This is a genomic window from Corallibacter vietnamensis (genome assembly GCF_039537875.1).
In the GTDB taxonomy this organism is placed as follows: domain Bacteria; phylum Bacteroidota; class Bacteroidia; order Flavobacteriales; family Flavobacteriaceae; genus Corallibacter; species Corallibacter vietnamensis.
On the sequence record NZ_BAABBI010000004.1, the window covers coordinates 1 to 113,890 of the forward strand.

Genomic DNA, 113,890 nt, shown 5'->3' on the forward strand with positions numbered 1-113,890 from the left:
GCATTGGGCTTTCTTCTACATAATTATGCGATTCTCTTGACAGGAAAACCGAAAGCTTTAGAGAGTAATTACCTGTGTTTTCAAAACAGTAAAAATAGTCTGCTGTTACTAAATGGGTTTTACTCCATTTTATAAGCTCGTGATAACCGCTTTCATCATTAGAGAACACTGCATGTTGCTTACTGTGATAGATAGTTGCATCTAGGGTGTTTTTTGATACATCAATACCTATTACTTCTTTTACTTTTTTCATATATTTAAAAAATTAATGTTTATTGATGGTTTGCAACTATATCCTTTAATGAGCCTTATGGGCTAGGTATTCCAAGTAGTTCAACAAAGCATCGTACAAGAGACAGAGAGGACTAACACGTGTAAGAGGTAATCCCTAGAGACCGTTATAGTTCTCCTCTCTTCTCTTGATAAATTTAATAACATCAAAGTAAAGGAGACCGTTGTGGTTAATTTTGACCATACCAACAAACATTTTTTTTAACTTTAAGCAACGGTAAACCATGAAACAAAAACGACTGACAAACTATCTAAAACTAGGAATTCTGCTCTTTGGTTTTTCCTTATTATCTAACAGTTGTCAAAAAGACGACGGCCAATTCCAAACAACAAAAGAAATACAAACTGACTCTAATATTAAGATTTCTACTTTAAGAACAACTGAAATTGAACAAAATAAACGTTTAATTAATAAAATTAGCAAACTTAAAACAGACATTAAAGCCAAAAGCAGTAATTCATCAAACAATCGTGATGTATATAATTCAGAATATGACTTTACCATAAATACAGATTATGCTAAACATATTGATAATGGTATAAACCACACATATACATTTCCTATTTACAGAGCACAAGATAATGGCTTACTAGAAAATTTACTTTTGGTAGAACAAAATGATGATACGTTTAAAGCATACATTGTTCAATACGAATTTACAGAAGCAGAAATAACTGCTATAAATTTTAAAGAAAAAATTAATCTTGAAAACAAAGTAACTTTTATTGAAATTGATGATAATGGATTATCTGATGATATTTTTGGAAAGTACTATTACAACGGAAACTGCTACGAGGACAACTATGTTTATCAACAAGCAAGCAATTGCACCGCTGGAGGAAATCACTCTTTTTCAGATGGTGCGTATAGCGAAGATAATCCTAGTGGTTGTAAAGCTTGGGGAACCATAAATATGGCAACAACAGGTGGCTATGTAAACATACCAACATTGGTACCCTGTGATGGAGGTGGTGGAAGCCCTAGTAATGGAGGAAACCCACCAGATTACAATCCTACAAACCCTAACAATAACCCTCACGGTGGCGGAGGCTCTGGAAACCCAACTACTCCTATTACTTGTAAAAGATGTCCAGAATTGGATACAGATCCTGTTGGTACAACTCAAGATGAGTGTGATAAAATAACACAGCTTTTTCAAGATTATCCTACTTTAGTTGCTGCACTTCAAACAAATAAAGGACAGACGGACCTATTACAAGAACGTGGTGTTTATGTAGTAAACACAGCTACTATTCCACAAAACCCTCCAATTGGTCAGAATGGACAAGTAGAATTGGATGCTCCAAATGGACAATATATTTGTTTTTCACATACCCATAATAGTCCCGCCAACACAACTTACTCTGTCCCATCTTGGGGTGATTTTGTTGATGCCATAGTACCTTTGGTCAAATCTAATAAGTTAGACGAGACTAGATTTGTAGGTTTTCTTTTTACAGCAGATGGAACAAGCTATGCCTATACAATTAATAACATTACTGCATTTAATCAATTTTGGTCTCTTCCTGGAGAACCTGAATTTAGTATGGAACAATTAAACAAAAGGATAAAGCTAATGAAAGATTATTATGCGCCAAATGATCCAAGTGCGCAACCTTTAATACAAGAAAATAGTAACGATAATATAACAGACCTAAAACATTTTTTAGATTTTATTAATGATAATAATATGGGAGTTACTTTTTTTGAGGAAAGCAATAACTTCACAACATTTGAACAACTAACACATAATAAAACAACTAATATGGTAGATAATACGCCATGTAACTAAATATGAAAATTATGAAAACATTTATAATAACAATGCTGATAGCACTATCTTTTTTTAATTGTAAGGCACAAACTGTAAATTTAAGTACATATAACCCAAGCGCAAATGATAAGTCTGGAAAATATTATAAAGATATTGATGGAAATTTTGACCCATTTTTAGGTGTTTGGAAAAATACAACAGGCTCAACAACTTTTAAAGTTGAATTATTTAAAGAAGTTATACCTCAAGGTGACTCTCCATTTGATTATTCTTACGATACTATCCAAGGAAAATATTATTTAATAGAAAATGAAGGTTTAATAGATGAAAATATTATCTGTATTGGAGAAAATATGGTTAAAGTAGGATATGTTATCATAGCAAAAAGTAATGATGGAGTATCAATGAATGGAGTAATATACGACACTTGTATTCCAGATGATCTAAATTCAACATTTGGGGAACTAAAAATGGATATTACAGCTACAAATACAGCACATTGGACTATTACAAGAAAAGGCATGAAATTGGTAGGAATGAATTATGTTATACCAACAAATATTATTTTAACTAAACAATAAAAAAACTAACCACAACAAAGTACTGTGGTAAAAAACAGCGGTTAAGGGCTAAACAAAAAGTTTGGTTCTTTTCTGCTATCTTTGTATTCTAAACCGAAAGTTAACACATATAAATCTACTACTTTTCATATACAAGACCGTTACCACACATTTGAGAAATGACGCAAAAACAACGAAAAATCTTCTATCCAACAATATTCTTTCTTGGTGCGATTTTAATGATTTTCCAAATAAAAATATATCGGAATACAATAATTGATTTGATAATTCCAATTGGGATTATAATGGTAATCGGAATTATAGCCTTCATTCTTGATTTTAAAAACTATAAAAAAACTTATGCCTATAGTGGAATTGGACTTTATCTATATTCGATTATGCATTATATAATCGGATTTGGATTTATTGTTTGTTCAATCTTTATGCTAACTAATTATTACTTTGCTGACCAAAATGTAAAAACAGAATCTTATAAAATTATTGACAGAACTTGGCTTCCTGAAAGAGTTGGAAAAACAGGTTCTGAAAAACAACCAGTTTTCACAATAAAATATAAAGGAAAAAGAAAAGAATTAGTTTTCTATTCTCAATTCTATGAGAAAATGAATTCATATAACACTGTTGAATTTGAAACACGTAAAGGTTTTTTCGGATTTGACATTTTAGAAAATAAAAAACTGAATTAAAAACAACAACGTAATAAAAACGTGTGGTAACAAAGTACTGTGGTAAAAAACAAGTAAAAATCTATTAATTTTTCGCTAAAGTACTTTTATAAGCATCATCATATATCAATCCTGATTTTGCTAATGAGAGCCTACTTACAAAAATTTACTAACGTACAGTTCGCACTTCGTGCTTGTGTCTCGCGGAATATTCTATTGGGTTTTTATTTGCTAATTTAGTTGCTGAAACACGCAACGAAATCATACACAAACACCTTGTAAACAATTAAACGGAACAGTTCTTGAAAACAAGATATTGATTATAAATTAAGATATTATGAAAAACTTCCTATTTATTTTAACTACTCTAATTTTATTAAGTTGTGGTAACAAAACGAATAAAGAAAATCATTCCATTATCGGAATGAAATTTCAAAAGTTCAATGAAATAGAAAGAATTTCAGATTATACAAAAATAAGTGATACTACCATTTACGGAAATAACTCGGAACCAAAACACGGAATTCTTCATTTAAGAGACAAAAAAAACAACCTGATTATTTTAAAAGCATAACTCTTGACTCTAAAAAAGAAAATAGATTATTTAAAATATTGGATACTTTAATAATACCAAATTTGAATAAACCTGAATTAATCACAATTGGATATTGTCAAATAAATCAAAATAATGACGAAAATCTTATCGCAATTGTTGACAAAACCGATAGCTTAAAAATTCAAAATATTAGAAAAGTCTGGACTGCAAATACAATAACTAATAAAATAGAAGCTGTAAATAACCTAAACGGAATTAATTGTTTCAATGAATGGTTTTCGGAATAATAACTGTTTACAACACCGGCTATAGTTCATTGCTTCTGACTTTCCTCTCGGAAAGTCCTCGCAAATTTGCTATCATCGGTTTACGGCGGAAAATTTACTAACGTACAGTTCGCACTTCGTGCTCGTGTCTCGCGGAATATTCTATTCGGTTTTTATTTACTAAATTACGTGCTTAAACCACGCAACGAAATCATACACAAACACGTTGTAAAACATTTACGGAAAAGAGTAAATTACGGAAAACCTTAATATAATTAATTATTAAAACTCGAACTTCGTAAATTAAAAATGTAAAATCGTTCAAATGAAAAAATCAATATTACTTTTAATTGGAATAATTACTTTTTCCTGTTCATCTGATGATGATGAAGGATGTAAGTGCGAAGGTAAATTCACGAGAGCTAATAATAATGGAACATATTTTTATGTTAATGGTGTTGATTGTGATACTGGACAACCTGCTTTAGACCAACAAAACTCTGGAGAAATCGGACAAACAAACCCAGCTTTTTATGTTGGTTGTAATGATTAAACATTATGTGGGTAAACGGATTTATTAAATGGAAAACTAATGACTTAATTCCTCATAAGTTTCTTTTCAAATATGGAAAAATTCAAGAAGTGGAAAATGAAAATTTTAAAGGAATCCAAGCTTTTACAAATAATTCAAAATTAGCTGATGATATTAAGATATTTAAAACCTATAAAAGAGACATTACAAATAATCATTCAAAATACTTTATTAAAAAATCAATAGACAAAGAAGTATTTTTAATATTTTTAAAACTAAACACTGTTCAATATTGGCGCTTAAAATGGCAAATGAAAGAATGGTTAATTCAGTCTAAAGATTTTAAATTGGAAATTCTAAAATATTTAACAACTGCATTAATTGCTTATCTAATAGGTAAGTTTTTATAAAAGATAAAAAATGAGACACATAAAAAAACTAACTATACTGTTAATATTAATACTTAATTCTTGCTCTAACAATGATGATTCTGAATCTGAATTAACCGGTCCAATAAGACTTAAAAGTGTTGTGATAACCTCAACTGATATGAACAATTCTGTAAATGTAAGAACAAGAAACTTCTTTTATAATACAGATGGAAAATTAGACAAAATTGAAACAATTGATAACTCTCAAAACATATCATATATTAATTACAATTACAGCAACGGAAAGTTAACTTCTTTGACTCGTACAGACGGCTCATTTATTGAAACTTACTCATATACTAATGAGTTAATCACTTCAAGTGACACATACAATTCAAGTGGAAATATTGCATTTACTAAAGTATATGAATATGATTCAAATGGTCGTGTTACTCAAAGTGACACAGGTGTTGGTAGTCCGATACTTTTCACATACTCTGGAAACAATGTAATTACAATTGGCTCTGAATTTGGAACTACTTTTTATTATGAATATGACACAAAAGAAAATCCAGATAAGACTGTCTATCCAATAGAATTACAAAAAATAGATTTAATTGGTAGTAATAATGTAATTACTATAAGTAATTCAAGTAGCAGTAGTACATCAAATACAACATATAATTATAATTCTCTTAACTATCCGACAACATCAAATACCAATAATGGAAGTGTCGTCGTTGATTATGAATATGAGGAATATTAATTAAACCCTTAAATTAAGAGAAATGAATAAATAAAAAACGTTTTACAACAATAGCTATAAGTAATTGCTTGTTCTCGCCTACTTCTGACACGAGCACAAAGTGCGAACTGGCGAAGCAAAATTTACTAACGTACAGTTCGCACTTCGTACTCGTGTCTCGCGGATTTTCAGTTTGGTATGTACTTGCAAAAGTAACCGCTAAACCACGCAACTACTCATAGCCGGAGACGTGAGGCACAAACTAATGAACAACCGAATATCAATTGAAAATACGCCAGAATTTATACTTCCGAAAAAAAATGAGGTATTAAGGATTAATGAAAATATAATTTCACAAATCGACTTATTGGAAGAATTAATTGATAGAAATGGAGATGTTAAAGTTCTAACAAAAGAGGATAGTGAAATCGACGGACAAGATTTTTATCACGATTTTGTTTATTTCGTGCTAACAAAAACTAGTAAAACTTTAAGAGCTTCTATTTTATTAGCTGAAAATATCTTCCCTGAAGATTCTCAAATTTTATTACGTTCGGTGTATGAAAACTATTTGACATTAAGCCATCTTTCAAAAAATATGGGAGATTTAGATTTTTTTATGGGAAAAACTGTTGGACTTGCTGCTGGATTGCTTACTCATCCACTATCAAAGAACAATAAAATCCAAAGAAACAAAATTCTGAATCCTGAAACAGGAGAAATTAGTGAGTTTGGAATTTCTATAAGCAAAATGGCTGGAAATTTAAGTTCGCAAGAAGAAAAAGAAATTCATAAAGAACTTTATCCATATTTGTGTGAACTAACCCACTTAAATATGATTTCATCAGGCAACTATCGAAACAAAGATTGCACTGAATACACTTATGACTCTTACGATTCATATCACAATCCATATATATTTTTGCCATATGTATTGATAATATTTTGTGATTTTTTGACTTGCGAAATTGGAATGAATGATGAAAAAATGTCTAAAAAAATCTATAAGCAAAACAAGGTTACCAAATTAGAATATATAAAGTTTGTTTCAGATTTTGACTTTTACAAAGCAGAAACCAAACTGACTGAATTAATAGTTAATAGGCTTAAGGAAAAGAAAATCAGAAAAAAAGTCAGTGCCTAACAAAGTACTGTGGTAAAAAACAAGTAAAAATCTATTAATTTTTCGCTAAAGTACTTTTATAAGCATCATCATATATCAATCCTGATTTTGCTAATGAGAGCCTACTTACAAAAATTTACTAACGTATAGTTCGCACTTCGTGCTCGTGTCTATTCGGTTTTTATTTACTAAATTACGTGCTTAAACCACGCAACGAAACCATAGCCAAGACCGTTGTAAAACATTTAACCCAAACCGATAATGGGATTAGATTCAGTAGAATTAGTGATGTCAATTGAGGACAAATTTGGAATACGAATTGAGAATTCTGAAGCGGAAAACATTTATACGGTTCAGGATTTCGCGGATATTGTTTTCAGCAGAATTTTAAAAAACCCGACGGATAAATGTTTGAGTCAAATAGTATTTTATAAAATCAGAAAAGCGTTAAGGAGTTTGACTTCAGCCGAAAAGGAAATAAGACCTAATATGATGATATCGGAATTGTTTTCACAATCGGAATTGAAAGAAAAGTGGAGTCAATTAAGAACGGAAGTTGGACTTGAATTACCTGATTTAGTAGGGTTGGATTTTAATCCAGAATTAGGTACTCACGTCAAAATTTTCGGAATAAAAACTATCAAACGGACAACACCTGTTTCAAAAGGAACATTAAGACAATTGGTTGATTGGACAATATCTTTAAACAGAGACAAACTAATTGACATTGAAAAAATATCAAGCAAATATGAAGTTGAGCGAATTATAATCGGGATTATAAACAAAAATATGGGAATACCGATTAGCGAAATAAAAATGGAACACTCAATAACAAATGATTTAGGAATTGACTAAAAAACGTTTACAACAATGGCTATAAGTAATGGCGCTGTTCTCTCCTATTTCTGATACGAGCAAAGCGAACTGGCGAAGCAATCCACTCGGAATTGCTAAGGCTAGTGCTTAACCAAAAATTATTAACTTGAAGACCGTTATAGTTCTCCTCTCTTCTCTTGATAAATTTAATAACATCAAAGTAAAGGAGACCATTGTGCTCAAATTGAGAAAATGAGATACGTATTAATAATTTTGACTCTGATTTTGACTTTTTCTTGTAAAGTCAAAGCTCAAGAAACGGACTTAAAAATAGTCTGTAACAAATCGACTAAAAAAGACCCTGAACATCAAGATGACATCATTCTGAAAACTTGTGAATTTAAAAATCACTTATTCAAATCAACTGGAATTGCTGATTATAAAGGAAGATATTCATACAACTATGAGCTGTTTCTGATTGACAAAAAGGATACTTTAAAAGTAAAAAACTCTGACTTTTTTAATCAAAAGGCAATCGAATTGGAAAAATTAATAAATGAAAAACTCAAAACTGAATACGAATCAAATTCCAAAATTCCTGAAATCAGCGACTGTATGAAATGGATTGACTTTAGACATTATAAATTAAACGAATTTGGAATTTCATTTACGAACAAAAACCAAATGGAATTTAACATTGATTACGGAATTGGAAGTGCGTGTTTTAATGTAAGTTCGAGTTCAGTAGTTATGGAATTGACAGAAATAGAACAATATTTAAAATAAAACCAGCGCACAACACCGGCTATAGATCATTGCTTCTGACTTTCCTAATCGGAAAGTCCTCGCAAATTTGCTATCATCGGTTTACGGCGGAAAATTTACTAACGTACAGTTCGCACTTCATGCTCGTGTCAGCTTTGTGTGTACTTGTAAAGTTAAGTGCAAAACCACGCCACAAACCTTATATAAAACCGTTGTCAACAAGCTGAAAAACAGAATGAACAAACTAAAAACAGGCGAATTTTACGGAAAGCATTATCAAAGGGCAGCTTTTGACAACCTAATAATTACTGACACAGAATATACTCACAGTAAAGTTGATTGGCATTATCACGAAAATCCGTATTTCACGTATTTACTTCAAGGTAAATTATTTGAATCTAATAAAATAGAATCCTACTATTTAGAACCAGGAGATCTATTATTTCATAATTGGCAAGACGCGCATTACAATATTAAACCACCTGAATTTACAAGAGGCTTTCATATTGAACTGAATCAAGAATGGTTTTTAAATTTTGATATTCAAATAACAGATTTTGAAGGAAGTATCAATTTAAAGAATCCAATAATAAAGAACTTAATGAATCATATATTTGTTGAGACCAAAATTAACGACCAGTATTCAAGTTTAAGCATTGAGAGTAATTTGATTGATATATTTAATACAATAAAAGAGGCAAAAAAAGAAAAATCAAAAAAGCCAATTTGGGTAAACAAGTTAAAAGCGTTATTGATTGAGGAAAAAATGGATTACTCTTTAAAAAGTTTAAGTTCAAAATTAGGAGTTCATCCAGTTCATTTGTCAAGAGAGTTTAACCGATATTTTGGAACAAGTCTTGGCAATTACATTCGATTGATAAAATTAAACAAAGCGCTTTGCTTACTTACTTCGAATAAATATTCAATGACGGAAATTTGTTATCAATGTGGTTTTTATGACCAAAGTCATTTCATTACAAACTTTAAGCGAATCTACAAGACGACACCTTCAAAATTATTGAAGAACATTTTGCAATGTTAATTCTATACAATTATGAGCAGTTTTTTAATCTCATCTTTGCAATTCATAACAAATCAATCTAAAAATGAGAATTAAAAACATAATCGTATTACTTATTGTTCTTTTTTCATTTTCAACCTATGCTCAAGATATGGCAGAATATACAAGTGGTTGGGAAAGTAAAATTGAAAATTCAAAAGTATTCAATCTAAAAGTTGAAATAGAAAATTTAGGACTTGAAAAAGCTAGATTCAAAATCTCGAATAACAAAAATATAATTGACTTTCACTTTAATTCTAAAAGCACTTTAATACTAGAAATACCTTTTGCTGAAAATTATTCTTTTAAAGGTCACTTATCTAAAAACGGTAATGAAATTAATGGTTTTATCAAGTCAGGTATGCTTCTGTATCACTTAAAACTCAAAAGATCAACAAATAACATCTATACAGGAATTTGGAATCTACTCATGATAGATGAGATGAAATCACGTGATTTTTATTTAAGTGTTGAAAATGGAAAGGGAAACGACTATCAAGCTTACCCAATATTTGGTGATAATCGATTTACAGGAACTTGGTGCGACAATTTTCTAAAAGAAAATGATTTGATTTCGTTTACTGATTTTAAAACTGGATTGCAGTTTAAAGGAAAATTAATGACGGATAAAATTCAATTAGGCATCTATTTGGGCAAATATAAAATTACACAAGTAACACTAAAAAAGTCAACAAACGATTGGCAAATTGGTGGATTAAAAAGTGATAATAATACATCTATCATTGAACTTTCCGAAATGGAAAGACTTATTTTAAAAGATTCATTACCTAGCACACATGCTGTTTTAATTTCTAAAAAAGGAAAAGTAGTTTATGAAAACTATTTTGATGGCTATAATCCCAACATTCCACACGATATGAAATCAGCATCAAAAAGTATTTCATCTGCAATAGTTGGTATTGCAAGGGATAAATCTTTATTTAATAGTGTTGAGCAATCCATTTTTGATTTTTTACCTAAAAAATACCAAACACATAAAGACAGTTTAAAATCAAAAATTGATATTCAGAGTCTTTTAACAATGAGTTCAGGATTAGATGCAGACGATTATACAAGAGAAAGAAACTCATCTGCATCAGAGAACAATTACCAACCCACCAGAGATTGGACAGAAACGGTTTTAAAAGCGGAAATGATTAACCAACCCAATACAGAGGCTAATTATGGGTCTGCTAATTCATATTTGCTAGGTATTGCCATGGATTCTGTTGTTTCAGAACCTTTGGAATTGTTTATGGATAAATACCTTTTTCAAGAACTTGAAATATCAAATTATATCATTCAAACAGATTTAAAAGGCATTCCATATTTTGGTGGGGGAATGTACCTCACGCCAAGAGATATGCTAAAATTTGGTGAACTATATCTTAATAAAGGAAAATGGAAAGAGAAACGGATTCTATCAAAAAAATGGGTTAAAGATTCATTTAAAAATTATTATAATTTAGAGAATGTACCTGATAAAAATGGATATGGTTATTTATGGTGGCGCAATACATATAAAGTTAACGGAAAAGATATTGAAACTGTTGAAGCTAGAGGCGCTGGCGGACAATATATTTTTGTAATTCCTTGTTTAAAAACAGTTGTTGTAATTACATCTGGAAATTATAGAAACAGAAAAACACAACAGCCCGAATTGATTTTTGAAAAATACATTTTGCCTTACCTTAAAAAATGAAAAAAGCCTGTAGCCAAAAACGTATATAATTCATTGCAAGTATAAATCTACTTCTGACACGAGCAAAGCGAACTGGCGAAGCAAAATTTACTAACGTACAGTTCGCACTTCGTACTCGTGTCAGCTTTGTGTGTACTTGCAAAGTTAAGTGCAAAACCACGCTACTACTCATAGTCGAGACCGTATGAAAAACACACCCGATTAACAAAATTGGAGAAAATTTAAATTTTAGTTAATGCTATTTTTATTCCCATAACTATAAAAACCAAACCACTCAATTTATTTAACCAACGTCCTGATTTAGGATTACTTTTTAACTTTTGACTGAAAACACTTGCGAATAATGTCAAAATCAAAAACCATACAATACCGATTAAGGCATAAATTGTTCCTAATAATAGAAACGGAATAGGATTATTCATTTGATTTACATTAATAAATTGAGGAAAAAAAGCTAAAAAGAATAATGCAACTTTCGGATTTGAAGCATTAGTTAAAAATCCAGTCCAAAAATCATTTTTTGAATTGTTGTTTAACTGTTTATTATCAGCAGAAAAAAACTCTTCTCTATTCTTTACTTTTAAAAAACCTAAATAAATCAGATATCCTGCGCCAAGAAATTTGATTAAAGTAAATGCAAAAGTAGATTTTACAATAAGAACAGAAAAACCTAATGCTGCAAAAAATGCATGCACCAAAACACCTGTATTTATACCTAATGTAGCGTAAACACCTGACTTTCTTCCTTGACCTATTGACTTATTTAAAACAAAAACTGTGTCAATTCCTGGAGTCATAATAAAAAACAAAGCCGTTACTATAAATGTCATTAAATTTTCAATTCCCATTGTGTTTAATTTTTTAGTTTCAATAAAATATTTTCAGCTAAGAAACGGTTTTGATATACTCTAAAAAATACATATTTTTGATTAATTAATGCAAAAACAGCATTATTTATGACTGTTCAACAAATAAAATATTTTTTAGTACTTGCCAAAGAACTTCATTTCTGGAATACGGCAGAGAAAGTTTTTATATCGCAATCTTCATTGAGCAGACAAATCCAAGCTTTGGAAGATGAACTACAAATTCAACTTTTTGAACGGGACAAAAGAAATGTTAAGCTTACAAATGCGGGTAAATTTCTTCAAGAACATTGGACAAAGAAAATTAACGAGTTTGATCAAATAATAAGACAGGCAAAAAAAATTGATGAAGGAAAAGCAGGAACTATTTCAATAACGTATCCGGGTTCTATCGCTTATGAGTTTTTACCAAAATTGCTGGAGGCTTTAAACAACAATCTACCCGAGTTAAAAATAGAATTAACGGAACCAACAGACGAAAACCACGAAAAGCTTTTATTAAACTTTAAAACCGACATAGCATTTAGTAGAGATAAAATCAAAAATATAAATATTGACTCTCAAAAACTTTATTCTGAACCAATTTGCTTGGTTGTCCCTAAAAACCATAGGCTAAACAAAGGTAATATGACTAGATTGGATAACGAAAAGTTTATTATTTCGGGTTTACACCAAACGACTTTTTTTGCTTCATTATTAAGGTCGTGGTTTTCAAAAAATAAAATTGAACCCAAAACCATAATTGAATCGGATTTTGGAGGAATGATAATAAACCTCGTTTCTAAAGGACTTGGGATTTCAATTTTACCATTGTCATTTAAATCGGCACAGGTAGAAAATGTTGAGTTTATAGAATTAGAGGAAACAATAGACTTATACATAAACTGGCGAAAAAAGGAACTGAACAATACGATAAAAAAAGTAATTGAACTTGCTAAAAATGTTGTAAAAAAATGACAATAGAGAGAGCTACACGAACAGATTCGAAGACGTTAACGGAATTGACAATGCGTTCAAAATCTCATTGGGATTATAGTATGCAACAAATCGAAAAATGGAGAGATGATTTAACGATATCTAAAGATTATATTACTGAAAAAGAAGTGTATAAATTAATTGATTCTGAAAATAAAATAATTGGATATTATTCATATTTCTTAATCAATGAAGTAAAAGTAAAATTGGAGAACCTATTTGTTGAGCCGAAGTTTATTGGATGTGGATATGGCAAAATGCTAATGAATGATTTTATTGAACGGATTAGAAAAACAAGAACCGAAAAAATCATATTAGATTCTGACCCAAATGCAGAAAATTTCTATAAAAAAATAGGGTTTAAAGTAATTGGAAAGCTAGAAACATCAATTAAGAATAGATTTTTACCGATTATGGAACTAAAAATAAAGCCAGTAGCCAGCAAAGACTATAAGTAGTCGCTTCTTCTCGCCTACTTTTTAAAAATTGGCAATGCTGAAGAAGCTACAATTTTTTTTGTGCTTAAAGTAAAATGATTTTATTTGCTTAACGCAATTTAATGCCTAAATTACGTAACAAATGGTATATGCCTTGACTGGAATTTAACAAAACCAAAACATATGAAACTAATACTGTCTTTTTTTTGCTTAATGCTATTTCATATTGGGTTTTCTCAACAAAAGAAAATCAAGTATCTGAATGAAGTTTATGAAGAAATAAACCCTAAAGAGTTTATAAAGGCAAAAAAAACAGGAAAATACCTTGATTTATATTTTGAGAATGACACATTAATTCAATGTTTATTGGTTAGAAGAAGACCAATTGGAAAATTAAATAAAAATCAGTTTGAGAAACTAAAAGAAAACTTACAAATTAAAAACACCATTGAAGATGATTTAGTTGTGATAATATACTATCCTGGAAAAGACAGTTGTAATGAGGCAGAAAAATATTCTACATGGAATGTTTTTGACAGTGATTATTTGAAAAAACTAAAAAAAATTAGTGGTATAAATCATCATTGGATTTATAAAGATGATGAAAACCTAAAATATTATTACAAAAGAAAGATAGGTTGGAAAAAGGATAAAAATCAATTTATTGAAAAATTATTCTTCAAGTATCACTACCCTTGCTTTAGTTTTGTAGTTATAGATTCAAAAGGAAACTATATGGCTTATTATGGAGAATTTGGTAAGCAAACTGTTTGGGAGCTTGCAAAAACACTAAAAAAAGCGTATTGACAAATTCTTATATCCTAGTATATCATCACAATAAACAGTAATTTTTTTTAGTTTTAATTTTCTATGAGAAACTATTTAGTTCAGTTACTAAAGTTTACTATAATTCCAATACTTTTTTGTGTGTTAGTTTTTGTGCTATTTATAACAAAAAAAGAAAAACGAAAAGATATATGGCATGACATATCTATTTCAAACAAAATAATTTTAATGGGTGATTCTGAAATAAAACGAATACCACCAAGCGCAATAAGCGATTCTACATATAATTATGCAACAATTGCAGAACACCATTATTTCACCTATTTAAAGCTAAAAAACTTATTATCATATCCTGACAGTAATATAAATACCGTAGTGTTGGGTTTATCGGTTCATAATTTTGCTCCAATATTTGAAAAATATTTTAGTAGTAAAACAGCGCGAGGCAACTCTAGCTTTGAGCGTTATTTATATGACTTACCTTATAAAAATAATGATTTTATCGATTTCTTTTCTTTTCAAAAAAAGTTAGTAAGCTACTTTCCAGACTTATTAAAAGATGATACTGATTGGGGATATGTTGAAAGCTTGAGTGAAAACCCGTCTGACAAAATTGTTGGAGATGCTATTGATCTTCATTATAACCACCCTAATACAACTATGTGTTTATCACAACTAGAGTACCTTGAAAAAATTGTAAATTTATGTACTACAAACAACATAAGGCTGGTTGTTGTTTCTATGCCTGTACATTTTAAGTATAAAATTAATGTTGAAGAAAAATATTATACAATACTTGCTGATTTTATAAAACAAAATCCTGATATAGAGTATCAAAACTATTTACATCTAGATATTGATAGCAAGTATATGGCTGATGGCAATCATTTAAATACAAATGGAGGAATACTAATAGGTAATTATATTAAAGAGCGTTTAAAAGTAAAAACGCGCAATAGTGTATATACAAAATAAACATTAGCACAAGTATAAACGACAAACAAGATTAGAAACACATGCTTTTTAACTCAATAGATTTTGCATTTTTTTTACCAATAGTTTTTATACTCTATTGGTTTGTAGCAAAAAAGAATTTAAGTTTTCAAAACCTACTTATAGTTGTTGCTAGTTATATTTTTTATGGTTGGTGGGATTGGAAGTTTTTATCTCTAATTTTTTTTAGCACCGTTGTTGATTATAGTGTCGGACTAAAGCTTAAAGATGAAGAAAACCCAACCAAAAGAAAAATACTCTTGTGGGTAAGTATTCTGGTTAACCTTGGGTTTCTTGTTTTTTTTAAATATTACAACTTCTTTCTTGACAATTTTGTATCTGCCTTTTCACTATTTGGCACCGAGATAAAAGCTAATTCTTTAAATATTATTTTACCAGTAGGCATCAGCTTTTATACATTTCAAACATTAAGTTATACCATTGATATTTACAGGAGAAAGCTTGAACCCACAAAAGATTTTATAGCCTTTACAGCATTTGTAAGCTTTTTTCCTCAATTAGTTGCAGGACCTATTGAAAGAGCTACAAACTTATTGCCGCAATTTTATAAAAAAAGAACATTTGATTACTCAAAAGCTGTTGATGGCATGCGCCAAATACTTTGGGGACTATTTAAAAAGACCGTTATTGCAGATAATTGTGCTGAATTTGCAAATCAAATTTTTGATAACGCTTCAGATATGAACGGAAGCACGCTTGCATTAGGAGCTTTGTTTTTTTCTTTTCAGATATATGGCGATTTTTCAGGATATTCTGATATTGCTATAGGAACTTCTAGACTCTTTGGGTTTAACTTAAAACAGAATTTTAATTTCCCTTACTTTTCAAGAGATATAGCAGAGTTTTGGAGACGTTGGCATATATCTCTGTCTACATGGTTTAGAGATTATCTTTATATTCCGCTAGGTGGTAGTCGTGGTAGCACCTGGATAAAAATTAGAAATACATTTATAATATTTATTGTAAGTGGTTTTTGGCATGGCGCCAACTGGACTTTTATAGTATGGGGCGCACTTAATGCTATTTACTTTTTACCGCTTTTGCTAACCAATAAAAACAGAAAAAATTTAGACACCGTAGCTAAAGGAAGATTACTGCCTAGTATCAAGGAAGTATTTTTTATGTTACTAACTTTTTTGCTAACCGTTTTTGCTTGGATATTTTTTAGGGCAGAAAATATTGATCATGCTTTAAGGTATATTTCAAAAATGATATCAACATCGCTGTTTGAACTACCCAATTTTATAGGCATGTTTAAAGCTTTAATGCTCATTTTAATAATAGGCGCTTTTGTTATTATTGAATGGTTAGGAAGAGAAAGCAAATATGCCATTGAGCACATTGGCCTAACATGGAAACGCCCTTTTAGGTTTGCTATGTATTATGTAATTATTTATTTAATAGTCACATTCAGTGGCAACCAGCAAACCTTTATTTATTTTCAGTTTTAGAATGTACTTTATATAATATTAAAACTTTCTTTATAGCAATGCGTGAATGCTAATAAAAAACCAACTATCTTAATTTTACAGCCTGCAACAATGGCTATACGTAATGGCTTTGTTCTTGGCTACTTCTGAAAAATTAGCTACGCACAGTTCGTTGCGCTTATGTCTATTCGGTTTTTATTTTCTAAATTACTTATTAAACCGCGCAATAAGTCATACATAAATACCTTGTAGCACAAACGAAATAAATGTTGGGCTTAAATTGAATAATTATGAAAAAAAGATAAAAACGTTAGATAACGTAAAGGCGAAATTGAGTAGTGAACTTCTTTCAATCAAGAACAAGCAGATTTGACTGATGACGAAAAAGTTACCCGAATTTATACAACCAAATAAGATTACACGTATCTTTAGACTATAAAACACTGAATATGGTCTATAAATTAACAGTATATATCATTTTTTAACTTATAGCTATATTTCAGGATGAAATAGTCAAACAAAATTTTAAATATGAAACAAACCTTACTACTGTTATGTATTTTATTCATCAGCTGTAATACAGAAAATAAACAAGATGAGTTAAAACCAGAAAAACCAACAGAACAAAAAAATGATAAAATCAAAGTTTTAAACTTCGGAACATTTCACTTTGGTTATACCCCTGATGCTAACAAAACAGAGTTTGACGAACATAGCGAAAAAGCACAAAAAGAAATTAGAGAAATCTCAAAAATGTTAGCACAGTTTAAGCCTACAATAATATGTATTGAAAACCTACCAAAATTTAATACTGAAATTAATAAAGCCTATCAAGATTTTTTAGACAACCCTTCTACATTAAATACTAATTATGGAGAAAGTAGTATGATTGGTTTTGATGTAGGTAGATTGAGTGGTGTAAAAAAAATATATGGCATAGATAACCATATGGGCTATAATTATAGTGTTGGAGATTTTATAGAAAACAGTCCTGAATATACAAATAGCATCGATTCAAAAACATATTTACAACTAACAAATGAGCCATTTAAAGATTATCCTGAAATGGCTAAACGCGAAAAAAATTATGATAAACTGTCATTACTTGAGAAGTTAAAATTAATTAATGAACCTTTACATCTTGATTATTCAATAAATACCAATGCTGATAAATTACTTTATGTAGGCATAGAAGACGGCTTTGAAGGTGCTGATAATGCAGCTATCTTCTATCATAGAAATATGAAGATATATTCTAACCTAAATAGAATTCCAATGACAAAAAACGACAGGGTATTTATAATTATGGGGACTGCTCATACTGCTTTTTTAAGGGAGTTTATGAGAAGAAGCCCCAAATTTGAAATGGTAAACACATTAGAATATCTAAAATAAAAAACTAGCTACAACACCATATAAAATTAATTGTAAGAGAAAACCATTAATGAAAAAAATAAGCTTTCTTTTTTTAGTTATAATTTCAACTCTAGCATACAGCCAGGAAATAGATACGCTTTCATTCTATTCAAAAGCATTTAAAGAAGAAAGAACTGTTTACATATACAAACCTGAATTTTATAAATACAAATCAGACACTGTTAAGCTTCCTGTAATATATTTGCTTGATGGTCAGAACAAATGGTTTGTTGACCCTGCTATTTCTGATATTCAGTTTCTACGATTTACAAAAGAGATTCCGAGTGCTATTGTCGTTGTCATTCCGTTAAAAAATAGAATAAAAGAATGCGCTCTTGCAGATTTAGAGACCAAACTGCCACTAGACGAATTTATTACCAAAGAGCTAGACGAAGCTTTAAAAAAATATAATCCCAATGACTTTAAAATAAGTATTGGGCACTCTTTTTCAGCGTCATTTTTATTGTATTCATTTTACAAACACCCCGATTATTACACAGCTGTAATTGCAAATTCGCCATTTGATCACATGAAAATGCTTGTTGATGGCTTTGAGCAGGTAAAAACAATCGATAAATCAAAAATTTCAATCGCCATAGGCAGTGTCGAAAAAGATGGTGCGCACAGAAAAAAATATGACCAATTGAAAAATCAATATCCATCATTTTTTAGTTCAATTAATACGTTTGAAGCCAATTATTCTACGCACAATTCAGTACCAATTGCTGCAAACCCAACATTACTGACAAAAGTATTTGCCGATTTTAGAAATCGCTACTCCGAAATTGCAAAAGTAGATATGGCATATAAACTTGTAGCGAATCCCGGTTCAATAGCTGAAGAATTGAATAAAATAGCGCTAGCTTCAAAAGTTGGGAATTATAATTATCCACCTGAAATTTCTGATATAAATGGAATAGCTTCTCGCTATTGGAACAACAAACTTAACGACTATGCTACTAAAGTGTATGAACTTGGGGTTAAATATTATCCCAATTATTATGAGTTTTATGTATCACTCTACGAGTTAACACATGACAAGGACAGCGCTAGTGCAAAAAATCACTTAAATAAAGCACTATTTCTATTAGAAACGGTTGAGGGCAATTGGGCAGGAAAACGTGAGTTAATTGAAGAAATAAAAGTCGAAAAAACAAAAAACGGCTGGTAATAGACCTTTAAAAAAAAATTGATTTAAATACTTAATACAAAAGCAACAGAGATAAATTTATAAGTTAATAACAGTATTTTTCACTCTAAAAATGCTAGACAATAAAGGTTATGCTTTTTCTTTGGGTTTATACATTACAATGATTTGAATAATAATAGCCAGGAAAACAAGCATATAAATTTCTATTTGTGTAAAAAGTTCTACCGTATCAACGGCACGCTTGCTTATAGACATTTGCCTGCTACCTTCGTTGAGTTGAATTTTTGAGAGGTCGTTTAAATTTGCTTTTACACGTTCAAAATGCTTTATTAATTTGGTACTAGAAGCGTTGTTTTCAGAATCAATCAAGCCTTGAATATTGGTTTTATAATCGGTAAAAACTTGCGCTTCTTTTTGTGTTAATTTAGTTTCTTCAAATCTTGATATTAAAGCTTGTAATGACGTATTTACAGCTGCATTTTTCACCTTAAAAAAAGTAGTATCTGCCATAGCTACAGCAAGTTCTTTTTCTTGAACTAGTTTTAGCATGTCAAATATTAAGTCGTTTGCAATGAGTCTGTCTTCGTAAATAGTTACAACCGAATCACGAACACGAACAAAGTTGTTTTTATCAATAAGATTTGTTGTAATGATAAGAACAAAAATCATTAATATACCTAGCACCCACTTTATTTTATTATACAATGTCATACTTACAAGGTTTGAAAAAATTTAATTACGAAGATACAAAAAACCTTGCTTAACAAAATTGATAGTCTTGTAACAGGGATAGTAAAACTTACAAAAAAATCTGTTTGAAAAAGCATACTATGCCGCACTAATTAACAATAGAAAACTGAAGACATTTATGCCATGCTGCTAAATAACGTACCAGAGTGTCATAAAAAAATGGCTTACAGCGCCAGCCAAAACAAATAAATGCCAAATAACATGATTGTAAGGTATGCGTTCTATAGCATAAAACACAATACCTATGGTGTAAAAGAAGCCACCTGCAAACAAATAAAACAATCCGTTTGTACCAAGTATTTGAGCAAGATAAGTATAGTCAAAAACTACTAACCAACCCATTGCTAGATATAATACAACAGAAAATGCTTCGTACTTACCGGTAAAAAATAGTTTTAAAATGAGTCCGAATGCAGCAATAGCCCAAACCGTATAAAACAATACCCAACCGTTGCTTTGCTCTAAAGCTATTAAAGAAACCGGCGTGTAAGTACCAGCTATAAGCAAGTAAATACTTACGTGGTCTAAAATTCTAAAATAATGTTTTTGCTTTTGGTTACTAACGGCGTGATATAATGTAGATGAAAGAAATAAAATGATTATAGTGGCTCCATAAACAGCAACACTAAACACGCTATAAGGTGTTTTGTGTGTGTTATACATAATGAGTAATACCAAAGCTACAACACCAAAAATAGCTCCTATTGCATGAGTTGCTGTGTTAAGCCGTTCTTCAAAAGGTGTTTGAATGCGCATTATTCAGGATTATTACTATTAAGCCACTTATCAGAAAGCTTTAAAAAATCAATATCTAAAGCCGGATCTTGTTTTTCTAATAAGCCGCTTTGAAAATTACGTTGTAAAATATCTTCAATAAGATAGTCTTCTTTATTGTTTTCAGGATCAAAAACCTCTTTTAGCGAAATATCAAACAAGTTTGCTGTGCCATTATACCAAAAAGCACGCCAACCGCTACGCAATTCTTTTATTAAATCGAATGTTGTAATACCTGTTTGTCTATGTACTAATTTTACTAGTATTTGTCCTTCGGTACGTGTTAGTTTTTTAAGTTGTTCAGAGAACTCATCTTCAATATACTCTTGTATAATTTTTGTATATCGCTTTCTGTCGCGTTTACTTGTCATCAAATCCAAACGCTGGTTTAATGATTCTAATCGTTCTGCAGCTAATTTGGCATACGGATATACTTTTATAGTTTTTCGTCTTAAAATAAGATAGCGTTTACGCTCTTCTCTGCTATCAAACTTTAATCTATGTAATACCAAAACCTCATCAAGATCTATAGCTGTATGCGGTATAGAGTCGCCTTCTATGATAATATAAGCGACTTCGGTAGAGTCTTTTATAACAGGTGCCGTTTGGCCAATAGCCAATATGGGTAACAAAAACAATATGTAACGTAATGTATGCATATATAGTAAACGTGCTAAAAACTGTTTTAAATAGACATTTCAAAATTAATAATTTACAAAAGCATTAACCTTAAAATACTATTAATATTATTATTTTAGTGAAAAATTTAAAACATGGCAAAAAAGAGTATACTCAATAAAAAGTCTATGGACTTTTTAGAAACATATTTAAACAATGCAGCTCCAACCGGTTATGAATGGGATGGACAAAAAATATGGATGGATTATTTAAAACCTTATGTAGATGAATTTATTACAGATACATACGGAACCGCTGTTGGTGTAATAAATCCAGAAGCAAAATATAAAGTGGTAATTGAAGGACATGCTGATGAAATTTCGTGGTATGTAAATTATATTACCGATAACGGATTAATTCATGTAATAAGAAATGGTGGTAGTGACCATCAAATAGCACCTAGTAAAATAGTAAATATTCATACTAAAAAAGGGATTGTAAAAGGTGTTTTTGGTTGGCCAGCTATACACACTAGAAACAAAGCTAAAGAGCAAGCTCCTACTCTAGAAAACATTACTATAGATGTTGGTGCGAAAGATAAAGAAGAAGTTGAAAAAATGGGTGTTCATGTTGGTTGCGTGATTACGTATCCTGATGAGTTTCATATTTTAAACGAAGACAAGTTTGTATGTCGTGCATTAGATAACCGTATGGGTGGTTTTATGATTGCTGAAGTAGCGCGTTTGCTTCACGAAAACAAAAAGAAATTGCCTTTTGGACTTTACATAACAAACTCGGTACAAGAGGAAATAGGCTTACGCGGTGCTGAAATGATAACGCAAACCATAAAACCAAATGTAGCCATAGTTACTGATGTAACGCATGACACGACTACGCCTATGATTGATAAAAAGAAAGAAGGTCATTTAGAACTTGGTTTAGGTCCTGTTGTGGCTTATGCACCTGCTGTACAGCAAAAATTACGTGACTTAATTACTGAAACAGCCGAAGAAAAAAATATCCCGTTTCAGCGTTCAGCCTTATCAAGAGCCACAGGAACTGACACAGATGCTTTTGCTTATAGCAATGGTGGTGTTGCCTCTGCATTAATTTCATTACCATTACGATATATGCATACTACGGTAGAAATGGTACATCGTGAAGATGTAGAGAATGTTATAAAATTAATTTACGAATCGTTGCTTAAAATTGAAGATGGCGAGACGTTTTCATATTTTAACTAATAAAAAAGCCTCTTAATAAAAGAGGCTTTTTTTAATTTTTATAATGACTGAAGAACTTATAGATATTGTTAGCGAAAATGGTAAGCCCACAGGAAAAACTGCTTTAAAGTCAGTAATACACCGTGAAGGCCATTATCACAATACAGCGCATATTTGGCTATACACTAATAACCATGAGATTTTATTAGCACAACGCTGTTTTAAAAAAGCTATTTGCCCAGGACTTTGGGATGTTTCAGTTGCTGGACATGTTGATGCTGGAGAAACCATAAAACAAGCTGCCATTCGGGAAATACAAGAAGAAATTAGTCTAAATATTAAACAAGAAGATTTACATCAAATTGGTGTATTTCCGTGTTTTCAAAGCTATGACAATGGTATTATTGATAACGAGTTTCATCATACTTTTATAGCTAAACTTGAAGTTTCTATAGAAGAGTTAAAGCCTCAACCAAATGAGGTTGAAGCCTTAAAACTTGTCCCGATTGATACGTGTTTCTCCCTACTAATTAATAGCTATACTAATAATCATTTTGTTGCATCAAACCGAGCTTATTATGAAATGATTTTTAATTCAATTAAAAAGCACTTAATTTAATAAACATTTACAGCAAAAAACACAATGAACCTTCTCTTATCAGCAATAGCACCTGTTTTTATAATTATCATCTACATTAATGTAAAAGACAAATACGAGAAAGAACCTAAACTTCTACTCTTTTATTGTTTTTTATTCGGTGCTTTTATAAGCATTTTTATTACTACTATTATGTATGTAATATTTGATATGATATTGCCACTAGATAGCGCCAGTGTTTTACAGCAATTTATAAAAGCCTTCTTTGTGGTTGGCTTTACTGAAGAGTTTAGTAAATACATCATTGTCAGGTTTTTTGCCCAACCAAAAAAAGATTTTAACGAACCTTTTGATGGTATTGTTTACGCCGTTATGGTATCCATGGGTTTTGCAGCTACAGAAAATATTATGTATGTATTGCAAGCCGGACAAGGTGGATACCAAGTTGCTTTTTTAAGAGCTTTTACAGCTGTTCCTGCTCATGCTACATTTGCTATTTTAATGGGATATTTCATGGGGAAAGCTAAATTCTCAAATAACAGAATAAAGCTTAATCTAATAGGGCTTTTACTCGCTATATTATTTCATGGTGCTTATGATTTCTTTTTGTTTATAGACTTCATTCCTGGCATTTGGGTTGGCGCATTTGTGTCTCTTGCTATTGGATTAATTTTGGCTAGAAAGGCTATAAAGCGCCATCAAAACAATTCGCATTTTAAATAAACTATATTCACATTTTACGGTATTAAGAAAACGTTTTAGTTTATGTATCTTTACCACTCTAAAACATCATTTCATGAAAACATTTAAAGCATCTGTAAACAATACAGATCATTTTGAAATTTCAAACGAAAACATCCAAAACCTTGATGTCGTTCCTACAAAAGCAAATACATTTCACATTCTAAAAAACAATCAGTCTTTTAATGCTGAAATCATAGAAAAAGATTTCAATAACAAAACCTATGCTGTGAAAGTAAACAACACAGTATATAATGTTGCAATTGCTGATTATTTATATCAACTTATTAAAGACATGGGATTTGAAGTAGGTGCTTCAAAACATGTAAACGATATAAAAGCGCCAATGCCAGGGCTTATCCTAGATATTAGCGTATCACAAGGTCAGGAAGTTAAAGAAAATGACACATTGCTTATCCTTGAAGCTATGAAGATGGAAAACGTATTAACATCTCCACGTGATGGTGTTATAAAAACCATTTCCGTAGCAAAAGGCGATGCTGTTGATAAAAACCAACTATTAATAGAATTTGAATAATATGAAGAAGATTTTAGTAGCAAACCGAGGCGAAATTGCCATTCGTGTGATGCGAACTGCCAAAAAAATGGGTATAAAAACGGTTGCCGTTTATTCCACTATAGATAGACATGCACCACATGTAAAATATGCTGATGAAGCTGTTTTAATTGGTGAAGCACCTTCTAATCAATCGTACTTATTAGGTGATAAAATTATACAAGTTGCTAAAGACCTTAACGTAGATGCCATTCATCCTGGTTATGGTTTTCTTTCTGAAAATGCTGACTTTGCCGAATTATGCGAAGCCAACAACATCATCTTTATAGGTCCAAAAAGCAAAGCCATAAAAATTATGGGAAGCAAGCTAGCAGCCAAAGATGCTGTTAAAGCTTATGATATTCCTATGGTTCCAGGAACTGACGAAGCTATTACAGATATTGCTGAAGCCAAAAATATTGCTACAGGCATTGGGTTTCCTATCTTAATAAAAGCTTCTGCTGGTGGCGGCGGAAAAGGCATGCGTATTGTTGAAAAAGAAGCCGATTTTGAATCACAAATGGATCGTGCCATTAGTGAAGCCGTTAACGCCTTTGGTGATGGTTCGGTATTTATTGAGAAATATGTAGCATCGCCGCGTCATATTGAAATTCAGGTGATGGCAGATACACATGGTAACGTCATTCATTTATTTGAGCGTGAATGTAGTATTCAACGTCGTCATCAAAAAGTGGTTGAAGAAGCGCCTTCGTCTGTATTAACTCCAGAGTTACGTGCTAAAATGGGTGAAGCTGCTGTAAAAGTGGCAAAAGCCTGCGATTATATTGGTGCTGGAACCGTTGAGTTTTTGTTAGATGAAAACCACAACTTTTACTTCTTGGAAATGAATACGCGCTTGCAAGTAGAACATCCTGTTACCGAATTAATCACAAAAACCGATTTGGTTGAACAACAAATTCGTGTGGCCCGTGGAGAAGTTTTAGCCATTAAACAAGCCGATTTAAGCATTCATGGTCATGCTTTGGAGCTACGTGTTTATGCCGAAGATCCGCTAAATGATTTCTTACCTAGTGTTGGTCATTTAGATGTGTATCAATTGCCAATTGGTGAAAACATTCGTGTAGATAACGGTTTTGAGCAAGGTATGGATATTCCTATTTATTATGATCCTATGCTTTCCAAATTAATCACTTACGGAACGACGCGTGATGAGGCTATTCAACTTATGATAAAAGCTATAGAAAACTATCAAATTGAAGGTATTCAAACCACATTACCATTCGGAACGTTTGTTTGTGAACATGATGCTTTCCGTTCAGGTGATTTTGATACTCATTTTGTTAAAAAACATTACTCACCAGAAGCCATTAAAGCCAAACAAGAAACTGAAGCAAACATTGCTGCGCTTATTGCTGTAAAACAGTATCTGGAAGACCAAAACGTATTACGAGCACCAAACTAGACAATTATGCAAGACAAAATAAAAGACTTAAACGAAAAATTAGCCCAAGCCTATTTAGGTGGTGGCGAAAAACGTATAGAAAAACAACATGCCAACAAGAAACTAACGGCTCGCGAACGTGTACAATATGTATTAGATGAAGGCTCGTTTGAAGAAATTGGTGCTTTAGTGACGCATCGTACCAAGGACTTTGGTATGGACAAACAACAGTTTTATGGCGATGGCGTTGTAACTGGTTATGGTACTATTGATGGTCGCTTGGTGTACATCTTTGCACAAGACTTCACCGTATTTGGTGGTTCGCTTTCTGAAACTCACGCCGAAAAGATTTGTAAAATTATGGATCTTGCTGTAAAAGTTGGCGCACCATTAATTGGATTGAATGATTCTGGTGGTGCACGTATTCAAGAAGGTGTGCGCTCGCTTGGTGGTTATGCCGATATTTTTTACAGAAACGTACAAGCATCAGGTGTTATACCGCAGTTATCTGCCATTATGGGACCTTGTGCTGGTGGTGCTGTATATTCTCCTGCCATGACCGATTTCACCCTTATGGTTGAAAACACCAGTTATATGTTTGTAACTGGACCAAATGTGGTTAAAACTGTGACGAATGAAACTGTAACTTCTGAAGAACTTGGTGGTGCATCTACACACGCGTCAAAATCTGGTGTGGCTCATAAAACGTCAACAAATGATGTGGAATGTTTGGAAGACGTCAAGAAACTATTGAGTTACTTACCTCAAAACAACCAAGAAAAGCCAAAAGCCTTACCGTTTGAATTAGGTAATGAATTGAGAGAACAATTATCTGACATTGTTCCTGATAATGCCAACAAGCCTTATGATATGCACGAGGTAATTTCTGGTATTATTGACGAAGATTCATTTTACGAGATTCATAAAGACCATGCCGAAAACATTATTGTTGGTTTTGCGAGGTTAGGAGGAAAATCTATTGGTATTGTTGCCAACCAACCTATGTTTTTAGCAGGTGTATTAGATGTAAACAGTTCTAAAAAGGCAGCGCGATTTGTACGTTTTTGTGACGCTTTCAATATTCCACTGTTAACACTTGAAGATGTTCCTGGATTCTTACCAGGAACTGACCAAGAATGGAATGGTATTATTGTTCATGGTGCTAAATTATTATACGCCTTTAGTGAAGCCACTGTACCAAGGATAACAGTTATCACCCGAAAAGCTTATGGTGGTGCTTATGACGTAATGAACTCTAAACACATTGGTTCTGATATGAACTTTGCATGGCCTAGTGCTGAAATTGCTGTAATGGGTGCCAAAGGTGCTGCGGAAATTATTTTTAGAAAAGAGATAAAAGACGCTGATGACCCTGAAGCAAAATGGAAAGAAAAAGAAGCCGAATATGCTGAAAAATTTGCTAATCCTTACAGTGCTACAGAACGTGGTTTTATTGACGAAGTGATTTTACCAAAAGATACACGACGTAAATTGATAAAAGCCTTTGCAATGCTTGAGGACAAACATGTAGACACGCCAAAACGTAAACATGGTAATATTCCGTTGTAAGATATATTATTATTATTTAAATAAAAAAGCCAAAACATCTTGTTTTGGCTTTTTTAATAGCTCATTAAGAAATTATATAAAACACAACATGAAATTATTGTAATACATCATTGAAAAAAAGCAGTTTAAGATTTCGATAAGTTAATAAGTTATTGTGATAATGATTTCGAATACTTTCATGTTTATTTATGTAGAATAAATCACAAGCTAAATCATTACACTCTTTGTACTTTGGAATTTCATTTTTATAGGCATCTAACTGATTTCTAAATGCGTAATTAACATCTATCATTTCTAAAAAACGATCTCTTAATTCTCTTTTTTTAAAGGAGTTAGATGCTAGCTTTGCAAATTTATCACATTCTTCAATTAAGTAGTTTACTTCTGAAATCCACAGTTCTAATTCTTTAATACTGCGTTTCAAAATTAATTCTTCATCTGTATCATGATCAAATAAAGTATCTTGATTTGTCATTTCTTTAATTAGTTTTTTTGTTTAACACGTTTGATATGTAGTGACTTTTTACCTCCAGGAAACTCCCAATCTATAATATCACTTTCAGCATATCCTATGACAGCTAATCCCATTGGAGTTAATATTGAAATTTTATTAGTTTTTAAATCACTTTCTTCTGGAAGCACTAATTCAAATGAATTTTCCCAACCATCATTTGTAGCTACTGTAACCAAAGAGTTAAACCTTATAACATCTACAGGCACATCTTTATCTTCAGCTATAATAGCTTGATTTAGTTCTTCTTTTAATCTATCTATAGAATATTTCCTTGTGTTTTCTTTATATCCTTCAGATAAATTTAATAGTCGCTTTAAATCAACATAATCTTTTTTTTCTAAAATTATACTTCCATATTTCATATTTCATAAGTTTTAATTATGGAAAAATTCCGCGTTGTATATAAGCTTTTTCAATACGTTCAATCGCTATAACATAAGCCGCTGAACGTAAGTCTAAAACTTTACTTTCTGAAGTTTCTAAAACTTTTCTAAAGACTTCTTTTAATTTTTTATCAAGTTTGATTAAGATTTCATCAAGTTCCCATAATTCGCCATTTCTATTTTGTAGCCATTCAAAATAACTACCAATAACACCGCCAGAGTTGCATAAAATATCTGGTATAATATCAACACCTTTATTAAGTAACATTTCCTCTGCTTCTACAGTCGTTGGTCCATTTGCGCCTTCTGCTATTAAAAAAGCTTTAATATCATTTGCGTTATATTTGGTTATTTGATTTCCTAAAGCTGCTGGAATAAAAATATCGCAATTAATACCAAAAAACGCCTCTTTATCTATAGTTGATGTGTTTGGGAACCCTTCTATACGGCCTTGGTTATTTTTTGTGTGAATGAATAAATTCTCAACACTTATTCCTTCAGCATTTGTTATGCTTCCAAATGCATCTTGAACACCTACCATTTTAGCGCCTTCCTTTTCTAGAAAGTGTGCTGCCCAATATCCTACATTACCAAATCCTTGTACTATAAAAGTTTTGTCTTTTAGGCTCACATTTTTATGTGCTGCCCAATATTTTATTGTTAGAAATACACCAAAGCCTGTAGCTCTGTCTCTTCCTTCTAACCCACCAGATCCAATTGGTTTACCTGTAACAACATGCTGATTTTTAGATCGTTCAGACGGTGCTTTAGTAGACATGTATGTATCGGCTATCCAGGCCATAGTTTGGGCATTAGTATTCACATCTGGCGCTGGAATATCATGCTCTGGACCAATATTTTCACCTAGTGCATAAGCAAATCGTCTTGTAATACGCTCTAATTCTGCATTTGAATATTTACTCGGGTCTAACTGAATGCCGCCTTTGGCACCACCATAAGGTAAACCTGCTAAAGAGGTTTTCCATGTCATCCACATGGCTAATGCTTTTACAGCATCAATATCTATTGTAGGATGATAACGCAAACCACCCTTGTAAGGTCCTAATGCATTATTGTGTTGAACACGATACCCTTTAAAAATTTCAACATCTCCATTGTCCATACGAACTGGGAAATGAATAATTAATTCATTATTTGTAACTGCTAATATCTTCTTTATATTAGGGTTTAAATTTACCAAACTAGCTGCTGCATCAAATTGCTTCATTACATTTTCCAGCATACCTTGTTTTGGTTGTTTTTTATTGTTTACTGTTTCTGCTATTGCCATTTTACTTATAAATTACATATACGTTTCTAAAACACGTTTTTTTTGTGCTGTACTTAATTTAGGTTTATTGTTACTAGTAGTGGTTGTAGCTACTTCGTATTCACTACAAGACCAGATAAGTGTTTTGTCTGACGTTAAGCTACAGTCTATTGTATGCTTACAGTCATAACATAAGCTTTTGGTATGATTCATAAATTAATATTTTTTTGAATCATACTTTTGCAAGGTGTATGCCAGAAATATGAGACTGCTTTAAAAAAACAAAATAAAACACTAACAAACAACGACTTAAATAAATACCTTGTTTTTATGAGAGGGAATAGAACTGGGTAAAAATTACTCAACGGTGTAAAAATTACACATCAATATTAAAAAAATCACTTAATTTTTTGACTTAAAGTTTTTCGATCTATCTCAAGTATTTTTGCTGCTTGAGATTTATTATTATTAGTAGCTTTTAGAACTTTTAAAATATGATTTTTTTCAACAACTTTTAAAGGAAGTAGTGATTCTGTTTCTGAAGAAAAAGTTATATTGTATTTTAAGTGATCAGGTAAATCTTGTATTGAGATTTGTTTATCGCACATGATAACTGCTCTTTGAATAATATTTTCTAATTCTCTAATGTTTCCTGGCCAGTTATATCGCTGTAAAACCTCTAATGCTTCAGGAGTAATGGGTAATACTCTATCTTTGTATTCAATACCATATTTGAATATAAATTTATCTACTAATAGTTTTATATCTTCAGATCTTTGTCTTAAAGGTGGTACAGGTAACTCTACAACAGTTAGCCTATAGTATAAATCTTCTCGAAAGCGTTTTTTAGCTATTAAATCTTTAAGATTTATGTTTGTTGCGGCAATTATACGCACATCTATTGATTCAGCTTTTTGAGAACCTACACGTGTTATTTCTTTTTCTTGTAACACTCTTAAAAGACGTAATTGTGTAGCCATAGAGGCATTTCCTATTTCATCAAGAAATATGGTTCCTTTGTTAGCTGCTTGAAAAAAGCCTGTTCTACTATCATTTGCCCCTGTAAATGCGCCTTTTGTATAACCAAATAATTCTGACTCTAATAAGTTTTCTGGTATTGCTCCACAATTAACAGCAATAAAAGGCGCTGTCTTATACTTGCCCATATAATGTATGGCTCGCGCAACCAGCTCTTTTCCAGTTCCGCTTTCTCCTGAAATAAAAACGGTTGCCTTATTGTTTTTTACACGGTCAATTATTTCTATAACCTTTTTGATTGCTATAGACTTACCAACAATATCACCATAAGAATCTGTTTTATCTGGTAAAGACACTTTTTTCTTTTGAGATAAGGCTTTTAAAACAGCCGATTTTAATGCTTCTTTTGTAAAGGGTTTTGTTAAATAGTCTACAGCTCCTGTTTTCATGACCTCTAAAACACCATCAACAGAAGGGTATCCTGTGACTACAAGTTTAGGGATATTAGGAAAATGCTCTGTTGCATATTTTACAAGCTCATGACCATCTACTCCAGGCATTTTTAAATCTGTAATTAACAAATCTATGGTATTATCTTTTAGAATGATCAATGCCTCTTTTACAGATATGGCTTTATAAACATGATAATTAAGCGCTTGTAAATGGCGTTGCATTAATTCTAAAATATGAATATCATCATCAACTATTAAAATATTTTCGTTGTAAAGGCTCATGGTTTTGGAAAATGGATTGTAAAAATAGTACCTTTTGGAGAATTTGCTTTATGATTTATAGTTCCTTTATGACTTTTTACAATACCGTGTACAACACTTAAACCTAAACCAGAGCCTTCTCCTAATGGTTTTGTTGTATAAAAAGGCGTAAATATAGCATCTGCATCACTTTTTTTAATTCCTGAACCTTGGTCTTTAATTTTAATAACTATTTTATTTTTTTCGTCTTTGACTTGTATCCAAATTTGTCCTTTTTCTGGAGAAAAATAAATAGCATTAATCACTAAATTAAAAATCACTTGAGTGAGTTGTATACTGTCTACTCTTAATAGAATAGATTCTTTAGAAATGCTTAAATGATACTGTATGCTTTTCTTTAAAAAGTTTGGTTTTAGTAAACTAATTGCATTTGATATTATAGGTGTTATATTACTTAATTCCATTTGTTGAGGCATATCACAAGAAAAAAACATTAATTTTTTTACAACCTCACTAGAAAACACAGCACTGTTTATAATTTTATTTAAATCACTTGTTATGTTTGGGTTATCTTTAAATTGTTCTTTAAGTAATTCAGAATACCCTAAAATGTTTGCTAAAGGTGTATTTAATTCGTGAGCAATACCAGCAGTAATCTCTCCTAAAATTGTAAGTCTATCCGCACGCTCTACTTGTCTTTTTGATAATGCTTCATTCTCTAATATTTTTTTTCGCTCAAAAAGACCTCCTATTTCAAGTGCTATCTTACTTAATAACAATTCTTCTTCTTTTAAAAAACTATTGCTTGTATAATCCTTTTTTAAATAACCAACTTTTATACTTCCTATGAGTTCATTAAAACCTTTTATGGCACTAATAATATAAACTGTATTTTCTTGTACATTACCGGCAGTAACCTTCATATTTTCAACACTAATAGATACATAAGCATCATTAGAATATTGGATAGCCTTTTTAAGACTACTTGCTATAGCTAAAAGTGTAGGTTTTAAGTTATTTAAGCTACTATTAGATATATAAGAACTCACTTCATACAAACAAGTCAGCTCTTTTATTCGTTCTTTTAATTTCTTTTCCGTTGAATTTATATTAACCATAGCATGCTTTATTTAAAATTAAAATTACAAACATTTTTTAAGATAGCTTTAATACAATCTTTTATTTACTTTACAAACGAACGCAGTAACTTTGTATAATGCAAAAACCAACAACCTCTCAAAAAGATAAAGTAAACATAGAATTTATAGCATTAATGGCATCTTTAATGGCTATTGTTGCTTTATCTATTGATGCCCTTCTACCTGCCTTACCTGATATAGGAACCGATTTAGGAGTTATTGATGTTTCTAGAAATCAGCTTTTGATAACTATGATTTTTTTAGGCCTTGGTATTGGACAATTAATTTTTGGTCCATTGTCTGATGCTTTTGGAAGAAAACCAATTATTTATACTGGTTTTGTTCTTTTTGTAATTGCAAGTATTATTTGTGTTACAACATCAAGTTTTGAAATGATGATATTAGGTAGAATTTTACAAGGTATTGGGCTTTCTGCTCCTAGAACTATAAGTATAGCTATGGTAAGAGACACTTACAGTGGTGATTATATGGCAAAAGTGATGTCGTTTGTTGTAATGGTTTTTATTCTTGTGCCTGTAATAGCTCCTACGTTAGGACAATTTCTTATTACGTTCTATGATTGGCATTCTATTTTTTATGTAAACCTAATTTTTGGCATTTTTGTCATGCTATGGTTTTGGAAAAAACAACCTGAAACATTACGTCAAGAACACAAAAGAAGTTTATCAATAAATAGGATTGTAAAAGGTACACAGGAATTTTTCAGACATAAAACGGCTGTGGTTTATACATTTGTATCTGGCCTTATAACCGGTTCTTTTATGGTGTATTTAAGCACTTCACAACAAATATTTGAACATCAATATCATTTAGCTGATTTGTTTCCTTACATATTTGCTAGTTTGGCTATAGCTATAGGTTTTTCAACATTTATAAATAGTACTTTGGTGCTTCGTTTTGGTATGAAACGTATTGCTTATACCGCAGCAATAGCTTACAGCGCAGTTTCTATTTTATATGTGATCCTTTTTTCATCAGGAGAAAATCCTGATTTATCTGTACTGGTTATCTTTTTTGGTTTACAGTTTACTTCTATCGGATTTTTATTTGGAAACTTACGATCTCTAGCGATGGAACCAATTGGTCATATTGCTGGAATTGGCGCTGCAATCAATGGTTTTATTTCAACAATAATGGCTGTTCCTATTGCTAACTATATTGGTAGTTTTGTAACCAATAGCGTATTACCTTTGTTTATTGGGTTTTCAGTTTGTGGTTTTATTTCAATTATCTTTTTTGCTTTTTTAAACAGAAAGACTAAAACCCAAGTGATAGAACAATAGCTGTAACTGAAGAAATAATATATTCTACCCCTATTGCAATAACAACAAAACCTATAATACGAGATAAGGCGTTTATACCAGAAGCTCCTAGTATTTTAACAATATAATGCGAGCTTTTTAAAATCACATATATTGCTATTGTTACCAGTAGCATAGCTCCTAAAATTATCATTATTTGGTCTGTTGATTGGTACTCTTGATTATACGCTATTAATAATGAAATAGTTCCTGGTCCTGCTAGCATTGGAATTGCTAATGGTGTTAATGATATTGCGTCTCTATTTTCAATGTCTTGTTGTACACGCTCACGTTTCATCCCTTTGTGCTCCCTAAACTTACCTGTAAGTAAAGCAAATCCTGAAGACGCTATAATCATACCGCCTGCAATTTTAAGCGCATTTAAACTTATTCCAAAAAAGGATAAAATATATTTCCCAGCGAATAATGACAAAAGCAATATAATAAAAACATTTATTGCTGTCCAAAATGCTGTAATAGCACGCTCTTTTTTACTGTTTTCTTGAGTTAAACCAACAAAAACAGGTACTGTTCCTAATGGGTTCATGATAGAGAATAAAGCCCCGAAACTCGTTAAAAATAACTCCATAGTTTTTTTTGCAAATTCACTACATTTTCATGTATTAAGTGTTACGAAATACTTAAGTAATAATTAAAACACTGTGAAGTTTACACTCATAAACTTACTTGCTAAAACATCCTAAAATGTGTATCTTTAAAATATGTACTCAAAATGTAAAACCATTCTTTTTTTAGGGTTTGTTATCCTGTTATTTTCTTGTGCTTCTGTAAGCTATACAGATAAGCATCAACTTGTATCAGAAATACAAGCTCTAGATAAAAAAACATATGTTTCAGAAAAAGACTCACAATTGTTATTAAGACACGACATTTTGCATTTCACAAAAAACGGCCGTGTAAAATCATCTATCAGTCTTGACAATAATAATGATACACTTGTAACAACCGAAAAAAAATTATGGTTTACAAAACAATCTTATCCTGACAAAGACCCTTACTACTGCAAAACTCGCTGGAAACCTAAAAACAGAGAACGTATAAGCTGCTATACACAAAAACAGTATAAAAAAAATGAAGCTATTTATTATTACCACAAAAATGGACGTATTAATAAAATTGAAGATAATTTCACCAACTTTTATACAAAGCATTATACTTACAAAAACAATGATGTATCAAAAATTACTATTGTAAACAAAGCAAATGACACCATTGAAGCAATAAAAATAAATTGTCTTAAAAAAGACACATCTGGAACCTGCCTTGAAGAAGTACAAACTTATACACAAACAGACAGTGTTATTACTATTTACAGATATCCAAAGTATTTTTAGTGATAACAATGTTATTCTACAAGCTTGTAATTTCTAATAATTAGTTCTTAATTTTGAATTCGAAAACAAAAGCCTACAAGTGATTAAAACAAAGAGCATACTAGAAATTAAAGATTTTCTAGACACAAAAGTTATTGAATATAATAACCCCAAATTTATTGAGTCAGATCCTATTCAAATACCTCATCAATTTAGCATAAAAGAAGATATAGAAGTTTCTAGCTTTTTGGTTGCAACTATTGCATGGGGAAATAGAAAAATGATTATAAAAAACGGCCAAAGAATGATGGAATTAATGGGCAATGCGCCATATGATTTTATCATGAATCATCAAGAGAAAGATTTAGACAATCTAACCGGATTTGTTCATAGAACTTTTAATGATATAGATTTTAAATACTTTATAAAATCACTAAAAAACATATATACAAACCATAACGGACTAGAAGCTATTTTTATCACAAAAGATAATACACTACAAAATACAATTTCAGAGTTTAAAGATATCTTTTTCGAATTAGAGCATCCTTTAAGAACTCAAAAACACATTTCAAACCCATTAAAAGGCTCGGCCGCAAAACGCATAAATATGTGGTTAAGATGGTTATGCAGAAAAGATTCTGCTGGCGTAGACTTTGGCATTTGGCAACAAATAAAACCATCACAATTGTCATGTCCGCTAGATGTTCATTCCGGTAATGTTGCAAGAAAACTAGGGTTATTAACAAGAAAACAAAACGATGCAAAAGCTTTGCTTGAGTTAGACACTAACTTACGCATATTAGACCCAAACGATCCTGTAAAATACGATTTTGCTCTTTTTGGATTAGGTGTTTTCGAAAACTTTTAAAAAATATCTTACTAAACAACATGTTTATTTAATAATTTCATAAAAAAATTAGAGTTTTACTATTTTATTTTGAACAGTATCTGTCGTTTATTATATTTGTATAACCTAATTAACCTAACTTATGAAACATTCATTTAAATTAAGAAAAAGCCTACTAAAAAACATATACACCGAAAGACTAGGCTTTAGCAACATTACCGTAGAAAACAAAAAAGACGTAGAAAATACTATTAATACCATACTTAATTTTATTGGTTTAGAAACCTCATTAATTCCTGTAAATTGTTCTTACAACTTTATAAATAGTACAGCTTATTTTCAATTAGAGTTAAGAAATGGTGTTAATAAATTAGAGTTTTTTGAATCTATCAAGAAATTTGAAGAGTACGTAGAAGTTATTGATGCTCAAGCTGTTTAAATAGCTTTTTTTTCGTTTAAAAAAATACTACAATTTATAAACTTTAATTAGATAGATTAGTTACGTATATTTATAAATAAAAATTAAATATAATGAAACAATTTATCTTTAGTATTCTTTTAATATACTCGTTTACTTCATTTTCTCAATCAATTAAAGTTCCTATTGATACTTTAATAACAACAAAAAATCAAGTTGTTATTAAAGGACAAACAATCACTTACGAAGCTCAAACAGGTACACAACCTGTATGGAATGACAATGGTGATGTTATAGCGTCCTTATTTTACACATACTACAAACGTACAAATGCTCAAAATAACGAGAGCAGACCTCTTATTTTTTCTTTCAACGGTGGTCCTGGTTCTGCTTCTGTATGGATGCATATAGCCTATACTGGTCCTAAAATTTTAAATATAGATGAAGAAGGTTATCCTGTACAACCATATGGAATAAAAGATAATCCTCACTCAATATTAGATGTTGCTGATATAGTATTTATTAATCCTGTAAATACTGGCTACTCTAGAATGGTTGCTGACAAAGATGGAAAAATGCCAGATAAAGCCACTTTTTTTGGTATTAATGCAGATATTGCTTACCTCTCAAAATGGATGAATACATTTGTTTCAAGAAACAACCGTTGGAAATCGCCAAAATATATTATAGGAGAAAGCTATGGCGGAACTCGTGTAATGGGATTAGCTCACAGACTACAAAACAGCCAATGGATGTATTTAAATGGTGTTATCATGGTGTCTCCTGCCGATTATAAAGTATTACGTGTTGGTGGTCCTGTAGCAACAGCTTTAAATTTACCATATTACACAGCCACAGCTTGGTATCACAATATGCTACCAGCTGAACTACAACAAAAAGATTTGCTTGAAATACTACCCGAATCTGAAAAATATACTGTAAACACACTTATTCCTGCCTTGACAAAAGGTGGTTTTATTAGTGAGTCTGAACGTAATAACGTTGCAGATAAAATGGCATATTATTCAGGAATAAGTAAAAAAGCTATTCTACAGCATAATTTAAGTGTTCCAACAAACTTTTTCTGGAAAGATTTACTTCGTGAAAAAACAGGGCAAACTATTGGCAGATTAGACTCTAGATATTTAGGTTTTGATAAAATGGAAGCTGGTACTCGCCCAGATTATAATGCCGAACTAACATCATGGTTGCACTCATTTACTCCTGCAATAAACTACTATTTAAGAGAGCATTTAAACTTTAAAACAGATATGCCTTATAATATGTTTGGCCCAGTTCATCCTTGGGATAACGATCATGATAATGTTCGTGAGCAATTACGCGAAGCTATGGCTCAAAATCCATATCTTAAAGTATTGATTCAATCTGGTTATTATGATGGTGCTACAACGTATTTTAATGCTAAATACACCATGTGGCAAATTGATCCTAGTGGAAAAATGAAAGATCGTTTTACATTTAAAGGTTACCGAAGTGGACACATGATGTATCTGCGCAACGAAGACCTTAAAACGGCTAATGAAGACATTAGAGTTTTTATAAATAATTCGCTCTCTAATGGAAAGTCTGCAAAATATTAAACAAAAAAGCCCGCTAAAAAGCGGGCTTTTTTGTTATTAATAAATTAAAAGATTAACCTTTTAACCAAGCTTCTCTTAATGTTTTTTGTGCTTCTGTAGCTTCTGGATTTGCCATTAGTGTTGTTCCTGTTGTATAAGATTGTGTCAACGTTGTTTTAATTTCAACATCTTTCCCATCTCTAGTTAAAACAACATCTATGTCTGTTCCTGGTTGCCACATAAATACTTTTTGGAAAACCGTATTAGCATTAAGTAGATTAACTTCTACTCCATCTACTGATTTGATAATATCATTTGGTTGAACTCCTTGCTCATTCCAAAAACTATTATTCTTTACAGCATTACTAAAATATATGCTTCCATCAGTTTGGTTGGCTCCTACTATAAGTGCTCCTGCATTTTGGATGTAGTTAGTCTTCACTCTACTTTCTCCAAATTGTAAACCAACTTTTTCAAAAAACGTATTATAGTCAATTGGCACATCACCTACAACATGTGTTTGTAAAAACTCACCTATAGAAGGATATGTCATTGCTGTTATTTCTTCAATAATACTGTCATCATCAAAAGGTTTATTTTTACCATATTTTGTTGATAATTCTTTCATTAAAGATAAAATACCACGATTACCATTACTCTCTTCACGCATTAAAATATCAATACACATACCTATTAATGCTCCTTTTTGATACACATTATAGTATTGACTAGCATAAGGCTCTTCCAGAATGTTCTCACTCATTATTGTGAAACTCATAGCATCATTCATTCCTGAAGCTGTTTTTATTTTGTCGTTGATTTTAGCATAAAAATCGTCTTCGCTTACCAATCCTTGATCTACTTGAAACAACGTTGCAAAATACTCGGTTACACCTTCATACATCCATAAATGCTTTGAAAATGTTGGTTGATTATAATCAAAGTAATGCACATCTTCAGAATGAACACTTAACGGTGTTACTATATGAAAAAACTCATGAGAAACTACGTCTACCATACTTTCATCTAAAGCTGAAGCTGGCATAGACTCTGGCATAACTACAACTGTAGATGTGTGGTGTTCTAATGCTCCAAAACCTTTAGGAGCAGTTTCATCTCCTTTTGATAAATACACATATATATCATATCGAGGTGTACTATTTATGTCTCCTAAATATGTTTTTTGTGCTTGCATCATTTTCTCCATAGCAGCACGCATTGTTTTTGCACTATGTATTCCGTTTGGAGAATAAACACTTAATACAATTTTTATATCACCTACTTGAAATTCTTCAACATCAAGTTTTCCGTACATCATTGGGTTATCAGTAATATCAAAATAACGTGGTGCAAAATATGATGTTGTTACTGTTTTACCATCTTCGCTTGTTTTGTCTGACGTATGTTGTAATGCAGATGTACGAACAAAATCCGCTGGTGCTGTAACGTCTAATTTATATTGGCTGTTTTTTAATGAATCAAAATATCCTATAAATCCATGAAGGTTTAACACGTAGTTATCAGCTTCTATATTTGTTCCTGCTGGTGAAAATGGCACATCGCCTCCAATACCTCCTGTAACTTCTTGATCAAAAGTATCATTAACATTATAGGTAATATAATCAAGAGTAGTTGCATTTGCTATTGTCCAAGTATTGGTATCTGCTTTTGTTGCTTTTAGCTCGTTTCCATTATAATCAATGGCTTTAAAATCATCTACATATTTACCAAAATCACTTACAGAATATGTTCCTTGAACAACTCTAGGTAACCTATAAGTAACTGTTTCACTTGTAAAACGTCCTGGATTTATTACCACAGGAGCTTTATCATTAACTACTTTTGTTAAATCTATTGATGTCTCAATAGGATTGCTTACTGCTAAATCATTGCTACCTGTTTTTGAGGACGTACCACAAGCAACTAATAACGTTGAGAAGCCTACAATGGCTAGTGCTTTTTTCATTATTTTTTGTTTAAGTTATTTCTAAATTGACGCTCAAAAGTACAATGTGTTACATTTTAATTCCTTAAGGTTTTGTTAAAAGCGTAATTAGTATATTCGCAATATGTCAGAACCTTTAATAAGTATACTTACACCTTTTAAAAATACGCAAGATTTTCTAGACGATTGCATACAATCTATTATTAACCAAACACATAACCAGTGGGAGCTCATTATTATTGATGACCATTCTACAGACAACAGTTATGAGCTTGTAAAAAAATATGCTGATATTGACTCGAGAATAAAACTTTTTAAAAATTCAGGTAATGGAATAATAGAAGCGTTACGCTATGCCTTTTCTAAAAGTTCTGGAGACTTTATAACCCGAATGGATAGTGATGATATTATGCCGCAAAACAAACTAGATGTTTTACTTAAAAATCTCCTACATCACGGCAAAGGTTATGTAGCAACAGGATTGGTTAAATATTTTAGTAAACACGGAATTAGCGATGGTTATGTACGTTATGAAGCGTGGTTAAACAATTTAACTATTACTGGTAAAAACTATTCTGAAATCTATAAAGAATGTGTGATCGCTTCTCCTTGTTGGATGGTTCATAAAGATGACTTAATTGCCTGCGATGCTTTTACCCCAAACAACTATCCTGAAGATTACGACTTGGTATTTAGGTTTTACAAAAAAGGATTAAAGTGTATTCCTTGTAATGAAATACTGCATTACTGGCGCGATTATAGCTACAGAACTTCTAGAACGCATGAGCATTATGCTCAAAATTATTTTCTAGAAATAAAGCTGCATTACTTTTTAGAGTTAGATTATGATAGCAAACGCCCGCTTACTATTTGGGGTGCTGGATTTAAAGGAAAAACTATAGCAAAGTTTTTGATAGAAAAAAAAGTTCCCTTTTACTGGATATGTAACAATCCTAAAAAAATTGGTAAAGCTATTTATGGGCAAACGCTACTTGCTTTTAATGAATTAGAAAACATATCAAACCCTCAAACCATTGTTACTGTTGCTAACACAAAATCTCAAAAAAGAATAAAAGAATATTTTAGTAACCTAAATATGCATCCGGTTACAGATTATTTTTTCTTTTGTTGATACATTAATTTGTTGTTAAAAGGTTTGCATTTCAACTGTAAACCTTATTTTTGTAAATAAACCCATTTAGGAATGCAGTTTAAACATCCCGAACTTCTCTATGCGCTATTTTTGCTCATCATTCCAATAATTATTCATTTATTTCAACTACGTCGATTCAAAAAAGTAGCCTTTACCAATGTTGCTTTTTTAAAAAATGTAAAACAACAAACCAGAAAAAGCTCTCAAATAAAAAAGTGGCTTACCCTTATTACTCGTTTATTGCTTTTTGCTTGTATCATATTGGCTTTCGCGCAACCTTATACTTCAAATAAAAACAGTTTTAACACAACTAACGAGACTGTTATTTATTTAGACAATTCCTTTAGCATGCAGGCCAAAGGAAAGCAAGGTGAACTTTTAAAACGTGCTGTTCAAGATATTATAGACAATACACCAGATAATGAAAACATTACTCTGATAACAAACAATGAAACGTTTAGAAACACACAAATAAAAACCATTAAAAACGATTTACTTCAGCTTAATTACACACCCAATCAACTAACTTATGAAGCTGCTTTAATAAAGAGTAAAAACGCGTTTAGTAAAAACAGTAATAGTCTAAAACACCTCATATTTATTTCTGATTTTCAAGAAAAAGACAAAACTTTTATCCCTGCAAAAGACTCTTTAATCAATATTCATGCTGTTCAACTAAAACCTGAAACCATTAATAATGTTAGCATAGATAGTTTATACATTTCAAAAACTACAGCTACCAATACCACACTAACAGTTACACTAAAAAACTCTGGTTCAGAAATTGAAAATTTACCAGTATCATTATACAATGATACGATGCTTATCGCCAAAACATCGGTATCCATTAAAAATGAAGCTACTACTACTTTTGAAATCCCTAACAATACAACCATAAAAGGCCATATTACAATAGACGATACAGCGCTTCAATTTGATAACAGTTGCTATTTCAGCATTAATAAACCTTCAAAAATACAAGTGCTAGCTATTAGTGATGTTACAGATAGTTTTTTGAGTCGTATTTACTCTGATGATGAATTTAACTACACGAATACCAGTTTAGGTTCATTAAATTATAGCAACATCACAAAGCAAAATCTTATTATTTTAAACGAATTAAGAACCATACCAGAAGCACTTTCTAGAGCATTAAACGAGTTTCAAAACAATGGTGGGTTTGTGGTTGTTATAAATTCTCAAAATGCTGAAATTCCAAGTTACAACACATTTTTAGCTACCAATAATATTAAACTAAATGCATTAGGAAATTTTGAAAAACGCGTTACTACAATAAATTATGCGCATCCGCTGTTTGGAAATGTATTTGACAATAAAGTTGATAATTTTCAATATCCTAAAGTTTCTAGTTTTTATACTGTAGCTTCTGGTAGCACTACTTCAGCGCTTTCTTTTGAAGATGGACAACCATTTTTAGTACAACAAAACAATCTGTTTTTATTCACTGCGGCTTTAAACACTGAAAACTCTAATTTTTCTAGTTCGCCACTTATAGTGCCTACATTTTACAACATTGGTAAACAAAGCTTAAAAACACCAAACATATATTATACCATAGGAAAAGAAAACACCTACGACGTTGCTGTAAACTTATCTCAAGATGCTGTTTTAAAACTAGAACAAGAGTCTATAAGCATTATTCCGCAGCAACAATATTATAATAACAAAGTAGCTGTTACTACCTTCGAAACCCCTGATATATCTGGAGTTTATAATTTAATGAATAATAAAGAACTAGTTAAATATGTGAGTTATAATTATGATAGAAACGAAAGTAATATGACTTATCAAAACCTATCTGCTTTAGAGCAAATAAATATCTCTCACGATTTAACAAAGGTGTTTAACACGATAAAAAGTAATTCAAAAGTTAACGAGCTATGGAAATGGTTTGTTATTTTTGCGCTAGCTTTTTTAATTTTTGAAATGCTCATCTTAAAATATTTTAAATGAACGTACTCTTAAAATCTGCCACTATAGTTGATTCTAAAAGTGACTATCACAATGAAACTGTTGATATCTTAATTGAAAATGGTACAATTACCAATATTTCAAAAACCATAAAAAATAAGAATAACTACAAAGAAATTTCTTTAGATAATTTACATGTTTCTCAAGGTTGGTTTGACAGCAGTGTTAGTTTTGGTGAGCCAGGCTATGAAGAACGTGAAACTATTGCAAACGGATTAAAAACAGCTGCTCATTCCGGATTTACAAATGTTATTGTAAACACCAATACAAATCCAGTTATAGATAGCTATGCCGATATTTCTTTTTTAAAATCAAAATCTCAAGGGCATGCTGTAAACTTACATCCTCTTGGTGCTTTAACAAAAAATAGTCAAGGTGAAGCATTAGCTGAATTGTATGACATGACAACAGCAGGCGCTATTGGTTTTTATGACTACCAAAAGCCTATTAGTGATCCTAACCTTATGAAAATTGCACTTCAATATGCAAGTAATTTTGGTGGTTTGGTATTTGCTTTTCCTCAAGAATCTAAAATTTCTAGAGATGGTGTTATGAATGAACACATAACAAGTACTACTTTAGGACTCAATGGAAATCCTGCTTTAGCTGAAGAGCTGCAAATAGCTAGAGACTTATTTTTATTAGAATACACAGGTGGTAAATTACATATACCTACTATTTCAACCGCAAAATCTGTAGCTCTTATCAGAGATGCAAAAAAGAAAAAACTTGACGTAAGTTGTAGTGTGGCAATTCATAATATCGTTTTAACAGATAGCGTTTTAGAATCTTTTGATACGCGTTATAAAGTATTACCTCCCTTACGAACAGAAACAGATACTTTAGCGCTTATTGAAGGTTTAAAAGACGGTACCATAGATATGGTGACTAGCGACCACAACCCTATTGACGTAGAACACAAAAAAATTGAGTTTGATTATGCTGCTTATGGAACCATTGGTTTAGAATCTGCTTTTGGTGCGTTACAATCTGTTTTCACAACAAAAAAATCAATCGATTTACTTACAAAAGGCAGTGAACGTTTTGGTATAGAAACAGCTCCTATACAAGTAGGAAACAAAGCTAATATTACACTATTTAATCCAACTACAGTGTATACTTTTAGTAAAGACGATATGTTATCTACATCAAAAAATGCCATTTTTGAAAACTACAAACTCAAAGGAAAAACTTACGGTATAATTTCAAATAATAAACTTGTTTTAAATTAATAATCATGACAGAACAAACTATAAACAATGGTCGCACACTGGCTATTGTTAGCTATTTCACTTTCATTGGTTTGATTATAGCTATAATTATGAATTTAGAAAAACGCAACCCATTTACTTATTTTCATATTAGGCAAATGCTAGGCTTGATTTTAATGCTAATAACATCTAACATCGTTGAGAAATACGTAAATAGTTGGTTAGGCACTACATTTTGGACTATAACCTTTGTTTGTTGGCTATTTGGTATATATTATGCTATAAGTAAACAAGCAAAACCCATTCCTTATATAGGTGACTATTTTCAAGACTGGTTTAAAAACATAAACTAAACTAATACAATGGCAGATTTATCATTATTTCATATCACAAGACCTTCAACTTTAAAAGAAAATGCACCACTACTTATTATGTGTCATGGTTATGGTAGTGACGAAAACGATTTATTTTCGTTCGCATCAGAATTACCTGAAGAGTTGTTTATCATTTCTGTTCGCGCTCCTTATCCTTTAGAGCCTTACGGAAATGCTTGGTATGCCATAAATTTTGATGCTGAACAAGGAAAATGGAGTGATGATGAACAAGCTAAAACTTCGCGAGATGCTATTGCTACTTTTATAGAAGAAGCCTGTAATGTGTATCCTGTAAATAAAAACAATGTATCGCTTTTAGGGTTTAGTCAAGGCACTATTTTAAGTTATGCAGTAGCACTTACCTACCCTGAAAAAATAAAGAATATTGTTGCTTTAAGCGGTTACATAAACCCTAATATAATTCCTGATAACCCACAAGATTACGACTACAGTCAATTAAATTTTTACTGTTCGCATGGTAGTGTAGACCAAGTAATTCCAGTAGATTGGGCTCGTAAAGCACCTAAATTTTTAGATGCTTTATCTATTAAACATACCTACTCTGAATTTCCTGTGGGACATGGTGTTGCCCCTCAAAATTTTTATGAACTTAAAGATTGGTTGGTTTCAAAAATTTAATTAGTTGGATATAAAAATGAATCCAATACATTAAATTTTAATTGCTTATTGTCTGTAAGCTCATATTTTACAAGAAGTTCTCCCCAATATTTTCCATCAGAAAAATTGGCTATAATCCACTCATGATTTAATAGTCTAATATGATCTATTAGCATTCGTCCGCCATTACCAGACATAGCAGCATAAGGTATTAATGGGTGTTCATCACCTTTTACCGTATTCAAATCATACATCTGATCTTTTATAAAAGGCACTAACTCATCTATTCTATACCCTTTGTTTTCATAAAAAGTCATGGCTTGTTCGCTATTTTCAATAGAAAATTCTGAAGCGACTAAAATTTTATCACGCAATTGATTAATGGTATCTGCGTATTTTTCTTCTCGTAATACTTTTCTATCAAGCTTTTTCTCGTAGTCTTCTAAAATATGTTTTGAGTTTACATACTGAAACAATACAAGTAACAGTGAAAAAATAAACAAGTACATAAATATTCTATTCTTCATTATATGGTAATTTGTAAATTATCGTAAGCTAAAAAAACGTTTTCTGGCAACTTTTGTTGTACCTCATCATGGAAACCTAACAAGTGACTTATATGCGTTAAATAAGCACGTTTGGGTTTTACTTTATCTATAAACTCTAAGGCTTCACTTAAACTAAAATGAGATATATGCTCGGTTTCTCTCAATGCATTTATTACTAAAACATCTACGCCTTTTAGTTTTTCAATTTCTACTTCTTCAACAAACTTCATATCTGTTAAATAAGCAAATTTGTCAAACCTAAAACCAAACACTTGTATTTGATAATGTGTTCCCTCAATTGGAATAACATTCATATTTCCTAACTGAAAAGGCTTATTTTCTATAACATGTGGCAACACACTTGGTGCTCCAGGATATCTATTTTCAGTTTCAAATATATAATTAAATCGAGTTTCTAGTGCTTTTAAAACTCGCTCATGAACATAAATTGGCAAATCTCCTTGCTTAAACACAAACGGTCTAATATCATCTAAACCTGCAGTATGGTCTGCATGCTCGTGCGTAAAAATAATTCCATCTATTTTGCTGCAATTAGCGCGTAACATTTGTTGCCTAAAATCTGGACCACAATCTATTACATAAGCAAAGTCTTCCCATTCTATCAATACAGAAACTCGTAAGCGTTTATCTTTTGGATTTTCGCTTAGACATACTGGGTGAGAGCTTCCAATAACTGGAATCCCTTGAGATGTTCCTGTTCCTAAAAAAGTAACTTTCAAACGTGTTAATTTTGTAACAAAAATAAACTATTTATTTTGTTTCACCTGCTATTTTAATACCTTTGTGATAAAGATTTAATCCCGGTTTACATATGGAAATTACCTTAAAAGGAGACAGAGAGTTTGATGAGATTCCTTCGCTTAAAACAAAAGCACTTCGTATTAACCTAAACGAAAACATCTATGGTACCTTTGCCGAAATAGGCGCAGGTCAAGAAACTGTACGTCAGTTTTTTAGAGCTGGTGGTGCATCAGGAACTATCGCAAAAGCAATGTCTGCTTATGATAAAGATTTTAGTGATGCTATTTATGGTATTGAAGATGATAAACGCTATGTAACTGAAGCGCGATTACGAAAAATGTTAACTCATGAAATCAATCTTATAGAACAGCGATTAATTCGTGAAAAGCATCCTAATAAATTATATTTCTCATATGCTAACACGGTAGCAACCATAGACTTTGCTAAAAAATACAAAGGTCATGGTTGGGTTGGAATTCGTTATCAAATTGATCCTAATGAAAAGGAATATAACGAAATCATTCTTCATATTCGTTTTAAAGAAAATGATGCAAGACTACAACAAGAAACGTTAGGTATTTTAGGTACAAACTTAATTTATGGTGCTTTTTATAAGTATAATGAGCCTAAAAAGCTTTTACGATATTTATATGATCACCTTGATAAAGATCAATTAGAAATTGATACAATAAATTTTTCTGGACCTGTTTTTGAAGATGTAGATAACCGTTTAATGAGTTTACAACTTGTTAAAAATGGTATGACAGATGCCGTAATGTTTGCCCCAGATGGTAACAACGTACTTCCTGCTGCTGTACTTTACAAAAGAAACATATTAGCATTAAGAGGAAGTTTTAGACCTGTAACCAAAGTCAATATGGACATGTTTAAGAAATCTTATGACATGTTTATAAAAGAAAATAAAGTAGATGAAGAAAAAACACAAGTTGTGTTTGAAATTACGCTTTCAAACCTTCGTGCTGAAGGAGAGATTGACGAGCAAGACTTTATGGATCGTGCCAAACTACTTTGTTCTTTAGGTCAAACCGTATTAATTTCAAACTTTCAAGAATATTACAAACTGGTTGAGTACTTCTCTCAATACACAAAAAGTCGTATGGGACTTGCTATGGGCGTAAACAATTTAGTTGATATTTTTGATGAAAAATACTACCGTCATTTAAGTGGAGGTATTCTTGAAGCCTTTGGTAAACTCTTCTTTAAAGACTTACGCGTGTACTTATACCCAATGCAAAATGACGATGGTACCATTACAAACAGTGAGAATTTAAAAGTACATCCGCGTATGAAAGAATTATATAAATTCTTTAAATACAATGGAAAAGTCGTAGATATTAGCGATTACAATATGTCAAACCTTTCTGTTTTTTCTAGAACAGTTTTAAAAATGATAAATGAAGGCGAAGACGGATGGGAAGCTATGCTACCAGAAGGTGTTTCTAAATTAATTAAAGAAAAAAGCCTCTTTGGTTGCGAAGTTGAAGAAGTTTTTAGAGATGAATAAAACAATAAAAAAAGCGACCAAAAGGTCGCTTTTTTTATTTTAATATTTGGCTTGTATGCTCTTTGGTTTTTACTTTAGAAATTATATCCTCAATAACACCTTGTTCATCAATAATAAAAGTTGTTCTGTGAATACCATCATATTCACGTCCCATAAACTTTTTAGGCCCCCAAACACCAAAAGCATTAATTACCGTTTTATCTTCATCTGCTAAAAGCGGATAAGGAAAACCATACTTGTTTTTAAAATTAGATTGACGTTTAGCACTATCTGCACTTACGCCTATTATATCATAACCTTGGGCTTTAAAACGGTCGTAGTTATCACTTAAATTACATGCTTCTGCTGTACATCCAGGTGTACTTGCTTTAGGATAAAAGAAAACTACTAATTTTTTTCCTTTGTAATCACTTAAAGAAATTGTATTTCCATCTTGATCTTGTGCTGAAAACTCTGGAGCTTTGTCTCCTATTTTTAAACTTGTCATATTTATGTAACTTTGATTTTTTATTATAAATAGCCTTGAAATACACAAGGCATTGTAAAAATATTATAACTATAGTAATAGCTCTGTAGTTATAAAAGTCTCTATTATTGAGTAAAAATACAACTATGACCAAACAAGAAAAAGTAGATTTTGTTATAAATACGTTAAAGGAATTATATCCTACCATTCCTATTCCTTTAGACCATAAAGATCCTTACACCTTATTAATAGCTGTTTTAATGTCTGCTCAAAGCACAGATGTTCGTGTTAACCAAATAACACCACTACTATTTGAAAAGGCAGATAATCCTTATGACATGATAAAATTAACTGTGGATGAAATAAGAGAGATTATAAAACCCGTAGGATTATCTCCTATGAAAAGTAAAGGCATTCATGGTTTATCACAAATTTTAATTGATAAACATAACGGTGAAGTTCCAAAAACATATGAAGCACTTGAGGCTTTGCCTGCGGTAGGACATAAAACTGCAGCCGTTGTTTTATCTCAAGCTTTTGGTATTCCAGCTTTTCCTGTAGACACTCACATTCATAGGCTTATGTATCGTTGGGGGTTTACCAATGGTAAAAACGTTGTACAAACTGAAAAAGATGCTAAACGCTTATTTCCTGAAGCATTATGGAACGACTTGCACTTACAAATTATTTGGTATGGTCGTGAGTATTCGCCTGCTCGTGGTTGGAATCTTGATAAGGATATTATTACAAAAACGATAGGTCGTAAAACTGTGATAAATGATTATTACAAAAAAAAGTCCTGACGACTAATCAGGACTTTTTCAAAGTTTAGTTGAGAAGTGCTTCAAACTTCATCTTATTACAATTTATAACACTTAAAGCCTTCGAATAATTAAGAAGAAAATTAACCGTTTCTTCTTTTGGATTTAAATCAGTTTGAATTTGAGGAGTTTTTTTTGAGTAAAGTTTTGCCATTTAAATAATTATTGGGTTATACACTTTACTTAACGCCTATAAATTTAGTTTATTGTATTTAAAATTAAAAAATTACTAATTCGTTAATATGATATTGTGCTTATCTATTATTTTTCTCATATTTATTAGTGCATAGCGCATTCTTCCTAGTGCGGTATTAATACTTACACCTGTTTTTTCTGATATTTCTTTAAAGCTCATATCATTATACATACGCATTACCAAAACCTCCTTTTGGTCTTCTGGTAACTCTTCTATAACACGACGCACATGACTTTCTACTTGGTTTTTTATAATACTTTTCTCTGCATCTAATGCACTATCACTTATCACCGAAAAAATATTAAAATCTCCTGTATTGCTAAATTTTGGCATTCTATTATTTTTTCTAAAATAATCTATCACCAAATTGTGAGATATGCGCATTACCCAAGGTAAAAATTTTCCTTCTTCATTATACTTCCCTAACTTTAAAGTTTTTATAACCTTAATAAAGGTATCCTGAAAAATATCTTCAGCAATATCTCTATCATAAACTTTTGAGTAAATAAAGCTATAAATACGTTGCTTGTGTCTAGTTATAAGTGTTTCTAATGCCTTTTCATTACCTTTAAGGTAATTACTAACTAAAGTAGCGTCTGAGATAAGTTCGTTGTGCATAATCATTACTTTTTAACATAGATATACATCTATGGCTTGGGTTAAAAATGTCAAAAAAAGTAATTGTATGCTATAGGCTACTTATATGATTTTTAGATTTATATGATTCAAATATAACAACATTCATTTCTAAAAAGCAAAAATTATTTAAAATTTTCTTAAAAAAAATGCTAATCTATCTATTTTTTAAGCTAATAATCTTGTAGTATCTTTGCGCAATTATCTTCTATAATTACTATGGCTACAAATATTTCTGAAGTAAACCCTAAAACCAATATTATCATTAAAGGTGCTAAACTGCACAACCTTAAAAATATTGATGTTGTTATTCCTAGAAATAAATTAGTGGTTATTACTGGGCTTTCTGGTTCTGGTAAATCTAGTTTAGCTTTTGATACGTTATATGCCGAAGGACAACGCCGGTATGTTGAAAGTTTATCTAGTTATGCGCGTCAGTTTTTAGGACGTCTTAATAAACCAAAAGTTGATTACATAAAAGGAATTGCTCCTGCCATTGCCATAGAACAAAAAGTAAACTCTACAAATCCAAGATCTACAGTAGGTACGACTACAGAAATTTACGATTATTTAAAATTATTATTTGCTAGAATTGGTAAAACATACTCTCCAAAATCTGGTGACGAAGTAAAAAAAGATACGGTTGCAGATGTATTAGCTTTTGTTAAAACATTTACTGAAAGAGAAAAGCTACTACTACTCGCGCCTATTCATCTTGAAGAAGGTCGTACCATGCCTGAAAAATTAAAGGTCTTACAACAACAAGGTTATGCAAGAATACAAGTAAACAATGAGGTTTTTAGAATTGAAGACGCCATAGATAAACCCCTTGAAAATGTGTTTCTTGTAGTTGATAGGATTATTACAAAAAACGAAGAAGATTTTTATAACAGACTAGCTGACGCCATACAAACTGCCTTTTTTGAAGGTAAAGGCGAATGCTATATTGAACAGTTAAGTAACAATAAAAAACGTCATTTCAGTAACAAATTTGAACTAGATGGTATAGATTTTTTAGAACCTAATATTCATCTATTTAGTTTTAACAACCCTTACGGAGCGTGTCCTAAATGCGAGGGTTATGGAGATATTATTGGTATTGATGAAGATTTAGTAATACCTAATACAGCGCTTTCTGTATATGAAAATGCTATTTTTCCTTGGCGCGGAGACAGTATGAGCTGGTACAGAGATATGCTTGTAAACAACTCTCATAAATTTGATTTCCCTATTCATAAACCCTATTTTGAGTTAAGCGAAAATCATAAACAACTTATTTGGGATGGCAATGAGTTTTTTGAAGGTTTAAACAGTTTTTTTGCTGAATTAGAATCTAAAGCATACAAAATTCAAAATCGTGTTATGTTATCACGATACCGTGGTAAAACAAAATGTAAAGCCTGTCAAGGCAAGCGTTTACGCCCTGAAGCAAATTATGTGAAAATTGGTGGTAAAACCATTACCGATTTAGTAGACATGCCTTTAGATAAACTCATTACATTTTTTAAAAACCTGGAGTTAAACTCACACGAATTAAAAATTGCTGAACGCTTACTTAAAGAGATAAACAATCGTTTAAGCTATCTTGAAAATGTAGGTTTAAATTACTTAACACTAAACAGAAAATCAAACACGCTTTCTGGAGGTGAGAGTCAGCGTATTAACCTAGCTACCTCTTTAGGTAGTAGTTTAGTAGGTTCTATGTATATTCTTGACGAGCCTAGTATTGGCTTACACCCAAAAGACACCGAAAAACTTATAGATGTTTTAAAAGCATTACGAGATTTAGGAAACACCGTAATTGTTGTAGAGCATGATGAAGATATTATGCAGCATGCTGATGAAATCATAGATATTGGTCCAGAAGCAGGTACTTTTGGTGGTGAAGTTGTTGCCGCTGGTACATATAGCGATATGTTAGCATCAAACTCACTAACAGCGCAATACCTTAATGGTAATTTACAAATTGATGTTCCTAAAAAACGCCGTGTATCAAAATATCATATAGACATAATAGGCGCAAGAGAAAATAATTTACAAAACATTAATGTTACGCTTCCTCTTAATATGCTTACTGTTGTTACAGGTGTTTCTGGTAGCGGAAAAAGTACACTTATTAAAAAAATCGTGTATCCAGCGTTACAAAAAAAACTTACCGATTTTGGAGATAAACCAGGACAGTTTAGTGAACTAAAAGGCAACTTTAGTAACATAAAGCATATAGAATTTGTAGATCAAAACCCTATTGGGAGATCTTCTCGTTCTAATCCAGTAACATATATTAAAGCTTATGATGATATCCGCTCGTTATTTGCTAGCCAAAAATTGAGTAAAATACGAAACTACCAAGCAAAACATTTCTCTTTTAATGTTGATGGTGGCCGCTGCGAAACTTGTAAAGGTGAAGGCGAAGTAACTATTGAAATGCAGTTTATGGCCGACGTTCACCTTACTTGTGAAACTTGTAATGGTAAAAGGTTTAAAAAGGAGGTTTTAGAAGTTACATTTCATGATAAATCTATTGATGATATTTTAAATATGACAATAGACGACGCCATAACGTTCTTCAACAATCACGATCAAAGTAAAATACATAACAAGCTTAAGCCTTTACAAGATGTTGGTTTAGGCTACGTTACATTGGGGCAAAGTTCATCAACACTTTCTGGTGGTGAAGCGCAACGTATTAAGCTTGCATCATTTTTAGGAAAAGGTAGCAAAAGTGATAATGCGCTGTTTATCTTTGATGAACCTACAACTGGTCTACATTTTCATGACATTCAAAAGTTATTAAAATCGTTTAATGCTTTAATTGAAAAAGGACACTCTATTATTGTTATCGAGCACAACCTAGAACTTATCAAATGTGCCGACTATATTATAGATCTAGGCCCTGAAGGAGGCGAAAACGGTGGTAAACTTATGGCTAGCGGAACTCCTGAAGAAATTGTTGCTAATGCAAATTCTATTACAGGTAGTTACCTTAAAGAAAAGCTCTAATAATATAAAAAAGCAAAAAAGGCTAAAAAGAGTGTTATTGGAATAAGTATTGTAAAAAAACTTAATACAATAACATTACTTTTTACAAAGCTTATAAACCAGCCTTGTTCATAAAAACGTTTTAGGCCTATAAATAAGTATATAAAGGTAGATAACATAGTTAGTACTGTTATCCAAACAGGAAAATTTGACCATATAAAGTTACAGGCTACCAAAATGCTAAATACTGTAAATAGATAAGCAAAAAAGTAAAAGCTAAACACCAAATGATAGGCATAAGCTCCTTTTCTAAAATACATTAGCTTTAGTAACAATGCAAATATTGGTAGTAAAAAAAACATGGCTATCGGGATGGTATCATAAAAACGTTTTAGAATAGAACCGCCACTTTTATATTTATAAAATTTTAAAAACTGTTCATAAAATTTTCTTTTTAAATAACCCGCATCATCATCAAGGCCCATATGCTTATAAATAACTTGATCTGAAGCTCCTACTCGTAATAATGAATCTACCTCTGTTTGATTAAAACCAGCAAAATTATATGACCTTTTAGAACTTGAACTTGTTTTTATGATAGAGTCTAGCGATTTTATTTCTGCATTTGTCAACTCTAAATCTTCATTGTTTTTTATATAAGGTGCCATATATTTCTTAAACTGAACAGAATCTAAAGGCTTTTGATACATAGAGTCCATAACAACTTTAGCTCTTTCAAAATCTTTCTTAATAGAAGCATCAAAAAGAGTTGCTTGCTTATTTGCTATAAATGAAAACAAGAAGAAAAGTACAACCGAAATAAACAAATACATTTGAGCCGGATGCAAATACAGCAAGCGCTTACCTTCTAAAAAACGCTTTGCCAAATACCCTGGTCTTGTCATTAACGGAATAAAGCTTTTAAAAAAACGTGCATCTACAGAAAAGTAGTTACTAATAGTATTACTAAACAGAATTCCCAGTGTTAATTCATCTTTAGATTTTTGTCCGCAATAAGGACAAAACTTATAAGTTACATCAAAAGATTTTTCACAGTTTTTACAAGTGTATTGGTTAGTTGGCATAATCAGCATTGTTGGTACTCATAAAAGTATAAAAAAAAACCGTTCTTACAGACAACACAAATAGCTAACAATCAGCTTATTATTTTTTTGGCACGCAAATTGAAAAGAATAAAACAAATAGCGTAAGCCGAAAAGCTAATGAGTAGGCATCATCTAAAAACCTAAATATTATGAAAAAACTAGGACTTTTATTTACAGCATTACTAATAGGATTGGTAACTGTATCAGCAGCAGAAAAAACGTCTGAAAAATTGGTAAACAATTTAGAGATCAACACGCGCTATAATTATACACAACCAATAAGGTTTGTAGAGCGTGGTGTAGAATTCTTAATCTTTCCTGACGGAAGTTTTGATTTTAACACGCATACCCAATCACCATACTATTCTGGTAATCTTTATTACAGAACATCTACAATTACAAGACGTAGTTCTGTAAACAGAACATTTGGCGCTCCAAGAACTACGGTTATAAATCGTGTGCAATATTCTCAACCTAGAAATACTGGCGTACTTATAGAACATGATACAGATGGTAAAGTAAGACGTATTGGTAATGTATTTATTAATTATGATAGAACAGGAAAAATAAAACGTGCAGGATCTGTTTATATGAGCTATAATCGTATTAATGGCTTATTATCTCAAGTAGGTGGTTTATATATACATTACAATAATTGGGGTCAGGTAATTAATACCAGCGGATTTATAAACCATACAAATAATACAACTTTTGGGTATAACTCACCGCAAAATGGCACAGTTTATGATACTAATAATTGGTATGACAGTGATGAAGATTTCTATTACTACAAACAGAACGGAAAAACACCAAGTAAAAAGTAGGTATTAGATTTAATATATTTTGTTAGTTAATTTGATAAATCCCAGACAATCTTTTGATTAAGACTGTTTGGGATTTTGTTTTGCATAAAGAAACAAACCTGTTTCTAATTATCATTTAGTGACCAAATAAGCGCTTTTTCTTTAGTAGCTCTAAAAATAGTATGGTGTTTCTCTTTTGGTTCATCAGCGTATTTCCATGTAAGTGTTTCTGGCGCATGGCTTATTAAGGCCTTTTCAACACTGCGAGTGTATTGCGAGATATCTTCAACACTAGAACCTGCAAACCAAAGTTTTAACTTTGTGTCAGGCAATTTAGAAAGTAACATTTCTGCATGGCTTGATAAATAATGATTATTCCACCAAAGCGACGGATCCATAGCGATGTAAAAATTAAATGCTGTTGGTTGCACAAAAAACGTTTCCATAACAAATAGTCCAGCAAGCGACTCTCCTATTATACCTTTTACTTTAGTAGTTCGGTAAATTGCGTTTATTTCAGGCATTAACTCTTCTGTAATAAATGCTCTAAAATTTTTAGCGCCATCTGTTATAGGACAATATTGTTTATCGTCTTCTGCTTCTGAAGCTCCTGTTAAATCTCTTCCGCGTTCTGTGTTCTCAATACCAACCAGTATAAACGGTGGTATTTTATTTTCTGATAACAGTTTGCTTAATGTATTAGCAATATGCGGAAAATCTTCTTTTACGCCTCCATCTGGCATATACAACACCGGAAAACTATCTGTTGATGTGTCATATCCTGGTGGTGTCCAAATATTAATAATACGCGTTTCGTTTACATGTTTTGAAACAATTGTTATGGTATCATGATTTGGTACCGGATCACGATACGTAGCTTGCTTACTTTTACAGTTTACGAGCAAAACCAAAATACCAATAAATGCATATATTTTTTTCATAAGTCTATCTTTTAAGCTTACTTATTTATAAGAGAATCTCTTTATAGTTTATCACCCTAAAAACTACAAAATTTTAATTACTTTACAAGGATTTCCATAAGCTAAAACATTGTCAGGCACATCTTTAGTCACTACACTTCCTGCTCCTATGGTTACATTATTACCTATGGTGACTCCAGGAAAAATCACAGAGTTACCTCCTACCCAAACATTGTCTCCTATAGTTACAGGTTTTGTTGATGTCAGGTAGCGTGATGTATTGCCTTCTGTAATGATTCTTTCTGAAGCTTTTAAAGGATGTGTTGCCGTGTAAATTTGTACATATGGTGCTATTAAACCGTTTTTTCCAATGGTTATTTTGTTATTGTCTAAAAACATACAATTGGTATTCACAAAGGTATTTGCGCCTATAGAAATATTCTTGCCATAGTCACAAAAAAAGGGTGTTTCAATCCAAACATCAGGACCCTTATACTCAAAAAGAGCACGTAGTATGTCCTCTCGTGTTTCTGCTAATTCTGAATCTAAATTATTGTATTGTTTTAAAAGTTTTCTGGCATTGTGGTACATAGCAATCAACTCTGGGTCTCTAGAATTGTAATGATCGCCATTTAGCATTTTTTCTTTTTCTGTCACCTTATTATTAAAAATTTATTTATTTCTTATTTTTCTTCTATCACTGCAAGTAACTAGTTCTCTATTCATTAACAAGCAGGTTATTCTTGTTGCTTTGTTAATATCGGTGTATATTTTTTGAATTATTATTATTCAAATCTTAATAATACGTTATTGGCATTATATTTCATAAATCTCAATAGGCAAATTATCAGGATCACTAAAAAACGTAAATCGCTTTCCTGTAAACTCATCAATCCTGACAGGCTCTGAATCAACACCTCTTGATGCCAAAAAATCTCTTGTTCCATCAACATCGTTCACGCCAAATGATATATGGCGCAAGCCTGTTGCTTCAGGTCTTGATACGCGTTGTGGCGGATTTGGAAAAGAAAATAACTCAATCAGGTACACGCCGTTTAGTGATAAATCTAGCTTGTAGGAGTCTCGCTCTGCTCTATAAACTTCATGACTAATTTCAAATCCTAAAACCTCTGTATAAAAACGCTTTGATTTTTCATAATCTGAACAAATAATTGCAATATGATGTAACCGTTCTATCTTCATTTTTTTGTGCCTAGTTTCTTATTCTTAACTATTGTGGTTATTATTTACTACACCCGAAAGATAACGAACGTTTTTATATTGGTTTATATGCTGTGGCCATTTGTTTGTTATTATTAGTAAGGTTGCCTAGATGTTGCATGCATACTGTATGAAATTCAGTACAGGATTGAGCATGACAAGTTTGTGGTGGTTAATCAGAACTTTGTGGTGGTCAATCAGAACTTTGCGGTGGTCAATCAGAACTTTGCGGTGGTCAATCAGAACTTTGTGGTGGTCAATCAGAACTTTGCGGTGGTTAATCAGAACTTTGTGGTGGTCAATCAGAACTTTGCGGTGGTTAATCAGAACTTTGCGGTGGTTAATCAGAACTTTGCGGTGGTCAATCAGAACTTTGTGGTGGTCAATCAGAACTTTGCGGTGGTTAATCAGAACTTTGTGGTGGTCAATCAGAACTTTGCGGTGGTTAATCAGAACTTTGCGGTGGTTAATCAGAACTTTGCGGTGGTTAATCAGAACTTTGCGGTGGTCAATCAGAACTTTGTGGTGAGCAATCAGAACTTTGTACCAATCAATCAGAACTTTGTACCACCTAATCAGAACTTTGTACCACCTAATCAGAACTTTGTACCAATCAATCAGAACTTTGTGGTGGTTAATCAGAACTTTGAGGTGGTCAATCAGAACTTTGTGGTGGTCAATCAGAACTTTGTGGTGGTTAATCAGAACTTTGTGGTGGTCAATCAGAACTTTGTACCAGTCAATCAGAACTTTGTACCACCTAATCAGAACTTTGTACCAATCAATCAGAACTCTGGAACGGTTAATCAGAACTCTGGAACGGTTAATCAGAACTCTGGAATGGCTAATTAGAACTCTGGAATGGTTAATCAGAACTCTGGAACGGTTAATCAGAAGTCTGGAATGGTTAATCAGAACTCTGGAATGGCTAATCAGAACTCTGGAACGGTTAATCAGAACTCTGGAATGGTTAATCAGAACTCTGGAACGGTTAATCAGAACTCTGGAATGGTTAATCAGAACTCTGGAATGGTTAATCAGAACTCTGGAACGACTAATCAGAACTCTGGAATGGCTAATCAGAACTCTGGAACGACTAATCAGAACTCTGGAATGGCTAATCAGAACTCTGGAACGGTTAATCAGAACTCTGGAACGGTTAATCAGAAGTCTGGAACGGTTAATCAGAACTCTGGAATGGTTAATCAGAACTCTGGAATGGTTAATCAAAACTTTGTGGTGGTAACCAAAAGTTTGTAATGGTTGATTAGGAGTAAGCGTGAATTGGCAACGGTTTGGCTATGCGTAGTTCGGGATTAAAATGCACTTCACATTCAGTTTGCCGTTATGTTTTTTAATATTCATTTACTTTAAGTTTAGCACCAAAACCCGCATTACGTATAGCCGTTGTTGTGGTGTCGTATTTTATTTTCATATTGGAAATCCTTCTCTCCTTAATTCACTTTTTTCTTGTTCGTTAAAGTTCTTCCTAATCAATTCCATCCTTGTTCTATTTTCCCTTTTCTGTCTTATCCAATGATATAAATTCCCAATTTTAGATTCGGTTAAAGACCAAATACCTTCTGGATTAATCGACTTGTTATAGCGAAATGATTTCCATTCTTCCGTTCTGTCCTTTTGACGAGTTCTAATTCTCCCTAATGGACGTTCTTCGTCAAATACTAAGTACCAAGCATCAACGATATCTTGTTGAATTTCGTCAGGGAGTTCATCGATTCTATCTCTTAAAGCACTATTAAATCTATTTTGAAAATTAGCTTTATTCGGATTTTCTCTTTCTAAAAGGTCATTGACAAATCTTGTGGCAGTATCTATTGGTGTCCTGCTTTTCGAAGACAAATCGAGTATGTCATTTATTTTTTCCATTATATCCAACTTTTTACCCGATTTGTTGGCTTTTTTTATTCCCTGAATCCAAGTGCCAAGTCGTACGCCTTTATATTCATATCGTTGACTCAAACCAATATTTTCTCCTTCATCAACTGCTTCTTGGAGTAACTTTAATTTAGTGTCCGCTTTCCATTCTTGCCACAACTTGTGGGCATCGCCAAAGTAAAAATGCTCCTGTTTTAGTTGTTTTTCGTGGTCTTCTGGTAGTATTTTATTTTTGTGATAAATCTTTTGTTTCAGATACCAATTATAAAGTGAAGGGTTTTTGTAATCTCTTGGAACTGTAACGCTATATTTTTCTCCTTTATCGCGATTTTCCTTTTTGAACTCTTTGAATAATTCAAAGAAATCAGGCCAAGAGTTCAAGTAGTCTTCAGTTATTGCAGGAATATAATCGGAGTCATTTTTGTATGAAGGTGGTTTTGATTCAATTTTGCCTAAAGTATCCTTGTCGAACTTCAGTTTTTTTCTTTTGTCAAAAGCTTTTTTATTTGACTTTACAAATTCAAATTCCGCATTTGTTTTTGATTCAGGCCAAATGAAACCTGATTGTTCTAAGTCAACAAGAACTTCTGTCGTCAATTTTTGAACGTTTTTATCTGTTCCTTTGAGAATTGGGTCGAAGTATTCTTCAAATTGCCTTACTAATTTTTTCCCTTGCTGATTATTCTTTGAAAACTCAAAAAATGTAGAGGCTTCTATATTATCAAATAGTCCAAAACTTGTCAAGTTTGAAGAACCTGTAATAAAGCGATAATTGTGCTTGCCTTGAAAAAAATAGATTTTTGGGTGAAACATTATTTGGTCACTTGTGCAGAAAATCCAAGTGTCAATGTTGTTGTCGATTAAAAATTGAAGAGCTTCTCTCGAAGTTCCTTTTGGTACAATTCCAAGATAGAACTTTAATGACTTAAATTTTTTAGAAGCTTCAAGTAGTTCTTTCTTAATTCGGTTTATTCCTGACATTTTCGTAAAAGCAGAAAACCCAACAAAAGAGTAGTAGTCATCATTTTTAAACGAATCAATCATATAATGTCCAACCGTATTGGTATGGTCTTTATGAAGTCCGTGTCCTAAAAATTCAACTCTCATTTCGTTTTTTTATATGCACCACAACAATTGTATAAACACACTATTGTGTTTATCTATATTATGTTTATACCTCTAAAATAGTTAAAATTCTTAAAAACTGATCTGGTTTTAAGGTTATTTGTGTGTTAGGCTGGTAGTAAATAAAAACTGAATAGAAAATCCGCGAGGATTTTGCTTCGCCAGTTCGCTTTGCTCGTGTCAGAAGTAGGCTAGAACAAGTAATTACTTATAGCTATTGTTGGCAACAGTTATTTATATTTCCAGTTAGTTAAAATATCAGCTATTTCTTTTCCAACTTCTTTTTCTAATCGAGTTGATAATTCCGAGTCAGTAAGAACTTTTGTTTTACTTAAGTCTGTATTTATTAAAAACTCTCGAAGTTTTATTAAAATATCAGTTTTATTTGAATCTAATATTGATTTTGCGTTTTGATAAAGTTGCATTTGAAACCATTCATAGTTTTGAGGCGTTAGCTTTTGGACATATTTTTCTTCAAAATCATTGAGAGTTTTAAATTCGACCATTCTATCTCCAGATTGTATTACGAATTCAGGATACGTGTTCATCAACGGGTAAGATGAATTCAATTTTTCTTTTATGAAAGAATACATACTCAATGTCGCAAATAATTCTTGTAACCATTTTCTTTGAGGTTTAGTTCCTTCTTTAAAATGATAAAGATGAGCTAATTCGTGAATTGATAAGGTCTCTCGATAAAAGAGGTCTAAATCTATATTCTCTCCGTAAACAGTCTTTAATGAAGTCAAATATTGTTCAGGTAGTTGGGAAATCATTTTTTCCACTTCCATTGAAATTATTGATTTATCCAGTCCAAGTATTATATTTCCTTTTCCAGCTTGAGGTAAACCAGGTGGTGGAAAATAAGCGTATTTACTCCACTCTCTATTTTCAATAAATAAGACAACAAAATTTAAATCAGTCTGAAAAATTTTGTCAAAATATAGTTTAGCCTTGTTAAGGTTGTTAAGAGTCTCTGTTGTGGTTTTAATTGAATCATTTGAAACCAAAATTTTAAAAGTGTAATCAGTTTTCAGTTCAATTAATCCACTATGAATAGAAGTGTCAATCCAAGATTCTTGACCTTTTAATTGAGTTGATAAACAACACATTAAAAGTACAATTAGATTAGTTAATGTTGATTTTTTCATAGTCCTGTTTAATTGTGTACAACGGGTTTGGCTATGGTTTCGTTGCGTGTTTAAACACTAAAGTTAGCAAATAAATCACAGATAGAAAGTCCGAGAGACACGAACACGAAGTGCGAACTGTACGTTGGTGAATTTTTGTAAGTAGGCTAGAACTAGCAAAATCAGGATTGATATATGATGATGCTTATAAAAGTACTTTAGCCAAAAATTAGTTAGTTTTTACTTGTTTTTTACCACAGTACTTTGTTAGCTATCGTTTTTATTTTTCTTTCTATAACTGATTACTTGAATTATAAAGAATATCCCACCTGCTAGAGAAGCAACCAATAGCCCATAATTTGGACTAGAATTACCTTTTGGTTCAATAAAGATAAAGGCAATTACAACGGCTATGATAACTAATCCCATAAAAATTGCTGATATCAGTCCGTAATTGCTTTCGTAAATATTCTTGGCTCGTTTTATTTCTATTGAATCATCGGTTGATTTGGACTTTATCGTTTCTTCCAATTTTTCATAGAAAAAAGGAAAGTCATTATTTTCTCCGATCATTGAGAATTTATATTTCTTTTTGTCTTTTGTACGAATTCTTAAGAGGTCAAAATACTGTTCAGGCTGGAACATATAATCTTTGATATTTTGCCACTTTATTAACTGGTCACTTTTATTATGTAGTAAAAATTGTTTTTGCCAATTAACTTGAATACCGTCTTCTTTCATTTCAAGCTCTACCTGTCCATTGGGTATTTTTTTAGTAAATCGACTAGTTATATACCAAACTCCGCCATAAATGACTATAAATGAAAGCTTATTCAAATCATCAAATAACTTAAATAGAGGAATTGTTGCAATAGCAGCTAGAATGGGCGACCCCAAATAATGGAGTAGATAAAGTCCACGAGAGGCAACATTTAATTCAATTTTATTCATTTATCATTTTTGGTAATGGTAGCTAATGGTTTTGTATATGATACGTTGCGTGTTTAAGCACTAAAGTTAGCAAATAAATCACAGATAGAAAGTCCGAGAGACACGAGCACGAAGTGCGAACTGTACGTTAGTAAATTTTTGTAAGTAGGCTAGAACTAGCAATAAATTATATGCATTATTGGCAGTAGTTTTTATATTTCCATTTCTACCATTTCCGCTCTTGCTCCAAAACGGATTGGTAAAATACTTGTTCCTATTCCTTTTGATATGTACATTTTTGGTTCGGATTCTTTATACCAACCTTTTAAATATTTTCCACTTCCTTGAGGTTTAAAAGGAACAATTCCTAAAAATGTAATTTGTCCTCCGTGAGTATGTCCAGAAAGTACTAAATCAATATTGATATTCCCTTTTTGTTTTATTATTACATCTCTGTGTTCAGGACAATGTGACAAAACAATATTGGTTTCAGTTCCTTTTAGGTTTTTAACTGCTTTTACGAAATCAGCGTTTCCTCCAACAAAATCGTCAATTCCGATTATTGAGATTTCTCGATTTTTAATTGAAATTGTTCTGTTCTCATTTATCAATAATTCACAATTATTTTTAGAATAAATATTTTTAAGTTCTGTCAGATTTACATTTCCCCAATATTCCCAATTTCCAGTTATCGCATATTTTTTAATCGAATTATCAATTAATTCAAGGAATTCGTTCAGAGATTTTATTTTTTCTGTTTTATCAACTGAATCTCCAGTTATAAATATTAAATCAGGTTTTATTGAGTTTATTTTTTTTGCAATAGATTTGTGAAAATATCTTAATTGGTCAAAATGTAAATCCGAAATCTGAATGATTTTTATTTTGTCTTTTTGTGATTTTGAGATATCAAAGTAATTCCAGTCAATTACATATTTTTCAAACCAAAGAGAGTCCAAAAGCACTAATCCAATTGAGGCTAAAATTCCTCTTTTAATAAATTTTCTTCTGGTTAAGTTCTTCATTTTTTCAATTACTGGTAACGGATTAGGCTATGAGTAGTTGCGTGTTTAAGCACTAAAGTTAGCAAATAATCACGGATAGAAAATCCGAGAGACACGAGCACGAAGTGCGAACTGTACGTTAGTAAATTTTTGTAAGTAAGCTAGAACTAGCAAAATCAGGATTGATATATGATGATGCTTATAAAAGTACTTTAGCGAAAAATTAATAGATTTTTACTTGTTTTTTACCATAGTACTTTGTTAGCAGTAGTTATTCTTTCGGATTAATAATTTTCGGCAGAACACGAGTATAACATCTAACATTCACTTTCCGTTTTCGGTAAGTAGATTTTATTATATTTAATTCCGTAACTGCTTTTTTAATATCTTTTTCAAATTCAGGTGCACTTGGATATCCTTTAGTAGCAATATCAGTCACGTTTCCATTTTTATCAACTGTAAACCAAACATACATTTCTCCAGAATACTCATAGTCTTTTTTAATCATAGCCAAAATTTGGTCACGTAAACTTTTTTCCAAGCATTGAGTTCTTTCTTTATCGTCTGAAATTGCATCGCAATCACTTTCGAAAGGTGTTTTGTCAACCATTGTAAAGTGAACTGTTTTTCCGTTTTTCTTTTTTACAAGTTTCAGGTCGGATTGAGAATGGACTATCGAAATGTTTAAAAATCCGATAATAAAAGTCAAATAAATTAATTTCAATTTCATTGTAGCTTCAGGGTTTCTTTAATTACACACAACGTGTTTGGCTATGGTTTCGTTGCGTGAAAATCCGCGAGGATTTTCCGCCGTAAACCGAAGATAGCAAATTTGCGAGGACTTTCCGATAGAAAAGTCAGAAGCAATGAACTATAGCCGGTGTTGTAACACGTTTTTTTTATTTTCTTTTAAGGTGTCAGATTTTCTCTCCATTGAAATTATTCGTCCATTTTTAATTTCGGTTCTAACTCCTATGTTTTTTTTAAAAATTCCGAAATATTTATATTGCTTTTCACAAATTATAACAGTATCAAAGTCTTTATTATAATCTGAAATCTCAACTACACTTAAACTCAATTTTATTACATTAAGTTCATCCGCTTTCTTTTTTTCAGAGTTTGAGTAAGTCGATTTAATGTATTCACTAATTTTAGTCAAATATCCATTCAAGTTTTCAATTAGGTCATTATATATTTTTGTATGATTTTCTGAAATCCCATTTGTTCCAAAAGTTAAATATAAATCAAAAAATCTGCGATTTTCGTCATAAATAATCTCTGAAAAATATGCTGAATTAATCAGCATAAAATTCCGTTTTATTTTTTCGGTTGTAAGGGATTCTAATTTAAATTTTTTGTTCAACAAAGATTGGTTTTAAATGTGTTACAACGTGTTTGTGTATGATTAGTGGCGTGTTTAAGCACTTACGTTAGCAATTCCGAGTGGATTGCTTTGCCAGTTCGCACTTTGTGCTCGTGTCGGACGTAGTCGAATCCGCCGACCAAGCGCAGCGACCGATGAACTCCTTTTTTAATATAGGCATGCGTGAATAAATTGCGGTTATACGTTGTTGGCACCAGTTTTTTAATTTTTATTTGTCATTTCGTTCGGGTCAAAACCGTACATAAATTTATTGAGTTGACCATTCGAACTTTCCAGTCCGACAATATCCATTAATTCCTCAATATACATACAAACTCTTTCTCTGTCTTCGGTATCTAATTCCAGATAAATGTCCGCAAACCTTGAAAGTCCAATTCCTATTTTTTCTTGATACTTTTTATCAGTCGGTTTTTCAGATTCCGCAACAGTTTTAAAGTCAGTCGCAATTTGGTTTATTTTCTCCGTGAAAATTGGTCGCATTTTTTCGTCTGCAATTCCAGGATAGTAATTCGGATATGGTTGTTTAATAAACTTTTTCTTTCCAATGAATTCTACAAACATTTCATTCGCATTTTCAGGTGTTTTCATTTCAGTTGCATTTTGTCCGCAAGCAGATAATGTCAAAAGGATTAATAAAATTTGAATGTATTTCGTCATTTCGCAAATTGTTGCCAACGTACATATAACACTACTAGTCATGTTATATCTATTATAGTTATACCTACAAATCTAACAGATTTTTTATAAAACAAAACCCCTTTTTGTCATATAAACATGAATTTTAAGCAGTTTTAGCCGCTGTACCTCACACAAACAATTAAAAATAACATAGTAATGTAGGAGCGCGCAATCAATGAACTTCTCACTACAAACCAGTAGCCTAATTGCTACAAAACTACATGCCCCAAACAAGAAATAAAAACACATAAAACAGCAACACAAACCCACTTCATATTTACAAGCAAAATAAGTACCTTTGCATCTTTGCCTATACAATTAGCAATAAGCACACCTTATGAGCCATTTTGAAGAACATATACAGGTAAAAGGCGCTCGCGTTCACAACCTAAAAAATATAGATATTACCATACCTAGAGATAAACTTGTAGTTATTACAGGGCTATCAGGCAGTGGTAAATCATCATTAGCCTTTGACACCATTTATGCCGAAGGACAAAGACGCTATATAGAAACCTTCTCTGCCTACGCTCGTCAATTTCTAGGAGGCCTAGAACGCCCTGATGTTGATAAAATAGACGGCCTATCGCCAGTTATTGCCATAGAGCAAAAAACAACAAGCAAGTCTCCACGCTCTACAGTTGGTACCATTACAGAAATTTATGATTTCTTAAGGCTACTATTTGCCAGAGCCAGTGACGCTTATAGCTACAACACAGGCGAAAAAATGGTGAGCTACAGCGATGAGCAAATCAAAAAACTCATTACCAAAAGCTATAACGGAAAACGCATTAACATCCTCGCGCCTATTATCAGATCTCGTAAAGGACACTACCGCGAACTCTTTGAGCAAATTGCAAAACAAGGCTTTGTAAAAGTGCGTACCGATGGCGAAATAAGAGACCTAGTAAAAGGCATGAAACTAGATCGCTATAAAACTCACGATATAGAAATTGTTATAGACCGACTTAAAATTGACACCTCGGTAGATAATGACAAACGCCTTACTGAAACTATAAACACAGCCATGTACCATGGCGACGATGTGCTTATGGTTATAGACCAAGATACACAAGAAGCACGCTATTTTAGTAGAAACCTGATGTGCCCATCATCTGGAATCTCCTACCCTAACCCAGAACCAAACAACTTTTCGTTCAACTCACCAAAAGGTGCCTGCCCTAAATGTAACGGCATTGGGCAACTTTATCAGGTAAACGAAAGCAAAATTATACCTAACCCTAATATATCTATAAATGCAGGCGCTTTAGCACCTCATGGTCCGCAAAAAAACTCTTGGATATTCAAACAATTTGAAACCATTGCTCACCGCTTTGGTTTCTCGCTAAACGACCCTTACAAATCAATCCCTGATGATGCCAAACAAATGATTATGTATGGCGGAAATGATAAATTCTCTGTAGAAAGTAAAACGCTTGGCGTTACTAGAGATTATAAAATAGACTTTGAAGGCGTTGCTAACTTTATAGAAAACCAATACAACACCGCAGAAACCACGTCTCTAAAACGATGGGCAAAAGAATATATGGACAAAGTGGTTTGTGGCACCTGTGGTGGTTCTAGATTAAGAAAAGAGTCGCTTTACTTTAAAGTAAACGGGTTGAATATTTCTGAAATTGCTAACAAAGATATTGTAGAGATAACAAATTGGTTTAGTGATTTACCTAATCACCTATCAAAAAAGCAACTTAAAATATCGCAAGAAATAATAAAAGAAATCTCTGCACGACTACAGTTTTTACTTGATGTTGGGCTAGATTACCTATCTTTAAACCGAAGCTCAAAATCTCTATCTGGTGGCGAAGCCCAACGTATTAGACTCGCAACCCAAATAGGCTCTCAATTAGTAGGCGTTTTATATATTCTAGATGAGCCTAGCATAGGTTTACACCAACGCGATAACGAAAAACTTATCAACTCATTAGTATCACTGCGAGACGTTGGTAACTCGGTTATTGTTGTTGAACACGACAAAGACATGATAGAGCGCGCAGACTATGTTATTGACATAGGCCCTAAAGCAGGTAAATACGGTGGCGAAATCATTAGTACTGGCACCCCAAAAGAGCTTAAAACACACAATACAATTACAGCCGATTACCTAAACGGAAATAAAGAAATAAAAGTACCTGAAAAGCGCCGAAAAGGAAACGGCAAAAGCATTACCCTAAAAGGATGTACTGGTAATAACCTAAAAAATGTAGATGTTACATTTCCTCTAGGTAAAATGATAGGCGTTACAGGTGTTTCTGGTAGCGGAAAGTCTACCTTAATAAACGAAACGCTATACCCTATTATGAACGCCCACTACTTTAATGGCGTTAAAAAACCTATGCCTTATAAAAGCATAAAAGGTTTAGAACACATTGATAAAGTTATTGACATAAACCAATCTCCAATAGGGCGTACACCTCGTAGCAACCCTGCAACATATACAGGTGTATTTAGTGAGATAAGAAGCCTTTTTGCTAAAATACCAGAAGCTATGATACGTGGTTACAAACCTGGTCGTTTTAGTTTTAATGTGAAAGGAGGCCGATGTGAAACATGCCAAGGCGGTGGTTTACGTGTTATAGAAATGAATTTCTTACCAGATGTTTATGTAGAATGTGAAACATGTCAAGGAAAACGTTTCAACAGAGAAACATTAGAAATTCGTTACAAAGGCAAAAGCATAAGCGATGTTCTTGATATGACAATAACCGAAGCTGTAGAATTCTTTGAGCATATTCCTAAAATACATAAAAAGCTTAAAACCATCAAAGACGTAGGTTTAGGCTACATTACTTTAGGGCAACAAAGCACAACGCTTTCTGGTGGTGAAGCACAGCGTATAAAACTTGCTACAGAATTAAGTAAACGCGATACTGGCAACACGTTTTATATACTAGACGAGCCTACAACAGGATTACATTTTGAAGATATAAACGTATTAATGCAAGTGCTTAATAAGCTTGCTGATAAAGGTAATACCGTTTTAATTATAGAACACAACCTGGATGTAATTAAAATGGTAGATCATATTATTGATGTAGGTTATGAAGGCGGAAAAGGCGGCGGACAAATTATAGCTGAAGGCACTCCTGAAGACGTTGCAAATCACAAAAAAAGTCATACAGCACGTTTCTTAAAAAAAGAACTTCAATAAAAATTTAAAAAACTTATATTATTTTTAATCTATATTCATTAAGAATTTCTTAATTTTAAACATCAAGACAAACCAATGCGTTTGTCTTTTTTTGCGTAAAAAAAGGAATGTGCAAGTCATAAATTTAAGTACTACATTTCTTTTAAATTAGTTACTATAAATTAAATAAAAATTAAATAAAATATATAAATGAGAAACGAACAACATCACAAACGTTGGAATGAAATAAAAACGAATGACTCTTGGGCTATCTTCAAGATTATGGGAGAATTTGTTAATGGATATGAAAAATTAAGTAGAATTGGACCTTGTGTATCTATTTTTGGATCTGCAAGAACTAAACCTGATCATAAATACTACAAACTAGCCGAAGAAGTTGCTCAAAAAATAGCAAATCAAGGATATGGTGTTATTACTGGTGGCGGACCTGGAATTATGGAAGCTGGTAACAAAGGTGCTCATATAGCTGGAGGCACATCTGTAGGACTTAACATTGAACTACCTTTTGAACAGCATGACAACCCTTATATAGATTCTGATAAAAGTTTAGATTTTGATTACTTTTTCGTTAGAAAAGTAATGTTTGTAAAATACTCTCAAGGGTTTGTTGTTATGCCTGGAGGTTTTGGTACTTTAGATGAGCTTTTTGAAGCCATTACTTTAATTCAAACTCATAAAATAGAAAAATTCCCTATCATTTTAGTAGGCACAGAGTTTTGGTCTGGTTTACTTGATTGGGTAAAATCTACATTACTAGATAAATTCAGCAACATTAGTCCTAAAGATTTAGATTTAATTCACCTTGTAGACTCTGCTGATGAAGTAATAGATATCCTAGATACCTTCTATAAAGAATATGGGTTTAGTCCTAACTTCTAATCACTTTAACATAGTATTATTTAAAAATTACGAAAATACTTGTTATATTACCTAAAAAAGAAGCTATAACCGAATTCCCCATTTACAGATATTGAGGATATTTAAACTACTATACATTGCCATTGCTGTTGCATGTTTTATGTGCAACAGCTTTAAAGGCTTTAGTCAGAATAATATTGACTTAAAAGCTGTTTTTGATATACCTCAAAAACAAATAAAAATTGAGCAAACTATAGTTTATAAAAACACAACTCAAGATACTTTACACAGTATATACTTAAATGATTGGAGCCATAGTTATGCTACCAAAACCACACCATTAGCCAATAGATTTGCTGAAGAATTTAAAACAGAATTTCACTTTGCTAAAAACGAAGATCGCGGATATTCTGTCATTACTTCAATTCATCAAAACGATCAAGAAATAACTTTTAAAAGATTAAAAAATCATATAGATGTTATAAAAGTAACTCTTGACAAGCCTTTACAAGCCAATGAAGCTTACACCATAAAACTCAATTATGTTGTACAAATACCTAATGATAAATTTACCCGTTACGGTATTTCTCCTGATAACAATGTTAGCTTACGATATTGGTATATTACACCAGCTGTATACAATGGTAAATGGCAACATTTTAGCAACAAAGGTTTAGATGATTTATTTTCACCGCTTTCTAATATTAAACTACAAGTTGAGTACCCAAAAGATTACACATTAACGTCAGAGTTAGATGACACTGATTTCTTTTTAAAAGACAGTACTAAGGTCACTACGCTATCAGGTGAAAACCGCATTAACTCTAAACTCTTTTTGTATAAAAATGCTGATTTCAATAACATAGAAACAGATTATTTTACACTAGTTACTAATATAGGTACTGAAGGCCTCAACCCTATTGATCGTGTAATAATTAGTGATAAAATAGCTGGATTTCTAACCAAAAACCTAGGTGCATATCCTCATAAAAAGCTTCTGCTTTCATATATAGACTATAAAAAGAACCCCATTTATGGTTTAAATCTTCTACCTAATTTTATACGTCCATTTCCAGATAGTTTTCAATTTGAATTAAAAGTTCTAAAAACAGCATTAAACAATTATTTAGAAAACATTCTTATTGTAAATCCAAGACAAGACCAATGGATTATTGATGGCCTACAAACGTATTTTCTTATTAAATACGTAGACGAGAATTATCCTAATATGAAAATTTTCGGGTCGCTTTCTAGAATTTGGGGGCTAAAATCTTTTCATGCTGCAAACCTTAATTTTAATGACCAATATGCGTTTTTATTTATGCATATGGCTCGAGAAGGTATAGATCAGCCTTTGCTTATGCAAAAAGATTCTTTATTAAAATTCAATAAAAACATAGCTAACAAGTATAAAGCCGGAATAGGCTATAAATATTTAGATAACTATCTAGGTGGAAACAAAATTGACAGCATTATTAAAGAGTTTATAAATACGAACTCACTAAAAGAAACGACTACAGAAAACCTAGAAACGTTAGTTCGCAGTAAAACAACCAAAAATTTAGATTGGTTTTTCGATACATATTTACAAACCAATCAAGATATTGATTACACAATTACCGATGCTGAAATTATTGAAGACTCAATACAGGTAACAATAAAAAACAACGCTAATATTACAGTACCAATTACATTAGCATCCATGAAGGATGATACAGTTATTTCTAGGATATGGCTTGATGATATCGCAAACACAAAAACAGTAAAAATTGCTGCAAAAGATGTCACAAAAGTTGTATTAAATGATGATTACAGTATCCCTGAATTCAACTTAAGAAACAACACAAAACGCGTAGACAAACACCTTTTTAATCGTCCTTTACAATTACGCTTGTTTAAAGATATAGAAGATCCAAAATACAATCAAGTCTTCTTTATGCCTATAGTAGAGTTTAACAACATTTATGACGGATTAGTATTAGGAGTAAAAGCTTATAATAAAACCGTATTAAAAAAACCTTTTAATTATAACATTTCACCACAATACGGAACTGGATCAAATTCTCTTACAGGTTCTTTCTCTTTCAATTATACAAACTACAACGAGACTAAACCAAACCTATTTAGCGTTAGGTATGGCATGAGCGCTAGTTATGAAAGCTACGCAGAAAACCTTTTTGTTACCAAGTTTACACCTAGTGTTTCTTTTATTTTTAGAGACAAAACAAATCTTCGTTCTAACAAAAGGCAATACTTAACATTACGCTATTTAGACATAAATAGAGACAAAGACCCAAATAACGAAGACACCTCTGAAGACCCAAATTACAGTGTGTTTAATGCGCGTTACAATCATGTAGATAAAGATTTAAAAAACTTTAATGCTTGGTTTACCGATTTACAAATTGCCAAAAATTTTGGTAAAGTTGCTTTTAACTACGAGTACAGAAAACTCACAGAGAGAAACAGACAATTTAAATTACGATTATATACAGGAATCTTTTTATACAATAACACCTATAGAGACTCCGACTATTTTAGCTTTGCGCTAGATCGCCCTACAGACTACCTCTTTGATTACAATTATTATGGACGTTCTGAAAGCTCTGGACTTTTTAGCCAACAGCTAATAATTGCTGAAGGTGGATTTAAATCTAAATTAAGCACGCCTTTTGCAAACCAATGGATAAGTACTGTAAATGCAGGCACTACCATCTGGAGGTATATTGAAGCTTATGGCGATATTGGTTTAGTAAAAAATCATGGTAGTGATGCCAAATTTGTTTATGATTCAGGAATAAGATTTAGTCTAGTTGACGACTATTTCGAACTATATTTCCCAGTATACTCTAATTTAGGATGGGAAATTGCAGAACCTAACTACGGTCAAAGAATACGCTTTATCATCACTTTAGACCTCAAAACACTTTTCGGTCTATTTACAAGACGTTGGTACTAAATAGTTCATTTTTTAGCAATTACAATTATCATATTGTTAATGAAAAGCTAAATATTTAGAAATATTACAATCATTAACAACAAAAACACATAATATTTACGAAATATGCAATTTTATAACACATTCTAACATTGCAAAACAGATAAATATTCACTAAATTTGCAAAAAATATCTTTTACATTATGCAAACAAACCCTGACGTGAAAAAAGACATCTCTTTTGAAGATTTTAAAACTGAAGTTTTAAACGATTATAAAATCGCTGTTACATCACGTGAATGTAGTTTGCTAGGTCGCCGTGAGGTACTAACAGGAAAAGCCAAATTTGGAATTTTTGGCGACGGAAAAGAAGTGCCACAACTTGCCATGGCAAAAGCCTTTAAAAACGGAGATTTTCGCTCTGGATATTATCGTGATCAAACGTTTATGATGGCGATTGATGAGCTTACAATAGAACAATTTTTTGCTGGGTTATATGCCAACACCAACTTAAAAGAAGAACCAATGTCTGCAGGAAGACAAATGGGTGGTCACTTTACCACACACAGTCTTGACGAAAACGGAAATTGGAATAACCTAACAGCTCAAAAAAACTCTAGTTCAGATATCTCTCCTACAGCAGGACAAATGCCTCGGTTATTAGGGCTTGCACAAGCATCTAAAATATATAGACATGTTGATGGTATAGATACAACAAACTTTTCTGTAAATGGAAATGAAGTTGCTTGGGGAACTATTGGTAACGCAAGTACTAGTGAAGGACTCTTTTTTGAAACCATAAACGCTGCTGGTGTTTTACAAGTTCCTATGGTCATGAGCGTTTGGGATGATGAATATGGAATTTCTGTTCATGCAAAATACCAAACCACTAAAGAAAACATCTCTGAAATTTTAAAAGGATTTCAACGTGATAATGACAATAAAGGTTATGAAATATTACGTGTAAAAGGCTGGGATTATGTATCACTTATAGAAACATATCAAGAAGCTTCAAAAATTGCACGAGAAGAACACGTTCCGGTATTAATTCACGTACAAGAGTTAACACAACCTCAAGGACACTCTACATCAGGTTCTCATGAGCGCTATAAAGATAAAAACAGATTAGACTGGGAAGCAGAATACGACTGTAATACACAAATGCGAAAATGGATGATTGCCACCGGAATCGCAACAGAAGAAGAGTTAACCAATCTTGAAAAAACTATAAAAAAAGCCGTAAGAGATGGTAAAAAAGCGGCTTGGTCTTCTTATACACAACCTATTCAAGAAGAAAAAAACCAATTAATATCCCTTTTAGAAAACGTTGCTAAAGCTAGTTCTAACAGCGCTTTTATAACAAAACTTAAAAACGATTTAGAAAGCATTGATGAGCCACTTCGTAAAGATGTCATGTCTACTGCTAGAAAAGCATTACGTTTAGTAATAAATGACACTTCTAACGAAAAAAATCAGCTTATACAATGGGTTAACAATTATGCTAACACGATTCAACCTAAATACAGCTCACACCTTTATAGTCAATCTGAAAAATCAGCTTTAAACATTAAGGAAGTTAAACCTGTATATAATGAAGATTCAAAACAAGTTGATGCCCGTTTAATAGTTAGAGATAATTTTGATGCTATATTCAAAAAATTCCCTGAAGCTTTAGTTTTTGGAGAAGATGCAGGTCATATTGGTGATGTAAACCAAGGACTAGAAGGTATGCAAGAAAAGTATGGAGAACTTCGAGTTAGTGACACAGGTATTAGAGAAGCTACCATATTAGGACAAGGAATTGGTATGGCAATGCGTGGTTTACGCCCTATTGCTGAAATTCAATATTTAGATTATATCCTTTATGCCTTACAAATAATCAGTGATGATTTAGCCACTTTACATTACCGTACAAAAGGGCGTCAAAAAGCACCGTTGATTATTCGTACTCGCGGTCACAGACTAGAAGGAATTTGGCATTCAGGGTCGCAAATGGGTGGTATTCTTAATTTAGTAAGAGGAATACACGTATTAGTACCAAGAAACATGACAAAAGCTGCTGGATTTTACAACACCCTTTTTGAAAGTGATGAACCAGCACTTATAGTAGAATGCTTAAACGGTTATAGACTAAAAGAAACAATGCCTTCAAATATAGGTTCTTTCAAAACACCTATTGGTGTCGTTGAAACTATAAAAGAAGGAAACGATATTACTCTTGTATCATACGGTTCTACATTACGAATCGTTGAACAAGCTGCAAAAGAATTACAAGAAGTTGGTATTGATGCTGAAATTATAGATGTTCAATCATTATTACCTTTTGATCTAAACCACGATATTGTAAAAAGTGTTGCAAAAACCAACCGATTAATGGTTATTGACGAAGATGTTCCTGGCGGAGCTTCAGCTTATATATTAAATGAAATATTAAACACTCAAAATGCTTATCAACATTTAGATAGCAAACCGCAAACATTAGCAGCTCAACCACACAGACCAGCTTATGGAACTGATGGAGATTACTTCTCTAAACCATCTGTAGAAGATGTATTTGAAACTATTTATAATGTGTTTCATGAAGTAAACCCTAACGATTTTCCGAAGTTACGCTAAAACGTTAAATACATAATAAATACACAAACCTTTTAGGAAATTCCTAAAAGGTTTTTTTATATTTATAAGCAAACACTCCTTGTATGCTTACAAAGCAAGATAAACAACTCTTAAGAGGTACAATATTTAAGCACCTTGATGGTATTGCCACAGCAACCAGTGCTTATACCTTATACAAAAACGGTGTTCTTAACTCGTTATTAGAAAAAGAGCAAGACACTACAAAAAATTTAGCAAACATTCATCATGCAAACGAAGGCTACCTTAATGTTGCATTGAGAGTGTTGAGTTCTCAAGGCTGGCTCACACAACATGTTGATAGTGATAATGACATCGTTACTTACAAAATCAATAACACAAGTAAAAAAGCTTTTGAACTCATTCCTTTATTTGAAGATGCAGTTAAACTATTAGATTACGCCGTAAAATTTCCTGATGAGCGTATTGGTTCCGATGCTTTTATTGCTTTAGACCGTATTTTTAAAGCTTACGAGAATAGCTTTGATTTAAAAAATGTTGACAAATCTCCTGTAAAAAGACAAATATTAGACCACATAGAAGGCTGTATTGTTGCCCCTATTATAGTCCTTTTAGGTGTAAATGGTTTGTTTCATAAATATTTTATGGAAGCTTCTTTTACAGCTGAAGAATACCATAAAGACCCCGAAAGTTTTAAAAAAATTCTAGACTTTTTCTCTTATTTAGGATGGTTTAAAAAAAAGAAAAACACCTATCAATTTACAGACAAAGGGCTCTTTTTTGCTAAACGCGCAAGCGCTTATGGCGTAACTGTTTCTTACCTTCCTACATTTGTAAAATTAGATACTCTTATTTTTGGAGACCCATTAGTTTTAAAAACTGAAAAGCCTTCAGACACTGAAAAGCACGTACACAGAGAAATGAATGTTTGGGGAAGCGGCGGTGCTCATACTACTTATTTTAAAGTTATAGATAAAGTTATTATTGAGTTGTTTAATAAACCTATAGATGAACAACCTAAAGGTATTCTTGATATGGGTTGTGGCAATGGCGCCTTTATACAGCATATTTTTGATGTAATAGAACACCAAACCTCTAGAGGTAAAATGCTTGAAGAACATCCTTTACTATTAGTTGGAGCTGATTTTAATCAAGCAGCATTAAAAGTTACTCGAGCCAATTTAATAAAGGCCGATATTTGGGCAAAAGTAATTTGGGGAGATATAGGAAGACCTGATTTACTCGCAAAAGATTTAAAAGAGGATTACAACATAGACCTAAAAGATTTATTAAACGTAAGAACATTTTTGGACCATAACCGTATTTGGGAAGTCCCTAAAACAACAACCAATCGCACTAGTAAATCAACTGGAGCTTATGCCCATAAAGGAAAACGATTAAATAACAGCCTTGTTGAGGACTCTTTATTAGAACATTTAAAAAAGTGGAAACCTTATATTGAGCGCTTTGGTTTACTCATTATAGAGTTACACACTATAAAACCTGAACTAACAGCTACAAACCTAGGAAAAACAGCTGCAACAGCTTATGATGCTACACACGGTTTTAGCGATCAATATATTTTAGAAATACCTGTTTTTAATAACATTATAGATGAGGCTGGTTTAAAACAAAACAGCGAGTATTATTCTAAATTTCCTAATAGCGATTTAGCAACAGTAAGTATCAATTTATTAACCGGAAAAAACTAACAAAACATGCTAACAAAAAACCATAATCACCTAGCGCTTGCCATATTAAGAATTGGCTTATCTGCGTTAATGCTATCACACGGAATACCCAAACTAGCAATGTTATCTGATCCATCTGCCTTTGCTGATCCTATAGGTATTGGACCTACACTCTCTTTAATTTTAGCACTCATAGGAGAAGTTTTAGCCCCTGTACTTATCATTTTTGGTTTCAAAACAAAACTCGCTACCATTCCTGTTATTATTACAATGTTTGTTGCTGCATTTGTTGTGCATTTACAAGACGATTTAGGAACTAAAGAAAAGGCTTTACTTTACCTTATTGGCTTTATTGTTGTATTTCTTGCTGGGCCAGGAAAATTTTCAATAGACGGTAAAAATTCTTAAAAAATTCAATGAAAACAGCTACAGTAAAACAGCTTAAAGACGAATTAAAGCATTTATCGTCAGAGTCATTAATGCAGCTTTGTTTGCGTTTATCTAGATTTAAAAAAGAAAACAAAGAGCTACTCACCTACCTACTCTTTGAAGCACATGATGAAGAAGCTTATATTCAAAACATAAAAAGCGAGATTGACGAACAGTTTGAACTAATAAACGTTAACAGCTTTTTTTACATCAAAAAGAGTGTTCGTAAAATTCTTCGAATAATAAAAAAATACTCTAGATATTCATTAAAAAAAGAAACCGAAATTGAGCTACTACTCTATTTTTGCTATAAACTAAAAAATTTCAAACCTTCAATAAAGCAAAACACAACACTTTTAAACCTTTACAATAGACAAATAGAAGCTATTATTAAAAAATCAAATACACTTCATGAAGATTTACAACATGATTATATGCAACAAGTAGAAACACTAGTTATGTAAGCAAGTTTTAATTAAAAATTCTAACTAAAAGCTCTTTTAATAAATCAGCTTGTGGTACGGCGTTAGATTTTACACCTTTACTTTTTACATCAAACTCTCTTAAAGAAGCAATAATACCGCTTACTTTTCGCATTGGATAGTTTCTAACAGCAACCAAATACTCATCTACAAAATAAGGGTTAATTCGTAATGCTGATGCCACATTTCTAGGAGATTTATCTTGCAAACCATGTAGATGCAACAATTTTGAAAAATAATTATGCAGCAATGACACCGTTACAATCATAGGGTTATCCTTTGGGTTTTCGCCAAAATATTTAATAATCCTGTGCGCTTTTAAAACATCTCTAGCTCCTATAGCTTTATGAAGCTCAAAATTATTATAGTCTTTACTAATCCCTATATTCTCTTCAATATGTTGTGGCGTTATTTGCGTACCTTGAGGCAAGACAATTTGTAGCTTATTTAATTCATTACTTATTTTACTCAAATCAGTACCCAAAAACTCGGCTAACATTAAAGAAGCTTTGGGTGTTATGCTATAGTTTTTTCCAGCAAGTACGCGCTTTATCCAATCAGGGATTTTATTGTCGTACATTTTTTTACTCTCAAAAACCACAGAAGATTTTTTAAGAGCTTTGTAAAGTGCTTTACGCTTGTCTATGGTTTTGTACTTGTAGTTTACAACTAGTATCGTTGTAGGTTGTGGCTGTTTTGCATAATCAACTAGTTTCTCAATGGTACGAGATAGATCTTGAGCTTCTTTTACAATAACAACCTGATACTCTGCCATCATAGGAAATCGTTTTGCATGACCCACAATATCATCAACAGTAACATCACGACCATAAAGCACCATTTCATTAAATCCTTTTTCTTCTTCAGTAAGAATTGACTCTTGAATAAAATCAGAAATCCTATCAATATAATAAGGTTCTTCCCCCATTAAGAAGTAAATAGGTTTTAGTTTTTTGTTTTTTATATCTGTTACTAATAGTTTGACTTCGTCCATTGAAAAAAAATCACCAAATTTGTGCAGTGCAAAAGTTAAATTTCCCTACATATTCGTTCCGATTCAAAAATAGCGAAAATAAAGTATCTATTTTTGATACCATACGTAAAAAATTTGTGGTTTTACAGCCCGAAGAATGGGTACGTCAACATTGTGTACATTACTTAATTTCTGAAAAGAAATATCCAAAACCACTTATAAACGTTGAAAAAGAACTCTCATTAAATGGCTTAAAAAAACGTTATGACATAGTAGTTTTTAATCCTGACGGAAGTATTCACTTAATTGTAGAATGCAAAGCTTCAAAAATAACTATTAATCAAGACACGTTTGATCAAATTGCGCGTTACAACTTGACTTTAAAAGCAACTTATTTAATGGTTACAAACGGAATAAATCATTATTATTGTCAAATGGATTTTGAAAATGAAAAGTACACGTTTTTAAAAAACATACCTGATTACAACTTATGAATTTAGCTATTGTCATACTTAACTGGAACGGCAAAAAATTGTTACAAGATTTTTTACCATCAGTTGTCACTTGCTCACCTGAAGCCAGTATTTACGTAGCAGACAACGCCTCTACAGATGACTCTATATCGTATTTAAAAACACAATATCCTGATATAAACATCATTAAAAACAAAGAAAATGGCGGCTATGCAAAAGGTTATAACGACGCCTTAAAACACGTTAATGCTGATATTTTTTGCTTACTAAATAATGATGTTGAAGTTACTGAAAACTGGTTACTTCCTATCATTTCAGAATTTAAAAACAACCCAAATACTGCCATAATTCAACCAAAAATAAAAGATTACAAAAATAAAACGCATTTTGAATATGCTGGTGCAGCAGGTGGTTTTATAGACAAATATGGTTACCCTTATTGCCGTGGAAGAATTTTTGATACCATAGAGGAAGACAAAAACCAATACAACGATACTACAACCATTTTTTGGGCAAGTGGCGCATGTTTATTTATAAAACGTGATGTTTTTAATGAATTAGAAGGATTTGATGACATGTTTTTTGCACATATGGAAGAAATTGATTTGTGCTGGCGCGCTTTTAACCTTGGCTACACTACAAAATATGTTGGCAAATCAACAATTTATCATTTAGGAGGCGCTACATTGCAAAATACAAACCCTAAAAAAACTTATCTTAATTTTAGAAACAGCTTATTTATGCTAACTAAAAACATAAAGAAAAGCTTGTTTTTACTGATATTCACAAGACTTGTTTTAGATGGAATAGCTGGTGTGAAGTTTTTATTTTCCTTTAAACCCACTCATACTATCGCTATTATTAAAGCGCACTTTAGCTATTATTATCACTTACCTAAACTTTTAAAACAGCGTAAAAAGTTAGCTAAATCAGATAAATATGCAAACCAAACATCTATTGTGTGGGCATACTACGTAAATAAACAAAAGACTTTTGATTGTTTATAAAAACTGTTAAAATTTTTGTTAACACATACCAAAGCGATAATTCTTTTGTATAATTTTGGTATGTTAAATTTAATATTATTTAATTAAACACTAATTATGAAAAAACTATTGTTATTAAGTGCTTCAGCCATGTTACTTTTAGGATCATGTGTATCTAAAAAAGAATATGCCGCACTTGAAGCTAAACAAAAAGAGACACAAGACCTATTAAATACTGCAACTGTAAAACTAAACAGCTGTTTATCTGACAAGGCATCAGCAACTGCAAAAGCTGAAGCTTTAGAAGACCGTATTGCAGACTTAAAAAAATCAAACGAGAACTTAATTCAAAGTAACAAAGACTTAACAATACTTACCTCTAAAGGTGCTTCTAATGTTGAAAAAACGCTAGAAAGTATGAAAGAGAAAGATTTAAAAATCTCACGTTTACAAGATGCTATTACAAAAAAGGATAGCGTAATGTTAGCATTAGTTACTAGCTTGAAAAAAGAAGTAGGAATTAACGATCCTGATATTGAAGTGAACGTTGAGAAAGGTGTAGTTTTTATTTCTATTGCTGATAAATTATTATTTAGAAGCGGTAGCTATATTGTAAACGACAGAGCAAAAGAAGTATTAGGTAAAGTTGCAAAAGTTGTAAAAAGCAAACCTTCATTTGAATGTATGGTAGAAGCCCATACAGATCCTGTACCTTACAAAAAACCTCCGTTAGAAGACAACTGGGACTTAAGTGTAAAACGTGCTACTTCTGTGGTTCGTGTACTTGAAGATTTAGGTGTTGACTCATCAAAACTTATCGCTGCAGGACGCTCTCAATATGTGCCAATTGCATCAAATGACACGGCTGAAGGAAAAGCAGCAAACAGACGTACTAGAATTGTTATTTTACCAAAAATTGATGAATTCTACGATATGATTGAAAAAGAAATGAAAAACCTAGAAACAAACTCAAACTAATTGTTTCTAATACATACTTAAAAAGCTCAACCCGTGGTTGGGCTTTTTTTTATAACAAAACCACAAAACAGTCAGATATTGAAAATGAAGCCAATAAAGAAGCGAAGAATAAAACCATAACAAAAACACTGTTTTTATAGTCTTTCTTATCAATTTCATAGATCGGTTTTGGTTTTGCTTTAAACAGAAAATAATAAACAATATATAATAGTTTATAGACTATTAAAAAAACAATTGAAAAAAAAGATAAAACCAGGACTTCTCTACTCTCTTCATAAAAAGACAACCTTATAAACACTAGACTTAAAACAGTCAATAAAACACTAATAAAAAAAACTTTAATGTAGATTTTTCTTTCACTATAAAAATCATAAGAATAAAATATAGCAAAACAATAAAACACTAAAAGAAACAAAACAATATTATTAATATAAGTACTGCTATAATAAAGTAAGACAGAAAAGACAAACACAAGAAGGTATACTATCGCTACAATACTAATTTTTCTATAAAAAGAGTTAATTTCTTTATCGGTTGGCATACTTTTAAAAAATCTCCAAGCTTCCTTTACCTTCTCTTACAATAACAGGCTCTCCTTCAGATAAGTCTATAACTGTAGATGCTTCATTATCTCCGTAACCACCATCAATAACTAAATCTACAAGATTATCCCACTTTTCTAAAATTAACTCTGGATCTGTGGTGTATTCTAAAATCTCATCTTCATCTCTTATAGATGTAGAAATAATAGGATTCCCTAATTGCTTTACAATCTCTAACGCTATGGCATTATCAGGCACACGAATTCCAACAGTTTTTTTCTTTTTAAAAGCACTTGGTAATGTTTTAGCTCCTGGTAAAATAAATGTATATGGACCTGGAAGTGCTCGTTTTAAAATCTTAAACGTAGAGGTATCTATCTGTTTTACGTAATCGCTCAAATTACTTAAATCGTGACAAATGAATGAAAAATTTGCTTTTTCTAATTTTACACCCTTAATTCTTGCTATTTTTTCTAGAGCTTTTGTATTTGTTATATCACACCCTAAACCATAAACGGTATCTGTAGGATATATAATTAATCCGCCACTTTTTAAAACACTAACAACCTTGCTAATCGCCCTAGGATTAGGGTTTTTTAAGTATATTTTAACTAACTCTGCCATACCAAACCTAAATAATAATCGTATATATGAAGGTACAAATTAATATAATTTTACTTTATGACACGACTAAAAATCTTCTTATTTACTCTTCTTATTGGATTTTTATTTTTTAATTGCTCAACTCAAACAGATAGAATTATCCTTGTTCAAAATTCAAATCCTGAGAAACCATATGAAATAATGGATGTTCCTTATGGCAATGAAGACGGTCAAACATTTGATATATACTTACCCGCAGATAGAACGACACTTACCAAAACCATGATATTAATACACGGAGGTGGTTGGTTAGCTGGAGATAAAGAAGATATGGCTTTGTATGTTGATTTTTTAAAAACATCATTTCCTGAAATGGCTATAATAAACATGAATTATAGACTTGCTAGTGACGAAGAAGATCCTTACCCTATGCAATTAGAAGACATATCACAACTAATTACGTTTTTAAAAGACAACAATCAACAATTAGTAATCAGTGATGAGTTTGGTTTTATTGGTGCTAGTGCTGGCGGACATCTTGCTATGCTTTGGGCTTATGATTTTGATATGGATAATAATATAAAAATGGTTTGCAGTATTGTTGGACCTACAAATTTCAATGATCAGGTTTATAAAAACAATGATGATTGGTTTGTACAAGTTCTTATTGAAACTATAGGTGGAGAAAATCCTACAGTAGAACATTTTGAGCAAGTAAGTCCTTACAATAGAGCTAAAGAAAATGCGCCTCCTACAATATTATTTTATGGTGATGATGATACACTTGTTCCTCCTTCACAAGGCAGTGTTATGCATGATAAATTAAATCAACTAAACGTTCCTAACGAACTAACCATTTATGAAAACGGAGGTCATGGTTGGGATGGAGAACAAATGGAAGACACTAAAATAAAGTTAGAAAACTTTATCACTACCCATTTTAGTCAAGATTAAACATTAAATTTCTAGTTTTCAGACATATTACGTATATTACAACATAATTAACTATGTCTGCTAGATGAAAATTTATAAATCTGTAGTTGCTTGTATATACCTAGCTTTGGTTGTTTTATCGTGTTCTGAAAACGACGCTACAAACCCATTATTCTACAATTTAGGTTATCAAGAGGAGATGAACGTCTCTTACGGCAATCACAGTGATCAAAAATTTGATATTTATCTACCTGAAAATAGAACTCCAAACACCAAAGTTTTAATTTTAGTACATGGTGGCGGCTGGACAGCTGGTGATAAATCTGACATGAACAATCTCAAGGACTTAATAAAACAAGATTTCCCCGAGATAGCCATTGTAAACATTAACTATAGGTTAGCAGACCAAAACAATCCACCATACCCTATGCAAATTAACGACATTTCTTCTGTTGTTAATTTTCTTAAAAGTCATAAAAACACATACAACATTTCTGAAAACTACGGCTTTATAGGAATAAGCGCTGGTGCACATTTATCATTACTTTGGAGCTATGCTTTTGATTTTGATAATAACACAAACATGGTTTGTAGCATTGTCGGGCCTACAGATTTCACAGATCCTGCTTATGTAAATAGTGAAATACCTGGATTTGAAGAACTACTAGATTTTTATGGTGTTGAATCTGATACAGAATACCTTGAAGAAATAAGTCCGTATCATCAAGCTACAACTTCTGCTCCTCCAACAATATTATTCTACGGTGGTGTTGATCCTTTAATTCCTATTTCTCAAGGCACACACATGCGAGATAAGCTAAACGAACTAAATATTATAAATCAATATACATTATATCCTACCAGCGGACATGGTTGGGTTGGATTAGAATTACTAGACACTTGGACTAAATTGAAAACATTTACACAAACACATTTATAATTTCTTGTAACATTTTATAAAAAAGCAAGTCTAATAAACATGCTATTCAGAAATCTCATAATATTATTTTTTTGCTTTTTTAATTTAATAAGTGGCTACTCTAATAATGATTTAGATAATATTATTTTTCCTAAAGCTGAAATTCTTAATGCATATACCGCGAGAATACCTTTTAAACTCGTAGATCATCTTATTGTAATAGAAGCTGAATTGTTAGGCAAAAAAGGCGATTTTATTATTGACACAGGTTCTGAAGCGCTAATATTAAACAAGATTCACTTTCCTTTTAAGTACGAATACCGAGAAACCCCAAAACAAACAAGTGGCGTTGTAAATACTTTAGACAACACATTAGAAAAGCAACTCAAAGAGTTTGTAATAAGCAATTTAAACCTTAAAAATAAAATATCTGATGTTATAGACCTATCTCATATAGAGAAAACTAAAAGAATGCATTTACTAGGTGTTATCGGTTTTGATATTTTAAAAGACTATGAAGTTTTTATTGATATGTATCTTAACCAAATTACACTAACAAAGGTTGATAGATTTGGCAATAAATTAGATAAAAAGGTTTATTTAGAAAAAATCACAGACAGCATCAGTTTTAATTTAGTAAATCACACCATAGTCCTTAACGGATTTGTAAATGATAAACCTCTGAAATTTGCTTTAGACACTGCAGCAGAGTTTAATCAGATAAATAAAAATGTAAGTAAAAAAGTACTAAAAAACTTCAGACCCAATAAACGGTTAGAACTTATTGGAGCTGGAAATAAAAAAATAGAAGTTTTGGCAGGGAAATTGCATTTAGTAAAACTTAATGATACTATTTATTTTGGTCCTATGAATACCATCTTAACAAACTTAAGCAAAATGAGTGAAGCTTTTGGCTTAAATTTAGACGGTGTTTTAGGTTATGAATTTTTCAGACAAAAAAGAACCATTATCAATTATCAAAAAGAAAAGCTTTACTTTGTAAATAACCCAATTACAAAACAGTGAATTTTAAACTAGTATACGCACTCATTTTTTTACTTTTTACCCAATTTTCAATCTCACAAAACAACGATGTTTTAGGTTATAAAATTGAAGGAGATGATGTTGTATTTACCTTTGATATAAGAGATTATAAAAAATTCACTAACGAACACACCCAAGAACAACTTGATTTTAATGACTTTGACATAGAAAATGTTGTAGTATCTGGTGATTTTAATCTCTGGTCTCGTGATCAATGGAAAATGACCAAAATAAACGAGAATATCTATCAATTAAGAAAAAATATTAGCGATTTTACGGATGAATTTTCATGGGAATTTAAGTTTGTAATCAATAACAAATATTGGGCTGAACCAAGTAAAAAGGCTACAAACCTAACACCTGCAGTAGATGAAAATGGTAGAAACTTATATGTATATAACTTAAAGCTTTTTGCTGTAACACCTAATAAGGATGGAAACATCTGTTTTAAACTACACGGCTACGAAAACGCTAAAAAGGTAATACTTACAGGATCATTTAATAAGTGGGATGAAAACCTATTTAGAATGTCAAAAACTAAAGACGGTTGGGAACTAACACTAGACTTAAAACCTGGAGAATATGAGTATAAATTTATTGTTGACGGACATTGGATTTACGATACTAACAACCCTTCTAAAAGAAAAAATGAATACGACGGATATAATTCTGTAATTAATATAAAAGTCCCTATCACATTTAATTTAAACGGATTTAGCGCTGCAAAGAATGTCATTCTAGCAGGGTCATTTAATGATTGGAATGAATCAGACATAAAAATGGCTAAAACTGAAAGCGGCTGGAAAACAACCATACTCCTTTCAGGAGGAAAACACCACTATAAATACATTATTGATGGCGAATGGATAGTTGATCCAAAAAACCCAATCAAGGAGTACGACAATCACGGCAATATAAATTCTGTAAAAATGGTAAAGTAACTACCCTATTACTTCTAGTTTCGCAAACCTCAACAATAGTTTTTTAACGCCACCATTTTCAAAATTTATTTCAGCCTTTACATCAGCTCCTGCACCTTCTATCTTTAAAACTTCACCTTTTCCGAAACGTATATGCGCTACAATATTTCCAACGGTAAGTTTACCATCAAATAGGTTTGCAGGATTTCCTGTTGTTTTAGAAACCGGCTTTAATTTAGGAGGCGGAACAAATTTTGGAGGCTGCTTTTTCTCCATTTTTTTCCTTAAAGGCTTTTTGAATCGTATTGTATTAGGACTTGGCTCTACATCTCCAAATATATCAGCACTTAGCATTGGATTTTGACGCGGGTCATTAACCGGTGTTAATACTTCTAAATACTCATCGTCTATTTCTTCAATAAAGCGACTAGGTTCTGCATCAATTAGTTTTCCCCAACGATATCTTGAAAGTGTATATGTTAAATAAGCTTGCTTCTCTGCTCTAGTTAAGGCCACATAAAATAAACGGCGCTCTTCTTCTAACTCACTGCGAGTATTCATACTCATGGCACTTGGAAACAAATCTTCTTCCATACCTACAATATATACATAAGGAAACTCTAATCCTTTTGCCAAGTGAATCGTCATTAAAGCAACACGATCATCATCACCTTTATCATTATCTAAATCTGTTGCTAAAGCTACATCTTCAAGAAACTCTGCTAAAGAACCTGTGGTATCTGCCAATTCTTTTTGTTCTTCAACAAAGTCTTTCATACCATTTAAAAGCTCTTCAATATTCTCCATTCTAGCAACACCTTCAGGCGTTGCATCTTTGTTAAACTCACGTATTAAGCCACTGGTTTTGGTAACATGTTCAGCTAGTTCAAAAGCATTTGCTGTTTGGTTCATTACCTGAAAACTTTCAATCATTGTTGCAAAATCTTGAAGTTTTCCTTTAGTTCCAGAGTTAATCTTAATATCTACTTTATCAAGATTTTGAATTACTTCAAAAATAGAACGGTTATAACCATTTGCAGCGACTACTAACCTATCAATAGTTGTTTGCCCAATTCCTCTTGCAGGGAAGTTAATAACCCGTTTTAAGGCTTCTTCATCAGATGGGTTTATAACCAATCGTAAATAAGATAGAACATCTTTTATTTCTTTACGTTGATAAAACGATAATCCTCCATAAATACGATATTCGATACCACGTTTACGAAGCGCATCTTCCATTGCACGAGATTGTGCGTTGGTACGATATAAAATAGCAAAATCACTATTTTTAAGTTGCTGGTTCATTTTGTTTTCAAAAATAGAACTCGCCACATAACGACCTTCGTCTCCATCGGTCATTAATCGGTTAACTTTTATTTTTGGTCCATCATCATTTGCTGTCCAAACTACTTTTTCTAGCTTGGTTTGGTTTTTATCTATAATTGAATTTGCAGCATTTACAATGTTTTTAGTAGAACGGTAGTTTTGTTCTAGTCTAAAAAGCTTCACATCATCATAATCTTTTTGAAAATTTAATATGTTATTGATGTTTGCTCCACGAAAGGCATAAATACTTTGTGCATCATCACCTACAACACATATATTCTGAAATCTATCAGATAATGCACGTACTATAAGATATTGTGAATGGTTTGTATCCTGATACTCATCTACTAAAATATATCTAAATCTATCTTGGTATTTTGCTAACACATCAGGAAATCGTGTTAAAAGCTCATTGGTTTTAAGCAATAAATCATCAAAATCCATGGCGCCAGCTTTAAAACAACGCTCTACATAGTTTTTATAAATATCTCCCATTCTTGGGCGTCTAGCTGCTTTATCTGCTTCTATAAGCTCGGGATTATTAAAATAAGCCTTGACTGTTATCAAGCTGTTTTTATACGATGAAATTCTAGAACGAATTTGCTTGTATTTATAAACGTCTTTATCAAGATTCATTTCTTTAATGATAGAGGCTATTAATCTATCAGAATCTTGTGCGTCATAAATGGTAAAGTTACTTGGGTAACCAAGTCTGTCAGCTTCTATTCTTAAAATTTTTGCAAAAACCGAGTGAAATGTTCCCATCCAAAGGTTTTTGGCTTCACTAGCTCCTACAATTTGAGCAATACGCTCTTTCATTTCTCGAGCGGCTTTGTTTGTAAAGGTTAGTGACAATATATTAAATGGGTCAATTCCTTGACTCATAAGGTATGCTATTCTATAGGTTAGCACACGCGTTTTTCCAGAACCGGCTCCTGCTATCACAATCATAGGGCCATCTTTTTGTATTGTTGGCGCTAATTGTGCTTCATTTAACTGACTTAAATACTTCTCCAATTTTCAATTTCATTTTAAGGTGTGAAAATAACTATTGTATTACTTTTTACCACTGCGATTTATTAATAATTATAAACAATTTAGATCGTAAAAATTATTATTGTTCTTTTACACCATTGGTCATTGCATCAAGCAAGCCTGCTCGTACGTTGAGCCATAAAAAATTAAAAACTGATTTTGTTTTATCACGCTCTACATTCTCCTTGTAACCTAACCTAAATTGATTGGTTGCATCATCACTATTTTTAGACACAAAAATGTTTAAAACGTCTGATAAGAGTTTGTTTTTTCGCTTACCATCTTTGCGAAGCGCTATGATATCAAAGTTCTTGTATTTTGTTTTTAAATCTACTCTAGATGTGTGTTTATTTCCTCTTACAGTAAATAATGTTTTTAACATATCTCCTTGAAAACGCACTTTTAAATTAGGTTCTGAAAACACGTTAATAGCATTTGCCGATAGATTATCTATTGCTGCGTTGAATGTAAATGCATCACTTGCATCATTAACATCAAAAACCCAATTTGCTTTCATTGGCGCATTTTTCATGAACATAGATGTAACATCTATTTGTGTTTTCTTTGTTGTATCATAAGTATTCCCAACGTTTTTTAATGTGGCGTTAAAATCTGAAAAAGATATTTTACCTCCGTGGTTTTCAACTTTAGTACGTTCGTAATATTCAATACTTGCATTATTTACAAAAACTTCTTTCAACATTAAATTAAAATTCAAATCGCGTAGCATCTCGCTATAAAGAGGTTTTATTGTAAGATCATCTTCTACTAATTTATCTCTGTAAATACTAACTTTAGGTATTTCAAAATTTGTTGTTTGTGCTTTAAAATAAAATGTTGAGCCTTGATGAAAACCAAAATCATAATCATCAATATTTATAGCCTCAAACTTGATATCAAAATGGTCTCTTTCTTTATCTAATAACTCTGAAAATTGCTGTTTAGGATACTTTGTATAAAGCTTTAAGCCTTGAAACGTGATTTTTTTATCATATAGTTTTGATGATTCTATTTCTAGATCATCAAACTGATTCAACTGATAAAAAAGCGTATCAAATGATAGTTGATGACTCTTAAAAGTTATAGGCATTTTATTCTGTAATGTCTTTTCTGAAAGATTAATTTGCTCTAACTGCAATGCAACATTATCTACTTTAAACAAAAGCGAGTCTGTCTCAACCTCAAACACTTGTGCGTTTCCTTGTTTTATAGAAAAGTGCTCAACGTCAACATCTAAATCAAATGTGCTTGATTTAGCCATACTAGACGCTTTAAAGTCTGCTTGATCATTGTATTTATAAATTACTTTGGGATGTTTTACAAAAACATTGTCTATAGAAATTTTATCATTAAAAAAATAATCCCAATAGCTTACATCTTCTATCAACAAAGTATCTACTGAAAGTTGTAAGTACGTTATATCTGTATTTTCTCCTTTTTTTACCACAGAAGCGTTTGTAAGTGTTATTTCACCTTTACGCGTACTCACTAATAAACCTTTATAATCAACCTGGACTGTTTTTGGCAAACTATTTTTAAGGTAATTTTCTAATTTTGAATTCAGTATACAATCACATACAACAAAAAAAAGAATCACAATAGCTACACAAGCTAACACAACTATTAAAAAGCGTTTTGTAGATTTTTTCATATTATAAAGATATAGTTTTAGAACAGTTTATTTTTAAATATCTTTATCACAAATTAATATTTATGGAATCTATTCTTGATTTTTTAAGCCAAATCTCTTGGTGGATGTGGGTATTAATCGCATTAGCCCTTGTTGCTTTTAGAGATGTTTTTTTACAAAAAAAACACACCATAAGTCACAACTTCCCTATTATAGGGCATTTCAGGTACATGCTAGAAAGAATTGGCCCAGAATTAAGACAATATTTAGTAGCCAATAACCGAGAAGAACTCCCTTTTAACAGAATTGAAAGAGGCTGGATTTACGCATCTGCAAAACACGAAAATAACTACGAAGGTTTTGGTACTGATAGAGATATTTATGCGCATCAGCATATTTTTATAAACAATGCCATGATGCCTTACAAGCTAGAAAACGAACATCCTAATGCCATTGACAAAACATTTTTACCTTGCGCCAAAGTTATAGGAGCTTATAATAAACGTAAAAAACCTTTTAGACCTGCTTCGGTAATTAATGTATCTGCAATGAGTTTTGGCTCTCTTTCTGCAAAAGCTGTTGAATCACTTAACAAAGGTGTACATTTAGCTGGCGCATACCATAACACAGGCGAAGGTGGTTTATCGCCTTACCACTGTAATGGCGGTGATGTTATATTTCATTTTGGAACTGGCTATTTTGGTGTTAGAGATAAAAACGGAAATTTCTCATTAGAAAAACTAATTAAGCTTGTTGAAGACAATCCGCATGTAAAAGCCATTGAAATAAAACTTTCTCAAGGTGCTAAACCAGGAAAAGGTGGTGTATTACCAGGTTCAAAAATCACTGAAGAAATTGCAAAAATTCGCCATGTTGAGATTGGCAAAGACGTACTTTCTCCTCCTAACCATTCGGCTTTTAGCAACGTTCCTGAAATGGTTGATTTTATAGAACAAATAGCTGACGCCACAGGACTACCAGTTGGTATTAAAGCTGCTATTGGAAAACTTGAACAATGGAATGAATTGGCAGACATAATGAAAGCAACAGGTAAAGGCCCTGATTTTATTACCGTAGATGGCGGCGAAGGTGGTACCGGCGCAGCGCCTCCTAGTTTTGCTGATCATGTTTCTCTGCCTTGGGTATATGGTTTTAGTGATCTCTACCGGATGTTTAAAGAAAAAGGACTTACAGAGCGTATTGTATTTATAGGTAGCGGAAAATTAGGCTTTCCTGCAAAAGCCGCTATGGCATTTGCAATGGGTGTAGATTGTATAAATGTTGCACGAGAAGCCATGATGAGTATTGGCTGTATTCAAGCGCAAATATGTCACACTAACAGATGCCCTAGTGGTGTTGCTACACAAAGCAAATGGTTGCAAAGCGGTATTGACACTTCTTTAAAATCTGTTAGACTTGCGCAATATTTTAAAACCTTTAGAAAAGAACTTATTGAAATAACACACGCAGCAGGATATGAACATCCCTGCCAATTTAAAATGAGTGATGTTGATGTTAATGTAGATGACCACAATTTATCTAAAGAACTAGACAGAACTTATATGTACAATAAAACCCCAGTTCCATTTAAAAGTATGCAAGATTTAAAAGATTGTATATATTTGGGTGGAAAATCTAACAACTAACAAAACAAAATGGAGATAGAAAAATTATTTGAAGTCGTTTTATATGCTGTACCAGCTTTAATTACAGGCTTAATTGCTTTTTACTTTTTTAAAGAACACACAAAAAATGAAGATGGTCGCAGACGTTTTTTACTTCATAAAGACATCCAAGTAAACACTTTACCTATTAGATTACAAGCTTATGAACGCATGTCTTTATTTCTTGAGAGAATTACGCCATCAAAATTACTTATAAGAGTTTCTCCTAATTCATCTAACAAAGAAGATTACGAGTCTTTACTTATAGCCAGCATTGAACAAGAATTTGAACACAACTTATCACAGCAAATATATTTAAGCGATGAGTGTTGGAATATTATCACTGCTGCAAAAAATGCAACTATTCAATTAATTAGAAAAGCTAGCCTTTTAGAAAAAACTGACACAGCAAATAAGCTACGCGAGGTGGTTCTTACTGAAATGATGGAAAAACGCGCTCCTAGTGATGCAGCCTTATCTTTCATTAAGAAAGAAGTAAGCGAAATGTGGTAAACTTTTTAAGTTTTATTGTGTCGCTCTTTAGCATAATCATATCCTAACTGCCACCATTTAGTCATAAGTTTCTTACTGAAAATCAATGAGTTTTCAGTAAGATCTGTTGGTGTGTAATATAAGTTAAGCTTTACTCCTTTATTTTTAGCAGCCAGTTTACCTATAATTATATCGTTTCGTTCTACTTGATTTAGCAAGTGCCCAAATAAGTTTATCATAAGTGAAAAAGGATTTTTTCCTAACACTTTCATTCTATCCATTTGTTCTGCTTCTAGAACCACAGCATCAATTTCTGTTGCACCTCTTTGTATAGCCTCTCTTATAGGTATAACACAACCTAATCCGCCATCAGCATACTCATAACCATCTACTTTTGCAATAGACATAAATGGAATATAATTACATGAAATCCAAATCCAGTTACAAAACTCTTCGTATGTGCAGTCATTTATTGATTTATACTCTACTGTGTTTTTTGACAAGTTAGAAACAGTCACCACAACATCTTCTTTAGTAGCTTTTATTTTTAAGTACTCTTCTTTTGTAAAATTCTTTTTTATGTTTCTACGTAAAGCTTTGCTCTCCCCAAAGGTTCGTTTCATTCTAATGAATTGCCATAAAGAATTCAAAAAATCAATAGAAACATATTCTCTACCTCCTTTTTCACGCTGAATAAAAGGACTTACACTAAAAATATCATGCTGTTGAACATTTGTAAAAATATCATACAACTTATCTATATCATTAACAGCTAAATGAGGTATTAATAAACTCCCTGTAGATGTTCCTAAAAACATATCATAATGCTTTCCTTCTTCTCGCATAAGATATTGTGCAACACCACCTGCATAGGCGCCTTTACTTCCGCCTCCAGATATTACTAATGCTCTCATTTATTGTTTTTTATTTTTGAGTTGTTCTAATTTATCTTTTGCAAACTTTACTAATCGCCAATTATGATGCTTCGTAGCTTGTTTTAGATTATCTATACTAACATCATTATACAACGCCATCGCATCTATATATTGAAACGCATTAAGACGCACTTCAAAATTATATTTTTCAGAAGTATAACCTACCAACTCTCTGTAAAATTCGTTGTTTAGTTCTGCTTTATAATCTGTTGTTGACAAGGCTAAAACTAACCAAAGCAATCTGATGTTTTTATCTTTAAAACCAATTAAATCACTTGTTTTATTTAGATACAAGGCTCTATCTTGAGGAAAATTTAACCATAAATGATACAAAGCTGCTTCAACTGTTGCGTAAGATGCGTCATCTAAAAGCGTTTCATACATTGGTTTTAAACCTACTGGAATTTGAGTAACATTTGTGGCAATTGCCTGACGCACTTTTAAAGAACTATTAAAAAGCTTTTCAGGTATTCTATTAGGAATTTGAGAGATAATTTTTGACTTTGCTTCATCTGATATTGTTGCTTCTAAATAATAATCACAACGCGCATTAGCCAACTCACAATCTACCATTTCATATTCTTGTATAAAAGTAGATTGTAATAATAACTCATGAGCTTTCTCTTGAGGAAAAACATCACTCACAATCCAAGTGTCTACAAAACTATCTAATTTTAAACCACTTGTCTTTTCTACTTCTGATATAAAATCAGAGGTTTCAACATTCTTAAACTTGTGTTTTTCTAAATAGGCTTGTAAAGCCTCTTTAAAAGGCTCATCTCCTACGTTTTCCCTCAAGGCATGTAAAACCCAACAACCACGTTTATAAAAAGTTAAGCTGCTTGATTTAGGGTTTAGCAATGATGTTCCTTGATTAAGTCTTTCTTGATTTATCAACTCATGGTAATACTCATACAAACGCCAATAATAATAGTTGTCTCCAAAAACATCACGCTCAGCAAGTAACGCATAGTAGGTAGCAAAACCTTCTTGTAACCAATGATGTTCTCCGCTTTTTGCAGTAACCAAATCACCAAACCATTGATGCGCTAACTCATGTGCATTAACGTTTACGTAGTTTTTGTCTATAAATGCAATAGAATCTATCACATATGTATCTGCAAAAATTGTTGTTCCTGTGTTTTCCATCCCTGCATATAAAAAATCATGTACAGGAATCTGTTTATAGTTTTGCCAAGGATAAGAAACACCAATTTCTGACTCTAAAAAATCAAACATTTGTTTTGAGTATCTGTAAGTAGGTTCTACAACATTAGAGTCTTTTGGATAATAATACATCTCTAAAGGTATGTTGCTTTCAGATATTTCAACTTTTTTATCATATTCACCAATAACCAATGCAACCAAATAGCTTGACATAGGCTGCTTCATATCATAGTGCCATGTATAATTATCAGAATGATCTAGACGCTCCACATCAACCAGTTTACCATTAGCTATAACCTGGTAATCACTTTGAAACGTAATAGATAAATCAAATTCTATTTTATCATTAGTATCATCAATACTAGGCAACCAATTGCTTGTATATTTTCCTTGTCCTTGTGTCCAAATTTGGTTTGGCGCTTCATTATCCCAACCCACAAAGTACAATGCCTTTTGTGGTATAGCCTCATAACTAAACGTAAGCGAATAGTCAATCCCTTCTTTAAAATCATCTATCAACCAAAGCTTATTACCGTCATTTTCATACTTAATCTTTCTATCATTAACTTGCACATTGGTAAAAGTCATTTTTTTTGCATCAAGAAATATTGAGTCTATAGGAGCAAGAACTTTAAACTGATAAGTTACATTTCCAAAAACTTTCTTTTCTTGAACATTAAACGATATTTCCGGTTTGGCTTGTAAAAAATCCACATAACCGGCTTGTTGTGAGTAACATATAGTACTCAATAAAAACAGAAGGAAATAAAATATTTGTTTCATAAGCTTTTTTACAACAACGATTAGACCAAAATACGGAATTTTTAAGGTTTTATCTTTCAAGTATAAGGTTTATATTCGTTGTCATGATTACCAATTTACAAACTCCTATTGATTATTTAAAAGGCGTTGGCCCTAATCGTGCCGATTTACTTCGGAAAGAGCTTGGTATTCATACATATCAAGATTTACTAAACCTTTTCCCTAACAGATATTTAGACAGAACACGCTATTATAAAATAAATGAACTGCAAAGAAATAGCTCTGAAGTTCAAATTATAGGTAAAATTACAAGCGTTAAAGAAGTAGCTCAAAAGCGCGGAAAACGATTGGTTGCTAAATTTCAGGACGATACTGGAAGCATGGAGTTGGTATGGTTTAGAAGTCAGAAATGGATAAGAGATAATCTAAAACCCAACAGACCTTATGTTATTTTTGGTAAAATAAATTGGTTTAATGGCGCTTTTAGCATGCCGCATCCAGAGATGGAATTGCTAGAAGAACACAAAAAAAGTTTGCGTTCTGCTATGCAACCTATTTATCCATCAACTGAAAAACTAAACAACAAAGGCATCACAAATAGGGTGATAAATACCATCATGCAACAACTGTTTATTGAGAGTAAAGGACGCTTCATAGAAACGCTTTCAAAACCCTTACTTTCTGAACTGAAATTACCCTCAAAAAGTGAAGCACTTTTAAACATACATTTTCCAAAAAATCAAGACCTTTTAGCACGCGCTCAATACCGTTTAAAATTTGAAGAATTATTCTACATTCAACTACAATTAATTCTCAAAAATCTTATTCATAAATCAAAAATAAAAGGGTTTCCTTTTAACTCTGTAGGAACATATTTTAACACCTTTTTTAAAACACATTTACCCTTTGAATTAACCAATGCTCAAAAGCGTGTTTTAAAAGAAATCCGTGCCGATTTAGGTAGCAACGCACAAATGAACAGACTTTTACAAGGAGATGTTGGCTCTGGAAAAACCATAGTCGCGTTCATGTCAATGCTCATGGCACTTGACAACGGTTTTCAAGCATGTTTAATGGCGCCAACTGAAATTTTGTCAGTCCAACACTACAATGGATTATCAGAGCTATGTAAAAACCTAAATATCAGCATAAAAATACTAACAGGTTCAAGTAATACTTCAGAAAGAAAAGAAATTCACGAATCTCTAGAAAATGGCTCTTTACAGATTTTAATTGGCACTCATGCCCTTCTTGAAGATAAAGTAAAATTCAAAAATTTAGGCCTTGCAATTATTGACGAACAACACAGATTTGGTGTTGAGCAGCGAAGCAAATTATGGAAAAAAAACACAACGCCTCCACATATTTTAGTCATGACTGCAACACCAATTCCAAGAACATTAGCCATGTCTGTTTATGGTGATTTAGACATATCAATTATTGATGAATTACCACCCGGAAGACAAGCCATAAAAACAGTACATCGTTATGACAAAAATAGACTAAAAGTTTTTGGATTTATTCGTGATGAAATTGACAAAGGCAGACAGGTTTATATCGTGTATCCGTTGATTCAAGAAAGTGAAAAAATGGACTACAAAGATTTAATGGATGGTTACGAAAGTATCGCTAGAGATTTCCCTGCTCCAAAATACCAAATATCTATTGTGCACGGTAAGATGAAACCGGCCGATAAAGATTATGAAATGCAACGTTTTGTTAATGGCGAAACCCAAATTATGGTTGCCACAACAGTTATTGAAGTTGGTGTCAATGTACCAAACGCCTCTGTTATGGTTATTGAAAGTGCTGAACGTTTTGGCTTATCACAATTACATCAATTACGTGGTCGTGTAGGTCGTGGCGCCGAGCAGAGTTATTGTATTTTAATGACCGGACATAAATTAAGTAACGATAGTAAAATCAGGCTAGAAACCATGACAAAAACTAGTGATGGCTTTGAAATAGCCGAAGTAGATTTGAGACTTCGCGGCCCTGGAGATATTATGGGAACCCAACAAAGTGGCGTTTTAAACTTAAGAATAGCAAATATTGTAAAAGATAAAGACATTTTACAAGCAGCCAGATATCATGCAAAAAAAATACTAAATGCTGATCCAACACTTACTCACGAAAACAATCAGCCTATTTTATACACTTACAAACAAATGAGTAAGTACAAGAATATCTGGAATTACATTAGCTAAAGAAGTATTTAACTCCTATCTACACAAAAAAGTAAAGAATACATCATAAAAACAAGGACTTGAGTTTCCGTTAACTTATAAGGTTTATTATCTTTGCAATCCTAAACAGCAAATGATAGATGAAGATTTCATACAATTGGTTAAAACAATTTATAAACACAGATTGGTCAACAGAACAAACTAGTGAATTATTAACAGATTTAGGCCTAGAAGTAGAAGGCATAGAAACATATCAATCAGTAAAAGGCGGATTAGAAGGTATTGTAGTAGGAGAAGTATTAACCTGCATACAACACCCTAATGCAGATCGTCTTAAAATTACCACAGTAAATATTGGCGAAGAAACACCATTACAAATTGTTTGTGGCGCTCCTAATGTTGCTGCCGGACAAAAAGTTCCTGTAGCTACAATTGGTACAACGCTTTACACTTCTGAAGGTGAATCATGGGTTATTAAAAAAGGAAAAATTCGCGGCGAAGAAAGTCACGGAATGATTTGTGCCGAAGATGAATTAGGACTAGGCGCTTCTCATGATGGTATTATGGTTTTAGATGCAGATATTGCTGTAGGAACTTTAGCTTCAGATGTTTTTAAAGTAGAAAACGATGCTGTTTTTGAAATAGGATTAACACCAAACCGCGCTGATGCCATGAGTCATTATGGTACAGCAAGAGACTTAAAAGCTGGGTTACTTCAAAAAGATATTCATTCAGAACTAATAACGCCATCTGTTAGTGCATTTCATGTAGATAACAGAACGCTGCGTGTAGAAGTAGATATTGAAAATAAAGAACTAGCACCTCGCTATTGTGGTGTTACCATTTCTGGATTAAAGGTAAATGAATCTCCTGCTTGGTTACAACACCGCTTAAAAGCTATTGGCCTCTCTCCTATTAACAACATAGTAGATGCCACAAATTATGTGCTTCATGAATTGGGACAACCTCTTCATGCGTTTGACGCTAATAAAATTTCAGGAAATAAAATTGTTGTAAAAACGGTTGCCGCCGGAACAAAATTCACAACTCTAGATGAAGTTGAACGCGAACTTCACGAAGATGATTTAATGATTTGTGATGCTGAAAAGCCACTTTGTATTGCTGGTGTTTTTGGCGGATTAGATTCTGGAGTTACAGAAAATACAACAAGTATCTTTTTAGAAAGTGCTTACTTTAATCCTGTAAGCATTAGAAAAACAGCCAAACGACACGCACTTAACACGGATGCATCTTTTAGATTTGAACGTGGTATAGACCCAAATATTACAGAATATGCTTTAAAGCGTGCAGCATTGCTTATTCAAGAAATTGCTGGTGGAGAAATAACAAGCGATATTGTTGATTTTTATCCAAATAAAATTGAAGATTTTCAAGTACGTTTAAGTTTTGATAATGCTAAAAAATTGATTGGTGAAGAGATTCCTAGAGATATTATAAAGCGCATTTTAATGTCATTAGATATTAAAATAAACAACGTAACAGAAACAGGACTTGGGTTGACTGTTCCTTCATACAGAAACGACGTGCAGCGAGAAGCTGATGTTATTGAGGAAATATTACGCGTTTACGGTTACAACAACATAAAAACCACAGAAAAGCTTAACGCATCTATTTCTAACAGCTCTCGATTTGAAGATTACAAACTTCAAAATGTTATTGGGAATCAATTAGCTGGTCAAGGGTTTTTCGAGATTCTTTCAAACTCACTTACAACACCTAAATATGCTGCTTTAAGTAGTCAGCTAAAAGAGGAACACAACATTACAATGCTTAACCCTTTAAGTAACGACTTAAGTGTTATGCGTCAAAGCTTGCTTTTTTCTGGATTAGAAGCAGTAAGCTATAATATTAACAGAAAGCGAGAAACTCTAAAATTATTTGAATTTGGAAAAACCTATCATGGTTACAATGAAAAACGCGAGGAGTTTAAACATTTAGCTGTTTTTGTTACTGGCAACAAAAACTCTGAACGCTGGAATTCTCCTTCTCAAAAAAGTGATTTTTTCTATTTAAAAGGAACAATTACCTCTATTTTAGAACGTTTAGGAATATCTCGTTTCAAAGTAGCTCCTATTAAAAATGATGTATTTAGCGAAGGTATTTCTCTAAATTTAGGAAAAAATACCCTTGTAGAGTTTGGACTTATAAAGAAATCAGTATTAAAACATTTTGGCATTTCACAACAAGTGCTTTTTGCTGATTTTAATTGGGATAATGTATTAAACATGGCCAAACATAATAAAATTACGTTTACAGAATTACCTAAACACCCAGAAGTTAGACGTGATTTCGCTTTGTTACTTGACAACAATGTTTCTTTTGAACAAATAGACACTATTGCTAGACAAACAGAAAAGCAGTTATTAAAAGACGTTGATTTATTTGATGTTTACCAAGGTGATAATTTACCTCAAGGTAAAAAGAGCTACGCTGTAAGTTTTATTTTACAAGACGATAACAAAACACTAACAGACAAGCAAATTGATAAAATTATGAATAAACTTCAAGCCAACTTTGAAAAACAGCTTGGAGCAGAGTTACGCTAACCAAATATTATGAAGCACTTATTTTATTTATCTCTATGCTTATTTACATTTTCTGTATACGGGCAAACTAACGACTCTTTTCAAAAACAAAAAGATTCAACAAGCGTTTGGAAATTATTAAAATATGATGCCGGAGCCACGGTAAGAAGTGTAACTCATGCTTACACAAGTCCGTTGCAGTGGGATAAAAAAGACTTTAAAAACCTTTCAGTTACCGCTATAAGCCTTTTTTCATTATCGCTAGCAGATGAGGAAATGAATAGGTTTTTTCAAAAAGAGAATAATAGATATCCTCAATTCGCTAAAGATTTTGGCTTTAGATTAGGTAAACCTCAAGTGTTTTTTGCTTTAAATGCTGGTATTTACGGTTATGGATTATTAACAAAAAATGAAGCTTTTAGAAGAACAAGTGTTCTTATTATTTCATCTGCAATAACAGCAGGCTCAATTCAAGCTATAAGTAAAACAGCTTTTGGTAGAGCACGACCTAGTTCTGGTCTTGGTTATGATCATTTTAACCCGTTTTCTAAAGAAGCTTTTGAGCATTCTTTTCCTTCCGGACACACCATTTTATCTGTTACAATGGCTCACGCCATTGCGAAGCAGTTTGACAACATATGGCTTAAGCTAGGTATTTACAGTGTTGGATCTATCACTCCTATTACACGCTTAATTTCAGGAGCGCATTGGCTTACTGATGTAACCGTAGGAACTGTGTTAAGTATTGTTGTTGTAGATTACATTGACAAATTTTTATCAAAAAAAGAAAACTATGGTTACAAGAAAAACAAAACCATAAGCTGGAATGTTTCTCTTTCTCCTAACAAAATAGGTCTGATAGGCACTTTTTAAAAATAAAAAAACCTGCTTAAAAGCAGGTTTTTAAAATTCAATAAGTTTAAAATATATATATTATAATACTTTAACGTTTACTGCATTCATACCTTTTCTACCTTCCTGTAAATCGAATTCTACTTCATCACCTTCACGTATCTCGTCGATTAATCCAGAAATGTGAACAAAATGTTCTTTGTTTGTGTCTTCTTCAATGATGAATCCAAAACCTTTAGAATCATTGAAAAATTTTACTGTTCCTTTACTCATTGTAATAGTTTAAATTATTTAATGAAACAAATATAATCATATAATATTACCACAAGGTTATTTTAAGGTTTTATTTTCAAATAACTCCTTTTTAATCAAATTAATAAATTAATGTACTCCTTTTACAAGATATAATACCAAAAGTATTTTGTATATTTAAGTATATAAAATTTATATTATGGATTCTAATTATAAAAAAATATACGCAGGTAGTTTTATTATTATTCAACTAATTGTCTCTAAACTGAAAGCTATAGGCATAAACCCTATTGTTAAAGACGAAGCTGAATCTGGTAGACTTGCTGGTTTTGGTACATCAACACCTAATTTTCAAGAGGTTTATGTAAATAGCGAAGAAATTGAAGCCGCTATTCCTGTTGTAGAAAGTGTTACTTCAGAATTGCATTCTTAAAATAAAAAAAGCCTCTTTTAAAAGAGGCTTTTTTTTATTGTGCATACATTTTATCACGTAGTTCTTTTATTTTTGGATCTTGCATATACTCATCAAAAGTAGTATAACGATCTATTACACCATTTGGAGTTAACTCCACGACTCTATTTGCTACTGTTTGAGCAAACTCATGATCATGCGTTGTAAATAAAATTGTCCCTTTAAAGTTTTTAAGAGAATTGTTAAACGCAGTAATACTCTCAAGATCTAAATGGTTTGTTGGTTCATCAAGCATTAATACATTAGCACGCATCATCATCATACGACTTAACATACAACGTACTTTCTCTCCTCCGGATAATACATTTGACTTTTTTAAAGCTTCTTCTCCACTAAAAATCATTTTTCCTAAAAATCCGCGAATATAAACTTCTTCTCTCTCTTCTTCGGTTGTAGCCCATTGTCTCAACCAATCTACAAGCGATAAATCGTTTTGAAAATACTCACTATTGTCTAGAGGTAAATATGATTGTGATGTTGTTACACCCCATGAAAATTTACCAGCATCAGCTTTTTCTTTATCATTTATAATTTGATAAAATGCTGTAGTTGCTCTAGAATCTTTAGAATAAACAACCACTTTATCTCCTTTAGCTAGATTTAAATCTATATTTTGAAAAAGTAAGTCACCATCTAAAGACGCAGCAAGTCCTTCTACATTTAATATTTGATCTCCTGCTTCTCTATCACGGTCAAATATGATAGCTGGGTATCGTCTACTTGATGGTTTAATTTCAGAAACGTTAAGCTTATCAATCATTTTTTTTCTTGATGTAGCTTGTTTAGATTTAGCTACATTGGCAGAGAAACGACGAATAAATTCTTCTAGTTCTTTTTTCTTTTCTTCAGCTTTTTTGTTTTGTTGTGCGCGTTGTTTTGCTGCTAATTGAGAGGACTCATACCAGAATGTATAGTTTCCTGAAAAATGGTTTATTTTACCAAAATCTATATCAGAAATATGCGTACAAACGGCATCTAAAAAGTGACGGTCGTGAGACACAACTATAACGCAGTTATCATAATTTGCTAAAAAGTTTTCTAACCAAGTAATTGTTTCATAATCTAAATCGTTGGTAGGCTCATCCATGATTAACACATCTGGGTTACCAAAAAGTGCTTGGGCTAATAAAACACGTACTTTTTGTTTGCCATCTAAATCTTTCATTAAAGTATAATGAAAGTCTTCAGTAATTCCCAAGTTTGATAACATGGCCGCAGCATCGCTATCAGCATTCCAACCGTTCATTTCTTCAAACTGCACTTGAAGCTCTCCTATTTTTTCAGCATTTTCATCAGTATAGTCGGCATATAGTGCATCTATCTCTGTTTTTATTTTAAACAGAGGCTTGTTTCCCATAAGAACGGTTTCTAAAACGGTATGTTCATCATACAAATTATGATCCTGCTCAAGAACAGACATACGTTTTCCTGATTCAAGATTTACATGACCTGAAGTTGGATCTTGTTTTCCTGAAAGTATTTTTAAAAATGTAGACTTCCCAGCTCCGTTGGCTCCAATAATACCGTAACAGTTTCCTTGATTAAAGGTTGTGTTTACTTCATCAAAAAGAATACGTTTACCAAATTGAACAGAAAGATTTGAAACTGATAACATATTTATTGTTTTAAATTTTTGCAAAAGTATAAAAAAGTGCCCATAACAAGAAAGAAAAAGCTTTTTATAACTTTAACAGCTAATTAACAAGAGATAATGTTTTCAACTTATACTTTTGTAAAGAATGTGCTTAAATAAAATCTAAACGTTGAGATTTATAAAACCTTTTTATACTATAGCCTTATGTGCTATAACGCTGTATAGTTGTAAAAAAGATACTGATAAAAATTCAGGTGATACTGTTTTTTTTGGTGGAGAAGTTATTAATCCATTAAGTGATTTTGTTATTCTTTACAATCCAAATCAAGCAATAGACACTATTCCATTAAACGACAACAACAGATTTGAACTAACGATTCCCGAGCCAGAACAAGGACTATATACTTTTAAGCTTCAAGCCTCTGATGGTATGGAGTATCAAACTGTACTTTTAGAATCTCAAGACAGTGTTTTGTGTAGAATAAACACCATGGAGTTTGATGAGTCTTTAGTATTTACAGGTACTGGTGCAAAAAAGAACAATTACTTGATTAATCTATTTCTTGAAAATGAAAAAGAAGATAAAACTGTTTTAGGCTTTAGCCAGTTGCCTGCTGCTGAGTTTGAGAAAAAAATAGATTCTATCAGATCTAAAAAACAGAAAACACTTGATAGTTTTAGCTCTAAAAACACTACTTCAGAGCTATTTAATGATTTAGTAAAAACAAATATTGACTATAACTATTATTTAAGCAAAGAAGTGTATCCGTTTGTAAACTATACAAGCACAGAGAGAAACATCATACAAACACTACCTAAAAACTTTTATAAATTCCGTAGCAAGGTTGATTACAACAAAAACAATCTAGTAAATTTTGCGCCTTACTACTCGTTTTTGGTACATCATTTAGAAAACATAGCTTTAACAGAACATTTTAAAACCTCAACGGATAGTACTTTTAACAAAAAATCTCTTGATTATAATCTTATAAAACTGGAATTAATTGACAGTTTAATTAGTAACGACTCTATAAAAAACTCTTTATTAATACGTGCTGCTGTAGGTTTTATTAGTAACAATAAAGATGTAGCAGATTATGATGCGCTTTTAGAATCTTTTACTGAAAAAAGTTCTAACCCAAACCATAAAGAGTACGTTAGCAATATCATCAATTCTCTTAAAAACTTAAAGCCTGGTAATAAATTACCTAATTTAACTCTTGTTGATATTAATAATATAGAAGTTTCGTTAAATAAGGTTATTAAGAAACCAACTGTTTTATATTTTTGGTCTTCTTCTCACAAAACTCACATAAATAGCCATGCAAAAGCTAGAGAGTTGAAAATAAAGTATCCAGAAATTAACTTTATTGCAATTAATACAGATAAATCAAATGAATCTGTTTGGAAAAACATTGTAAAACAATATCATTACGCAACTACAAACGAGTTTATTTTTAAACATCCTAAAGAAGCAAAACATCGTTTAGCTATTTACCCAATAAACAAAGTAATGATAATAAATAAGAATGGTAACATTGTAAATGCTCATACAAATATGTTTTCGATACATTTTGAAGAGCAACTTTTAAGTTTGTTAAACCAATAAAAAAAACCTGCTAAATGCAGGTTTTTTTGTTTTATATTTTAATTAATTTCCTTTTTTAAAGTCTTCTAAAAACTTCGCCAAGCCTATATCTGTTAATGGGTGTTTTAATAACCCTTCAATTGAACTTAGAGGTCCTGTCATAACATCGGCTCCTATTTTAGCACAATCAATAACGTGCATTGTATGACGTACAGATGCTGCTAATATTTCGGTTTCAAATCCGTAGTTATCATAAATATGACGAATTTCTGAAATAAGATTTAATCCATCTGTTGAAATATCATCTAAACGTCCAATAAATGGCGATACATAAGTTGCTCCAGCTTTTGCAGCTAATAAAGCTTGTCCGGCTGAAAACACTAGAGTTACGTTCGTTTTTATTCCTTTATCAGAAAAATACTTACAGGCTTTTACACCATCTTTTATCATAGGTAACTTAACAACAATTTGCTTGTGAAGTTCAGCTAAAGCTTCTCCTTCTCTTACCATACCTTCAAAATCGGTAGAAATAACTTCGGCACTAACATCACCATCAACAATATTACAAATATCTACATAGTGTTTCATTATATTGTCATGACCTGTTATTCCTTCTTTAGCCATTAACGAAGGATTGGTAGTTACACCATCAAGAATACCCATGTCTTGAGCTTCTTTAATTTGGTTTAAATTGGCAGTGTCAATAAAAAATTTCATTGCTTGTTTATTAATTTATTAGTTGTGTATATTTTTTGCGAAATTACAATTTATAATGATTCATGAGCATCTTCTCATAAACTTTATCTGGTAAAATACGCTTAAGCACAATAGAAAACTTTTGAAGAAACTCACCTACTTTATAATGTGCTTTAGGTTTTTTTGTATTTATAATTTTGTAAACGGCTTTTGCCATAAGCAACGGATCTTTGCCCGAATCTACATGAGAATCCATTAACTTCATGGTATTTCCATATGGTATTTTATATGGAGAATCGTCTAAAACTGGCGCATGATATCGTCCTGAAGCAATATTTGTAGCAAAATCTCCAGGTGCCACATTGGTCATATCTATGTTAAAGCCTTTAATTTCCATTCTAAAAGCCTCTGTCACTAACTCTAAAGCGCCTTTGCTAGCACTATAAATACCTCTATACGGAAGCCCCATATAACCAGCAATAGATGTAACATTAATAATTAACCCGCTATTTTGTTTACGCATTTGCGGCAATACTGCTTTTATAACATTTATTGGACCGAAAAAATTTGTTTCAAAATTTCGTTTTATTTCAGCATCTGGAATTTCTTCAATAGCTCCAGTAATACCTGCACCGGCATTATTAATAAGTATATCTAAATGGCCTGCGGTATCTATAACTGTTTTTACGGCATTTTGTATTGACAAAAAATCAGCAACATCAAGTGCTACTAATTTGAATTTACTGTTTTTATATTTATCAGGATTTCTACTAGTTCCAAAAACCGTATACCCTTTTTCGGTTAAAAATTCACCTATAGATTTACCTATTCCTGAAGAACCGCCAGTTATCAATACAACTTTAGACATAAATGTTTTGTTTGAGTTTCAAAAATACAATAATAAAGGAAAGTTTTGGGTACAAAAAAAGGCAAGCTACCTACATCACACCGCTACGACCGCGTACCTTTGCTGCGTTCCCGCCCTGGAGGATTCAGCAGGAGCTGGTTGTGTAGGACTTGCCGGCTGCAAAGATACAATCTTTTTAAATTTATCACAATGATTTTTTAAACTGAATTTTAATAAATATCTTGCTTAAAAATTAAAACACGACAATGAAACCACTTAAGTATCTTACTATCATATTTTTAAATGTTTTAATCGTTTCTTGCGGAAGTAGTGCTTCGCAGAAAAAAAATAGCTTAACCATAAAAACTAACGCAAATGGTAAGGCAATTTCTGTAAATAACACGCTAGAGCTAGACATTACAAATCCTAAAAACTATGAATTAGGAACTGCCAGATACTCTATTGACGGAAAAAGTATATCAAACAAAGTAGACTTAAAAGATTTTAAACTAGGAGCGCATGCTGTAAGTGCTACACTTACTATTGATGGTGAAGAACAAACAATAGTAGATACCATTACTATTTTAAATAATACAACACCAAAAATATATTCTTATAAAATTATTAACGAGTACCCACATGATATCACATCTTACACACAAGGGTTAGAGTTTTACAATGGTGAGCTATATGAAAGTACCGGACAATACAATGAGTCTAAATTACGTAAGATAGATTATAAAACAGGTGAAATTCTTAAAAACAAAAATCTTCCAAACGAATATTTTGGCGAAGGCTTAACTATTTTAAATGACAAGGTGTATCAACTTACTTGGCGAAGCGGAACTGGCTTTGTTTATGATGTGAATACTTTTGAAAAAACTGGAAGTTTTAAATTTGGAGAAAGCAAAGAAGGTTGGGGAATCTGCAATGATAAAAAAACACTTTATAAGAGTGATGGTACTGAAAAAATTTGGACATTAAACCCAGAAACACTTATAGAAGAAGATTATATTCAAGCATACCACAATAAAGGAAAAGTTGTTGAACTAAACGAGCTTGAATGGGTAAATGGCAAAATATACGCCAACCGTTACCAAAAAAATGGTGTTGCTATTATTAACCCTAAAAATGGCGCTGTTGAAGGCGTTATTGACTTTTCTCCTTTACACAAACTCGTTACGCAACACCCTAAACTAGATGTTCTAAACGGTATTGCTTACAATCCAGAAACAAACACTTTATTTGTTACAGGAAAACGTTGGGATAAATTATTTGAAGTAGAGATTATTACTAATTAATAATAAACAAGCTACTAGCTTAATGCAAATATTCGAGACCACAATTACTGTTACAAAACAAGATCTTGACGAGCTAAACCATGTAAACAACGTACGCTATGTACAATGGGTGCAAGACATTGCTAAAACACACTGGGAAACCCAAACACCTAGCAAAATTCTTGATGCCTATTTTTGGGTAATGATTAATCATTTTATAACGTATAAAAGCGAAGCTTTACTCAACGATATTATTACCCTAAAAACGTATATTACCAAATCCGAAGGCATCAAATCAACGCGTGTTGTTGAAATCATCAATCAAAAAAGTAATAAGCTTCTTGCTAAATCTGAAACAACATGGTGTTTTATGAACCGTAAAACAATGCGACCTACAAGAATAACCGAAGACGTTATAAATTTATTTAATTAATAATGAGTTGATATACTAAATCATCTCACTAAAAGTTATATTTTTAACCTTTGAAGATTATTTATCATTCTTATGAAAAAAGTCCTATACTTTATTTTTACTATCTGTTTTTTAACGCTTTGGAGCTCTTGTAGAAAAGACTTCGAATTCACACCAAGTACAGGTGGTTTGTTTTTTTCTAAAAACACCGTATATCTTGATACCGTATTTACCAATATAGGTTCAAGTACTTACACGCTCAAAGTTTACAACACAAGTAATGAAGACATTAGTATTCCTTCTGTTAGACTCGCTTTAGGAGAAAATTCTGAATACCGCCTAAATGTAGATGGCATGGCTGGAAAAGAATTTCAAAACGTTGAACTTCTTGCAAAAGACAGCATGTTTGTTTTTATAGAAACCACAATAGACATTAACAATCTTCCTAGTAGTAATAATGAGTTTTTATACACAGACAAAATTGAATTTGGAATTGGACCTACAATGCAAACTGTAGATCTTGTCACACTAGTAAAAGATGCTGTATTTATATATCCTGACAAGGATAACACTACTGGAGTTATAGAAACTTTAACGTTAAATATTGACGGCGAACAAGTAGAAACAGATATTGAAGGACGCTATTTATTACCTACAGAACAAACATTTACTAATGACAAACCTTATGTTATTTACGGATATGCTGCCGTTGGGAATGGTGAAACTTTAACTGTAAATCCAGGAGCTCGTGTTCACTTTCATGCTAATTCAGGATTATTAATTTCTGATGGTGGTTCTCTTCATATAAATGGTGAATTAAGTAGTGATGAAGAACTATTAGAGAATGAAGTTATTTTTGAAGGAGATCGTTTAGAGCCTAATTTCTCTGATATTCCAGGACAATGGGGAACTATTTGGTTATTTGAAGGCAGCACAAACAATACTATAAACTATGCGACTATTAAAAATGCCTCTGTAGCTATTTTAAGTGATGGTAACGCGAATACTCCAACAGACAAATTAACCATTACAAACTCTCAAATATACAACTCAAGTAATTATGGTATTTTAGGAAGATTTACATCAATAAGAGCTGAAAACCTTGTAATAAACAATTCTGGCTTATCATCTTTTGCAGCAACTCAAGGTGGTAAATACAATGTAACACACAGCACAATTGCTAACTACTGGAACAATAGTTTTAGACAATTCCCTGCCCTATTGATAAACAACTTTGTAGTTGACCAAAATAATGTAACAAACTTATTTGAGCTTACTGAAGCCAACTTTAACAACTGTATTATTTACGGAAATGATAACCCTGAATTTATTTTGGATGAAATTCCTGATGCTGCAGTAGCTTTTAACTTTAAGTTTACCAATTGTTTATTACGTTTTGAAGACTCAAACAATAATTTTAGTGATGCCAATTACAATTTTAATGATGTATTACATTACGAAAACAATACATTTAATGATGATCCAGATTTTATGGATGCAAGAGAAAACAAAATGATTATTGGTGAAAACTCTGCTGCTATAGGAATTATAGGAAACAATCCTTTTTCAAACAATGTTCCCTTTGATATTCTTAACCAAAGCCGAACAGCCACTCCTGATATGGGAGCCTATCAACACACATCATTTTAATAACAAAAAATAAAAAAAGCCTGCGTAGTTGCAGGCTTTTTTATTTCATACTTATATATTCATTTACGCAGAAAACAAAGGCAAGTCGCTCATCATAGCATTTACTTTTGCTGCAATTTCTTGAAGCTTATCTTCGTTTTGATAATTTAAAACAACCTCATCAATTAATGATACAATAGCTTCCATATCATTTTCTTTTAACCCACGAGTTGTTATAGCTGGCGTTCCTATTCTTATTCCTGATGTTACAAAAGGCGATTTATCATCAAATGGCACCATGTTTTTATTTACAGTAATATCAGCTTTTACCAGAGCTTCTTCAGCTTCTTTACCACTAATGTTTTTATTTCTTAAGTCTATCAGCATCATATGGTTGTCTGTACCTCCAGAAATAATGTGATAACCACGTTTCACAAAAGCTTCTGCCATTGTAGCAGCATTCTTTTTTACTTGTAACATATAGTGCATAAACTCATCTGTTAATGCCTCTCCAAAAGCAATCGCTTTAGCAGCAATAATATGCTCTAAAGGACCTCCTTGATTTCCAGGGAAAACAGCTGAATTTAATAACGTAGACATTTTCTTTAAATTTCCATTTTTCAACTTTAATCCAAACGGATTGTCAAAATCTTCTCCCATTAGTATCAATCCACCACGAGGTCCACGTAAGGTTTTATGTGTTGTTGTAGTTACAATATGACAATGAGGTATTGGATCACTCAAAATACCCTTTGCTATAAGTCCTGCAGGATGCGAAATATCAGCCATTAATATAGCACCAACGCTATCAGCAATTTCTCTAAAACGTTTAAAATCCATATCACGAGAATAAGCTGATGCTCCTGCAATAATTAACTGCGGTTTTTCAGCTTTAGCAATAGCCTCCATTTTATCGTAGTTAATGCGTCCAGATGCTTCATCAACACCGTAAAAAACAGGGTTATATAATTTACCAGAAAAATTTACTGGAGATCCATGTGTTAAATGCCCACCATGAGATAAATCAAATCCTAAAATTTTATCTCCAGGTTTCAAACACGCAGCAAAAACAGCCGTGTTTGCTTGACTACCTGAATGTGGTTGCACATTGGCATAAGCTGCTCCAAATAGTGCTTTTGCTCTATCTATTGCTATTTGTTCTACCTCATCTACCACTTCACAACCGCCATAATATCTTTTTCCTGGGTAACCTTCAGCATATTTATTGGTTAATACAGAACCTGCAGCTTCCATAACTTGGTCACTAACAAAGTTTTCAGATGCAATAAGTTCTATACCATGTAATTGTCTTTCGTGTTCGGCTTGTATAAGCTCAAATATTTGTTCGTCGCGTTGCATGTTTGTTGTATTCGTTAAAAATTTCTCAAAAATAGTAAATAGATTAGTTTAACACATCAAAAAACATATATTTACCCAGAAGTTTTGAACCAATTTATTAACGGTTCGTGCCTGCAGACATTTTTTTGCTTTTATGCACTTAAAATAAAAAAATTATGTAGGTTTGAATAGATATTTTATAAATATTAAAAACAATTTTTAGTTATGCCTATTTCAGCTAACAACCCAAATAGAAAGTCGTGGTTACACGTCGATAAAAATTCTGATTTTCCAATACAAAACATTCCTTTTGGTGTGTTTCTTACCAGAGATGATATTATCACCATAGGAACACGTATAGGAGATACCGCTATAGATTTAGGAGCGCTACATCAATTAGGCTATTTTGAAGGAATTCCGCTTACAGATGATATTTTTCTTCAAGATACACTTAACGATTTTATTGCCGATGGCAGAAAAACATGGCGTGCTGTAAGAAATCGTATTGCAGAAATTTTTGATGATGAAAACGACGCACTTAAAAACAACAAAAAACATAAAGAAGTTGTTCTTTTTCGTTTAGACGAAATTGAAATGCAACTACCTGTTCAAATTGGTGATTATACAGATTTTTATTCAAGTATAGAACACGCTACCAATGTAGGAACTATGTTTAGAGATCCTGATAATGCATTAATGCCTAACTGGCTACATATTCCTGTAGGATATCACGGTAGAAGTTCTTCTATTATACCTTCTGGAATTCCTGTTCACAGACCGCAAGGACAAACCATTCCTGCAGGAAGTGACACACCCGTTTTTGGCCCTTCAAAATTAGTTGATTTTGAACTTGAAATGGCTTTCATAACAACTGATGCTAATGACTTGGGAGAACCAATTCCTGTTGATGAAGCTGAAGAATACATTTTCGGATTAGTATTGTTTAACGACTGGTCTGCTCGAGATATTCAAAAATGGGAATATGTGCCATTAGGACCTTTTTTAGCAAAAAACTTTGCTTCTTCAATTTCTCCTTGGATAGTAACCCTAGATGCTCTAGAGCCGTATCGTGTAGAAAGCCCTAAGCCATTAAAACCTCAATTACCATATTTACAATATAAAGGAAAAAAGAGTTTTGACATCAATTTAGAAGTATCTATACAGCCTAAAACAGCAAAAGAAACTATTGTTAGTAAATCTAACTTTAAATATATGTACTGGAATATGTCTCAACAACTAGCACATCACACTATAAATGGATGCCCTGTAAATTCTGGAGACATGATGGGAAGCGGAACCATTTCGGGAAAAACACCTGATTCTTACGGTTCTATGCTAGAGCTAACTTGGCAAGGTAAAAACCCTATTAAATTAGAAGATGGTACTGAACGTAAATTCATCAATGATTACGATACTGTAATTATGCGTGGTCACTGTGAGAAAAACGGTACCAGAATAGGTTTTGGTGAAGTGTCTACACAGTTACTTCCGGTTTTTAACCCTAAAAAAGCAAAATAACCCAACACTCACAATATCAAATAAATAACCTCTAATCCTTTAGAATTAGAGGTTTCTTTTTATTGTTTGGCATCATAATTGGTTTTAAAGTATTATGTATCATTTTAAAACACACGATTATGAAAAGATTATTACTTCTATCAGTTCTTCTTTCGGTACTAGTATCTTGTGTTGGAAGAAAGCAAATTGAACAGCAACTACACAGCGGCAATTACGACCTTGCTATTAGCAATGCGCTAAAAAAACTAGAAAACAACAAAGACAAAAAGCGTAAGCAAGACTATATTGTTATGCTACAAGACGCCTATTACAAAGTTGTTGACGAAAACTTAAGCACCATAAACCATTTACAAAAAGATGGTAACCCTGCTTTGTTTGAAACTATTTATGATACATATCTAGATATGGAATCTCGTCAAAATGCTATAAAAGCAGTAATGCCTTTGCAAATTGACGGCAAACCATTAACCTTAACATTTCATGATTTTAGTAATGAGATTGTCAACTACAGAGAAAAAGTATCAGAATACAAATATGTAAATGCTAACACCTTATTAAACAACAACAATAAGCTTGATAAACGTGTTGCATATACATTACTTGAAGATATTGAGCATATAAATCCAGATTATAAAGATGTCAGAAATCTTATGGATGTTGCTTACAAATTAGGAACCGATTATGTTCTTGTAACTATAGAAAACCAAACACGTCAAATAATTCCGAAACGTTTAGAAAACGATTTATTACAATTTGACACATATGGTTTAAATGATTTTTGGACAGAATATCACGCTCACAGCAACCCTGAAATACAGTATGATTATGCAATGCAACTACAGTTACAACAAATTGTAGTATCACCAGAACATTTAAATCAACGTCAGCTTTTGAGAGAGAAACAAATTGTAGATGGTGTAAAACCACAAAAAGACAGAAATGGTAACGTTGTAAAAGATAGTTTGGGTAACACGGTTACTGTACCAAATATTATCAATGTTAAAGCGCGTGTGTTTGAAATAAATCAATCTAAAAGTACGCGTGTTATTGGGCAAGTTATTTATAGTGATATGACAAACGGCCACGTGTTAGATAGTTTTGGTTTAGATAGTGCGTTTATTTTTGAAAACCATTATGCAACTTACAGAGGCGACATTAGAGCATTAAACAAAAAAGATGTAAAATTACTTAACAACCGCCGCGTGGCATTTCCTACCAACGAACAAATGGTATATGATACTGGCGAAGATTTAAAACTTAAATTAAAACGTATCATTAATAATTACAGTTTAAGAGGATAATAAAAAAAACACCCAATAAGGGTGTTTTTTTATGTGTTTTGGTTGACATATTTGTATATGAAAAGTAGCAGAATTATATGTGCCAGTTTTCAGTTAAAACAAATATAGCAGAAAAGAGCAAACCTTTGGTTTGGCACTTAACTGCTATTTTTTATATACTTCTTAAGTTTACAATTCATTAAATTTAAACATAAAACAGAAAAGACAAAAGAGAGGAATAAGGTTATTATATACGCAGAAGCTTAAGACTTCGTCAACATTGAAAATCCCCTCTCTTTTCTACACAGATTTCGTACAGTTCTATGAGGCTTTTAGACCTCGATTTTAAGTCGTAGAAACTCGCGTAGCTTGTCCTTTCA

General features: G+C 32.1%; 106 protein-coding genes, 1 other RNA gene and 1 pseudogene. 68 read left to right on the top strand and 40 right to left on the bottom strand.

Annotated features, from left to right (window positions below):
- A pseudogene (locus ABD690_RS11505) lies at positions 1 to 253 on the bottom strand (IS110 family transposase); the annotation flags it as partial.
- 262 nt (positions 254 to 515) lie between these two features.
- On the opposite strand from ABD690_RS11505, the gene ABD690_RS11510 reads away from it, so the two are divergent.
- The 13 genes from ABD690_RS11510 to ABD690_RS11570 all read left to right on the top strand — a co-directional run bounded on the left by ABD690_RS11510 (position 516) and on the right by ABD690_RS11570 (position 11,248).
- The gene (locus tag ABD690_RS11510; RefSeq protein ID WP_344730720.1) at positions 516 to 2,084 is read left to right on the top strand and encodes a hypothetical protein; all 1,569 of its coding nucleotides are present in this window, start codon (positions 516 to 518) and stop codon (positions 2,082 to 2,084) included.
- Between the two features lie 11 nt (positions 2,085 to 2,095).
- Positions 2,096 to 2,647, top strand: a complete 552-nt coding sequence (locus ABD690_RS11515; protein ID WP_344730722.1) for a DUF6705 family protein — start codon at positions 2,096 to 2,098, stop codon at positions 2,645 to 2,647.
- Between the two features lie 158 nt (positions 2,648 to 2,805).
- On the top strand, positions 2,806 to 3,333 hold the full coding sequence (locus ABD690_RS11520) for a hypothetical protein (RefSeq protein WP_344730724.1): 528 nt from the start codon (positions 2,806 to 2,808) through the stop codon (positions 3,331 to 3,333).
- A 403-nt stretch (positions 3,334 to 3,736) separates the two neighbouring features.
- Positions 3,737 to 3,886 (top strand): hypothetical protein, encoded by a 150-nt coding sequence (locus ABD690_RS11525; protein WP_344730726.1) that lies wholly within the window; start codon positions 3,737 to 3,739, stop codon positions 3,884 to 3,886.
- A 62-nt stretch (positions 3,887 to 3,948) separates the two neighbouring features.
- Positions 3,949 to 4,155, top strand: a complete 207-nt coding sequence (locus ABD690_RS11530; RefSeq protein ID WP_344730728.1) for a hypothetical protein — start codon at positions 3,949 to 3,951, stop codon at positions 4,153 to 4,155.
- Between the two features lie 304 nt (positions 4,156 to 4,459).
- Positions 4,460 to 4,687 carry a hypothetical protein gene (locus ABD690_RS11535; protein WP_344730730.1) on the top strand — a complete coding sequence of 76 codons (228 nt, stop codon included), beginning with the start codon at positions 4,460 to 4,462 and terminating at the stop codon, positions 4,685 to 4,687.
- A gap of 5 nt (positions 4,688 to 4,692) precedes the next feature.
- Entirely contained in the window at positions 4,693 to 5,076 is a 384-nt protein-coding gene (locus tag ABD690_RS11540; protein ID WP_344730732.1) for a hypothetical protein, read from the top strand.
- A 10-nt stretch (positions 5,077 to 5,086) separates the two neighbouring features.
- Positions 5,087 to 5,803, top strand: coding sequence for a hypothetical protein (locus ABD690_RS11545; RefSeq protein ID WP_344730734.1), 717 nt, complete (start codon positions 5,087 to 5,089; stop codon positions 5,801 to 5,803).
- A gap of 244 nt (positions 5,804 to 6,047) precedes the next feature.
- Positions 6,048 to 6,926, top strand: a complete 879-nt coding sequence (locus ABD690_RS11550) for a DUF5677 domain-containing protein (RefSeq protein ID WP_344730735.1) — start codon at positions 6,048 to 6,050, stop codon at positions 6,924 to 6,926.
- Between the two features lie 240 nt (positions 6,927 to 7,166).
- On the top strand, positions 7,167 to 7,760 hold the full coding sequence (locus tag ABD690_RS11555; RefSeq protein ID WP_344730736.1) for an acyl carrier protein: 594 nt from the start codon (positions 7,167 to 7,169) through the stop codon (positions 7,758 to 7,760).
- A 213-nt stretch (positions 7,761 to 7,973) separates the two neighbouring features.
- The gene (locus ABD690_RS11560; RefSeq protein ID WP_344730737.1) at positions 7,974 to 8,507 is read left to right on the top strand and encodes a hypothetical protein; all 534 of its coding nucleotides are present in this window, start codon (positions 7,974 to 7,976) and stop codon (positions 8,505 to 8,507) included.
- Between the two features lie 214 nt (positions 8,508 to 8,721).
- A complete protein-coding gene (locus tag ABD690_RS11565) occupies positions 8,722 to 9,528 on the top strand; it encodes a helix-turn-helix domain-containing protein (protein ID WP_344730738.1) in 807 nt (268 codons plus the stop codon).
- Between the two features lie 64 nt (positions 9,529 to 9,592).
- Positions 9,593 to 11,248 (top strand): serine hydrolase domain-containing protein, encoded by a 1,656-nt coding sequence (locus ABD690_RS11570; RefSeq protein WP_344730739.1) that lies wholly within the window; start codon positions 9,593 to 9,595, stop codon positions 11,246 to 11,248.
- A gap of 221 nt (positions 11,249 to 11,469) precedes the next feature.
- Here ABD690_RS11570 and ABD690_RS11575 read toward each other — a convergent pair whose 3' ends face one another.
- The gene (locus tag ABD690_RS11575) at positions 11,470 to 12,096 is read right to left on the bottom strand and encodes a LysE family translocator (RefSeq protein ID WP_344730740.1); all 627 of its coding nucleotides are present in this window, start codon (positions 12,094 to 12,096) and stop codon (positions 11,470 to 11,472) included.
- A 108-nt stretch (positions 12,097 to 12,204) separates the two neighbouring features.
- Between ABD690_RS11575 and ABD690_RS11580 the strand changes: the two genes are divergently transcribed.
- The 7 genes from ABD690_RS11580 (at position 12,205) to ABD690_RS11610 (ending at position 19,343) form a co-directional block, all read left to right on the top strand.
- Positions 12,205 to 13,071: a LysR family transcriptional regulator gene (locus ABD690_RS11580; protein ID WP_344730741.1), complete on the top strand. Its 867-nt coding sequence runs from the start codon at positions 12,205 to 12,207 to the stop codon at positions 13,069 to 13,071.
- Positions 13,068 to 13,547 (top strand): GNAT family N-acetyltransferase, encoded by a 480-nt coding sequence (locus ABD690_RS11585; protein WP_344730742.1) that lies wholly within the window; start codon positions 13,068 to 13,070, stop codon positions 13,545 to 13,547. The genes ABD690_RS11580 and ABD690_RS11585 overlap by 4 nt, the downstream gene beginning before the upstream one ends.
- A gap of 162 nt (positions 13,548 to 13,709) precedes the next feature.
- Positions 13,710 to 14,333, top strand: a complete 624-nt coding sequence (locus tag ABD690_RS11590) for a hypothetical protein (protein ID WP_344730743.1) — start codon at positions 13,710 to 13,712, stop codon at positions 14,331 to 14,333.
- Positions 14,334 to 14,396: 63 nt separating this feature from the next.
- Positions 14,397 to 15,287: a hypothetical protein gene (locus ABD690_RS11595; protein ID WP_344730744.1), complete on the top strand. Its 891-nt coding sequence runs from the start codon at positions 14,397 to 14,399 to the stop codon at positions 15,285 to 15,287.
- A gap of 41 nt (positions 15,288 to 15,328) precedes the next feature.
- Positions 15,329 to 16,777 (top strand): MBOAT family O-acyltransferase, encoded by a 1,449-nt coding sequence (locus tag ABD690_RS11600; protein ID WP_344730745.1) that lies wholly within the window; start codon positions 15,329 to 15,331, stop codon positions 16,775 to 16,777.
- A gap of 510 nt (positions 16,778 to 17,287) precedes the next feature.
- The gene (locus ABD690_RS11605) at positions 17,288 to 18,151 is read left to right on the top strand and encodes a DUF5694 domain-containing protein (RefSeq protein ID WP_344730746.1); all 864 of its coding nucleotides are present in this window, start codon (positions 17,288 to 17,290) and stop codon (positions 18,149 to 18,151) included.
- 49 nt (positions 18,152 to 18,200) lie between these two features.
- A complete protein-coding gene (locus ABD690_RS11610; protein ID WP_344730747.1) occupies positions 18,201 to 19,343 on the top strand; it encodes an alpha/beta hydrolase-fold protein in 1,143 nt (380 codons plus the stop codon).
- A gap of 108 nt (positions 19,344 to 19,451) precedes the next feature.
- Here ABD690_RS11610 and ABD690_RS11615 read toward each other — a convergent pair whose 3' ends face one another.
- From ABD690_RS11615 to ABD690_RS11625, 3 genes are all read right to left on the bottom strand, one after another.
- Positions 19,452 to 20,033, bottom strand: a complete 582-nt coding sequence (locus ABD690_RS11615) for an MCP four helix bundle domain-containing protein (RefSeq protein ID WP_344730748.1) — start codon at positions 20,031 to 20,033, stop codon at positions 19,452 to 19,454.
- Between the two features lie 168 nt (positions 20,034 to 20,201).
- Positions 20,202 to 20,828 carry a PAQR family membrane homeostasis protein TrhA gene (trhA, locus tag ABD690_RS11620; protein ID WP_344730749.1) on the bottom strand — a complete coding sequence of 209 codons (627 nt, stop codon included), beginning with the start codon at positions 20,826 to 20,828 and terminating at the stop codon, positions 20,202 to 20,204.
- A complete protein-coding gene (locus ABD690_RS11625; protein WP_344730750.1) occupies positions 20,828 to 21,505 on the bottom strand; it encodes a DUF4294 domain-containing protein in 678 nt (225 codons plus the stop codon). The genes trhA and ABD690_RS11625 overlap by 1 nt, the downstream gene beginning before the upstream one ends.
- Before the next feature lie 114 nt (positions 21,506 to 21,619).
- On the opposite strand from ABD690_RS11625, the gene ABD690_RS11630 reads away from it, so the two are divergent.
- The 6 genes from ABD690_RS11630 (at position 21,620) to ABD690_RS11655 (ending at position 27,553) form a co-directional block, all read left to right on the top strand.
- Positions 21,620 to 22,708, top strand: coding sequence for a M42 family metallopeptidase (locus tag ABD690_RS11630; RefSeq protein ID WP_344730751.1), 1,089 nt, complete (start codon positions 21,620 to 21,622; stop codon positions 22,706 to 22,708).
- Between the two features lie 43 nt (positions 22,709 to 22,751).
- Positions 22,752 to 23,306: an NUDIX hydrolase gene (locus ABD690_RS11635; RefSeq protein WP_344730752.1), complete on the top strand. Its 555-nt coding sequence runs from the start codon at positions 22,752 to 22,754 to the stop codon at positions 23,304 to 23,306.
- Positions 23,307 to 23,330: 24 nt separating this feature from the next.
- A complete protein-coding gene (locus tag ABD690_RS11640) occupies positions 23,331 to 24,008 on the top strand; it encodes a PrsW family intramembrane metalloprotease (protein ID WP_344730753.1) in 678 nt (225 codons plus the stop codon).
- Between the two features lie 73 nt (positions 24,009 to 24,081).
- Positions 24,082 to 24,564: an acyl-CoA carboxylase biotin carboxyl carrier protein subunit gene (locus ABD690_RS11645; RefSeq protein WP_344730754.1), complete on the top strand. Its 483-nt coding sequence runs from the start codon at positions 24,082 to 24,084 to the stop codon at positions 24,562 to 24,564.
- Position 24,565: 1 nt separating this feature from the next.
- Complete coding sequence (accC, locus tag ABD690_RS11650) at positions 24,566 to 26,005, top strand: acetyl-CoA carboxylase biotin carboxylase subunit (RefSeq protein WP_344730755.1); 1,440 nt, start codon at positions 24,566 to 24,568, stop codon at positions 26,003 to 26,005.
- Positions 26,006 to 26,011: 6 nt separating this feature from the next.
- Positions 26,012 to 27,553 carry an acyl-CoA carboxylase subunit beta gene (locus tag ABD690_RS11655; protein ID WP_344730756.1) on the top strand — a complete coding sequence of 514 codons (1,542 nt, stop codon included), beginning with the start codon at positions 26,012 to 26,014 and terminating at the stop codon, positions 27,551 to 27,553.
- Positions 27,554 to 27,647: 94 nt separating this feature from the next.
- Here the strand turns inward: ABD690_RS11655 and ABD690_RS11660 are convergent, their stop codons facing one another.
- The 6 genes from ABD690_RS11660 to ABD690_RS11685 form a co-directional block, all read right to left on the bottom strand.
- On the bottom strand, positions 27,648 to 28,028 hold the full coding sequence (locus tag ABD690_RS11660) for a hypothetical protein (protein ID WP_344730757.1): 381 nt from the start codon (positions 28,026 to 28,028) through the stop codon (positions 27,648 to 27,650).
- Positions 28,029 to 28,036: 8 nt separating this feature from the next.
- On the bottom strand, positions 28,037 to 28,429 hold the full coding sequence (locus ABD690_RS11665; RefSeq protein WP_344730758.1) for a GreA/GreB family elongation factor: 393 nt from the start codon (positions 28,427 to 28,429) through the stop codon (positions 28,037 to 28,039).
- A 16-nt stretch (positions 28,430 to 28,445) separates the two neighbouring features.
- A complete protein-coding gene (locus ABD690_RS11670; protein ID WP_344730759.1) occupies positions 28,446 to 29,741 on the bottom strand; it encodes a Glu/Leu/Phe/Val family dehydrogenase in 1,296 nt (431 codons plus the stop codon).
- A 12-nt stretch (positions 29,742 to 29,753) separates the two neighbouring features.
- On the bottom strand, positions 29,754 to 29,933 hold the full coding sequence (locus tag ABD690_RS11675; RefSeq protein ID WP_344730760.1) for a hypothetical protein: 180 nt from the start codon (positions 29,931 to 29,933) through the stop codon (positions 29,754 to 29,756).
- A 185-nt stretch (positions 29,934 to 30,118) separates the two neighbouring features.
- Positions 30,119 to 31,432 carry a sigma-54-dependent transcriptional regulator gene (locus ABD690_RS11680; protein ID WP_344730761.1) on the bottom strand — a complete coding sequence of 438 codons (1,314 nt, stop codon included), beginning with the start codon at positions 31,430 to 31,432 and terminating at the stop codon, positions 30,119 to 30,121.
- Positions 31,429 to 32,529, bottom strand: coding sequence for a sensor histidine kinase (locus ABD690_RS11685; RefSeq protein WP_344730763.1), 1,101 nt, complete (start codon positions 32,527 to 32,529; stop codon positions 31,429 to 31,431). The genes ABD690_RS11680 and ABD690_RS11685 overlap by 4 nt, the downstream gene beginning before the upstream one ends.
- A 98-nt stretch (positions 32,530 to 32,627) precedes the next feature.
- Between ABD690_RS11685 and ABD690_RS11690 the strand changes: the two genes are divergently transcribed.
- Complete coding sequence (locus ABD690_RS11690; protein ID WP_344730764.1) at positions 32,628 to 33,854, top strand: multidrug effflux MFS transporter; 1,227 nt, start codon at positions 32,628 to 32,630, stop codon at positions 33,852 to 33,854.
- Here ABD690_RS11690 and ABD690_RS11695 read toward each other — a convergent pair.
- Entirely contained in the window at positions 33,829 to 34,461 is a 633-nt protein-coding gene (locus ABD690_RS11695; protein ID WP_344730765.1) for a MarC family NAAT transporter, read from the bottom strand. The two genes, ABD690_RS11690 and ABD690_RS11695, sit on opposite strands and share 26 nt — an antisense overlap.
- A gap of 133 nt (positions 34,462 to 34,594) precedes the next feature.
- Here ABD690_RS11695 and ABD690_RS11700 point away from each other — a divergent pair, with 133 nt between their 5' ends.
- From ABD690_RS11700 to ABD690_RS11715, 4 genes are all read left to right on the top strand, one after another.
- Positions 34,595 to 35,227, top strand: a complete 633-nt coding sequence (locus ABD690_RS11700) for a hypothetical protein (RefSeq protein ID WP_344730766.1) — start codon at positions 34,595 to 34,597, stop codon at positions 35,225 to 35,227.
- Between the two features lie 82 nt (positions 35,228 to 35,309).
- A complete protein-coding gene (locus ABD690_RS11705) occupies positions 35,310 to 36,077 on the top strand; it encodes a TIGR02757 family protein (RefSeq protein ID WP_344730835.1) in 768 nt (255 codons plus the stop codon).
- Between the two features lie 121 nt (positions 36,078 to 36,198).
- Positions 36,199 to 36,495: a hypothetical protein gene (locus tag ABD690_RS11710; RefSeq protein WP_344730767.1), complete on the top strand. Its 297-nt coding sequence runs from the start codon at positions 36,199 to 36,201 to the stop codon at positions 36,493 to 36,495.
- A 92-nt stretch (positions 36,496 to 36,587) separates the two neighbouring features.
- Positions 36,588 to 38,075, top strand: coding sequence for a S10 family peptidase (locus tag ABD690_RS11715; RefSeq protein WP_344730768.1), 1,488 nt, complete (start codon positions 36,588 to 36,590; stop codon positions 38,073 to 38,075).
- A gap of 52 nt (positions 38,076 to 38,127) precedes the next feature.
- On the opposite strand, the gene ABD690_RS11720 is transcribed toward ABD690_RS11715, so the two are convergent.
- Positions 38,128 to 40,020, bottom strand: a complete 1,893-nt coding sequence (locus ABD690_RS11720) for a M61 family metallopeptidase (RefSeq protein ID WP_344730769.1) — start codon at positions 40,018 to 40,020, stop codon at positions 38,128 to 38,130.
- A 103-nt stretch (positions 40,021 to 40,123) separates the two neighbouring features.
- Between ABD690_RS11720 and ABD690_RS11725 the strand changes: the two genes are divergently transcribed.
- From ABD690_RS11725 to ABD690_RS11745, 5 genes are all read left to right on the top strand, one after another.
- Positions 40,124 to 41,131, top strand: coding sequence for a glycosyltransferase family 2 protein (locus tag ABD690_RS11725; protein ID WP_344730770.1), 1,008 nt, complete (start codon positions 40,124 to 40,126; stop codon positions 41,129 to 41,131).
- A 72-nt stretch (positions 41,132 to 41,203) separates the two neighbouring features.
- Positions 41,204 to 43,126 (top strand): BatA domain-containing protein, encoded by a 1,923-nt coding sequence (locus tag ABD690_RS11730; protein ID WP_344730771.1) that lies wholly within the window; start codon positions 41,204 to 41,206, stop codon positions 43,124 to 43,126.
- The gene (locus ABD690_RS11735; RefSeq protein ID WP_344730772.1) at positions 43,123 to 44,376 is read left to right on the top strand and encodes a dihydroorotase; all 1,254 of its coding nucleotides are present in this window, start codon (positions 43,123 to 43,125) and stop codon (positions 44,374 to 44,376) included. The genes ABD690_RS11730 and ABD690_RS11735 overlap by 4 nt, the downstream gene beginning before the upstream one ends.
- Positions 44,377 to 44,381: 5 nt before the next feature.
- Positions 44,382 to 44,708: a DUF4870 domain-containing protein gene (locus ABD690_RS11740; protein ID WP_344730773.1), complete on the top strand. Its 327-nt coding sequence runs from the start codon at positions 44,382 to 44,384 to the stop codon at positions 44,706 to 44,708.
- A 9-nt stretch (positions 44,709 to 44,717) separates the two neighbouring features.
- The gene (locus tag ABD690_RS11745) at positions 44,718 to 45,368 is read left to right on the top strand and encodes an alpha/beta hydrolase (RefSeq protein ID WP_344730774.1); all 651 of its coding nucleotides are present in this window, start codon (positions 44,718 to 44,720) and stop codon (positions 45,366 to 45,368) included.
- Here ABD690_RS11745 and ABD690_RS11750 read toward each other — a convergent pair.
- Positions 45,365 to 45,874 carry a hydrolase gene (locus ABD690_RS11750; protein ID WP_344730776.1) on the bottom strand — a complete coding sequence of 170 codons (510 nt, stop codon included), beginning with the start codon at positions 45,872 to 45,874 and terminating at the stop codon, positions 45,365 to 45,367. The two genes, ABD690_RS11745 and ABD690_RS11750, sit on opposite strands and share 4 nt — an antisense overlap.
- Entirely contained in the window at positions 45,874 to 46,635 is a 762-nt protein-coding gene (locus tag ABD690_RS11755; RefSeq protein ID WP_344730777.1) for an MBL fold metallo-hydrolase, read from the bottom strand. Before ABD690_RS11755 ends, ABD690_RS11750 begins: the two co-directional genes overlap by 1 nt.
- A 92-nt stretch (positions 46,636 to 46,727) precedes the next feature.
- On the opposite strand from ABD690_RS11755, the gene ABD690_RS11760 reads away from it, so the two are divergent.
- A complete protein-coding gene (locus ABD690_RS11760) occupies positions 46,728 to 48,182 on the top strand; it encodes a TonB-dependent receptor (protein WP_344730778.1) in 1,455 nt (484 codons plus the stop codon).
- A 34-nt stretch (positions 48,183 to 48,216) separates the two neighbouring features.
- On the opposite strand, the gene bcp is transcribed toward ABD690_RS11760, so the two are convergent.
- Positions 48,217 to 48,669 (bottom strand): thioredoxin-dependent thiol peroxidase, encoded by a 453-nt coding sequence (gene bcp, locus ABD690_RS11765; RefSeq protein WP_344730779.1) that lies wholly within the window; start codon positions 48,667 to 48,669, stop codon positions 48,217 to 48,219.
- A gap of 125 nt (positions 48,670 to 48,794) precedes the next feature.
- On the opposite strand from bcp, the gene ABD690_RS11770 reads away from it, so the two are divergent.
- Positions 48,795 to 49,451, top strand: a complete 657-nt coding sequence (locus tag ABD690_RS11770) for an endonuclease III domain-containing protein (RefSeq protein WP_344730780.1) — start codon at positions 48,795 to 48,797, stop codon at positions 49,449 to 49,451.
- A 247-nt stretch (positions 49,452 to 49,698) separates the two neighbouring features.
- Here ABD690_RS11770 and ABD690_RS11775 read toward each other — a convergent pair whose 3' ends face one another.
- Entirely contained in the window at positions 49,699 to 50,283 is a 585-nt protein-coding gene (locus tag ABD690_RS11775) for an RNA polymerase sigma factor (protein ID WP_344730781.1), read from the bottom strand.
- Between the two features lie 237 nt (positions 50,284 to 50,520).
- Between ABD690_RS11775 and uvrA (ABD690_RS11780) the strand changes: the two genes are divergently transcribed.
- Positions 50,521 to 53,301 carry an excinuclease ABC subunit UvrA gene (gene uvrA / locus ABD690_RS11780; protein WP_344730782.1) on the top strand — a complete coding sequence of 927 codons (2,781 nt, stop codon included), beginning with the start codon at positions 50,521 to 50,523 and terminating at the stop codon, positions 53,299 to 53,301.
- On the opposite strand, the gene ABD690_RS11785 is transcribed toward uvrA (ABD690_RS11780), so the two are convergent.
- The gene (locus tag ABD690_RS11785; protein ID WP_344730783.1) at positions 53,298 to 54,365 is read right to left on the bottom strand and encodes a DUF3667 domain-containing protein; all 1,068 of its coding nucleotides are present in this window, start codon (positions 54,363 to 54,365) and stop codon (positions 53,298 to 53,300) included. The two genes, uvrA (ABD690_RS11780) and ABD690_RS11785, sit on opposite strands and share 4 nt — an antisense overlap.
- A 170-nt stretch (positions 54,366 to 54,535) precedes the next feature.
- Between ABD690_RS11785 and ABD690_RS11790 the strand changes: the two genes are divergently transcribed.
- The gene (locus ABD690_RS11790; protein WP_344730784.1) at positions 54,536 to 55,210 is read left to right on the top strand and encodes a hypothetical protein; all 675 of its coding nucleotides are present in this window, start codon (positions 54,536 to 54,538) and stop codon (positions 55,208 to 55,210) included.
- Positions 55,211 to 55,314: 104 nt separating this feature from the next.
- On the opposite strand, the gene ABD690_RS11795 is transcribed toward ABD690_RS11790, so the two are convergent.
- The 3 genes from ABD690_RS11795 to gloA2 all read right to left on the bottom strand — a co-directional run bounded on the left by ABD690_RS11795 (position 55,315) and on the right by gloA2 (position 57,312).
- A complete protein-coding gene (locus ABD690_RS11795; protein ID WP_344730785.1) occupies positions 55,315 to 56,130 on the bottom strand; it encodes an alpha/beta hydrolase in 816 nt (271 codons plus the stop codon).
- 63 nt (positions 56,131 to 56,193) lie between these two features.
- Complete coding sequence (locus tag ABD690_RS11800) at positions 56,194 to 56,766, bottom strand: sugar O-acetyltransferase (protein ID WP_344730786.1); 573 nt, start codon at positions 56,764 to 56,766, stop codon at positions 56,194 to 56,196.
- A 159-nt stretch (positions 56,767 to 56,925) separates the two neighbouring features.
- A complete protein-coding gene (gloA2, locus tag ABD690_RS11805) occupies positions 56,926 to 57,312 on the bottom strand; it encodes an SMU1112c/YaeR family gloxylase I-like metalloprotein (protein ID WP_344730787.1) in 387 nt (128 codons plus the stop codon).
- 186 nt (positions 57,313 to 57,498) lie between these two features.
- Between gloA2 and ABD690_RS11810 the strand changes: the two genes are divergently transcribed.
- Both ABD690_RS11810 and ABD690_RS11815 read left to right on the top strand, forming a co-directional pair.
- On the top strand, positions 57,499 to 58,182 hold the full coding sequence (locus ABD690_RS11810) for a hypothetical protein (RefSeq protein WP_344730788.1): 684 nt from the start codon (positions 57,499 to 57,501) through the stop codon (positions 58,180 to 58,182).
- Between the two features lie 9 nt (positions 58,183 to 58,191).
- The gene (locus tag ABD690_RS11815; protein WP_344730789.1) at positions 58,192 to 58,590 is read left to right on the top strand and encodes a hypothetical protein; all 399 of its coding nucleotides are present in this window, start codon (positions 58,192 to 58,194) and stop codon (positions 58,588 to 58,590) included.
- A 171-nt stretch (positions 58,591 to 58,761) separates the two neighbouring features.
- Here ABD690_RS11815 and ABD690_RS11820 read toward each other — a convergent pair whose 3' ends face one another.
- The 7 genes from ABD690_RS11820 to ABD690_RS11850 form a co-directional block, all read right to left on the bottom strand.
- A complete protein-coding gene (locus ABD690_RS11820) occupies positions 58,762 to 60,333 on the bottom strand; it encodes a hypothetical protein (RefSeq protein ID WP_344730790.1) in 1,572 nt (523 codons plus the stop codon).
- 248 nt (positions 60,334 to 60,581) lie between these two features.
- Positions 60,582 to 61,502 carry a hypothetical protein gene (locus ABD690_RS11825; RefSeq protein WP_344730791.1) on the bottom strand — a complete coding sequence of 307 codons (921 nt, stop codon included), beginning with the start codon at positions 61,500 to 61,502 and terminating at the stop codon, positions 60,582 to 60,584.
- Between the two features lie 246 nt (positions 61,503 to 61,748).
- Positions 61,749 to 62,432: a hypothetical protein gene (locus ABD690_RS11830; RefSeq protein WP_344730792.1), complete on the bottom strand. Its 684-nt coding sequence runs from the start codon at positions 62,430 to 62,432 to the stop codon at positions 61,749 to 61,751.
- A gap of 191 nt (positions 62,433 to 62,623) precedes the next feature.
- Positions 62,624 to 63,436: a metallophosphoesterase gene (locus ABD690_RS11835; RefSeq protein WP_344730793.1), complete on the bottom strand. Its 813-nt coding sequence runs from the start codon at positions 63,434 to 63,436 to the stop codon at positions 62,624 to 62,626.
- A gap of 250 nt (positions 63,437 to 63,686) precedes the next feature.
- A complete protein-coding gene (locus ABD690_RS11840; RefSeq protein ID WP_344730794.1) occupies positions 63,687 to 64,145 on the bottom strand; it encodes a hypothetical protein in 459 nt (152 codons plus the stop codon).
- A gap of 141 nt (positions 64,146 to 64,286) precedes the next feature.
- On the bottom strand, positions 64,287 to 64,721 hold the full coding sequence (locus ABD690_RS11845; RefSeq protein ID WP_344730795.1) for a hypothetical protein: 435 nt from the start codon (positions 64,719 to 64,721) through the stop codon (positions 64,287 to 64,289).
- Between the two features lie 279 nt (positions 64,722 to 65,000).
- Positions 65,001 to 65,456: a DUF4844 domain-containing protein gene (locus tag ABD690_RS11850; RefSeq protein WP_344730796.1), complete on the bottom strand. Its 456-nt coding sequence runs from the start codon at positions 65,454 to 65,456 to the stop codon at positions 65,001 to 65,003.
- 358 nt (positions 65,457 to 65,814) lie between these two features.
- Between ABD690_RS11850 and uvrA (ABD690_RS11855) the strand changes: the two genes are divergently transcribed.
- The 7 genes from uvrA (ABD690_RS11855) (at position 65,815) to ABD690_RS11885 (ending at position 77,620) form a co-directional block, all read left to right on the top strand.
- Entirely contained in the window at positions 65,815 to 68,646 is a 2,832-nt protein-coding gene (gene uvrA / locus ABD690_RS11855) for an excinuclease ABC subunit UvrA (RefSeq protein WP_344730797.1), read from the top strand.
- A gap of 189 nt (positions 68,647 to 68,835) precedes the next feature.
- A complete protein-coding gene (locus ABD690_RS11860; protein WP_344730798.1) occupies positions 68,836 to 69,525 on the top strand; it encodes an LOG family protein in 690 nt (229 codons plus the stop codon).
- A 91-nt stretch (positions 69,526 to 69,616) separates the two neighbouring features.
- The gene (locus ABD690_RS11865; RefSeq protein WP_344730799.1) at positions 69,617 to 72,463 is read left to right on the top strand and encodes a gluzincin family metallopeptidase; all 2,847 of its coding nucleotides are present in this window, start codon (positions 69,617 to 69,619) and stop codon (positions 72,461 to 72,463) included.
- A gap of 182 nt (positions 72,464 to 72,645) precedes the next feature.
- Positions 72,646 to 75,057, top strand: a complete 2,412-nt coding sequence (locus tag ABD690_RS11870; RefSeq protein WP_344730800.1) for an alpha-ketoacid dehydrogenase subunit alpha/beta — start codon at positions 72,646 to 72,648, stop codon at positions 75,055 to 75,057.
- A gap of 83 nt (positions 75,058 to 75,140) precedes the next feature.
- The gene (locus tag ABD690_RS11875) at positions 75,141 to 76,748 is read left to right on the top strand and encodes a class I SAM-dependent methyltransferase (RefSeq protein WP_344730801.1); all 1,608 of its coding nucleotides are present in this window, start codon (positions 75,141 to 75,143) and stop codon (positions 76,746 to 76,748) included.
- Between the two features lie 6 nt (positions 76,749 to 76,754).
- Complete coding sequence (locus ABD690_RS11880) at positions 76,755 to 77,135, top strand: DoxX family protein (RefSeq protein ID WP_344730802.1); 381 nt, start codon at positions 76,755 to 76,757, stop codon at positions 77,133 to 77,135.
- Positions 77,136 to 77,143: 8 nt separating this feature from the next.
- Positions 77,144 to 77,620 (top strand): hypothetical protein, encoded by a 477-nt coding sequence (locus ABD690_RS11885; RefSeq protein ID WP_344730803.1) that lies wholly within the window; start codon positions 77,144 to 77,146, stop codon positions 77,618 to 77,620.
- Positions 77,621 to 77,627: 7 nt separating this feature from the next.
- Here ABD690_RS11885 and holA read toward each other — a convergent pair whose 3' ends face one another.
- Positions 77,628 to 78,632: a DNA polymerase III subunit delta gene (gene holA, locus ABD690_RS11890; RefSeq protein ID WP_344730804.1), complete on the bottom strand. Its 1,005-nt coding sequence runs from the start codon at positions 78,630 to 78,632 to the stop codon at positions 77,628 to 77,630.
- Positions 78,633 to 78,658: 26 nt separating this feature from the next.
- On the opposite strand from holA, the gene ABD690_RS11895 reads away from it, so the two are divergent.
- The 3 genes from ABD690_RS11895 to ABD690_RS11905 all read left to right on the top strand — a co-directional run bounded on the left by ABD690_RS11895 (position 78,659) and on the right by ABD690_RS11905 (position 81,048).
- Positions 78,659 to 79,105 carry a type I restriction enzyme HsdR N-terminal domain-containing protein gene (locus tag ABD690_RS11895; RefSeq protein ID WP_344730805.1) on the top strand — a complete coding sequence of 149 codons (447 nt, stop codon included), beginning with the start codon at positions 78,659 to 78,661 and terminating at the stop codon, positions 79,103 to 79,105.
- Positions 79,102 to 80,091: a glycosyltransferase family 2 protein gene (locus ABD690_RS11900; RefSeq protein ID WP_344730806.1), complete on the top strand. Its 990-nt coding sequence runs from the start codon at positions 79,102 to 79,104 to the stop codon at positions 80,089 to 80,091. The genes ABD690_RS11895 and ABD690_RS11900 overlap by 4 nt, the downstream gene beginning before the upstream one ends.
- 96 nt (positions 80,092 to 80,187) lie before the next feature.
- Positions 80,188 to 81,048, top strand: coding sequence for an OmpA/MotB family protein (locus ABD690_RS11905; RefSeq protein WP_344730807.1), 861 nt, complete (start codon positions 80,188 to 80,190; stop codon positions 81,046 to 81,048).
- A gap of 545 nt (positions 81,049 to 81,593) precedes the next feature.
- Here ABD690_RS11905 and ABD690_RS11910 read toward each other — a convergent pair.
- Positions 81,594 to 82,214 carry an L-threonylcarbamoyladenylate synthase gene (locus tag ABD690_RS11910; RefSeq protein ID WP_344730808.1) on the bottom strand — a complete coding sequence of 207 codons (621 nt, stop codon included), beginning with the start codon at positions 82,212 to 82,214 and terminating at the stop codon, positions 81,594 to 81,596.
- A 57-nt stretch (positions 82,215 to 82,271) separates the two neighbouring features.
- Here ABD690_RS11910 and ABD690_RS11915 point away from each other — a divergent pair, with 57 nt between their 5' ends.
- The 4 genes from ABD690_RS11915 (at position 82,272) to ABD690_RS11930 (ending at position 86,030) form a co-directional block, all read left to right on the top strand.
- Positions 82,272 to 83,147: a prolyl oligopeptidase family serine peptidase gene (locus tag ABD690_RS11915; RefSeq protein ID WP_344730809.1), complete on the top strand. Its 876-nt coding sequence runs from the start codon at positions 82,272 to 82,274 to the stop codon at positions 83,145 to 83,147.
- A 64-nt stretch (positions 83,148 to 83,211) separates the two neighbouring features.
- A complete protein-coding gene (locus ABD690_RS11920) occupies positions 83,212 to 84,066 on the top strand; it encodes an alpha/beta hydrolase fold domain-containing protein (RefSeq protein WP_344730810.1) in 855 nt (284 codons plus the stop codon).
- A 39-nt stretch (positions 84,067 to 84,105) separates the two neighbouring features.
- Positions 84,106 to 85,071 (top strand): hypothetical protein, encoded by a 966-nt coding sequence (locus ABD690_RS11925; RefSeq protein WP_344730811.1) that lies wholly within the window; start codon positions 84,106 to 84,108, stop codon positions 85,069 to 85,071.
- Positions 85,068 to 86,030 carry a glycogen-binding domain-containing protein gene (locus tag ABD690_RS11930; protein ID WP_344730812.1) on the top strand — a complete coding sequence of 321 codons (963 nt, stop codon included), beginning with the start codon at positions 85,068 to 85,070 and terminating at the stop codon, positions 86,028 to 86,030. The genes ABD690_RS11925 and ABD690_RS11930 overlap by 4 nt, the downstream gene beginning before the upstream one ends.
- Here the strand turns inward: ABD690_RS11930 and ABD690_RS11935 are convergent, their stop codons facing one another.
- Both ABD690_RS11935 and ABD690_RS11940 read right to left on the bottom strand, forming a co-directional pair.
- Positions 86,031 to 88,352 carry an ATP-dependent helicase gene (locus ABD690_RS11935; RefSeq protein WP_344730813.1) on the bottom strand — a complete coding sequence of 774 codons (2,322 nt, stop codon included), beginning with the start codon at positions 88,350 to 88,352 and terminating at the stop codon, positions 86,031 to 86,033.
- 97 nt (positions 88,353 to 88,449) lie between these two features.
- Positions 88,450 to 90,021 carry a hypothetical protein gene (locus ABD690_RS11940; RefSeq protein WP_344730814.1) on the bottom strand — a complete coding sequence of 524 codons (1,572 nt, stop codon included), beginning with the start codon at positions 90,019 to 90,021 and terminating at the stop codon, positions 88,450 to 88,452.
- 62 nt (positions 90,022 to 90,083) lie between these two features.
- On the opposite strand from ABD690_RS11940, the gene ABD690_RS11945 reads away from it, so the two are divergent.
- Complete coding sequence (locus tag ABD690_RS11945) at positions 90,084 to 91,646, top strand: FMN-binding glutamate synthase family protein (protein WP_344730815.1); 1,563 nt, start codon at positions 90,084 to 90,086, stop codon at positions 91,644 to 91,646.
- A 9-nt stretch (positions 91,647 to 91,655) separates the two neighbouring features.
- Positions 91,656 to 92,177 (top strand): DUF7935 family protein, encoded by a 522-nt coding sequence (locus ABD690_RS11950; RefSeq protein ID WP_344730816.1) that lies wholly within the window; start codon positions 91,656 to 91,658, stop codon positions 92,175 to 92,177.
- A 5-nt stretch (positions 92,178 to 92,182) separates the two neighbouring features.
- Here ABD690_RS11950 and ABD690_RS11955 read toward each other — a convergent pair whose 3' ends face one another.
- Together ABD690_RS11955 and ABD690_RS11960 are read right to left on the bottom strand one after the other, a co-directional pair.
- Positions 92,183 to 93,070, bottom strand: a complete 888-nt coding sequence (locus tag ABD690_RS11955; RefSeq protein ID WP_344730817.1) for a patatin-like phospholipase family protein — start codon at positions 93,068 to 93,070, stop codon at positions 92,183 to 92,185.
- Positions 93,071 to 95,041, bottom strand: a complete 1,971-nt coding sequence (locus ABD690_RS11960; RefSeq protein WP_344730818.1) for a M1 family metallopeptidase — start codon at positions 95,039 to 95,041, stop codon at positions 93,071 to 93,073.
- A gap of 83 nt (positions 95,042 to 95,124) precedes the next feature.
- Between ABD690_RS11960 and recG the strand changes: the two genes are divergently transcribed.
- From recG to ABD690_RS11975, 3 genes are all read left to right on the top strand, one after another.
- Positions 95,125 to 97,227: an ATP-dependent DNA helicase RecG gene (recG, locus tag ABD690_RS11965; RefSeq protein ID WP_344730819.1), complete on the top strand. Its 2,103-nt coding sequence runs from the start codon at positions 95,125 to 95,127 to the stop codon at positions 97,225 to 97,227.
- A 119-nt stretch (positions 97,228 to 97,346) separates the two neighbouring features.
- Positions 97,347 to 99,773, top strand: a complete 2,427-nt coding sequence (gene pheT / locus ABD690_RS11970) for a phenylalanine--tRNA ligase subunit beta (protein WP_344730820.1) — start codon at positions 97,347 to 97,349, stop codon at positions 99,771 to 99,773.
- A 9-nt stretch (positions 99,774 to 99,782) separates the two neighbouring features.
- Positions 99,783 to 100,625, top strand: coding sequence for a phosphatase PAP2 family protein (locus ABD690_RS11975; RefSeq protein ID WP_344730821.1), 843 nt, complete (start codon positions 99,783 to 99,785; stop codon positions 100,623 to 100,625).
- 60 nt (positions 100,626 to 100,685) lie between these two features.
- On the opposite strand, the gene ABD690_RS11980 is transcribed toward ABD690_RS11975, so the two are convergent.
- Positions 100,686 to 100,877, bottom strand: a complete 192-nt coding sequence (locus ABD690_RS11980; RefSeq protein WP_344730822.1) for a cold-shock protein — start codon at positions 100,875 to 100,877, stop codon at positions 100,686 to 100,688.
- Between the two features lie 178 nt (positions 100,878 to 101,055).
- Between ABD690_RS11980 and ABD690_RS11985 the strand changes: the two genes are divergently transcribed.
- Positions 101,056 to 101,289 (top strand): DUF2007 domain-containing protein, encoded by a 234-nt coding sequence (locus ABD690_RS11985; protein WP_344730824.1) that lies wholly within the window; start codon positions 101,056 to 101,058, stop codon positions 101,287 to 101,289.
- 34 nt (positions 101,290 to 101,323) lie between these two features.
- Here ABD690_RS11985 and ABD690_RS11990 read toward each other — a convergent pair whose 3' ends face one another.
- A complete protein-coding gene (locus tag ABD690_RS11990) occupies positions 101,324 to 102,943 on the bottom strand; it encodes an ABC-F family ATP-binding cassette domain-containing protein (protein WP_344730825.1) in 1,620 nt (539 codons plus the stop codon).
- 148 nt (positions 102,944 to 103,091) lie between these two features.
- Between ABD690_RS11990 and ABD690_RS11995 the strand changes: the two genes are divergently transcribed.
- A complete protein-coding gene (locus ABD690_RS11995; RefSeq protein ID WP_344730826.1) occupies positions 103,092 to 104,531 on the top strand; it encodes a TlpA family protein disulfide reductase in 1,440 nt (479 codons plus the stop codon).
- 42 nt (positions 104,532 to 104,573) lie between these two features.
- Here ABD690_RS11995 and fsa read toward each other — a convergent pair whose 3' ends face one another.
- The 3 genes from fsa to ffs form a co-directional block, all read right to left on the bottom strand.
- A complete protein-coding gene (fsa, locus tag ABD690_RS12000; RefSeq protein WP_344730827.1) occupies positions 104,574 to 105,227 on the bottom strand; it encodes a fructose-6-phosphate aldolase in 654 nt (217 codons plus the stop codon).
- A 43-nt stretch (positions 105,228 to 105,270) separates the two neighbouring features.
- Complete coding sequence (locus ABD690_RS12005; RefSeq protein WP_344730828.1) at positions 105,271 to 106,074, bottom strand: SDR family oxidoreductase; 804 nt, start codon at positions 106,072 to 106,074, stop codon at positions 105,271 to 105,273.
- Positions 106,075 to 106,130: 56 nt separating this feature from the next.
- Positions 106,131 to 106,229: signal recognition particle sRNA small type (gene ffs, locus ABD690_RS12010), an RNA gene on the bottom strand.
- Between the two features lie 90 nt (positions 106,230 to 106,319).
- On the opposite strand from ffs, the gene ABD690_RS12015 reads away from it, so the two are divergent.
- From ABD690_RS12015 to ABD690_RS12025, 3 genes are all read left to right on the top strand, one after another.
- On the top strand, positions 106,320 to 107,354 hold the full coding sequence (locus tag ABD690_RS12015) for a glutaminyl-peptide cyclotransferase (RefSeq protein ID WP_344730829.1): 1,035 nt from the start codon (positions 106,320 to 106,322) through the stop codon (positions 107,352 to 107,354).
- Between the two features lie 22 nt (positions 107,355 to 107,376).
- Positions 107,377 to 107,766 carry an acyl-CoA thioesterase gene (locus tag ABD690_RS12020; RefSeq protein ID WP_344730830.1) on the top strand — a complete coding sequence of 130 codons (390 nt, stop codon included), beginning with the start codon at positions 107,377 to 107,379 and terminating at the stop codon, positions 107,764 to 107,766.
- A 72-nt stretch (positions 107,767 to 107,838) separates the two neighbouring features.
- Entirely contained in the window at positions 107,839 to 109,395 is a 1,557-nt protein-coding gene (locus tag ABD690_RS12025) for a hypothetical protein (protein WP_344730831.1), read from the top strand.
- Positions 109,396 to 109,458: 63 nt separating this feature from the next.
- On the opposite strand, the gene glyA is transcribed toward ABD690_RS12025, so the two are convergent.
- A complete protein-coding gene (gene glyA / locus ABD690_RS12030) occupies positions 109,459 to 110,733 on the bottom strand; it encodes a serine hydroxymethyltransferase (protein ID WP_344730832.1) in 1,275 nt (424 codons plus the stop codon).
- A gap of 204 nt (positions 110,734 to 110,937) precedes the next feature.
- Between glyA and fahA the strand changes: the two genes are divergently transcribed.
- Positions 110,938 to 112,230, top strand: coding sequence for a fumarylacetoacetase (fahA, locus tag ABD690_RS12035; RefSeq protein WP_344730833.1), 1,293 nt, complete (start codon positions 110,938 to 110,940; stop codon positions 112,228 to 112,230).
- Positions 112,231 to 112,349: 119 nt separating this feature from the next.
- Entirely contained in the window at positions 112,350 to 113,531 is a 1,182-nt protein-coding gene (locus tag ABD690_RS12040; RefSeq protein ID WP_344730834.1) for a hypothetical protein, read from the top strand.
- Positions 113,532 to 113,890: the final 359 nt, after the last annotated feature.

Coding starts and splice junctions, on each gene's coding strand:
- ABD690_RS11595 (WP_344730744.1), top strand. CDS start 14,397: ATGAGAAACTATTTAGTTCAGTTACTAAAGTTTACTATAATTCCAATA.
- ABD690_RS12020 (WP_344730830.1), top strand. CDS start 107,377: ATGCAAATATTCGAGACCACAATTACTGTTACAAAACAAGATCTTGAC.
- ABD690_RS11685 (WP_344730763.1), bottom strand. CDS start 32,529: ATGGTTAATATAAATTCAACGGAAAAGAAATTAAAAGAACGAATAAAA.
- ABD690_RS11785 (WP_344730783.1), bottom strand. CDS start 54,365: ATGCCAACTAACCAATACACTTGTAAAAACTGTGAAAAATCTTTTGAT.
- ABD690_RS11860 (WP_344730798.1), top strand. CDS start 68,836: ATGAGAAACGAACAACATCACAAACGTTGGAATGAAATAAAAACGAAT.
- ABD690_RS11580 (WP_344730741.1), top strand. CDS start 12,205: ATGACTGTTCAACAAATAAAATATTTTTTAGTACTTGCCAAAGAACTT.
- ABD690_RS11730 (WP_344730771.1), top strand. CDS start 41,204: ATGCAGTTTAAACATCCCGAACTTCTCTATGCGCTATTTTTGCTCATC.
- ABD690_RS11695 (WP_344730765.1), bottom strand. CDS start 34,461: ATGGAGTTATTTTTAACGAGTTTCGGGGCTTTATTCTCTATCATGAAC.
- ABD690_RS11880 (WP_344730802.1), top strand. CDS start 76,755: ATGCTAACAAAAAACCATAATCACCTAGCGCTTGCCATATTAAGAATT.
- ABD690_RS11925 (WP_344730811.1), top strand. CDS start 84,106: ATGCTATTCAGAAATCTCATAATATTATTTTTTTGCTTTTTTAATTTA.
- ABD690_RS11840 (WP_344730794.1), bottom strand. CDS start 64,145: ATGAAATTGAAATTAATTTATTTGACTTTTATTATCGGATTTTTAAAC.
- ABD690_RS11660 (WP_344730757.1), bottom strand. CDS start 28,028: ATGACAAATCAAGATACTTTATTTGATCATGATACAGATGAAGAATTA.
- ABD690_RS11710 (WP_344730767.1), top strand. CDS start 36,199: ATGAAACATTCATTTAAATTAAGAAAAAGCCTACTAAAAAACATATAC.
- uvrA (WP_344730782.1), top strand. CDS start 50,521: ATGGCTACAAATATTTCTGAAGTAAACCCTAAAACCAATATTATCATT.
- ABD690_RS11590 (WP_344730743.1), top strand. CDS start 13,710: ATGAAACTAATACTGTCTTTTTTTTGCTTAATGCTATTTCATATTGGG.
- ABD690_RS11725 (WP_344730770.1), top strand. CDS start 40,124: ATGTCAGAACCTTTAATAAGTATACTTACACCTTTTAAAAATACGCAA.
- gloA2 (WP_344730787.1), bottom strand. CDS start 57,312: ATGAAGATAGAACGGTTACATCATATTGCAATTATTTGTTCAGATTAT.
- fsa (WP_344730827.1), bottom strand. CDS start 105,227: ATGAAATTTTTTATTGACACTGCCAATTTAAACCAAATTAAAGAAGCT.
- ABD690_RS11850 (WP_344730796.1), bottom strand. CDS start 65,456: ATGACGAAATACATTCAAATTTTATTAATCCTTTTGACATTATCTGCT.
- ABD690_RS11835 (WP_344730793.1), bottom strand. CDS start 63,436: ATGAAGAACTTAACCAGAAGAAAATTTATTAAAAGAGGAATTTTAGCC.
- bcp (WP_344730779.1), bottom strand. CDS start 48,669: ATGACAAGTTTAAAAATAGGAGACAAAGCTCCAGAGTTTTCAGCACAA.
- ABD690_RS11870 (WP_344730800.1), top strand. CDS start 72,646: ATGCAAACAAACCCTGACGTGAAAAAAGACATCTCTTTTGAAGATTTT.
- ABD690_RS11510 (WP_344730720.1), top strand. CDS start 516: ATGAAACAAAAACGACTGACAAACTATCTAAAACTAGGAATTCTGCTC.
- ABD690_RS11790 (WP_344730784.1), top strand. CDS start 54,536: ATGAAAAAACTAGGACTTTTATTTACAGCATTACTAATAGGATTGGTA.
- ABD690_RS11555 (WP_344730736.1), top strand. CDS start 7,167: ATGGGATTAGATTCAGTAGAATTAGTGATGTCAATTGAGGACAAATTT.
- ABD690_RS12015 (WP_344730829.1), top strand. CDS start 106,320: ATGAAACCACTTAAGTATCTTACTATCATATTTTTAAATGTTTTAATC.
- ABD690_RS11740 (WP_344730773.1), top strand. CDS start 44,382: ATGACAGAACAAACTATAAACAATGGTCGCACACTGGCTATTGTTAGC.
- ABD690_RS11905 (WP_344730807.1), top strand. CDS start 80,188: ATGAAAAAACTATTGTTATTAAGTGCTTCAGCCATGTTACTTTTAGGA.
- ABD690_RS11600 (WP_344730745.1), top strand. CDS start 15,329: ATGCTTTTTAACTCAATAGATTTTGCATTTTTTTTACCAATAGTTTTT.
- uvrA (WP_344730797.1), top strand. CDS start 65,815: ATGAGCCATTTTGAAGAACATATACAGGTAAAAGGCGCTCGCGTTCAC.
- ABD690_RS11525 (WP_344730726.1), top strand. CDS start 3,737: ATGAAATTTCAAAAGTTCAATGAAATAGAAAGAATTTCAGATTATACA.
- ABD690_RS11915 (WP_344730809.1), top strand. CDS start 82,272: ATGACACGACTAAAAATCTTCTTATTTACTCTTCTTATTGGATTTTTA.
- ABD690_RS11515 (WP_344730722.1), top strand. CDS start 2,096: ATGAAAACATTTATAATAACAATGCTGATAGCACTATCTTTTTTTAAT.
- recG (WP_344730819.1), top strand. CDS start 95,125: ATGATTACCAATTTACAAACTCCTATTGATTATTTAAAAGGCGTTGGC.
- ABD690_RS11920 (WP_344730810.1), top strand. CDS start 83,212: ATGAAAATTTATAAATCTGTAGTTGCTTGTATATACCTAGCTTTGGTT.
- ABD690_RS11910 (WP_344730808.1), bottom strand. CDS start 82,214: ATGGCAGAGTTAGTTAAAATATACTTAAAAAACCCTAATCCTAGGGCG.
- ABD690_RS11565 (WP_344730738.1), top strand. CDS start 8,722: ATGAACAAACTAAAAACAGGCGAATTTTACGGAAAGCATTATCAAAGG.
- ABD690_RS11645 (WP_344730754.1), top strand. CDS start 24,082: ATGAAAACATTTAAAGCATCTGTAAACAATACAGATCATTTTGAAATT.
- ABD690_RS11715 (WP_344730768.1), top strand. CDS start 36,588: ATGAAACAATTTATCTTTAGTATTCTTTTAATATACTCGTTTACTTCA.
- ABD690_RS11795 (WP_344730785.1), bottom strand. CDS start 56,130: ATGAAAAAAATATATGCATTTATTGGTATTTTGGTTTTGCTCGTAAAC.
- ABD690_RS12025 (WP_344730831.1), top strand. CDS start 107,839: ATGAAAAAAGTCCTATACTTTATTTTTACTATCTGTTTTTTAACGCTT.
- ABD690_RS11540 (WP_344730732.1), top strand. CDS start 4,693: ATGTGGGTAAACGGATTTATTAAATGGAAAACTAATGACTTAATTCCT.
- holA (WP_344730804.1), bottom strand. CDS start 78,632: ATGGACGAAGTCAAACTATTAGTAACAGATATAAAAAACAAAAAACTA.
- accC (WP_344730755.1), top strand. CDS start 24,566: ATGAAGAAGATTTTAGTAGCAAACCGAGGCGAAATTGCCATTCGTGTG.
- ABD690_RS11605 (WP_344730746.1), top strand. CDS start 17,288: ATGAAACAAACCTTACTACTGTTATGTATTTTATTCATCAGCTGTAAT.
- ABD690_RS11900 (WP_344730806.1), top strand. CDS start 79,102: ATGAATTTAGCTATTGTCATACTTAACTGGAACGGCAAAAAATTGTTA.
- ABD690_RS11825 (WP_344730791.1), bottom strand. CDS start 61,502: ATGAAAAAATCAACATTAACTAATCTAATTGTACTTTTAATGTGTTGT.
- ABD690_RS11680 (WP_344730761.1), bottom strand. CDS start 31,432: ATGAGCCTTTACAACGAAAATATTTTAATAGTTGATGATGATATTCAT.
- ABD690_RS11760 (WP_344730778.1), top strand. CDS start 46,728: ATGGAAATTACCTTAAAAGGAGACAGAGAGTTTGATGAGATTCCTTCG.
- ABD690_RS11820 (WP_344730790.1), bottom strand. CDS start 60,333: ATGAGAGTTGAATTTTTAGGACACGGACTTCATAAAGACCATACCAAT.
- pheT (WP_344730820.1), top strand. CDS start 97,347: ATGAAGATTTCATACAATTGGTTAAAACAATTTATAAACACAGATTGG.
- ABD690_RS11625 (WP_344730750.1), bottom strand. CDS start 21,505: ATGCATACATTACGTTACATATTGTTTTTGTTACCCATATTGGCTATT.
- ABD690_RS11550 (WP_344730735.1), top strand. CDS start 6,048: ATGAACAACCGAATATCAATTGAAAATACGCCAGAATTTATACTTCCG.
- ABD690_RS11770 (WP_344730780.1), top strand. CDS start 48,795: ATGACCAAACAAGAAAAAGTAGATTTTGTTATAAATACGTTAAAGGAA.
- ABD690_RS11815 (WP_344730789.1), top strand. CDS start 58,192: ATGGTTAATCAGAACTCTGGAACGGTTAATCAGAAGTCTGGAATGGTT.
- ABD690_RS11745 (WP_344730774.1), top strand. CDS start 44,718: ATGGCAGATTTATCATTATTTCATATCACAAGACCTTCAACTTTAAAA.
- ABD690_RS11670 (WP_344730759.1), bottom strand. CDS start 29,741: ATGGCAATAGCAGAAACAGTAAACAATAAAAAACAACCAAAACAAGGT.
- ABD690_RS11750 (WP_344730776.1), bottom strand. CDS start 45,874: ATGAAGAATAGAATATTTATGTACTTGTTTATTTTTTCACTGTTACTT.
- ABD690_RS11945 (WP_344730815.1), top strand. CDS start 90,084: ATGGAATCTATTCTTGATTTTTTAAGCCAAATCTCTTGGTGGATGTGG.
- ABD690_RS11885 (WP_344730803.1), top strand. CDS start 77,144: ATGAAAACAGCTACAGTAAAACAGCTTAAAGACGAATTAAAGCATTTA.
- ABD690_RS12005 (WP_344730828.1), bottom strand. CDS start 106,074: ATGTCTAAAGTTGTATTGATAACTGGCGGTTCTTCAGGAATAGGTAAA.
- ABD690_RS11950 (WP_344730816.1), top strand. CDS start 91,656: ATGGAGATAGAAAAATTATTTGAAGTCGTTTTATATGCTGTACCAGCT.
- ABD690_RS12040 (WP_344730834.1), top strand. CDS start 112,350: ATGAAAAGATTATTACTTCTATCAGTTCTTCTTTCGGTACTAGTATCT.
- ABD690_RS11545 (WP_344730734.1), top strand. CDS start 5,087: ATGAGACACATAAAAAAACTAACTATACTGTTAATATTAATACTTAAT.
- ABD690_RS11575 (WP_344730740.1), bottom strand. CDS start 12,096: ATGGGAATTGAAAATTTAATGACATTTATAGTAACGGCTTTGTTTTTT.
- ABD690_RS11570 (WP_344730739.1), top strand. CDS start 9,593: ATGAGAATTAAAAACATAATCGTATTACTTATTGTTCTTTTTTCATTT.
- ABD690_RS11560 (WP_344730737.1), top strand. CDS start 7,974: ATGAGATACGTATTAATAATTTTGACTCTGATTTTGACTTTTTCTTGT.
- fahA (WP_344730833.1), top strand. CDS start 110,938: ATGCCTATTTCAGCTAACAACCCAAATAGAAAGTCGTGGTTACACGTC.
- ABD690_RS11830 (WP_344730792.1), bottom strand. CDS start 62,432: ATGAATAAAATTGAATTAAATGTTGCCTCTCGTGGACTTTATCTACTC.
- trhA (WP_344730749.1), bottom strand. CDS start 20,828: ATGCGCATTCAAACACCTTTTGAAGAACGGCTTAACACAGCAACTCAT.
- ABD690_RS11990 (WP_344730825.1), bottom strand. CDS start 102,943: ATGTTATCAGTTTCAAATCTTTCTGTTCAATTTGGTAAACGTATTCTT.
- ABD690_RS11585 (WP_344730742.1), top strand. CDS start 13,068: ATGACAATAGAGAGAGCTACACGAACAGATTCGAAGACGTTAACGGAA.
- ABD690_RS11655 (WP_344730756.1), top strand. CDS start 26,012: ATGCAAGACAAAATAAAAGACTTAAACGAAAAATTAGCCCAAGCCTAT.
- ABD690_RS11975 (WP_344730821.1), top strand. CDS start 99,783: ATGAAGCACTTATTTTATTTATCTCTATGCTTATTTACATTTTCTGTA.
- ABD690_RS11985 (WP_344730824.1), top strand. CDS start 101,056: ATGGATTCTAATTATAAAAAAATATACGCAGGTAGTTTTATTATTATT.
- ABD690_RS11775 (WP_344730781.1), bottom strand. CDS start 50,283: ATGCACAACGAACTTATCTCAGACGCTACTTTAGTTAGTAATTACCTT.
- ABD690_RS11735 (WP_344730772.1), top strand. CDS start 43,123: ATGAACGTACTCTTAAAATCTGCCACTATAGTTGATTCTAAAAGTGAC.
- ABD690_RS11535 (WP_344730730.1), top strand. CDS start 4,460: ATGAAAAAATCAATATTACTTTTAATTGGAATAATTACTTTTTCCTGT.
- glyA (WP_344730832.1), bottom strand. CDS start 110,733: ATGCAACGCGACGAACAAATATTTGAGCTTATACAAGCCGAACACGAA.
- ABD690_RS11690 (WP_344730764.1), top strand. CDS start 32,628: ATGCAAAAACCAACAACCTCTCAAAAAGATAAAGTAAACATAGAATTT.
- ABD690_RS11675 (WP_344730760.1), bottom strand. CDS start 29,933: ATGAATCATACCAAAAGCTTATGTTATGACTGTAAGCATACAATAGAC.
- ABD690_RS11940 (WP_344730814.1), bottom strand. CDS start 90,021: ATGAAAAAATCTACAAAACGCTTTTTAATAGTTGTGTTAGCTTGTGTA.
- ABD690_RS11980 (WP_344730822.1), bottom strand. CDS start 100,877: ATGAGTAAAGGAACAGTAAAATTTTTCAATGATTCTAAAGGTTTTGGA.
- ABD690_RS11640 (WP_344730753.1), top strand. CDS start 23,331: ATGAACCTTCTCTTATCAGCAATAGCACCTGTTTTTATAATTATCATC.
- ABD690_RS11700 (WP_344730766.1), top strand. CDS start 34,595: ATGTACTCAAAATGTAAAACCATTCTTTTTTTAGGGTTTGTTATCCTG.
- ABD690_RS11630 (WP_344730751.1), top strand. CDS start 21,620: ATGGCAAAAAAGAGTATACTCAATAAAAAGTCTATGGACTTTTTAGAA.
- ABD690_RS11520 (WP_344730724.1), top strand. CDS start 2,806: ATGACGCAAAAACAACGAAAAATCTTCTATCCAACAATATTCTTTCTT.
- ABD690_RS11635 (WP_344730752.1), top strand. CDS start 22,752: ATGACTGAAGAACTTATAGATATTGTTAGCGAAAATGGTAAGCCCACA.
- ABD690_RS11720 (WP_344730769.1), bottom strand. CDS start 40,020: ATGAAAAAAGCACTAGCCATTGTAGGCTTCTCAACGTTATTAGTTGCT.
- ABD690_RS11845 (WP_344730795.1), bottom strand. CDS start 64,721: ATGCTGATTAATTCAGCATATTTTTCAGAGATTATTTATGACGAAAAT.
- ABD690_RS11610 (WP_344730747.1), top strand. CDS start 18,201: ATGAAAAAAATAAGCTTTCTTTTTTTAGTTATAATTTCAACTCTAGCA.
- ABD690_RS11960 (WP_344730818.1), bottom strand. CDS start 95,041: ATGAAACAAATATTTTATTTCCTTCTGTTTTTATTGAGTACTATATGT.
- ABD690_RS11615 (WP_344730748.1), bottom strand. CDS start 20,033: ATGACATTGTATAATAAAATAAAGTGGGTGCTAGGTATATTAATGATT.
- ABD690_RS11955 (WP_344730817.1), bottom strand. CDS start 93,070: ATGAGAGCATTAGTAATATCTGGAGGCGGAAGTAAAGGCGCCTATGCA.
- ABD690_RS11875 (WP_344730801.1), top strand. CDS start 75,141: ATGCTTACAAAGCAAGATAAACAACTCTTAAGAGGTACAATATTTAAG.
- ABD690_RS11665 (WP_344730758.1), bottom strand. CDS start 28,429: ATGAAATATGGAAGTATAATTTTAGAAAAAAAAGATTATGTTGATTTA.